We start from the raw sequence: 115,343 nt of genomic DNA on the forward strand, positions 1-115,343 counted from the left end.
TGAGCTTCTGCGTTTAGCAGATTTGGCACGCGCGCGCAAAAGCGGTCGCCGCGGTGGCCAAGAGTTTGATTGGCAAGGTGTGGTATTTGAAATTGGTGGGCAGCGCTTAGTTGCCCCTATGGGTCAGGTATCAGAGGTATTATCTATGCCAGAATATACTAGCCTACCTCTAGTAAAGCCATGGATGCTAGGTATTGCCAACATTCGTGGGCGACTATTACCTTTAACGGATTTGTCGCATTTTTTGCAAGTCCCTAGTCGCTTGACACAAATGAGCCAACGAAAAGTTATCGTCATTGATTATGACAATAACTTTTCAGGGCTGCTGGTGGATCAAGTACTTGGTATCGAACAGTTCACACAAGAACAGTATCGTCCAGAAGCCATCGATCCAGAGTCGCCATTTGCGCCTTATAACCATGGCAAGTTTTTCAAAAATGACCAAGACTGGTATGTATTTATGCCAAGTTTGCTCGCACAGGATCCTCAGTATTCAGATGCTGCGATATAGCTATTAACTATAAAATACCTGTCTATCAAGTAACGATAGAAGAATAGCGACTGACATAATAGGGTTCGATGTCAGCATTTATACAGGCTTTGCTAATCATTGTTTAGATAACAATACGATTGTCAAAGTCAGCCACAATTAGACTTTGATGACTGTTTGAAAGGAAGACGCAAGATGAGTGATGTGATAAAAAAACCTGTAGCTGGTATGGCCAAAACATCAACAGATGGCAAAGACGCTGATAGTACTTGGAAGCTATTGTTAGGATTTTTTGTTCTATTAAGTTTGGCTTGTCTGATTTGGCTAGTTAACTCGCTATCATCGGTAAGTCAGTATTTCGATAGTTTCAATCAATCCGTTATCTTGCCAGCGGCTGTATTTGCAATCGGCGCATTAGGGATTCTGTTTGCTTTGTACCAGCTACTGAAAAACCGTGGTGGGTCAGAGCGATCGCTTATTGAAAAAGAAACCTTGCGTCGTCGTCAAGAAGCAGAAGCTGAGTCTGAACGAGCGCGTCAAATTCAAGAAGAAAACGAACGTAACCAGATCGCTATTTTACGTCTACTTGATGAGTTGGGTGATTTGGCAGAAGGTGATTTGACAGTCAATGCGACTGTATCAGAAGACTTTACAGGGGCGATTGCTGATTCAGTCAACTTTGCAATTGACCAATTACGACAGTTGGTACTGGTTATTAACAGCACTGCTGACCGAGTCTCACAGTCTTCAGATCAAACGCAGATGAATGCTGTTGAACTGGCCGAAGCTTCTGAACACCAAGCACAAGAAATTGCTGGTGTATCAGCCGCTATTAATGAGATGACTGTCTCAATTGATCAGGTTTCAAACAACGCTGCAGAATCTGCAACGGTTGCCCAGCGTTCAGTTGCTATTTCTCACAATGGAGCAGAAGTTGTACAACGCTCTATTGAGGGTATGAACGTTATTCGTGATCAGATTCAAGAAACGTCAAAACGTATTAAGCGTCTTGGTGAGTCTTCGCAAGAGATTGGTGATATCGTTGGACTAATTAACGATATTGCTGACCAGACTAACGTTTTGGCATTGAACGCCGCTATTCAGGCATCGATGGCAGGGGAAGCGGGCCGAGGCTTCGCGGTTGTTGCTGATGAGGTACAGCGTCTGGCTGAGCGTTCAGCTAATGCTACTAAGCAGATTGAAACATTGGTAAAAACCATTCAGGCCGATACCAACGAAGCGGTTATGTCAATGGAATCGACAACTTCTGAAGTTGTACGCGGCGCACGCTTAGCGAAAGATGCGGGTGAAGCACTAGAAGAAGTACAGAGCGTTTCTAACACCTTGGCTGACTTGATTCAAAACATCTCAAATGCTGCATTACAACAGGCTGAGTCTGCGGGTCATATTTCTCACACCATGAACATTATTCAAGATATTACCTCGCAAACGTCTTCTGGAACGATGGCAACAGCCCGTTCTATTGGTGAGCTAAGTGAAATGGCAGCAGCACTACAGGAATCGGTAACAGGATTTAAAGTATCGAACGACGACGAGCTAGTAGATTATGAAGTGTTGGATACGGAAGGCGCATTGAAAGAAAGCGTTTAGTGATTAGTTATTCTCTTAGAGCGAGATTGATAGCATTTTATTTTTCTGCATATTGAAAAAAGTTGCTGCTGTAAGAGGGATAGAAAGAAGTCGTAATTATAGTAGATGATTTGTCTGGCATAGATGGTGTTAATTAGCTAAACCATCTACTTAATACAGTTGATCTGACATTGGGTAATACTTTGATGAAAGTCGACAGTTTGGATGTGCAGCGATGGCAGAAGTACATAGAGCAAGAGACTGGATTTGTGCTGCCAGACATACAGCTACAGTGGCTGGCCAATGCAATCGACTGCACTGCGATGTCGAACGGATTGAGCGTTCAACAATTATGGTATCAACTATCGAAAAGCGATGAGTTGCGTCAGCAGTTGCTAGATAAAGTACTCATTCATGAGAGTCGCTTCTTTCGACATAGACCCTCTATCGACTTTGTCACAGAGTATGCATTGCAGCATCATAAAGCTGACAACATTGATAGTTTATTTCGTGTTTGGAGTGTTGGCTGCGCAAGTGGACAAGAAGCTTGGTCACTGGCCATGAGCTTGGCCGCACAGCGATGTCAAGACTATGTCATATTAGGGACAGACATCAGCGAAGAGGCTATTAAAAGCGCACGGTTGGGGCAATATGATCACAGGCAGCAAACTTTAATCCCGCAATCGTGTCAGCCGTTTGTTCAGCCGCTGCCATCTAAAAGTACATTAAACAGATCGAAGCCTAGCACAACAGAAGCGGCTAATAGTATGCAGGAAAATTGGCAGGTAGCACCTGTATTGCAGCCATATGTCAATTTTTCTGTACACAATATTATTGAACAAAAACCACCCACAACGCATCTTCAGAATGTGATTATTTGCCAAAACATGCTGCTATATTTTCGTAAATTTGATCAGCGTGATATTTTGGCACGGTTATCAGAGCAGTGCGCGTTAGAGGGATATATTATATTGGCTCCAGGTGAGGCGTTGTTCTGGCGTCCTTCAAATATGCGCCGCATTGCGCACCCACAGGTTAATGTGTGGCAAAAAATTAGTGCCTAAATTAGTGCATAGACGAGTTAGGATAAACCTATGAAAAACCAGCCCAATGACATAGTGACATTTCAGTGGTTGCTACCATTATTCAATCAGCAGTTAACACAGATATCTGACGGTTGGCAATTAGGTGAATCTAGCATCGACCATGAGCAACTGACATCAAGTTATCATCAGGTTAGTGGTGCGCTCATCATACTTAAACTACCTTTACTAGCAAATGTTGCTGGCAAGTTGAGTCAACTCGCAGGATTACAAAGTTGTGACGATTTTTCTATTAAAGAGCGCCGTATAGGTCAGTTCTCTCATCGATTATTACAACGAGAGATTAATCAGTATGCGCGTACAGGAATCTATCATAGAGGTCTAATAAGTAGAGCAATTGATGAGCTGACCCAAGCTTTGTCTCAACGAGATATAGAAACTGACATTCTTGTAAATGTTAGTGACGTTCAGCATGAATACGCAAACGATCATGCGAATAACGAAAATATTATCAATAATATTGAAGCCGCCCTACCTACAGAACAAGCTACTGCTAGCTTGACAAGTGAACAGTGTCAGCAGTTGCTACTCGTATGGCGTCAGCAAGTACAAGCATTACTAATCACTAATACAAATCAGTCATCAGCACTCAGTATATTAGAAAAAGCTAGCCAGTATCTTAGGCAGACTACACGAGATAGTGGTTTACAAAGACTATGGTGTTTGACTGAGTTATTGCTAAGTGATCTGGCTCATAATGAGACGCCACTTCCTGAGCGTTATGCTCCATTATTAGGTCAGCTTGATCAAGTTATAGAATCTTGTGCCCAATCAAATGAAGTACCTTCAACTCTAGTTGTAAGATTGACCACCGCAATCTATGTCGAATTGAGTTATCTAGCGCACAGTAGCAAACGTACCCAGTCTATTTTGGACAAAGTATCTCAAAGCACTACGACAGCGTCTCGTTTTTTACCGCAATTATTAACTCAGCTTGATGCGCTTATTTTCAAGCTGGATGAGCCAGATAGCTTGATAGCTCCTCTACAACATATCAAAGAGCAGCTCAAAAACCGAGGCTGGACTCACTATGTGTCTCAGGTGGAATCAATCCTTGCAGATTTGAAACAGTCTCTTGTATCAGAAACAAGTTTTGCGCAAGAGCAATGGCAAATTGAACGCAAGCTGCAAGAGTTATATAACGCTATTTATAGTACTGAGCAAACTATTTCTCTTAAGATTGGTGATGCGACCTCTTTCGCTACTTTGCCTGAAGTGATAAATAGTAACGAGACAGAATTAATAAGTAAACATGACTCTATTCCTACCGATGATAGCCTACGTGAGCTTCGAATTGCAGTAGAAGAGATAAAGCAAAATTTCAATGACTATATACAACATCAAGATATTGAGTTATTACCAGCGTCTACTGAGTTTACCAGTATTGGTCAAGCCTTTGACGACATGGAGTTGCCAGAAATTCGTCATACTATGGATGATATCGGTAGTCTATTTGCACAGTTAACTGCTCGTAATATTACTACCCCGAGCTGGAGTTTGGTGCAGGCGTTGGCTGAGAGCTTAACCTCTATTGAGCTATTACTTGATTATCTTGCACAGCAGGTTTTCGATCAGCAGTTGCTTACTTTAGCAAACGAACATACAGCTAGAGCAACACAGCTTCTTGATACTGATATCGTTTCACCAGAAACGCTTCACGAGACTGTATTTGCTCAAGAGTCAGCTGCGACGAATGTTGTACGTTACGATGATAGTGGCGAAATTAGCCCTGTTATCAATATAGGCGATGCAAATGTAGTTGAACAAGATAGTGTGAGTCTGTCCAACAATACTGAAAGTGATGCACTAAAGCAGGCTCGTGAACACGTGAAGCCTGATAATTTTGAAATAGATGAAGATGTCCACGATATTTTTATTGAAGAAGTGACTGAAATTATTACTGATCTTGAAGATTTCCTTCCTATCTGGGCGCAAGACTCACAAGACCTAACACCATTGACCGAAGTGCGTAGAGGTTTTCACACTCTAAAAGGCTCAGGTCGTATGGTTGGTGCCTTTAGTATCAGCGAGATAGCATGGTCAATCGAAAACCTACTCAATCGTTTATTAGATAAAACATTGCCAGTAACAGATGATGTTGTAAATCTAGTGGTTGATACCACAAAAATTCTACCATCATTGGTAGCAGATTTTTCAGCGCAGCGCCTACCAAGCTTTGATCCTGCTATTACTATTTTACAAAGTAGTAATCTTATGAGTCAGCAGCCTGTGAACACTGGACTGACACTAGTTAAACTTGCTCCTAAAGAGCTTATGTCAGATGATATAGAATTAGAAAAATCGCTACTAGAAATTGATGATGCTGATAACGATTCTAATAACGATAGTACCGAGTTGGTTACTGACTCGAATAACAAGGTAGTGAATATCAACAAATATCTATCTACATTGGATATTCCAGATAGTCTTGCACCTTTTATTAAAGAGGCTAATCAACTACCAGCGGATGCCGACGATGCAGATCCTGATATCAAAGAGATATTTATAGAAGAGGCCAATGAAGTATTGGTAGAAATTGTGCCGTTGTATGAAAGTTGGCGGAAAAATTCGACCGATCTAAAGGAATTAAAAGATATTCGCCGTGGTTTCCATACCTTAAAAGGTTCGGGCCGCATGGTAGGCGCTAACTATACAGCGGAATTGGCATGGTCTATAGAAAACATGCTTAACCGTGTTTTAGACAACAGTGTCGCTATCTCAGCTGATATGTGTCAGTTAATTACAGATGTACTGGCAGCTTATCCTGATATGCTCATAGCATTTGAACAGGGTACTCAAGATTATCCAGCTGTAGTACCAGTGTGGATTGCGTGTGCTGATGCATATAGCAAACAGCAGGGTAATGAGTTTAGCTATTCTGCGTTGTTTGCACAGTCAGTAAGTAGTTCTATAGATAAGATGGAAGAAACAACGCCATGGTCTGATACGACTGAGACTGGCAATGCTTATGATGACAACAGTAATGAAGCAATAGACTCTACCTTACAGACCTTTCATTCGGTCAATGAAAAAATGGCAGAGGCAGCGGTTGTCCTTACTCCTCAAACTGAGGAAGAAAAAGCATTTTGTAAGATCTTTATTGATGAAGCAGAAGAGCTGCTTGATTGTATCGAACAGTTTGTCAAAGACAATAGAGAACAGCATCATATAGAAATCACAGATGAAATCGTACGCGCATTTCATACTTTGCGCGGCGCTTCGGGTTCTAGTGCTTTAGCCGCTATCAGCGAAGTCAGTGCGACCATCGAGCATAGCTTGGAGTCATTACAACAACAAGATATAGGCATGAATGCTCAGCACTTAGCAGCATTGGCCCAGTCAGTCACATTAATAGAGGGTTATCTAAATAACTATAAGCAAAATATAGAGCAGCACGATGTATCAACAGAGGACGATGGTTCGCAGAGTCAGCATGATATAGCGTCATTGCAGGCCATGCTTGATGAGCAATATGCGGCTAATGACACTACGGTCATGACCAATAAGAAACCGACAATAGAAGAGTTATTAGACAGTAATATTGATACGTTGCTCGATGCTGAGTGGGAATTAGATGATGCGTTAAATCATACTAATATAGAGCATATTCAAGACTATATAGAGCAGCAAGTTTCACAAATAGCTTCTCTTATGGAAAAAGCGCAAGCATTTCCGAAATTTGTCACAATTTTAGATGAGCTGGGTAATGCGTATCGTTATTTGAGTAATCATATCGATAAAGCACAAAATCCAGACATTCAAGCAATATTGCATGCAGGTCACGCTCAGCTGATAGGCTTGTTTGATGCCTTAGCTGGAAGTACCTCCTTAAAAATAGATAAACAAGTCATTGATGATCTACAGAGTATTTATCAAGAAAAGGATGAGAACGAGGACGTTGGCTTCACCGTTAGAGCCGTTCCAGCACCTGAGCTACAGTTTGAGACTATTGATACTGATATCGAGCTATTAGAAATATTTTTAGAAGAAGCACAAGAGCTTGATACTGCACTAGATGAAAGCTTCAATAAATGGCGTGCTGATATCACCAATATCAATGCGCTGAAAGTTCTACAGCGTCATTTGCACACGATTAAAGGCGGTGCACGGATGGCTGGTATCCGTAGTATTGGCGATTTAACCCATGAAGCAGAAAGTGTCTATGAGTCGTTTGTAGAGAGCCGAAGAGCGCCAACCGCGCAGTGGCTTGAAATCATGCAAATGGTGCAAGACACGATGTCACTGCAAGTGATGCATATTGTGAGTCATAAGAAATCTTTCTTTACTCCAGAGCTGATTGAACAGTTGCGCCAGCTTGAAAAAGCAAAAACGTTACCAGAGGTAGTCGATCTAGTCATACCAGTACCAAAAAATCATTTTGCACCTACAGAGCGTAGCATTGCTGCCAATGTTGTTGACAATGATAATGAGGCATTGAGCCCCCTAAGTCTGGATAGCATGATTAAACAATCATGGGCTAACGGACTCCCTGATCCTGATATATTAGCAGTGTTTTTGGAAGAGGCAGAAGAGCTTACCAATCGTAATAAGTATCTGCACTTGTTCTTAAAAGACACGGGTAATACCACAGCGTTACAAGCGCTCCAGCGTGACTTGCATACCATAAAGGGTGGCGCACGCATGGTCACTGCCTCTGGTATTGCTGACTTAGCTCACGAAATGGAATCAGTCTATACGGATTTTGTCAGTAATCGACGTCCAGCCACCAAAAAAGTATTAGAATTATTGGTTGCAAGTCATGACTGGCTAGCTGATGCAGTATTTATTCTTCAACAACATGTTAACCCACCAACGCCTACGTTGTTGATTGAAGCATTGGAGCAGTTTGGTAGAAACCCTGATAGCCTAAAAACGATACCTAAAGAGTCTCTACAAGCCCAGCGTGAAGCAATCTTGATTGCCAAAGAAAACCAAGATTCGCAGTATCTTGCAAAAGATATCAGTGAAATGCCGTCTATGCTTAGAGATACTCACGAGGAAGATCAGAGCGCTAGTAACAATGAGATGATTCGTATCTCAGGTGGTTTGATTGAGCACATGATTAATCTATCTGGTGAGTCAGCGATTAACCGTGCTCGTATCGATATGGGTATCAGTAGTTTAACAAACAGTATTGAAGAGATGGGTACGACAGTACAACGCTTGGCAGATCAGCTACGTCGTATGGAGATCGAGCTAGAAGCACAGATTTTGTCTCAGATAGATGAGGAGCTCATCGATAATGAAGACTTTGACCCTCTAGAGATGGATCAATATTCATCTTTGAATCAGCTGTCTAAATCTTTAACAGAGTCGGCCTCAGATTTGGTTGATATTAACCATACATTATTAGAAAAAACCCGTGATAGTGAAAGCCTACTGCTACAGTTGTCTCGTACCCAGACTGAACTGCAAGACGGTTTGATGAATTCGCGTATGGTGCCATTTACGCGCTTGACACCACGTCTTGAACGTATCGTACGTCAAACAGCTAACGAGCTTAATAAGTCTGTTGAACTGACCATTGTTAATGCTGATGACGAGATGGATAGAACCATCCTAGAGCGCATTACGTCGCCGCTTGAGCATATGTTGCGTAATGCTGTCGATCATGGTATTGAAACCACTTCAACCCGTCTAAAATCAGGCAAAGAGCGTAGCGGCCGTATTACTCTTGAGGTACATCGTGAAGGTAGTGAAATCGTCATTCAATTAACAGATGATGGGCGAGGCATTGATGTTGAAGCAGTACGTAGTAAAGCCATCTCTCAGGGTCTAATTGATGCAGACGATAATAGTCTGTCAGACCTTGATATTATGCAATATATTTTCAACGCTGGATTGAGTACGAGTAAGCAAGTGACTCAGATTTCTGGACGCGGCGTTGGTATGGACGTTGTTATTAGTGAAATTCGTCAACTAGGTGGCTCAGTATCCGTCGTTTCAGAGTTGGGTAAAGGCTCAAGTTTCACAATGCGCCTACCATTGACGGTAGCCGTGTCTGACGCGTTGGTTGTTCGTGCTGCAGATCGCTACTATGCAATTCCATTGGTACAGATTGAGCGCGTGGTTCGAGTGAATCCAGAGAAGCTCTATGACTACTATCAATCAAATGATGCCACATTGAATTTTGAAGACACTGAATATCGAGTACGTTATCTAAATGAAATTTTATCAGGCAATAAGTTGAATGAGTTGGTCGTAAATACCAATACCAGCTTACCGCTTATCATTATTAAAAACCGTACCGGACAGAATATTGCTTTGCAAGTGGATCAGATTGCAGGTTCGCGCATAGAAGTTGTTGTCAAACCTTTAGGCCAACAATTATCAAATATTCCAGGGGTTTCAGCTGCTACTATCATGGGTGATGGCTCGGTCATGCTCATCTTAGATCTGATTGCTCTTATGCGCAATGCGCAATTGGTCAAGAATATTACGAAAGCTGCTGATGCTAAAAGAGGACGTATAGAATCTAAATCTACCATTTTAGTCGTCGATGACTCAGTGACAGTGCGTAAAGTAACCTCACGTTTCTTAGAGCGCCAAGGGTTCAATGTGGCAGTCGCTAAAGATGGTGTTGACGCAATTGAAATATTGCAAGATATGACACCAGATATGATATTGCTTGATATCGAAATGCCTCGTATGGATGGCTTCGAGGTCGCCACTCAAGTCCGACATAATAGTCGTCTAAAGCAAATTCCGATTATTATGATAACGTCACGTACTGGTGAAAAGCATCGTGAGCGTGCCTTGGAGATTGGTGTGAATGACTATATGGGTAAACCATTCCAAGAAAAAGAGCTGCTTGATAAAATGCAAAAATTACTAGGTGAAGGGGTCAGCCTGACTAATGAAGGATAATGCACGTGTTTTAGCGCTGCGAAAAAAAAATAGAAACGATATTAAAGTGATGGTGGTGGCAGAAGACCACCGCCAGCGCATGGCTTTTTCAGATACGGTACGTGGTTTTGGCTTTACGCTGGTCGGCTGTGTATCACGAGCACAGTGGCAGGAAACAGGTGAGCTTTCTAACTCAGCTATCGATATTTGGCTGATAGACAGTGATTATGATGACAGTGTGGCAATAGCGACGGTGGCATCCAAACCAGCAGCAGTACTGGTAGGCTTCAGTCAGGCTCCGTACCTAAACGAATCCCAAGAATATGCAAAATGGCAGCGTAAGTTGAAGCGTAAATTTGCCCAATTGCTTGACTTGCCAACACTGGTAGATGCCCCAGCTTACAAGAGTACCGCTACTGACTGGCATTATGTTGTATTTTTAGGTGCTTCTATGGGTGGCCCTAGTGCAGTTAAAGAGTTTTTAGATAACGTACCAGCCACACTACCAATCTGTATTTTATTGGCGCATCATTTCAATCAGGCCATGATTGGTACGTTGCCCCGCATACTTAATCGCCATAATGACTGGCGCTGTAAGATTATCGCTTCTTCACAGCGATTACGAGCAGGAGAGTGTCTGATAGTACCTATTGATAAGCAGGTTGTCTGCGATTCAACAGGTCGCGTGATACTATTGGATCAAGATTGGCATGGTGAATATAAGCCTGCAATCGGGCAGCTGCTCAAAAATACCAGCGATGTCTATGGTAGCGAGCTTATTAATATTATATTTTCAGGTATGGGTAATGATGGCTCTCAGTATCTAGACTTAATCCAAGACAATAACAGTCAATTATGGGCACAAGATCCGAGCTTGAGTGCATGTCCAAGTCAACCTCAGGCTATCATTGACTCAGGGTATTGCAACTTTATTGGCAGCCCTACCGATTTAGCAAAAAAACTAACCGATTACATTGGTGAAAGGGCAGCTAGCCGTTCACATTAACTTATTGCGAGTGACGTATGACACAAATTTTAAAACATTCGTTTGAGGCTGTGAGTCTGTTGACTACCAACAACGGTATGCTTGACGTCACTATTGTTCCCGCAGTTAACCAGCCAGACTGGATCATTCCAAGTAGCCTAATTTTGAGTGTGGATGAGCTCCAACAGCAGGTTTCTAGATACGACTGGCAACAACAAGATTTGGCTGTATTTAATTTGCTACTGCAAGATCAAACCCCAGACAAAATGGTTGTTTTGGAAGGTAATACGACTGATCACCGTTTTGCCTTACAGACGGCAGGTGATCTGCGTCAACTGCAAGCACGAATTTCTGAAGTCAAAGATGTAGAGACACCTGAACAATTTAGTGGTGCTAATATCGAAGGTAGAGAAGAGTATTTCGATAAAAATGACGTCTCATCCTACCTATATCAAACAGTGATGATTGATGACGAAATCTATTTAGTACCAGATTTGGATAAAATTGCCTATCACCTGATTGATTTAGATGGCTAGATTCTCACCTGTATTTAAGGTATTCTCCATTCTATAAATAGTAAGCCAGTAATGTTAATGACTTCATCTATTGAAGAGTTATTAACTGGTTTATAAAACTGATTAGAGATAATTCCTGATAAAGGTAGTAGAGTCACTCATGAATAATGCCAACTCGAATGTATCAAAGTGGTCGGTTAGTAGCCGTATTTTTCATTGGATTAGTGCAGCCTTACTGTTAACCACATGGATAATGATACTGCTATATGAAAATTTAGATAGCAATATGTTTATTGGATACCATAAAGCGTTCGGCGTGAGTCTATTATTTTGGATGATTGCCCGAGTCATCAACCGCGTTTTTACTAAGGCACCACCACCGTTAGCCATGCCAAAATGGCAAATGCTCGTATCACAGCTGTCACATTTTGCTCTCTATGCCATACTGATTGCTATGCCAATGGTTGGCTTACTGATGGCAGTATATGGCGGTCGACCGGTTGATATTTTCGGTATCTTTCAGATCCCTGTATTCGTGACCCCAGATAGAAGCTTGGCTCGTTTTTATAATAACTTGCATACTGAGGTTATCTGGCCAATGATTATTGGTTTTACGGTCTTGCATATAGCCGCCGCGTTATACCATCAGTTTGTCAAAAAAGACAATCTTATTGCCCGTATGAAATAATCGATAAACATTAAAAAGCCCCAAGTATCAAACTTGGGGCTTTTTTATTCATTGTAGAAATACGTACTATTAAAACGCTATTTCTTATGCTCAGGTAAATTGATATTCATCTCTAACACGTCTAGACTGTCTTCAGAACGATGATTAATATTGACATCATCAATCTGCACACCGTTAACGTATTTGTTCACAACTTCTAAGATTTCACGTTTCATTTTTTCGATACGATCAACCGTTAAGCGATTGTTCAATCTGTTTTCGCTAGCAACGATAACTTTTAAACGCTCAGTTGCTAAATTCGCGCTACCTGCATTACTGTTGTCGTCAGTACCAAATAGGCTACTCCAAAATCCTTTTTTCTTAGTCATCATTATCCCCCAAACCAGCGCTGTAATAGACTCTTTTTCTTCACGTCAATGTGACGTAGTGGACGCTCTTCACCCAAGAAACGGGCGACAATGTCTTCATAACATTGACCAGCAACAGAGTCGGTATAATGAATAACTGGTTCGCCATGGTTGGACGCTTCAAGCACTGAATGGCTCTCAGGAACAACCCCAAGTAGTGGAACTTTTAGGATATCGTTCGAGATAGTATCAATATCCATCATCTCATTGGCAGCCGCACGTTCAGGATTATAACGAGTGATAATCAAATGCTCGCGAACAGTCCCTTGGTTCTCTTCTACCTTTTTCGTCTGACTTTGCAGAATACCGATGATTCTATCTGAGTCACGCACTGAAGAGATCTCAGGGTTAGTGACAATAATAGCCTCATCCGCATGATACATCGCTAGCTGTGCACCGCGCTCGATACCGGCAGGTGAGTCACAGATGATATAGTCAAACTGCTTTGAGAGTTCAGCCATTACCTCTGATACCCCTTCGTCAGTCAATGCGTCTTTATCACGCGTCTGACTGGCTGGCAGGATATACAGGTTTTCAAGCTGTTTGTCTTTGACAAGTGCTTGCGACAAGCGCGCGTTTCCAGTGATGACATCAACGAAGTCATAAACAATTCTGTTTTCGCAACCCATGATTAAGTCTAGATTACGTAGACCTACATCAAAGTCGATAACAACTGTTTTATAGCCACGTAACGCCAAACCAGCGGCAAAAGAAGCACTTGTCGTGGTTTTACCCACACCGCCTTTACCTGAAGTGATTACAACTATCTTCGCCACAATGGCACACTCCTATGAATCAATGGGATATCTTTTATATAAATAGCAAAATTACATGTTATTTACCTAACATATATACACTATCTTCGAAGCTAGCCTAGCATAAATAAGCAAAAATTTATAGCAGCTCGATACTAAAGCAGAAAAACAACCTATGTATCGCTCAATTAGCCTCTCTGCGTGGTATTGGTAGGGTCATAGTCATGCTTTTTGGCTTGTCGAATAGAGCAGCTTAACCACCTTAGTTTTCTATAAAGTCACTTCATGGTGTATTATTTTTAATAGCGTTCTAAGCTTCATCCATCACGGTAAATACTAAGCCTTCGCCTTCTACAAATTTTACTTGTACCGACTTGTCGATGACATGCTCAGGTAAATTGTCTCGTAAGCAATAGGTTCCTGCTACTGACACCAGTGACGGATTAAAGACTTGGCAGAATATACGGGCATCTTTATCCCCTGTTGCGCCTGCCACCAAACGCCCTTGTGCACGGCCATATACATGCAAGCTATTGTCAGTAATTGCTTCAGCGCCGCTATTGATACTACTGGTCAAAATCAAGTCGCCGCCAACGTGATTGAGGCTTTGTCCTGAACGCAGCATTTGATCATAGATTAAGCTAGTAATATGCTGAGTACTTACCAATGTCTCGGTTGGCATATTAGATAGTGTGGTTTCAGTAGCAGGTTCGCTCGTGGTAGAAGTATCATCGACGTTGTTAGCACTAACTGCTTCGGCGTTATCGTTTTCTGGTGATGGTTGGGTAGAAACTGGGGCTTTTTTACTTGGTAATATACGCTCAATACGCTTACCATCTGCTGGAAATATCGCTAAGCGCTGCTCACGTGCTTGCGCATCAAGTAGTCCTGTCACCACGCCAATAGGCTGCAATCCCCATACCCATAACAGCTCTACTAGTGCTGATAAATCCTGCTCAACGTCACTATCAATAAGGATAGGGATATTGCTCGATTTATTACTAAGCGTTTCAGTTAGCTGAGCTTCTATAGACGCTAGATCGCTTGTACTAAACTGTACGCGTGAAAACGTCAGCATCTTGCCATAGAAAGCTAGCGCTGGTGCAGTCTGGTTATCGTTAGCTGAAACTGTCATATACAAACCCTTAAAAATAATTCTGTCACGGTATTATGTCTCTTATTACGTCATGCTATTAGATAGCTAAACTATAGATTTAGCATATCTTGGTGCTTCCATTGCTGCACTTTTACTTGCGCTTCAAACGCAGTCAAACTGTCATCAATGATACTAGAAATCAAAGTATCTAGCGCTGTATTATTGGTATCTATTTGCGCAATACCGCTAGCAATTTCCATCATTAATATATCCAAGCGCTTAGGGTCTAAAAGTCGCTTGTTTAATGCAGTTACGACGTTCTCACCGATATTGTGCCCGACGTGATGTAGCTGTGATTCAATCAGGCTGCCCGCGATAGGTATCATGCGTAGATAGCGGCGCAACTCAGGTGTGTTGGCCAACCCTTCTTCAATAGCATTACCCATTTCGCTAGCCAATATACTGCCGCCACCTGATGAGGCAGTCAGTTCCTGCAGCTTCGGTGCAAGCTCTGTACGTAGCACGGACAATACGGCCGCTTCAATCTCATTTCGATTTTTTGCAATCGTCGACTCAATGAATGATTTATGTGTGTCTGAACTGGTTAGTTCTTGGCGAAAGTTTTGTATCGCTGTCAAAATAACGCGATCGGAAAGCTCTTCTAACAGTAGGTCAATGTAGAACTTGATTCGGTTGATCCACGTCTGCGGCAGTACTTGATAGCCAAGCTGATATAGACGTCGTCCAATAACTACCGCTCGCAGCAGTCGCAAAGCACGTAGCTGCGGAAAACAGCCTAATACTTCGTACCAATGAACAAATGGGAAAAAGAACCAGCGATAATAGACTTTTTGTTTGATGGCAATCGCCCAGCGCAATAGCAACTCAACGACCAAAAAGATAGTAAAAAATCCTCCAGCAGTGCGTAGAGGATCATGTAGAGTGCTCTGATACCAATTGAGCGCTTCACTGATGGTTAGCCATTCTGCAGCATTACTACTAAAATTGCTCATCAAAATAGCGTCGATACTGATTAATAGCAGATCAATACTGATGGCGATAATCATGACAATATCGTAAGTGAGCTTAAAGCTACTCGGCTTTGGATGATTCGGTTTTGGCGGCTCATCACTTATTGGATAAGGAGGCTGACTCAAAACAGATTCGGTAGCTAACGGCGAGCTAGTAGTAGAGGTGGGCACAGTCATACCTTATAAGTGATAAATGGCACAAAAAATGGGTAAGAGTTCGATATTTACTACCATTTACTATCAAAGTAGACATCGAAAATCTATGAGTTCATGATTAGTCACATTATCAATGAATAAGGCTAAAAAACAACCCATCTTTGATTAAAATTTACTTATGATGCATGGCTGTTTTAACAGTAAACATCATAAGTAAGATATGACTATTGTGACACCTATACCCGTAACTTTGTCGCCCAATAACTTTTTATCTCATTATCGATATTTATTACTTAGTACGCTTGCATAAACTATGGTTGGTATTTGATAAGTTCTAATAGTCAGCCAGTTTAGTATTGCTGAGTATCCTTATTAGACATCTTGCGTTTTGGGATTGGTTTCAAAATCTGCCAACATAGTGCTAATTCGTTCATCTTTTTGACGCCATACTTGCTCAACCCAGTCGAACATTTGAGCTTTTGTATCCTCGTTATTTTCGTAGCCACCTTGCTTGATACTTTCGAACAAGGCATCTGGTATATCGATGTAGCGCAAGTCAACGCCCAAACGTTTGATATTGCCTTTCCAAAGATCCCCGTAGCTTGGCACACCATCAGGGTATACGATTGTCATATCTAGTATGCCATCGATATCTTCACCTAGTGCGCTGATAGCCAATGACAATCCGCCTGCACGAGGTTTCAATAAATGCTTATAAGGCGATTTTTGCTGAGCTTGTTTGGCTTTGGTGAAACGAGTACCTTCCAAATAATTTAATAAGGTAAACGGTTTGTCTTTTAGTAGGGCGCAGGCACGTTTGGCTTCTTCGATGTCTTTGCCTTTTAGCGCAGGGTTTTTGGCGATGGCTTCTTTTGAGTGTCGGCGCATCATTGGAAAATCTAAAAAGTAAAAAGCTTGACCAACGATAGGGATATAAATCAGCTCAAACTTGGTAAAAAATCGCGTAAGTGGCAAGCGTTTTTCGCCAATATACTGCACGATGCTAGTATCGACCCATGATTGGTGGTTGCTCACTAGCAGGTATTTACCATTGGTATGAATATCGTCCGGTAGGTTGATACGCCAATCTTTGCGAGGCAGCATATTGTCGATTAAGGCACTGTTGCTACTGATCCAGTGAGTGGCAATTTTGATAACGGCTTTGTCTGCAATAGAGGCGCCAGTAATGACTTTACCGACGCCCATTAGCCATAAAGGAATACTACCACCGAAGCTATTGGCGGCGATGACACCAGTGGCTGTTGCAAGCGACACAGCTTTGCCTAGTTTAGGCGAACGTTTATGCATTTTTCGAATGGTAGATGTCAATCGCATGCTCAATCCTTTTCAGTCTATCTGATTAATAATAAGCCGTATGTCGCTGAATCTGTCCTAGTCAAATCAGGAATATTATGAACATAAAGCTTTAAATCATGACTATTTAAAGCTGACAAATTCAGCGATATAATTTTAGCAGAAACATGTTGTAGTGTACGGTTGTAAACGTGACTAGTGGTAGCAAGGCACGAAGATTTGACCTATAAAATCATTGAAATATAACCTGCACTTCTCATACATAGGTATGACAAAATATTACACAGAGATAGGTTGTAGTTGCCATAATAATGGGGAATGTAGATAAGTACTTAAAAAAGATTAATGGACAATCTTTATAAAAAGCACGATTTTTTAAACTTAAGAGGAAATATTATGCGTAATACTTTAATGATTGCAGCAGTAGCATCAGGTCTAGCACTTAGCGGTTGTACAACAGATCCAAACACTGGACAACAGCGTCTAAATAAAGCTGCTCTGGGTGGTCTAGTTGGTGCAGCAGGTGGTGCAACTATTTCAAAAGCAACAGGCGGCGACAAAACTGGTCGTGATGCGGCTATCGGCGCAGCACTAGGTGCAGGCGTTGGTTACTACATGGAGCGTCAAGCTCGTCAACTTGAGCAGCAAATGGCTGGCACAGGCGTAACTGTTGAGCAGAACCCAACCACTGGTAACATTGATTTGGTTATGCCAGGTAGCATCACGTTCTCATTTGATGATGCAACCCTTAGCTCATCATTCAAGCCAACGCTTGATAAGCTTGCTTCAACGATGAACCAGTACAACCAAAACACAATTACTATCGCTGGTCACACTGATAGCAAAGGTTCAGCATCTTATAACATGGGTCTGTCACGTGATCGTGCTTACTCAGTTGCTAACTACTTAACAGCTCGCGGTGTTGCTTCAAACCGTGTAAACGTTGTTGCTTACGGTGAGTCACGTCCAATCGCAGACAACAACACTGAATACGGCCGTGGTCAAAACCGCCGTGTTGAGCTAACAGTTAACGCACCACAGAGCGTAAACTAATCAATAGTTATAACTAATAAATAGTTATAACTAATAAATAGCTATATAGCTATTAAGTATGTGCTAGATATTTGAGCACATATATTTCAAAAAGAGTCAGCGATATGCTGGCTCTTTTTTTATGTTTTCAGTTTGAATAAAACATTGGTTATTGATAGATATAGTTAATATTAAATTAAATATTGATAATGATTATCAATAACACTATAATTTGTCAGTGTTTGCTATTGATGCAATATTAAACGTCTTATCGTGCGCACTGAGAGTCAATGTGCATGACTAAGATAGCCTGCTGTAACATGGCTTGATTATCAAAATAATTGAGGCTACTTAACCAAAACGAATTTTTTGCTATATTTCTTGAGGATATGTATGACGATTACCACAGTAACGAGCCGTAAGCTTTTACCAACTACTTTAGCTGTTGCACTTGCAGGATTGTTAATGGTGTCGGGCTGTACAAAGCAAGCCGATGAAGACACCAATGCTGCGACAGAAACGCAAACAGAAGTAGCAAACACAGAGACGGCTGATAATACAGAGATGACTGCTGCCGAAAAAGCACATATTGATAGATTGATTATCAGTTATGCAAATATGGCACACGCCGCTTATAAAGATTCGTTAGATACGGCTAAAGCGCTACAAACTGCGGTAGAAACATACGTGGCCACCCCAACACAAGAAAACCTTGATGCTGCAAAGGCTGCCTATAAAGCAGCACGTCAACCGTATTCACAAACTGAGATTTTCCGTTTTGATGAAGGCTTTGTGACTGCCAATGACAAACGTGCTATCAACAGTATCGATAGCTGGGAAGGGCAGATCAATGCTTGGCCACTTGATGAAGCATTGATTGATTATGTTGGTGATGACTACGAAGGCGAATATAACAGCCAAGAAAACATCATCAATAGCGACAGCATTACTGTTGGTAGTATCAAGCAAGATACCAGTACGATTACACCTGAGCTACTCGCAGAAATGAATGAAATCGGTGGTAGTGAAGCCAACGTAACGACTGGCTATCATGCGATTGAGTTTATGCTGTGGGGTCAAGACAACAATGGCGTAAAAGAAGGCGCAGGTAATCGCCCAGTCACTGACTATGCGACTGAAGCCGGACAGTGTACTAGTGGTGAGACTGTCAATGAAGATGCCAATATCTGTGAGCGTCGCGGGGAATTCTTAACTGCTGCAACTCAACTATTGGTTGATGATTTGACAGCGATGGAAGCCCAGTGGCAGCCTGATACTGAAAATACTTTGCGTAGTGATTTGATAGCGCGCAAATATGACAATGGTCTGCGCCAAATTATGTATCAAATGGGCAGCTTAGCATTAGGTGAGCTTGCGTCTGAGCGTATGCAGGTCGCTTTTGTTACTGGCTCTACTGAAGATGAGCACGAATGCTTTAGTGATTTGACCCATTTGAGCTATGCCAATAATGCGCGCGGTATCCAAAACGTCTTCAATGGTAGCTATACAACAGTCGCTGGTAAAACAGTGGGCGGCTACGGTATCAAAGATTATCTAACGGATAACGGACACACAGAAGCCGCTGATAAATTGGCTGCTGAATTCAACAAAGTAGAAGGCGCGTTCAACGTTATCGTTGAAAAAGGTGAAAAAGATGGCATCAAGATTGACCAGATGATTGCAACTGTCGGTCAAGCCAGCCAAGAGGGTATCTCTGCTGAAGAACAAAATGTCCGTCGTGGATGGGTTGAAGCGGGCATCACTAGCTTACAAGAGCTGACGGCCAGTATCGAAAACGCTGCAAAAGCCGTTGGTATCGATAACCTAGATGCAGATGCCGGGTCACAGTTTTAAGAAAAATTTAAGCTAGCGGCCCTTATTTAAAAGCCTTTCATTGGCTTTGAGACGTTTTATTAGTCGTTATAGGTCAGTAACCGCTGTTTATTAGATACTTAGATTAGATATAATACGTGCGTTGTCAGCCACCGTTGGCAACGCATTTTTACGAGCATTAAATAAGCCAATTGGCCGGTGTACCATCTCATTATATGTCGATAAGCAATGATTGCGACAACATATAATGAGATGGTATGACAAAATTTTAATGGTTCTACTCTAGCGCTAAGGCACTGAATTTCTATGAACGCCAATTATGTTAATCCCTCTGATTCTCCTCTTGCTGCTCAAATCCTACGACATATACCTTCTAAGCTTGCGCTAATTATCGCCAGTGCAATGGCTATCAGTGCGTGTCAACCATCTGATAGCGTTTCTGACGACGCTTCTGGCGATGTTTCTGATGTTACTTCAGAGCAGGTCTCAAGTAATAAAAGCAGCAGTGAAAACAGCCAATCGCTGTCGTCCGAACACGCCAAAAATATAGAAGTACTAGCAGGCGTGCCGATGCAGCAACTGGTAAGCTTTGACCCTCAAGAGATCAAGCAAGGTGGCGACTCTGGTATTAGCATTAGCAGTGCTGAGAGCTACTCGAAGCCTTCATCGAATCTAGCAGCTTCTCGAAAAGGGTCGTTCTTTATTGGTAATGCGTTCTTTAAGCAGCCATGGGTCGTTGCACCTGCTAGTACTGATAGTCGTGATGGACTGGGCGCATTATTCAATGTGGCCGCTTGCCAGTCTTGTCATGTCAAAGATGGACGAGGTCATGCGCCGATGACTGCCGATGACGATGCTGATAGTTTATTGATTCGTCTGTCTATGCCTGCGACGACCGATGAGCAACGTCAGCAGCTACAGGATTCGCTGATTGAAAAGGTGGTTCATCCTATGTATGGTGGGCAGCTACAAGATCGCGGTATTCAGGGCGTGCCTGCTGAAGCAAGAATTGCGGTGCAGTGGACAGATAAACCAGTTACCTTTGCTGACGGATATGTCGAGACGCTGCGTGCGCCAACGTTTAATTTGACCAAACCTGGTTACGGTGCTTTTGACGATGACATGATGGTATCGCCGCGTGTTGCGCTACCAATGATTGGGCTTGGGCTACTAGAGCAGATACCTGACGATGACATTAAAAAGCAAGCCAGCGACAGTAGCAATGGTGATATCAGTGGTAAATTTAACTGGGTCATGGATCCGCAAACCGGTAAGCGTGCGCTTGGACGATTCGGGTGGAAAGCGGGTCAAACCAAGCTGATTACCCAAAACCAAAGTGCCTTTAACGAAGACATGGGTCTGACGTCGAACATCCGCCCTAATGAATCCTGTATGCCAACGCAGACCGCTTGCCTAAATGCAGCGACAGGTGCTGATGAGCAGGGCAATGGTAAATCACCTGTTGAAGTAAATGATGAGGTTGCTAAGTTTGTAGAGTTTTATACTCGCAATCTAGCAGTGCCGCATCGCCGTAATGCAGATGATAAGCTTGTGCTGGCTGGCAAAAAGCGTTTTTATGACATGGGTTGTCAAAGTTGCCATACGCCAAGATATCAGTTGCCAAAAACCGACGATGATCATCTTGAGCAGCATGGACAAGTGATTTATCCTTACACAGATTTGCTATTGCACGATATGGGCGATGATCTCGCTGATCGTACGATTGCTGGCAAACTACCACCAAAAGATGCCCAAGTTGAATTTTTAGCCAACTCTTATGAATGGCGTACGCCAGCACTTTGGGGCGTGGGGCTTGCGCAGACAGTTGATCCTCAAGCAACGTTTTTGCATGATGGCCGTGCCCGTACGTTGATGGAAGCTGTTTTATGGCATGGCGGAGAAGCCGAAAAGCAAAAGCAACAAGTATTGAAGTTGGACAAACAAGGTCGCGCAGAGCTTAATGCGTTTCTAAAGTCGCTGTAATAAAATCACTGTAATAAAGTTGCTATTATAAGATCAGTATAAAAACGCTATAAATTACTACCTATAACATTACCGAGAAACCTATGAAAATAAACCACGCTTTAGCAATGGCGCTATCTGCATTGAGTGCTGGACTGCTAATCAGTTGTGTCAAACCTGCCGATGACAACAAAGCTGCAGATGTAGACAGCCAAAAAGTTGTGCAAGACAGTGCAGCTACTGACAGCTCAGTAGAGAACGGCAAAGAAAGTACTGAGCAAATCGTTGCAGTAGATATCAGCCCTGAGACTGCAAAAACGTACTTGACGCATGTGGCAGACGATATCGTGATTCCTGCGTATGCTGATGCAGCAAAGCAAAGCGATCTGTTGAACGAACTAGCGCAGAAACATTGTACCCAAGCACCCGTAAGTGGCGATGAGCTACAAGCATTACGTGCACAGTGGCTAGTATTGGCACAAGCATGGTCAAGTGCTGAGATGGTCAACTTTGGTCCTGCGACTGCTAGCATGAGTAATCTATACATTAACTACTATCCTGACGAGCGCGGACTCGTACATAGTGGTGTGGCTGACTTAATCGCAGCCAATCCAAAACTAACGCCAGAGCAGCTTGCTGGCGAGAGTGCTATCGTACAAGGCGTGCCAGGATTAGAAGAGGCTTTGTTTGCCAATGACAGTTTAGATGCTAGTCAGTGTGCTTATGTGATTAGCGCCAGTAGTGCGTTGAGCACGCGTCTAAAAGACATCGAGAAAAACTGGCAGCAAAACGCGACTGATTTATTGGCGATAGACAAAACAGCAGAAAGCGATAGAGGCCTAAATCAGTGGATTAACTCTCTACTATCATTGATTGAAACCATGAAGTCTAATGCCATTGATCAGCCATTCGGTCTAACAGGGAAAGCAAAAGGTCATTTACCTGCTGCTACTGCTGGTCAAAGCCGCGCTATCATCAATGCTAAGTTAGATACAATTAATAAAGCCATGACTGACCCTGTGTTGACGGCTATTCTTGGCAGCAATGACGAAAACAAAGTTTCGGATAATCTATCAACTACATTGGCTGATACAACCGCATTATTGGCACAAATGCCAGAAGATTTATCAGAGGCTAGTAAGGACGACCAACAAGCGTTATACGATCATCTGACTGATGTCACTCGTCTGATTAAACGCCAGTTAATCCCAGCACTTGGTATTCGCGTGGGCTTTAACAGCACTGATGGCGATTAGACAATGTCTACTATCGAAGCGGGTACAGCAGTGTCAGCAGTCCAGACTTATGACCATATGAATAGGTCTAATCGGTCCGGGAGCACTTCGTCAGCTCATAAGCTTTTGACGACTTCAGTGCTGACAGCATTTGGTACGGCGGCGCTGGTCGGTATTCACCATCGTTATCGTAAGCAGCAGCATCCAGATGCCAGTCTACAAGATTATGTAGATGGTATTCGTACACAGTTGCAGACATTACGAGCGGCACCTGATTCAACGCCGAAACTTTCGCGCTTGCGCTATGCTTGTGAGCAAGCAGCGGCAACATGGAAGCAGGCTTATCATGCTGTAGGTGATGGTAAAAGTAACACGCCTGACTTTGCTGTCATGCATACGACAACGATGCTGGCACGACCAGTCAGTTGGGTCAGTGGCGTCGCATCCATGCCAAAAGGTCAGGCTACATTAAGCCAGAATGAGCACGACTTTGGTGTGGTAGGTATTGATGCCGACAGACAAATCGTTTGGCAAACGACTATGCCTGAGCGTGTCCACGACATCGTTGTTCAGCCTCTGCCTGTCAATATATATGAAGCTCAAACTCAGTATAGCAATGTGGATCAAAGACGTGATGTCGTCGTCATAGGTCGTCGTCCAAGCGAAAAATTCTGGGTACTTAATACGTCAAATGGGCAAGTACAGCATGCGATTACAGCTGATGTAAACCGTCACTTTTATGGTCATGCTTGCTATAGCTTAGATGGCAGCTTGCTCTACGTAACTGAGAACGACACAGTGAGTTTGGCAGGTAAAATTGGTATCTATGATGCCCATGATGCTTATCAAAAAGTAGCAGAGTTTGACTCATATGGTATCGGGCCGCATGAACTGATTATGCATCCTGATAGCGAAACGCTCGTCATTGCAAATGGGGGTATCAAAACCGAGCAGGCCTCACGCGAAGAGCTAAATCTAGATACCATGCGACCCTCACTGGTTTATTTGAATCGTCACGATGGCACACTGCTTGAGCAAGTGACTCCCGAACATAATCAGATGAGTGTGCGTCATTTAGCCATGCACGACGATGGTACAGTGATGATCGGTATTCAGTTCCAAGGTGAAAAACATATCAATGTACCATTGGTATTGACTCATAAACGTGGTGATGCCAGTTTTACACCACTCACTATGCCAAATAATCAATGGCAACGTTTTCACCAATATATCGCTAGCGTGGCGGTGGATAGTGAGCGTAACCTACTTTGTGTGACCACGCCGATTGGTGGCTGTGCGGCGATTTATGATTTGCATACTCGCGAGCTGATTGATGATGTAAGCCTGCCAGATTGTGCAGGGGCTTCGGTGTTAGCTAATTCTAGTGCTTCAATGAGTAAAATTGATAAACATGCCGAGCTGACAGGCTTTATCGTTAGTGATGGTCAAGGACAGTTAACAGCGCTAAGAGTAAATGCTTTACCAGAAGTAAAGTTGGACGTAAACGACATCGAATCTCATGAGCGAATTATAAAAGACAGTCAACTGCATATGATGTCGTTTGACAACCATTTGCAAGCACTATAATACGTGACATTCAACAAGAGCGGCAGACGCACAGGCATGGCGATTAATAACGACTATTGCTAGAACAGCAGTAATAGTCGGCCAAGGAGGTAGAGCATTAGCTTAGACACCAATTTAGATACTGTTAGACAGCAGCTTGCACAGGCAGGCATCGAGCTACATATCAGTCAAAAGCGTGTTAAAAATATCAATTTTCGCTTAAAGCCTTATACGTTGATGGTCTCTGCACCGATGCATGTCAGTGCATCACAAATGTTGCATGCTGTGGCTAAGCGGGTGCCGTGGGCTATTGCAAATCACCCGCAAGTATTAGAACAATATAGACGTAGACAGAATACGTCGTCTGACCATTCAGCTGCGAATAACTCAGTTTTGTTATGGGGTACAGAGCAATCATTTACGCTCAGTCCTGACAAAAAAATTACCTATTATCGGCGACAACTCTCCGAAGTCGCACCTGCAATATTTGAAAAGTGGCAGCCAATCGTTGGCGTTTATGCCAATGAAATACGGTTAAAAAAAATGCACACGCGCTGGGGCAGCTGCAACACGCGCGCAAAACGAATTTGGCTATCGGTTTATCTTCCTGCCTATCCTATCGAATGCACCGAATACGTAATCGTTCATGAGCTGTGCCACTTGCATCATGCCAACCATAGCCGTGCGTTCTGGCAAACCGTTGCCACAGCAATGCCAGATTATCAGCAATGGCATAATATACTAGCGGGCAAGACAGGACAGCTAGATTAAACCTAGCACCCAACTCCCTAAATATTTCACCCTCTAAATAACCCTAGTAAACACCTCGATATCATCTGCGCAACTTTCATTATGCAGAGCACTAAGTCCTATTTTTATCATCATTTTTAAAATAAGGACACACCCGAATAAGCCTGATATGATAAGGAATAACGGTACAAATCGTGTCGTTTAAAAAACAGGTTTATATACAGGGATGTCATATGGAAAACGTCAGTGAAGCAGATTTTTGGCAGCAGCGCTATGAGAGAGACAGCATCGGCTGGGATATGGGTCAAGTGTCACCGCCGCTCAAAGCTTATATTGATCAGTTACCTGAGTGTGCAAAAGATCAAGCGATATTGGTAGCGGGTGCGGGTAACGCTTATGAGGTAGGTTACTTATATGAGCAAGGTTTTACCAATGTTACGCTAGTTGACTTTGCCCCTTCACCGATTGAGACGTTTGCAGAGCGCTATCCTAGTTTCCCCTCTGAGCATTTGATCTGTGCAGATTTTTTTATTTTGTCAGCTGAGCAGTATCAATTCGATTGGATACTTGAGCAGACGTTTTTTTGTGCGATTAATCCATCGCGCCGTGATGAATACGTGCAACAGATGGCAAGGCTGTTAAAGCCGCAAGGCAAATTAGTTGGGTTGCTATTCGACACGGATTTTGGACGGGAAGAGCCACCATTTGGCGGCAGCAAGGAAGAATACCAGCAGCGTTTTCAAAGTCATTTTGATATCGAGATTATGGAGCCTAGCTATAATTCACATCCAGCGCGGCAAGGTAGTGAGCTATTTATAAAGCTGCGAGCAAAGTAAGCTCATGGTTGATATTATCTCGAGCTTGCGTTTCTAACTGATTATAGTAATGATCAGTCAGATAGAGTTTGGGATGCGCTAGTAACCCTTGTAGCACTGCAGTGCGCCCATCACGGTAGTTATCATCTGCGACGTGTGCATATTCTTGACGTATCGCCTTTGCATACTGCTTGTAGGTAGGCCAAGGTGCACCCAAAATACTCAAATCCATATCTAATAGGTATGCCGCATCACTGTATTTAACACTATCTATCGACTCATCTATTTGATGATTAGCGGTCATCATAATAAGAGCATAGATCTGTTGGCATTGCTCTGGACTGAGATAAGGGCTTAAGGCATCTGTTGCAAAATCTGCACTTTTTAACTCATTGTCGGAGCGTGTTGGGTCATATATCACATCATGATAGTACAGTGCCAATGCAGTGATATGCGGCTCAGCAAGATAGTGTTTAATATTCTCAAACTGTACCAATAACTGCTCAATGTGATTGAGTGTATGATAAGCACGTTGTGGTTCACCATAGCGCGTCACGATATCTTGCCACAGCCTATCTATTTGCTTTGGCAGGATATCGCTGGTCATAGCTGACAAATGCTGTACAAAGCATTTGCCAAGCTCATCATGATTATTTGAGGCAGTTTTCATATGTCATTCTTTCACTAAGACCGTGGTACAAATGGTTTGATTACTCTTTGTTAGCCACCGCATCTTTAAACGCTTTGTTAAACACCTCACCAAGCAAGCTAACATCATCGACACGCGCATAGTTCAGACGGGTGACAAAGGCAATATGGCGATGTGGCCCGTCTTCAGCCAATGGTATGGCGACGGCATTTTGTTTCTGCAGGTGCAGCTGATCGAGCGCCATTTCAGGCACTAGCGTTGTGCCCATATTGGCAAGTGCCATTTGAATCAAAGTATTTAAACTGGCATCTGAAAAGCTTGACTTCATTTGTGCACGGTCGAAATGACAGACAGACAGGGTCTGGTCAGTTAGGCAATGTCCTTCACCAAGTAACATCAGGTTGGCAGTTGCCAGTTCGTCAGCATTGATGGTATCAAGCTTGGCATGTATGTCATCTTTTGGAAATACAGCAAAAAAGTCTTCACTCCAGAACTCAAAACTATGTAGCCCATCTACCGCATACGGCAGCGCAATGATAGCGGTGTCGATATGACCGTAGCGTACTTGTTCAAGCAAACGCTCTGTCTGTTGCTCGACGATGGTCATACGGAACTCTGGATATTGAGCACGCAGCGCAGGCAGTACTTTTGGTAGCAAATAAGGCGCAATCGTCGGAATAATACCGACAGTCATAGGATAGGCAAGTGGCATCTGATGGCTATGAGCACGCGTGGTCAAATCGCTCACTTCAGAAAACACTCGCTGCGCCCGTGTGAGGATATCTTGACCGATAGGGGTAATCAATACCTGTTTATTATTACGCTCAAAAATCTGAGTATCTAGCTGTTTTTCTAGTTCTGCGATACCCAAACTCAGTGCGGACTGCGAGATATTGCAATCCTCAGCAGCACGTTTAAAGTGACGATGTTTGGCGACGGCTAGGGCAAACTCAAGTTGTCGTAAAGTAATCATAAAACCTCTCTGTTAATGGGTTTTTAATGCAATTTATTATGTTTGGTCAACCTTTATAAGGTAGCAAATTACCAATTAAGCACCAATGATAAAATGTAGAGATAATAGTCTAACAAGTTTAATAAAACAAAACATCACATTAAAAACTTTTAACTGGATTAACCATAGAATTCGCGTATAGTTTATCAGGTAGCCCAGAGAGCTAGAGGGCTAATTGAAAAAACCATATAAATAATTTCCAATTTACTCAACTATAGAGGAGCCAACCATGGCGTCTATTATCAATCAAGCAATCCCAGAATTTTCAGCAGATGCATACGTAAACGGTGAGTTCAAAACCATCACTTCAGAAGACGTAAAAGGCAACTGGGCGATTTTCCTATTTTACCCAGCTGATTTCACGTTTGTTTGCCCAACTGAATTAGAAGACATGGCTGCTCATTATGACGAGCTAAAAGGCCTTGGTGTTGAAGTATACTCAGTATCTACTGACACGCATTTCACGCATAAAGCATGGCATGATTCTTCAGAAGCTATCGGTAAAGTACAATACCCAATGATCGGCGATCCTACTGGTAAAATCACTCGTGGCTTTAACGTCATGATTGAAGAAGCAGGTTTGGCTGAGCGCGGTACATTCTTAGTAGATCCTGATGGCTTGATCCAAGTCGCTGAAATCCATGCTGGCGGTATCGGCCGTAGTGCAAAAGACATGCTACGCAAAGTGAAAGCAGCACAGTATGTTCGTGAAAACGACGGCGAAGTTTGCCCAGCAGCTTGGGAACAAGGCGGCGACACATTGAAGCCAAGTCTTGACCTAGTTGGTAAAATCTAAGTAGGTATTTCATACTTAGATAAAAGTAGCGCTGTATCTTAAACATCTAATTTAAGTCAGTGTTACAAGTAAAGACCCCATTAACATAAGTTGATGGGGTCTTTTTACGTCTTAAGCATAGATATTGTTAGTATTATTTTTTCAGCATATCTCTAAGTATAGACGCAATATTAAGCGCGAGACTGTGCTTTATTTTTATCAATAGTTTTATAAATCTCGTCTTTAAGCTGTAGCTTTCGTCGTTTCATCTGTTCGATTTCTTCGTCGCGACTGGCATGCTTGACCACATCGTTTTCAAGCTTATTAATTTGCCTATCTAGAGTCGTATGCTCGTCAAAGATACTCGCAAAATGCGTGTCCTTTTGCTTGAGCTCATCGATAATATCACTGTGATCTTGCCATGTGTCTGTCATTGTCATGTTGTCATCCTTGTTATTTAGTGCAAGCTTAGAATAAGCGTAAGCACGTTATGGTTAAGACGCTTATGATGGTGAGACTTTGTTTGGAAGGGGTGAAAGTTTAATGGTAATAAAGGTAGTTACTTCACGACATTGATAATGCATATTGCTATCAATACCATTCGATTGTAGCGAAAAAATAGACCATGTACCATCACTATCATTTGTTTGTGTATTTATATTTAATTGTTTAAAACAATAAACGATTGGTTTTATAAAACATAAAGTTTGAGTTTCTCAGCTTGCCGAAACTCGCTAAACGCTTGATAATAGGCACATCAAAGGGCAAGAGCCCACTATATATAACCTTTTATACAAAATTATTAACACCAACTATTTCATATTTAAACGCGTAGCATGACAGCTGCCGTTACATATTCAGTCATAATGAGGAACAAACATGATAGATCAGAATTTATTAGATGCCGTTAAGAGCTATAGCGAAAATATGACACGCCCAATTACCTTTGTATTAGGTAATGGTACGCATGCAAAACGTGCAGAATTGGTAGATTTTTTGACCAAGATTGCTGGAACGACAGACAAAATCAACTTCGATGCAGAAGCAACTGACGATAGTTTGCCTAGTGCGATTAGTTTCAAAGTAGTCAGTCACATTGATGGCGCCTCAAACGACACTGGTATCGTATTTAGCGGTATCCCAGGTGGTCATGAGTTTACGTCATTGATTTTGGCGATTTTGCAAGCGGGTGGTCATACGCTAAAGTTGGATGAAGGTATCCAAAAGCTAGTTAAGCGCTTTAATAAGCCGCTACAGTTCCAGACCTACGTGTCATTGTCATGCCATAGCTGCCCAGAAGTCGTTCAGGCATTGAACCAGTTTGCGCTACTAAACGATGGTATCAGCAACGATATGATCGACGGTGCATTGTTCCAAGAGCAAGTAGAAGCGAATAAAATCCAAGGTGTACCAGCTGTATTTTTGAATGGTAAACCATTTGCTAACGGCTTAATCGACACTGCTAAATTGATCGGAAAATTGCAAGAGCAGTTCCCTGACTTATTGTCAGAAGTAGAAGATGATGCTGAGCAATTAGAGCAGCAAGACGTTACTATCATCGGTGCTGGCCCTGCAGGTGTGGCTGCTGCTATTTATACAGCGCGTAAAGGTTTAAAAGTTACAATGGTCGCTGATCGTATCGGTGGACAGGTAAAAGATACGCAAGATATCGAGAACTTGATTTCAGTACCGCTAACCAATGGTACAGATTTATCGACCAACTTTGTTAAGCACTTAGCCGAATATAACATCACGCTAAAAGAGCATGTGAGCGTTAAAGAAATCGGTGAGACTGAAGAAGAGAACTACAGTATCCATCTAAATACTGGTGAGACGTTTAATACTCGTAGTATTATCTTGGCGACAGGTGCTCAGTGGAGAAAGCTTGGTGTACCGGGTGAAGAAGAGAATATCGGTAAAGGCGTGGCTTTCTGTGCGCATTGTGATGGTCCATTCTTCAAGGGTAAAGATATCTCAGTGATCGGCGGTGGTAACTCAGGTGTTGAAGCAGCACTAGATTTGGCAGGTATCGTCAATCACGTTACTGTACTCGAGTTCGCTGATGAATTAAAAGCTGACCAAGTACTGATCAATAAAGCCAAAGAGAAAACTAACATCGAGTTCATTACTGGTGCAGCGACACAAGAGATCAAAGCGACTGATGGTAAAGTATCGTCTATCGTCTACCAAGATCGCAGCACAGGTGAGACTCATGAGCGTGATTTATCAGGGGTGTTTGTACAGATTGGTTTAGTACCAAACACTGGATTCATCAAAGGCTTTGTTGATCTAAACCGCTTTGGTGAGATCGAAATCGATGAGCGCTGCCGTACAGATCGTAAAGGTATCTTTGCTTGTGGTGATGTAACCACTGTGCCATTTAAGCAGATTAACATTGCGATGGGTGAAGGTAGTAAAGCGGCATTGTCAGCCTTTGAATACTTGGTTATGCAGTAAGCTGTTCAGTTTAGTTTCAGTATAAAAGGCCACCTCGGTTGAGGTGGTTTTTTTTATGCTATCGCATAAATACGTCTATATAAAAAATCCTGATATTTAGAAAATAGACTCTTAAGTAAACAAATAACGCCACTTCTATCAAAAAATATCAGTATTTACGTTACAAATTCGACATTTGCATTACAAACTGGTGGTGTTGATGCAATAATGTATGCAATAAAACCTAACATAGCGTCATGAACTATAAGGAAAGTAGGCATGGAATACATTGAAGCTTTTTTCGCCCTAATCGGGGATCTAACGTGGGGCTGGGCGCTCGTGCCTATGCTAATTATTTTTGGTCTATTATTTACCATCGTAGGTAGGTTTGCCCAGTTTAGATATTTTAAACGAATGTTCCGTGTGTTCAAAACGGATGAAGTAGGAGACGACGGGATTTCTGCCCGTCAGGCGTTGCTCGTTTCTATCGGTGGACGTGTAGGCGGCGGTAACATTGCTGGCGTTGCGGTTGCCATCTCTTTAGGAGGACCGGGAGCGGTATTCTGGATGTGGGTTGTGGCCTTAATTGGCATGATGACCAGCATTGTGGAATGTAGCTTAGCCCAGCTTTACAAGCGTAGAGACAATGATGGCAACTTTCGCGGTGGCCCTGCAACCTATATTTTACATGGGTTAGGTAAAGACTATCGCTGGCTTGCTGTTATTTATGCGATCTCGTTACTACTGTCTTTTTCTATCGGGTTTGTGGCGTTCCAAGGCAATACGGTAGCAGGCTCAGCACTTGAAAGTTTTGGGATTGACCGCTGGATAACGGGTCTGGTTCTGGTGATTGCGGGCGGATTCATCGTCTTTGGCGGTATTCAGCGCATTGCAAAAGTAGCCGACGTTGTCATTCCTGTTATGGCATTAATCTATATCAGTATGGCACTTATTATTATTGCGTTTAACTTTACAGAACTGCCTGCACTGATGGTAATGATTGTCAAAAATGCTTTTGGCATTGAGTCTGTTGTGGGCGGTGGTATTGGTGTGGCGATTGAGCAAGGTATGAAGCGTGGTTTATTCTCTAATGAAGCAGGCCTAGGTTCTGCGCCTAATATTGCCGCCACCGCTTACGCCACTCATCCTGTTAGTCAAGGTATCTCACAGTCATTATCTGTATTTATTGATACGATAATCGTATGTAGTGCCACCGCATTTATGATTTTACTGAGCGGCGTGTATCAACCAGGTGCTGAAGTCGATGGTATTGTACTGGCACAGCAGGCGCTAACGACCCAGCTTGGGGATTGGGCGCAGTATATTCTCACCATATCGATATTGCTATTTGCCCTAAGCTCTATCATGTATAACTATTATATGGGTGAAAATGCCATTAATTTCTTGATCAAAAAGAATATCAAAATGGCGACTCTGATTTTGCGAATTGTTGTGATTGCGGTATTATTCTTGGGCGCAGTGGCTCCTGCAGCAACCGCAGTGTTCTTCTTCGCTGATCCTTTGATGGGCGTGCTAGCGCTAGCAAACTTATTGGCCTTGATAATGTTATTTCCGCGAGCTAAGCGTCTACTTGACGACTTTGCAAGTCAGTTAAGATCGGGGGTTAAAGAGCCGTTGTTCGATGCGCAAGAGTATGAGAAGCTGGACCTTGATTTGAGCGCATGGGGTAAAAAAGCGGTAAAAGAGGCATTAGAGCAAAAGCAGTAAAACGTTATGCTCGAAATCTTATCAAACAAAAAACCACTTTAGCTAAGCTGAAGTGGTTTTTTTTATGCAAGATATTATTTATGCCTAAAATGAATGGTTATTCGCCAATACGCCAGCTATCGATATTATCTCGCCTGCTTCATCTTCTTCAATAATACGAGTTTCTGTCAGTGCTGATTGTTGCCACGCCTGTATGTGTGGATGATTTAGCATGGTTTGACAATACTGCTTGGTAAGTGGCTGCAAAGTAATATTAGATGCATCAGCATAAGTCTGTAATCGCAGCACCACTGGAGCAAAGAAGACATCAGCTGCTGTGAAATCTCCAAATAAGAAACTGTTTGCTGAGCGATCTTTTAAACAATCGGCAAAGATGTCTTCGATACGAGCGATATCTGCTAAGCAAGCACTACTTGGTTGTATCTTAGCCGTTGCTCGTATATTCATCGGCATCTCGTTACGAACACCTGTCAATCCCGAATGCATCTCAGCCACGATGCTTTGGCAATAAGCGCTATTTATTCTACTTTGGTTATTATTTCGTTTTTCAGCGTTGGATTTATCAATACCTGTCCAAATATCAATATCCGTAAAGTACTCATTAGCATGCATAGCAATCGCTAAGGTGTCCCAAACGGTTACTTTATTATCTTTTTCACCGTAGACTAAAATAGGCACTTTACCTGTTGGCGAATGTGCTTCGAGCGTTGGACGTGCTGATGGATGAAACAACTCGACAAGTTGCTCATCAAAATCAACATTGAACGCCTTGAGCAATAGCCACGCTCGTAGCGACCAAGATGAGTAGTTTTTATTACCAATAATTAGTAGCGGCTTTTGCATCATAGAGTCCTATTAAGCGATAACAGTAGCATTTTATTATGTACTCAATATTGAGTATTGACCAGTCTATAAACCGAGCTATATTCCTATCATTTAAATCATATTTCAAAAAAACGCCCATCCAATGTTTGGAAGGGCGCTTATTTAGACGGGCACTTATTGAGAAGGGCGCTTTTTATTTCTTACATTCGCTATCATCAGTTCTTGTTTTTGATTAGGAAAATAACGGGCAGCGCAACGACATACATCAGCACACCGTACAAAGCAGCAGGCAGCGCAATAACAGGCAGTGTGCTCACGCCCATGATGATAGGGGCTAAAGTAATAGCCGTCGTGCTATTTTGGATACTGGTTTCTATCGAGATGGTTTTGGTATCATACCAGCTGAGCTTTAGGACTCTAGAGATCGAGATGCTAATAGCGAATAAAATAGCAATGATAAAGATCAGCTCTAAACCAATTTGAGTGAATTGTGATTGTAGTAGTTGCCAGTTGGAGGCAATAGCAGCAAAGACAATTAGTACAAAAAACACGCTAGCCAAGCCGTTAAGCAGACTGCTGCGACGTACCATAAAGTCAGTAAATTTGTGGCGAGCAAGCATACCAAGAGATACGGGCAATGTAGTCAATAAGAACATGACTAAGCCAATCTTTATCGCGCTAATAGAGTTCGCCTGATCTTTCATAAAATGATCAAAAGCCAACGTAATTAAGATAGGCAATGTAATGACCGATAGTATGCTGACCACACCGGTCAACGCGATAGAGAGAGCGACATTTCCTTTGGCATAGTAGGTCAGCATGTTGCTAGTGACGCCGCCAGGGCAAAAACTAATCAGCATAATCCCAAAAGCAATCGCTGGTGGCGGAGCTGTCACCAATACGACTGCTAGCGCAACCAACGGTACCAACACAACTTGATTGATTAAGCCGACAAAGAACGCTTTTGGATATTTGGCAATGACCTTAAAATCACTCAGTTTTAGCCCTGCTCCTAGAGTGAACATAATGTAAGCAAGGGCTAGTGGCAGTAATGCTAGCGCGGTATTATTCATCAAACATTCCTTGTAAAACTAAAATGCCATATCAAGATGGCGTTTTGAAAGTAAATAGCAGCGGGGCAACCTTTGTCACTATACAGCTGCTCACATTCCATGTGTTTTGGTATTTAATCGTCTAGCTATTTAGGTGTCTCAACCACCAAGCTAGATCAAGCCTATCAAATGATAATAGCGGTATTACGCTCGTATAGTAACCCACTTGTCGTGACTATTGAGGTTGGTCGAGGTTGTTGGAAGCTATCGGGAAGTGATTAAGCAGTGACTAGGTAGTGATTGGGCTGTTTATGGTTAATGAAAATTTGAGCATAATGATACGCACAATAAAAAGCCCACAAGATTCTGTGGGCTAAATACTCTAACTGTCTAGTCTGTTTATGCGGTACTAGTCGTCTAGTAAATCCATTTGCTTGGCGGCTTCATAGATACCGTTTGAGCGGTTACCCGTGCGGCAAAAAATCAGCATTGGCTGCTCAGCTTGATTAAAGAAATCTGCAAACGTTTCGACATGAGTTTGATTCAGCTCATTACCTGCAAAAGAAATCTCTTTATAAGCAAGACCAGCTTCTTTGGCTGCTGCTTCGATTTCGGCACTGGTTGGCTGATTTGGCTCTTCACCATCAGGACGGTTGTTGATAATGGTTTTGAAACCATTTTCGGCAATCATAGGCACTTGGTCAGGCGTGATTTGTCCGGTAAAGCTAACTTCATGGCTCATAAGAGCTCCTTTTTTTATTGGTGTTGTTGGGTTTATAAAACGTGTTGGTTCGAGCTATGGTTGCTGTTATAACAGACCTTGCATCAATGCGCTTTGATACAGTAGCTTGGCGCGTGCCCCAGTACCGCAAAACATTAATATAGGCTTAGGCATTGAGTGATAGAAATCGGCAAACTGCTCGACCGTCAGCATACTTAAGCGCTCATCATCAAACGGCAGATGCTGATACGCTAGGTTTGCCTGTTCGGTAGCCGTTGCCAAATCGCAGCTATTAGGCTGTGTCTCAATCTCGGCATCTGGGCGAATATTAAGCACTGAACGATAACCAAGCTCAGCAATCTTAACGCATTGACTTGGATATATTTGCTTATAAATCGTTAAATCATCGGTCATAAAATAGGTTCAGTTATATTTGTTAAGGTATATTTATTATTGATGGTTGGACTAAGAATATCAAAGGACTATGAATCAGCATTTTTTAGGTCGACTTCTAGGTTAATTGATTCCCTATTTAGTGCGTCTAGCATAACACAGGCGCTATCGTAGCGATATTGTGTTGTAGGCGACAATAGTAATTGAGGTTGAGTGAAACTAATGTAGCAGCGACTTTGTTATGAGCAAAATATAGATTACTTTAACGCATCGACAGCATCTAAGGTACTCAGATAGACTTGCCCTGATAGCTCGCTAATCAATGGGGTGTGACCGATGATGTCCATCACAGGACCTTTGATAAAGCTAAAATGTAAGCGCTTGTTTTGCAGCGCAAGCTCTTTATTTAAAGTACTAAGCATTTCTTGGGCGGTCAGATCTATGTGATTGACGGCGGCCATAATCAATATAATTTCATTGGCAGCGGGATATTGCTGCATGGCATTGAGGATGCGTCGATGTACAGATTCACTATTACCAAAGAACAAACTCTCATCGATACGCAACATCAATAAATTGTTAAAAGTTACGACGTCATGGCGATTGATATTACGAAAATGTCCTGTACCGCCCAGCTGACCAACAATGGCGACATGTGGCTTACTCGACTGCCAGATGAGACTGGCGAATGACACCATGAGACCAATGACAAGTCCCGTGTTTAGACCAAATATCAGAACACCGACGAACGCGGCCAAAAAACTAGCACCATCTAAGCGATCGCGCTGCCATGCAGATTTCAACGTCGCAATATCTATCAGGCCAATGATAGAGGCCATAATGGTTGCGCCCAGTAGTGCATAGGGTAGTGGAGCAAGCGCATTGCTAAAGGCTATGAGCGCGGCAATCATTACCAGTACGGTGACGAGACTAGCAAGTGGAGTCTTCGCGCCTGAATCGGCATTGATAGCCGTACGCGAAAAACCTCCTGCAACTGCAAAACTTTGGAACAGTCCACCAGACAGATTGGCCAGCCCAAGTCCAGTCAGCTCGCGATTGGCATCAAAGCTCTCACCGCGCAAACGAGCATAGGTGCTGGCAACTGAACTGCTCGACACAAATATGATCAGTGCCATTAATCCTGCGGTTGGCAATAGCTTCAGCGCTTCTTGTAGGTCTGAGATGTGCGGTAACGTAAAGCTCGGTAGCCCTTGTGGAATACGACCGATGGTCGCCACACCATGTGTGCTCCAATGCAGTGCCATACTGAGTACGATAGCAATGCCAAGTAAAATAAGCGGAAATAAGCGCTCTGCCCATTTGGCATACGACGATGATAGCCACGTCTGCCATATCCATTCACTTGCATAGCGATTGGCAACCAATAGCGCAAATGCGGTAATACCGATAGCTAAGGTTAATGAATGCAGCTGGCTGGCATAGCGTTGCATGGTAGATAGATACCCAATCAAACTATTGCCGGTGACAGGGATGTCTGTCAGATATTTGAGCTGACTGACAAATATAAGGACCGCTGCACCGCTGACAAACCCTGCGGACACACCGCGACTGATAAACTGCATGATCCAGCCAAGTTTTAACCTGCCTGCAATCCATAGCAGTGCACCTACCATCAGTGCCAATAGGCTGGCCATCAGTGCATACTGCTCAGTGCCTTGCTCGGCATAAGGCAGTAGGCCACTGGCGGTCATAATGGCGGTAATGGCAACCGGTCCTACGGCTTGCACGTTGCTAGAGCCGAGCCACGCATAAACGAGGACAGGTACGATCGCTGCATATAGGCCATAGACAGGCGGCAGTCCTGCAAGCACCGCGTAGCCTAGGCTCTGCGGTATGACTAACACGCCCACCACTATGCCTGCGACGAGATCAGTCGGCAACGCTGAGAGCTGGTATTGACGCAGCCAAGCTGGAATCAGACGAGCGACGATAGAGGACATATCAATCACCACAGTAGATAGTACAAATAATTAGGCGAGAGCAGCGTTATTCTGCTTTGGCACAAAAACGTTGATACAGCAGATCGAGTACAGCTAGCGCATCCTCGCTTGCGATACTATAGTAAATTTGCTTACCTTCGCGGCGTGTGGTGACCAGATCGTCTTTGCGCAATATACCCAATTGCTGCGATAAGCTCGGCTGCCCAACCCCGACCAAGTCTTCCAGCTCACCGACGCAATATTCACCTTGGGTCAATTGACAGAGAAGAAGGAGGCGATCAGGGTGCGATAGCGACTTTAGTAGTTGGCTGGCTTGTAGCGATGCTTGCTGCATTTGCTTGGCAAGATCGGCAGGTACTAAATCTGCAGTATCAGATGACCCATCGTCAGTGGGACTGCGAGTAGGTGTACCTTCGGCTGAAATAGAAGTAGTCAGAACAAATTCCTTACATTAGATGGTAACAAATGTCATGATGTTTTGAACAATATATAGTTGATTATCAATGATATCACGCTACATAGCAAGTTATCATTAATTACATTATATAAATTGATAAATTGTATGGTGGTTGTTATATTGGTGGCATCAGATAAGTCGTAGGAACGCATTATATACGACTGAATATCATATTTAAGGGTTAATTAAAGATAAAAATCCCTATGTCCAAAATATGTATAAATAATCAAAGAGGCCGCCATGCAAGTTCATTCTTTTTTAGATAGCGATACAGAAACCTATACCCACGTACTTGCTGATACTGAGCAAAAATTATGCGCCATTGTCGATCCTGTATTGAACTTCGATGCTAAATCAGGCCGAACCAATACTAGCAGTGTCGATGAAGTGATTGAGTTTGTACGTGAGCAAGATTGGACGCTTAAGTACATTATTGAAACCCATGCGCATGCAGATCATTTGTCAGCGGCCATTCATGTAAAAGAAAGCCTTGGTGGACAGTTAGTCATTGGTCAGCATATCACCGAAGTACAAAAAATCTTTAAGCAAATTTTCAACTTCGATACCAGTTTTCGTACTGATGCCAGCCAGTTTGATATTTTGACAGATGAAGGCGAGACCTTAGAGCTTGGCAACATTACTATCACTGCGATGTATGTACCCGGTCATACGCGTGCCGATATGGCATATCTAGCCGCTGATGATGAAAAAACAGTGGTATTCGTTGGCGATACGTTGTTTGCGCCTGATGTCGGTACAGCGCGTTGTGATTTCCCAGGCGGCGATGCCAAAACGCTTTATCAGTCTATTCAGAAGCTGCTAGCACTTCCTGAAGATACCGTCATGTATCTGTGTCATGATTATCCAAGCAAAGGTCGTCAGCATTGCCCAACGACGACAGTAGCCGCGCAAAAACTAGAAAATATTCATGTCAAAGACAGTATAAACGAAGCGGAGTTTGTGCAGATGCGTGAGCGCCGTGATGCGACTTTAGATATGCCCCGCCTTATCATTCCTGCTGTACAAATCAATATCGATGCAGGACATTTTCCAGAGCCAGAAGACAACGGTACACGTTATCTAAAAGTACCGATCAATGTCCTCGGTGGATAAGTTAAACAGTTTAATAAATGAAAATCATTACCCGATGCAGCTCTACGTAAGTGTCGTATGATTGATATCTATAAGAATGCTAACCTATAGACTGTCCATTTTTAGATGCTATGTATGATCAACTGCAAGCGCTAAGGGCTGCAATAACTGGAGAGAGCAATGAACCCTTACGAGCGCTATGTGTTGCCAAAGATGATAGATATTGCCTGTAGTACGGGTAATGTGATGAAAGCGCGTTCTAAAATTGTTCCGCAAGCGCTCGGTAAGGTGTTGGAGATTGGCATTGGTAGCGGTCTGAATTTACAGTTTTATGATGCTAATAAAGTCTCTTCTATTATCGGTGTGGATCCAGCAGCTCAGATGCAGTCGCTGGCTCGTGAGCGTGCAGCTGACATTGGCATTCCGGTTGAAGTGATAGCCGTCGATGTACAAGGTATCCATGCTGATACAGATCAATTTGATACGATTGTGATGACTTTTACCTTGTGCAGTATTGATGATCCAGTAGCGGCGCTTCGAGAAATGGCGCGCGTGTTAAAACCTAACGGTCGCTTACTATTTTGTGAGCATGGACTGGCACCAGACTCTTCTGTTGAGCGTTGGCAGCATCGATTGACGCCTTTTTGGAAGCCTATAGCAGGTGGGTGTCATTTAGATCGCGATATTCCGGCGCTTATTAGAGAAGGTGGGTTTGCTATTGATGAGTTGAGCGAAACGTATTTGCCCGGCCCAAGACCAATGAGCTATGTATATAGCGGTGTGGCACAGCAACTGGCATGAAGGATAAGCCCAATTAACTATGCTAAAATTATTCATGTAATCAATTAACGTAACTAGCTTTTATATAAAATGGTTCATGAACAGTATTTGAAATAACAAAATAATTAGAATAGGAATTAAATAATGAGTGAGCAAAGTTTTCATCTAGTATGCCCACATTGCCAAGCAACCAACCGTATACCTGCTGCACGATTGAGCGCTGCGCCAAAATGCGGTAAATGTGGTCAGCCATTATTGATTGCTAGTCCGCATGAGCTAAATGCGCAAACAGCCAATAAGGTTATCCAAAAAAATGATGTGCTGACTATCGTGGATTTTTGGGCGAGCTGGTGTCAACCTTGCATCATGATGGCGCCAGAGTTCAAGAGCGCTGCTAGCCAATTACCGCAGGTGGTCTTTGCCAAGGTACAAACGGATAAATACGAGCAGGCAGCCGCTCTTTACAATATTCGCAGCTTGCCAACGATGGTTGCTTTTAGAAATGGTAAGGAAGTCGCTCGACAATCAGGCGCGTTACCAAGTCATCAAATCATTCATTGGGTGCAAAGCTTACAGTCGTAGTATTAGTCAGGCTAGATTACTTTTTCTCTAAGCTATCTATCCAAGCGCTCATGTTTTTTTATAAGAAACCGTAGTAATAAAAAAGCCAATATGCGATCTGCATATTGGCTTTTTTGCTGTGTCATGTAATATTTTACGGTGTCATACACTATCTTAATCATTTAGATAGCTTTGCATTTGCTTAAATTTACTCACCATAAATCTTGATGCCATTGGCAAAACTGCAACGCTGAATGCGTGCTGACTGGACAATTGCATCACGCTCACCGTAGAGACGCGATAATTTTGCATCGCGTGCTTTGGTATTGTTGCTCTTGCCTAGACCAAAGCTGATATTCGGTGAGATACCCCAGCGTCCTGCAGAGACGCCAACACCGACGCCTGATGCCGATAGCGTAGATTGCTCATTGCGAGCCGCTTCGACATAGCGGTTGACGCGAGTGTACTCTTGGCTAAGTGCTTGGCAATTATAATTTTGATAAGTACTTGGCGGTACATATTGCGGGGTGATGTTACCAGTAGAGGCACAGCCTGAGAGCACAAAAATGCCAGCTAGTAGTGTCGCTGTCGTAAACGTTTTCATAATGGCTCCAGTAGGCTAAGTGATTGTATTTATATCTATTTAAGATAGCAAAAATAGCGCGATTAAGATATTGAAAATCCATCGATGATGAAAAATTTTCGCATCGTATCATCAACATATCGACAGCTTTCTAAAATGGTTGCTTATTAATAGAGCAAATCGCTTATTAAAATAAGTTTGCGGGTTTGGCAAAAGCAAGTATGACGATACCAATATAGGCAACGGCAGCGATAAGAATACCTGTTTTTCTTTGCACAGGTGTCGCATCAACCTTAAACGCTTTAATACTTGAGCTAATAGCCGCGATAAGTAAAATGATTTTGGCAAACACCCACTGTACAGGGGCGTTGGCACCCATCAATTGCATTAGCATCATCGCACCTGACAGGATAAGCAGGGCATAGATAATATGAGTGGCTATTTTGACCACACGTGGTGCGCGGCGGTCTGCGCTGAGTACTAAGTAGCTTTGATATAAAAATAGCGCAACAGTCAGCGCTGCCATCAGCATATGTAGGTGTTTCATTGAATATTGCTCCCTCTAAAACTGCAGTATATAGGCTAATTTAGAATAGTTAGTTGCGATTCAAACATAGTCGGCTATTTGTTTTGACCAGCACATAATGGACTCGCAGGGCTTTGACCTTGCCATTCTGTCGGAGTATAGGCATGGATAGCGAGGGCATGTACTTGGCCGCCTTGTGAAGTAAGCAAAGGCGTGACTAAGCCATATATCAGCTGATGACGCCCGACCAGTCTTTTGCCTTCAAATGCATCGCTAACGATAGTGAGTTTAAAGTGGCTTTCTTTACCTTCAAAGTAACCGGCATGCGACATCGACTCATTGATCAGTTCGATATGCTGCGGCGCAAGCGCTTGTAATTCGGCATGAAGTGCGTTGGCAGTAGGTGTGATACTCATAACAATCCTTCAGTGTGTTTTGTGCAATTTGATTGAGCAATCTGCAAATAATATTTATCGGTATTATAACAGACACGGTAAATGGGATAGAATGCGATTGCCAAATCGAACAATTGCAAACCTTGCTGATTACAGTGCTTATCAACTACAGTGCTTATCAACTGCAATGCTTGTCAATTATAAAACTTGGCATGTCTGGCTATAACTAAAAAAGCAAAGCACAACGCTTTGGCTGTACTTTGCTTCTATGATATCTAAACATGCATTGCTAAAGCATAAAGGTAGCTAATTAGCTACTTATTAGCGGCGCGACTGTTGATATAGAGGTGTAACTTTTGGCATTAATGACTGTAACTCTGCAATACGGCTGCTGCTCGTTGGGTGAGTGCTGAGGAATTGTGGTGGCTCACCTTGGCTTGCTTTTTGCATTTTTTGCCATAGCGTAACAGCCGCCTGAGGGTTATAACCTGCACGTGCCATCAGCTCAAGACCGATCTGATCAGCTTCACTTTCTTGAGTGCGACTGTGGGGTAGGCTCAAGCCTAAATTACCAGCAGTACCAGCTAACTCAGCCTGTCCTTGTGATAAGCCAAATATACTAGCAGCCAGACCGATACCAGTTTGGGTTGCATACTCGCGTGACAGACGCTCGCGCGAATGCTCACGTAGTGCATGAGAAATCTCATGACCCATGATGGCAGCAATCTCATCATCAGTGAGGTTCAGACGATCGATGATGCCTGAATAAAACATAATCTTACCACCCGGCACCACAAATGCATTTAGATCGTTAGACTTGATGGTGTGTACTTCCCATTGCCATTTGGCTGCATCTGCGCGGTAGACACCAACTTGACCAACCAAGCGGTTCGCAATATTTTTTAAGCGGTTTAGCTGAGCGGTATTGGTATCTAGCACACCTTTTGATTTTGCGTCTTGTATTGTTTTAGCATAGCTTTGAGCAGATAGTGCCAATACTTGCTCACTAGACACCAAGAGCAACTGCTGACGATCAACACCAACTGCGCCAGAATTGGTAGTGCTGGTACAACCAGTTAAGGTCAGTGCTGACAACGAAGCGGCCATCACTGTCGTGGTTAATAACTTCTTCATAAAATATCCTCTCGATAAGATGGAACAACATAAAGTCAAACAAGTTAAAAAATAGTGCAGCAGATGTTGGAGCCGTGTTTATTAATCTTTTAGTAGTGCTCATTTATCCGCTTAAACAGTAAAAGTTTACCTTAACTGCCATTGGACATAAGTATAATAATGTTAACTATCTAAAACCAAGATAGGAAAAGTAACAATAAAGCGTATGATTGTAAGTGCGATATGTTTTTATTAGAGTGAAAATAGTGAGCTTTTCCTTTATCGATTGTCTTATGACCACTATGAAGCTAAAGGAAGTAGAGCTCAGACTTAAAGTTCTATAATTAATGTGAAATATTTTTCATTTAATTAAAATTAATTCCTGTTTTTAAATCAATTGCTTATGTTGATTTATCCGATAAAAAGGGCATTTAGCTAAAAATATTAGAAATAAATTCTAAAAAAGGTGTTGACACCCACAGAATATTTGCTAAAATAGCCAGCCTATCGAGACGGAGTAGTTGTTAACAACGCTACGGATTGATACTAAGCGGGAATAGCTCAGTGGTAGAGCATAACCTTGCCAAGGTTGGGGTCGAGAGTTCGAATCTCTTTTCCCGCTCCAAATATGGCTTGAAAAAGCGCAAAAAGCCTCACTTCACAGTGAGGCTTTTTTTTATGTGTAAAATCTGTCCTAAGCCAGCAAATAGTGGAAATATAGAAAGCAAAAACTAGAGCCAACTATAAGTAGGACAGAGGTTATCAATATTCAGTGTTGAAAAACAGATGCGCACACCAGAATACCTGAACGAATTAAACCTATAGCAACATAAGGGTATCCAATGCCACCAAAACCCCTCACATTAATCAGTGCCAAGCTCGCCTTTATCATATCCGCCATCGTCATCGGTATCATGGGCATCACCATGATCGGCTTTGGCTGGGTGCCGCACCTGTCTCTTATCTTGGCTATCTGTGTGCTACTGGCTATCGGTATGTACAAAGGACTCAGCTTTGATGACATGCAAGCGCAAATGGCCTCAGGTGTTATGCGTGGTATCGGTGCTATCTATTTGTTCTTCTTTATTGGACTGATGGTTGCGGCTCTGATGATGTCAGGCGCTATACCTACACTCATGTATGTAGGCTTTCAGCTGATCTCACCTGAGTATTACTATATCTCTGCTTTTATCTTAACCTCTATTATCGGTATTGCTCTAGGTAGTAGTTTGACGACTGCAGCTACCTTGGGCGTGGCGTTTATTGGTATGAGTAATGCCTTTGATGCCAATGTGGCAATAGCAGCAGGGGCAGTGGTATCAGGTGCATTCTTTGGTGATAAGATGTCGCCATTGTCGGATACTTGTACTATTGCGTCTTCGGTTGTTGGTATCGATCTGTTTGAGCACATTCACAATATGATGTATACGACAGTCCCTGCATGGATATTGACGGTTATCTTGTTTTGGATGTTTTCAGGACAGACGACCAGTGCTGATCTGAGTCAAGTGACTATATTACAAGGTCAGTTGATAGACAGTGGTTTGGTACATGGGTATTCGGTACTGCCATTTGTGGTATTGGTTGGGTTAGCCCTGTTTCGGGTCAATGCGATTTATACGATTATCTGTACGATTGCCGCGGCACTTATTATTACTTATGTACATAGCTCACCAAGCTTTGGTCAATTGGGTGGTTATCTGTTTGCAGGCTATGCACCTGCTGAGTCATTAGAGTTGGGTGAGGTAGGTGGTATGCTGTCGCGTGGCGGTGTACAGAGTATGTTCTTTACTCAGGCGATTGTGATACTGGCATTAAGCTTAGGTGGTCTATTGACCGCATTAGGGATTCTACCAGCACTGTTATCTGGTATTAAGGATACACTCACGACATCAGGACGAGCGATATTTGCCGCAGCGATGTCGGCACTGAGCATTAACGTGCTGATCGGTGAGCAGTATTTGAGTATTCTACTGTCAGGTACGGCCTTCCGGTCAACGTTTGAGCGTCTACATTTACATCCTAAGAATTTGTCGCGGACGATTGAGGATGCAGGAACAGTGATTAATCCATTAGTGCCTTGGAGTGTGTGCGGGGTGTTTATCAGTCAGGCGTTAGGGGTGCCAGTATTAGATTACTTGCCTTATGCATTCTTCTGTTATTTGTCATTGCTATTGACGCTACTGTTTGGGTTTACGGGGCTGACGATTAGTAGAGTGAAAGAGGGGACGGCGCCCCAAAATCAATAGCAATTGATATTGTTATGGATAATAGAAGTGTTGATTAATACTGATCCCAGTACGGATTGTCACCGAATTGCTCGGCAATAAAATCAATCAAGTAACGACAACGCTGCGACAAAAAACGATTCTTTGGATAAACAGCATAAGCGGTTAGGGTTGGCAATTGATAGTGTTGGAAGACAGGTACAAGCTCGCCAAGTGCCAGTTGTTTATAAGCAATAAAAGTCGGTACAAAGGTAATCCCATGTCCTTTGACTGCCAAATCCACTAAGAACTCACCATTGGTGGCTTTGATTTTGGCATCTATCGTACGATGATGACTTCTGCCTTCAGTATCCACCAAGTTTATACTATTGGTTTGACCGAGACTGTATTGCAAAAGCGCATGGTTGTCTAAATCGTCTAGCGTCTCAGGCATGCCCATTCTTGCCAAATAATCGGGACTGGCGCAAATCACACAACGAATCAATGCCAACTTTTTTGCTTGATAGCTAGAATCTTGTAGCTCGCCGATTCGAATGGCCAACTCATAGCCTTCTTCAATCAAATCAATACGTCGGTCAGAAAAATCCAGATCGAATCTCAGATTGGGATGTTTATTGGCGTATTTATCAATTACATCGTTCAGATGCATGAGTCCAAAGGACAACGGCGCTGTCATTTTTAGCGTACCTTCAATACGCATGGGAGCATCAGTAGCATGCTCATTGACAGCGTCAACGGCACGCAAGATATTGTTCACTTGCTGATAATATTGCTCACCAGCTTGCGTCAATTTAGATTGGCGGGTAGTACGGTTGATTAATTGACTGCCTAAACGCTCTTCCAATTCTTTAAGTCGGCGACTGACTGCTGATTTTGCAATATTTAACTGTTCAGCAGCCTTCGTAATACTACCTGCCTCAACAATGCGTACAAACATCGCCATGTCTTCTAATTGACCCATTATCGATGCCTCATGATTGTTCTTACCCCAAGAACTTATATTTGTGATTATTGCTGTTTATCCCATGCTAGTCAACGCCTATAATCGCGCTATTCTCTACTTAGAGACATGATTAAACACACTTTTGGAGCATTATTATGGACAAATTACAGCAATTTAGCGCACCGCTCGGTCGTCTATTATTATCAATCATTTTCATCTTTGCAGGCGTTGGTAAAATCACAGATTATGTGACTACTCAAGGCTATATGGAGTCAGTAGGTGTGCCTGGTATGTTACTACCGTTGGTAATCGCGTTTGAGGTACTAGGTGGTATCGCTATCTTGCTAGGTTATAAAGCTCGGCCAATCGCTTTTTTGTTTGCTGGGTTTAGCATCGTGTCAGCTATTCTTTTTCATCAGTTCTGGACTGACGAATCACAGATGATCTCATTTATGAAAAACATTTCAATCGCAGGTGGGTTTTTGATGATTTTTTCTCATGGTGCGGGTGCTTACTCAATAGACAATAAGCGATAAACAATCAGTAGCTGAGTTACCTCTTATACGCTTACGAAGAACAATTATAAAGAGGTAGTTTAAATAAAGAGCGTCATGAACATTTTCACAGAAAATCTCAACAGCAGACAATTTTTTATATAAGCATAACTTAAAGTAATTTATATAAAATTAGCTGTGCTAATATATGTAAAAAATCTGTATTACGTTAAAATTGCTCTGATTGTTCTACAAAACAGAATAGTTAATTGCATTTAGCGTTGTTTATCTATGTAGAATTAGTAATTATAATAAGCCCATTGTTTAAATAGATTAATCGATAATAAGTATATAGAGGATTAATCTGTTGATAGCTAAGGACGAATTATGAAAACAATCTATCATGCAGCAGACTCACGTGGCGATGCCAATCATGGCTGGCTTAAAAGCAGACATACTTTTAGCTTTGCCAATTACCATAATCCTGAACGTATGGGCTTTGGTGCATTACGCGTTGTTAATGATGATTTTGTCATTGGCGGTCAGGGATTCGATAAGCACTCGCACCGAAACATGGAGATTATCAGTATTCCTCTATCCGGCAAGCTCGCTCATGGCGACAGTATCGGCAACGAGGGCGTCATAGAAACTGGTGAAATTCAAGTAATGTCAGCGGGTACAGGCATTACCCATAGTGAAATGAACGGTGACGATGCAGAGGCTGTGAGGTTTTTGCAAATTTGGGTGAAACCAAACAAAATGGATGTCGCACCGCGTTATCAGCAAGTGCATATGGGCGATATCATGCGACCTAACGAGTTTAGCCAAGTGCTATCACCTAATGCTGATGATGCAGGGGTTTGGATTCATCAAGATGCTTGGTTTAGCATGGGTGGTTTCGACGAAGGTGTATCGCAAACTTATCAGTTAAATAATCCTAACAACGGTGTCTACGTATTTGTCCTCAGCGGTGAAGTCGTGATAAATGGTAATACTTTGGTTAGTAGAGATGGTTTGGCTATTTGGGATACTGCGAGCTTTGATATAGACGTAAAAGAAACCGCAAAAGTATTGGTGATGGAAGTGCCGCTTTTTATGTAGTCATTGAGAAGCAAAGCGATTTATCAATTAAAGTACTCATACCAGTAAATATTGACGCTAAAAATTATTTTTATTAACAACTATTTTACTAACCACATGGAGAAACACTATGTCAGATTTAACAACATTACAGCAGCTAGCAGAAAAACGTCGTTCTATCTATGCGCTAAGCAATCAGCTACCAGTAGCTAATGACGAAATCGTAAAAATAGTTGAACATGCTATTTTGCACACGCCATCGTCGTTTAACTCACAATCGACGCGTATCGTTGTATTGTTTGGCGATGATCATCGTAAATTGTGGGATATGACTGAAGATACGTTACGCGAAATCGTTGGTGACGAAGAGAAGTTCAAATCGACCAAAGAGCGTGTCAATGGTTTCCGTAACGGTGCTGGTACTGTATTGTTTTTTGAAGATCAAGCAGTCGTCAGAGGCATGCAAGAAGCAGCGCCACTATATGCTGACAACTTCCCAATCTGGGCAAGTCAAACCAGCGCCATGCATCAGTATGTTATCTGGACGGCACTAGCCAGTATCGATGTTGGCGCAAACTTACAGCATTACAATCCAGTAATCGATCAAAAAGTAGCTAGCGCTTGGGATATCGACAAAGACTGGACACTAAATGCACAATTGGTATTTGGAACGATTGAGCAGCCAGCGGGCGAAAAAGTATTTAAGCCAGTCGAAGAGCGTATGAAAGTGTTTGGTGCTTAAGGTAAGTTAGTTTATTCTATTTTATATAGTCCTGAAAGCTTATGTAAAACAGAAAGCGCCACTCAGTAATCTCTGGGTGGCGTTTTTTGTTAGTGACATTATTTTGTTAAGGGTAAAGGTTGTAGATGTTATCAATAGCATACAGCTACGTTAAATTTCTACAAAATTACGTAGAGACCAACGACTATTTGCGTTGCATCAAACTATTAGCCACCCATGCTGGACCGATTAATAAAAACTGTAAATCTTTAAAGAAAGAAGGTTTTTTGCCTTCGATTTTATGTCCTATGAACTGGCCAATCCATGCAACGACAAATACCGCTGCCCATGCTTTAAAGCCCCATGGCATCGCTGCCATCACTGATAGACAGATAAGAATAAACATCCCCATCGCTAAAAACAGTGGCGTAGATAAACGCATATAAAACAATAATACTAATGCGCTTAGTACCAAGGTAAACCACACGGATAGCGACATGCCCATACCTAGCAGACTGACAAAGATGGTTGGCACACATAGCCAATGGATTTTTTTATTCACCAAGTTTTGGTGACTGACAGAGTATTCACTAAGCCATTGCTCTAGCGTACGTTTGGACATTTTTGGTTGACGAGACATACTAACCTCCCTGTTAGTAAATAAGATAAGTAACTCATACTCGCTAATGGACTCGCTACTGATCTCAGTATGAATATGATTGTTAACATTAGTTGTAGCACTAATTGCGCCTGTCTACCATGTTATCTGATAGACGGCACAGTCAAGTTTACTCGTACTATTGATACTATATCAGCAAGATTTTATTCAAACTCCCAAGGGGTTTTTCTACAAGAAACGCATCATCCCTGCTCGCTGCGATGCCATTCATACAGGCCGATAAAGGCATTTACTTGATACACCATAGTCTGAATAGCAAAGATATAGTTGCCAGACATCAGATTCACAATGAGCCAGACAAAGTTGACGATAATCCATAACCACCAATTAAATGAATAACGCAGAATCATAGCTGCCTGAGCGGTAATAGAAAGCACAAAGGCAATGACGTTAATCCAAAAGAAAGAGATAAATCCCAAAAACAGGCTGTTATCATCCTGTACGACCGCATAATCATAGCTCGCTAATAAATCATTTACCGTAGGGAACAGTGCAAGTCCAACGATGATGAAGGCAGCGGTAATTAACCAAACAGCTTTACTTGCTGATTTAGGTATCATGTCGCCATCAGGGTCGGTATGCTTTGACCAATAGAAGATACCGTAAACATGGGTAAAAAAGTTAAATAGTGGAGCAAGCATCAAACCAACTGCGCCAGACGTTGCCTGTACGATTACTTCGCCAGCCGTTGCCCCCATACCGAAGCCGTTGCCCATGACGTTCTTGCGGAATGATAGCGAGACCACGCAAACCAAACCAATGAACGAGACCGCTAAATAAAACCAATCAAGCGTGGTATGGTCTGTCGTGAGCCAAAAACCTGCGGATAAGGCAATAACACCGCAAATAAACCAAATGATAATCCATTGCATCGCCCATTTTCCGGTGATGTTGTCCAATAGCTGAATACGCATCGCTTTTCCCCTAAAGTAAATACTGATATCAATATAGTGCTAACTACCATGTGCTAGTTAAATAAAGTGTGCTAGTGAATAAATTATTATAAATATGCTCAGTACAGTTTATGATTTTTTGCCATAGATATATTGATCAATCAATAACAATGCTTGCTGATAGCGAGCGTCATAGTCGGGCTGATCAATCATATGCGGTGCAATATCGTGACGCGCAAAAATATCCATCAAACGCTGCTCAAAGCGTCCACGCGCTTCAGGCGTGCCCAAAGATCGCATACCATCATCAACCCATGGCGTATTGTTATCTAGCATGATGGTGTGGTCTAAACGAAACTCATCAATACAAGCAGCCACAAAGGGATGCGTGCGACCCTCATACTCTTCACAAAATGCTTGCGTAGTGACAAAGTCAGTATCAACGATGGTGATAGGGGCCGTTGCATTGGCTTTAGCTTCTCGAATTGCCTCAGCATGATCAAGACAAATAGGGCTATAATCACTGTACTGTAATCCAACCTCGCTACCACCCAAATCTGTACCGACATACAGACGCCCCATCTCTAAGGCAAAGCTGGCACCATAATAATTGGCAAGCTTATGGACTAGCGTTGTCTTACCTGAGCTTTCACCGCCGACGATAGCGACAGTCTTGGTGTAGTCGACGCGCGCTTGCGGATGAAGTGCTGACCAGTGGGCGACTGGATCACGCGCAATCGCATAAGAGTCAAATTCAGACTGTAGCGGCGTGGTAACGACTGGCAAAAGCAGCTGCTCTTGTATGTCATTGCGAGTGAGCGGATGGTCGTCTGCCATAAACAATACAGTCTCTGCTGATAGTGATAGTGCGTCCATTAAACGTTGCAATTTGGCATTACTAGCAGCGACATCGATACTGACATCATCACTGGCACTATACAGATGTTCGTGCAGCGGTAGCTTTATCTCATGGGTAGTATGAATATGAATAAAGGGTAAATCGGCACAGGCCATCTGTAGCCAGCGCGCTTTGTCTTGTAAGGTGATAGTAAAATCTGGATGAGGCGATGGATGCGCCATAATGACGATATGTAAGGTTTTGGCTTGTCCTGCTGCATCCAATATGCTGCGCATCTGCCCTAAGTGCAGGGGCTCGAAATGTCCAATCATCAATCCAGTGTCGTACATAGTTATCCTTATTATTTTTTTTATTTTACTCTCAGTGCTCTATGTCTATTCCAAAAAATATGGCTGATGCTGTCTAAGTTAAATGATCCAAACTAGACATCTATCAAGCTCCAAAGTAGACACCTATTAAGAATCGTAATACCAGCCACGTCTTTACTTTTAATATTCTTCGTAAAGGTGTTTTTATCTAACGTTGAGCGGTGTTCTAGCTTTCATCATAGAACATCTGAAAACCTAATTTGCTTATCAGCATGGTATAAAGGTTTTGGATGATTTGCAGGTGGGTTATTGTAAAAATAAGGTATATCGCACGTACACGGAATTGCAGATTTTTAATTGAGGATTTTTTAACTGAGTAAAATTGGTTAGCTAAAATATTATTCAGACTATTAAAATTTTCACTCGATTTTAGCGTTATAAAGCAAGCTTATCTCTTTGATTAAATTAAAAATAACGAGATACGTGAAGCTAAATTGCAAGGTTATAGCAACAAAGGCGGTTTTGAAACATTTTGAAATAACTATTTAAAATCAGAGGCTTGCATGGTGCTATGACAGATTAGGGTAAGCTTGAGTAGCATAAACTCACAAAGTACTGCTATACCTTCAACAGATAAATCCTGAATTATTGATATACTGATTCGTAAGTTAGCAAAGCAAGATAATGTTTTGGCTAAATACGTAAGACAATCAGAAAAATAGAATAAAAAAATAAACAAGAATAGAAAATAGAGAGGTATTTGATTTGGCTAAGTTAGCAAAATTACATCGCTCACCAAATAATCGCATGATAGCAGGTGTGATGGGTGGCATTGCAGAGTATGCTGGTTGGTCGCCAACATGGGTGAGAGTATTATTTGTCATTATCTCATCGTTAAGCGCAGCAGTACCAGGCATTTTAATTTATATCATCCTATGGATAATCATGCCAAAAGCTAATAGTCAGTCTTATCAATAATAGGAGCCTGATAATTATTTTTAAGATTAGCTTTATTAAGTCAGTTAAAGAGTCAAGTTTAAGTTAGACGTAGTTGCTAAAAGCAGTAGACCTCTAAAAAATAAAAAGCCTGATCAATCAGGATGCCCAAGATACAATTTTCCTCCTGCCCGAATGCTAGCGCATTTGGGTATTTTTTTATTTATTGTATTAATGCGACTTCCATGATGGTTTGCCTAGAAATACGCTATACAACTGAGGTTTTGTGCCCACTATGCAAATTTAGTTGATGTAAATATGGATAAAATAGTTAATTTTTAGTAAGGTGAGCAGGCAGATAGAGTCGTTGCCGAATAGGTCGCGCGAGCGCTATCAGAGATTTATTTAATAATACTCATTTCACAGTGGCTTTACTATGAAAACCGAAACTATGACATCCCAAGCGATAACCCCGATGACACAAGATAAAGACTCTCAACCGATGACTTTTCAGGATTTAATCTTAACTTTGCAAAATTATTGGGCCGATAAAGGCTGCGTTGTATTGCAGCCCTACGACATGGAAGTCGGTGCAGGTACTTTTCATACCGCGACGTTTTTGCGCTCGTTAGGTCCTGAGCGTTGGAATGCAGCGTATGTACAGCCATCACGTCGTCCTACTGACGGGCGCTATGGTGATAATCCGAACCGCCTGCAGCATTATTATCAGTTCCAAGTCGTATTGAAGCCGAATCCACCGAACATCCAAGAGCTGTATTTAGACTCACTACGAGCCATTGGTATTGATCCATTGGTGCATGATGTGCGCTTTGTAGAAGACAACTGGGAGTCGCCAACGCTTGGTGCGTGGGGACTTGGTTGGGAGATTTGGTTAAACGGTATGGAAGTCACGCAGTTCACCTACTTCCAGCAAGTCGGTGGTATCGAGTGCTTCCCAGTCACTGGCGAAATCACTTACGGACTTGAGCGCTTGGCCATGTATGTACAGGGCGTCGATAGCGTTTATGATTTGGTCTGGGCAGACGGTGAATTTGGCCGTGTCACGTATGGCGATGTTTTTCATCAAAACGAAGTCGAGCAGTCTACCTATAACTTTGAGCACGCTGATGTGCCAATGATGGGCGAGATGTTTGATTTTTATGAGCAGCAAGCAGACAAATTGGTCGATGCAGGATTGCCGTTGCCTGCTTATGAGATGGTGTTAAAAGCCTCTCATGCGTTTAACTTGCTCGACGCACGTGGTGCGATTTCAGTCACAGAGCGTCAACGTTTTATCCTGCGTGTACGCACACTTGCTCGTAAGGTTGCCTTTGGTTATGTCGAAGCTCGTGCCAAATTAGGCTTCCCGTTGGCTGATGAAGAACATCGCCAAGCCGCGCTTGATAAGTATTTGCCAAAAGAAGACGTGTCAAAAGACAGCTTAGCAGCAGACAACTCAGCAAAAGAAACTACTGACACTAATCAATCTACTAACGATAAATAGGAGCATCCCATGAGTACTATTCTATTTGAACTGGGGTGTGAAGAGCTACCTCCAAAGAGCCTAAAACCACTACGTGATGCGCTACAAGCCAGTATCACTGAGCAATTAACTGCAGCAGATATCACCTTTGATAGTATCAAAGCCTTTGCTGCTCCGCGCCGTTTGGCAATTCAGATTCAAGGTATTAGCGATAAGCAGCCTGATCGTACTGAGCAAAAACGCGGACCAGCGATTAAAGCAGCGTTTGATGCAGAGGGTAATCCAACACGTGCGGCGATGGGTTTTGCGAAAGGATTAGGTATTGAAGCTAGTGAGCTTACGACGATTAATACCGACAAAGGTGACTACGTAGGTTTTGAGCAGACTATTCGTGGTCAAGCGACCACTGAGTTACTGCCTGCTATTTTTCAGACCGCGCTAGATAATTTGCCAATTGCTAAGCGTATGCGCTCAGGTGCTAGCCGTGATGAGTTTGTGCGTCCAGTACAGTGGGCAGTATTGATGCAGGATGATACTGTCATCGATACCACTATCCAAGGTCATCAGACTGGTATACAAACGCGTGGTCATCGCTTCCACAGCTCTGATTATCACAATATTGCTCATGCCAATGATTATGAGCAATTGCTAGACGGCCTAAAAGTAGTAGCAGATTTTGATAAGCGTCAAATGCTGATCAAAAACCAAGTTAAAGCATTGGCAGATGAAGTTAATTCTGATGCCATCGTACCGCAAGATTTGTTAGATGAAGTTACCGCATTGGTCGACTTCCCAATTGCGCTAAGAGCAAGCTTTGAAGCGCGCTTTTTACAAGTACCGCAAGAAGCGCTTATCTCGACCATGCAAGCGGATCAAAAATATTTCTGCTTAACCGATAAAACTGGCAAATTGCAGCCGTATTTCATTTTTATTACCAATATTGAATCAAAAGATCCTAACCAGATTATTGAAGGTAATGAAAAAGTTGTACGTCCACGTTTGGCTGATGCAGAGTTTTTCTTCTTGCAAGATCAAAAGCAGCCATTGTTTGCGCTCACAGAAAGCCTAAAAAATCGCGTATTCCAAGACAAACTGGGTACGATTTGGGAGAAGTCTGAGCGTATTGCCAAGCTAGCAGCATTCATCGCTACATTGATGCAGCAGCAAGGCCACGGTATCAATGTTGATGAAACCGTACGTGCAGGTATTTTATCTAAAGCAGATTTGGCCAGCTCGCTCGTCGGCGAGTACCCTGAATTGCAAGGTATCGCAGGTACTTATTATGCGCGTCTAAACGATGAGCCTGAAGCGGTTGCAGCCAGTTTAGAAGAGCAATATCTGCCTAAGTTCAGTGGCGATGTATTACCACAAACACCGATTGGTATTTGCTTAGCGTTAGCTGATCGTTTGGATACATTGGTTGGTATTTTTGCGATTGACCAAGCACCAACGGGTTCAAAGGATCCGTTTAGCTTACGTCGTTCTGCTATTGGTATCTTGCGTATTTTGATCGAAAAGCAGTTGCCGATTAATCTGGTAGCGCTCGTTGAGCAAGCGATTAAAGGCTATAGCGATGCTGAAGGTAGCAAGATTGCCAAAATGGGTGATACTTTTACCCAAGTCATGGCATTCCTAAACTCGCGCTACCGTGCGATGTATACAGAGCAGGGCGTTAGCGTCGATACGATTCAGGCAGTACAAGCGATTAACCCGCATATGCCGCTTGATTTTGATCAGCGTATCCGTGCAGTGCAAGCATTTAGCGAGCTATCACAAGCGTCGATGTTGGCTGACTCAAACAAGCGTGTTGCTAATATATTGGCCAAGTCAGAAGTGAGCGTTGCTGATACAGTCGATGAAGCGCTACTGTCTGAACCTGCTGAGCAAAATTTATATGCGAATGTGAAGCAAGCACAGACAGTGGTACAACCATTGCTTGAGCAAGCTGACTATACGCAAGTATTGCAAACGCTGGCTAGCTTAGATGAGCCCTTGACCCAGTTCTTTGATCAAGTAATGGTCAATAGTGAAGATGCTGCGCTTAAAAACAATCGCTTGGCATTGCTAAAGCAGGTTCGCGCCTTGTTCTTGACGGTAGCTGATATTAGCGAGCTACAACTGTAATCCTGCTAAAAGCTGATTGTTATTTTCATTTGATAGTTACTTTAACCTGATTGTTGTTTTAAATTGACGGTTACTTTTGATAAAAAACCTGGCTTATCATGGCCAGGTTTTTTGTTATGCAGTTGACTGGTTTACTTATACAGTTATCCGTTAGATATAACCAGTCAGTTAGCGCAATTAGCAATTAAACGGTAAAGGCATTGTATTATCGCTATTATTGACGGTAAAATTTATGCTATCAAAACGTCTTAAATAATCTTATTTAGTAGATTTTATTATTTCTCGCGTTTACCCGTAATCGAAGGAGCACTGCCGTGTTTGCTGTTATTATCGTCATCCTTATTATTTGGGCTTCAATGTGGGCTTTTTATAAGTTTATGTACCCGCGTGCACCTAAGAGTATGATGCCAAAAGAAGGGGATGTGACCACTCCGCGTCAGTGCAATTTCTGTGGCAACAGCTTGGCTGAATATCGCGGTGTACTTGAAACCAAACCAAGTACAGCTACCGATGGCAATGTTGAAGCGAACCAAGAGTTATTCTTTTGCAATTATGAGCATCAGGCAGACTTTCATGCAGGCAAGACCTACACGCCTTATGCATAAATAGATAAATGATTGACCATAAAAAAGCGCCTAACTTTATTGGCTAGGCGCTTATATGTTTAATACAGTACGATGCATCTACAGAATAGAATGAGCGTCTTTCATGATTTTATTCAACAATGCCTCAGACTGTTTGTCTTTCTGCAAACGATCTTCGTCACTTCTTTTATTGGCATGGATTTTTTCATATAGGTTTAAGCAGCACAGTACCAGTATGCTTTCTTGGCTAAGGCTTGGCGCATCTCTTTTTAGATCGAGCGCATAGTTGTTGATATACGAAACCGCTGACAGTAGCTCTTCTTGCTCATGTACTGGACAAAAGATTGGATAAGTAACCCCAGCAATCGCGATATCAACTTTTTTGATTTGTGGTTCAGGCGCTTTAGGTGTTTTGGTATTAGATTGTGCCATGGCGCTTGTTATATTTGACGCTGCTGGTGTCATTTTTTGCGCTGGTATTGGCACACTTGTTACTGGCGCACTTGGCGCTTGAGTATTTTTTGGTTGTTTTTCTATCGATTTGCTTTGGTCATCGGTCATGATAAATCCTACAATGTCTGGTCAGTGAAATGAGTGATATCAGATTTTACAAATAGCGTTGGGCAGTTTAATAAGCAGTACGTCTACTATCTGCTACAAGAAAACGTTAGCCTTCTGCTTGATCGATACGGGTTAGGCGCTGTAATACGACTTGCGTACGCTCGGCTGCCAATTGGTTCTTCTTTTGCAGCTCACTGTTTTGTTGTTTGATATCGCTATACTGCTGCTTTAGCTCATTATTGTGTTGTTGCAGCTCGCTGTTTTGTTGTTGTAATTGGCTGATCTGTTTTTGTAGTTTGTCTTGTTCTTCACCGATCATATGGTGCGCTTCTGCAAGACTCTGATAGCGCTTGTCGAGATCGTTCAGTTGTTTTTTGGCACCGTCACGTTCGTTATGGCTGTTGTCTAATTTGGTTTTTAGTGCGGCAAATTCTTTTGAATCAGTAACAGGGTGTTGTTTTAAGCTGCTAAGTTCAGCACTGACAAGCTGATACTGTTTTTTGATGTCGAGTACCATTTTTTCTAATATTCTAAGTTGATCATACATAGTCAGTTTTTATCCTTAACAAGTAAGCGTGAATGAATTTTGTTCGCTGCATTTAATAATGCCATAGGTGACCGTATAATATCTATATCAACAAAGTAATTACAAGCATCAGGCTTTGTCTTTTCACTTTTATTTATCGATGATTTGTCTATGACATTTTATCGCGACTATTTTTATTTTATGAGCAGTAATCAATTACTAGGACATCTATTATGAATGATAATATCTCTGGCTGGAATACTTGGCTGACTGCGTTTGATGATTGGACGGACGTGTCTATCAGCGAAGTGCATGGCATGATGACAGGGCTTATGACGGCTTGTAATGCGCCTGACGAAGCAACTTGGGCCAAGGTGTTTGAAGAGCTCAGCTTTGCCCCATTACCAGAGCCTGCATTGACCTTGCTGACAGAAGAAGCGGAAGACATCGTGTTTCAGCTAAAAGACAAAGATGATGCCTACGCGTACATGCCGCTCATCCCAGATGATGAACATGATTTATACGAGCGCGTGATGGCGTTGAAACAGTGGGCAAACGGTTTTATGACCGGTTTTGGTATTACCGATTGTGGTTTGACCAGTGAAGAAAACGAGATGCTATCGGATTTGGCTAAGATCGGCGCAATTCGTCTCGAAGATGATGAAGATTTTGAAGGTGGCGAAGAGTCTTATCTTTATATCTATGAATTTGCTCGTATGGTACCCGTAAGTTTTGCCACGCGTAAACGCAAGGCTGTCAAAGATATCGCGCTCATCGCTGGTTTGTCTATCGATGCCAAAACAACCAAAGAGCTACAGGCAGAAGGCAAGCTACCAAAACCAATGCCGCCAGTGGTTGATGTGATGAATCATAACAATCCATCGTAAGGCAGCTCTGACACATCATAGTTCTGAAAATTGTAGTAAGGATATTTTATGATCCAAAATAACAGTAGTAATAGCGACAACGTCAGTAATAGCGATAACGTTAGCAGTAGCAGCGATGTCCAGCTGAAAAGTATCGAGCATCCTACTCAGAGTCTCGATTGGCTAACACGTCTCATCGCCTTTGATACGGTCAGTCGCCATTCTAATTTGGCTTTGATTAACGATGTAAAGTCTTATTGTGAGCAGTTGGGTTTGACGGTAGATTTGACCTTTAACGAGACTAAAACCAAAGCCAATTTGTTTGTGACCGTACCAGCTGGTGAAAACACTGATGTTATCAATAATGGTCTGGTCTTATCAGGTCATACTGACGTTGTGCCAGTCGATGGACAAGCGTGGTCTTCAGAGCCATTTACCGCGACGATACGTGGTGATAAGCTATACGGGCGCGGTGCGTGTGATATGAAGGGCTTTATCGCTTGTGCGCTTACGATATTGCCACAAGCCGTGCAGTTATCGAACAGCGGTCAGCTACGTCGTCCGTTACATTTGGCGTTGTCGTTCGATGAAGAGGTTGGTTGTTTGGGTGCGCCATTGATTTTGGCAGACCTAAAAGCACGCGGCATCACGCCTGATTATTGTATCGTCGGTGAGCCAACTAACATGGCCATGGTAGTTGCACACAAAGGCATCGCAGTTTATCGTTGCCGTGTACATGGCAAGTCAGCGCATTCGTCATTAATCGCACAGGGTGTCAATGCTATTAGCTACGCTAGCAGATTGGTTGGCTATGTAGATACGCTTGCTGAAGAGCTGAGTACTCGTGATGATAACGATGCGTTGTTTACAGTGCCATACTCGACATTGTCAGTAGGTACTATACATGGTGGTACAGCGACCAATATCGTGCCCAACTTATGCGAGTTTACTTTTGACTATCGTAACCTGCCGCACATGACGCAAGACGATATACTAGCGCCCATTCGAGCCAAAGTTGCTGAGCTAAATGCCCAAATGCAAGCACGCGCGCCAGAGACTGGTATTGAGCTGATGCAAGAAGAAAGCGTCCCAGCAATGACAGATGACGATAGTGCTGAGCTACAATCGTTAATCGCTGCGCTGACAGGAGATGATGAGCGTCATAAAGTGGCTTACGCGACTGAAGGCGGTCAGTTTACCAATGCAGGTATCCCAACGATTATCTGTGGCCCTGGTAGTATTGAGCAGGCGCACAAAGCGGATGAGTATGTGGAGCTTAGCGAAATTGAACGCTGCGATGCGTTTTTAAAGAAATTGTTAGATAGCTGTACGACTCAGCCGTCCATGCAGTCATAATTATTCAGAAGAATGCGTGTCGTTCCTTTAAGAATTTTTGCGAGACTTTTTTGACATATAGGTATAAGTGACACCGTCTGAATGGCGGTGTTTATTTTTTAGTCGCATATTTAAGTCGTATAGCCGTTCGTATTAGAACCATTTACACATGACAAAGTAGGGGTGGGTTGATGTCTTGGCATCTGTTTGCAGTGTTTTTCGCAAGTACGTTTTTTATCTCAGCGACCCCTGGTCCTAATATGCTGCTGGCATTTCAGTACGGCATGAACTATGGCGTCAAACGAACTTTATGGACGCTAGCAGGTCTAAGCCTTGGCTTGTTTGTATTACTGCTATCGACACTGCTTGGCTTGGATGTAATCAGTCGCCAGTCACCGTGGCTACTGACCATTATCAAAGCCGTGGGTGCGGTATACTTAATCTATTTGGGTATCAGCTCTTGGCGCGATGCTGGCGACGGTAGCTTGATGAGCGATGCCAAAGAGTTAAGTGCCGAGGTAGCAGCAGACTATGCGGTTTCTGATGGAGCGCCTACATCGCAGCCGCGTTCGCTCTCTAGTGCTGCTACTAAAATAGCGCCGAGCAACACGATCTTATTTCGTACTGGTGTTTGGGTGTCACTATCTAATCCGAAAGCTATCTTGTTCTTTGCGGCATTTTTCCCTAAATTTATCAATTTCAATGCGCCACTATGGCCACAATATGTCCTACTAACTATCGGCTTGTTTTTGAGTGAAACGATTTGGCAAATCGTATATACGCTAGGCGGCAAAAAGCTAGCAAGTTGGCTCGATGTTGGTAATCGCTTAGCATGGCTCAATCGTGGTTGCGGGGTGATATTTATAATCATTGCTGCCGCCTTATTGGCTGAAGTGATAAATAGTTTTATAGCTTAAAAACTACCGATAAGATTTAAAATTAAAGTGATTAATTAAACACACGTTTATTAAATTATTTTCTATACAAGCCAAATTAATTATTGACTTTAATTTTTAAATCGTTATTATTGGCTCATTGATTTATATCGCTTATCTTTCATAAGCGAAAAATCACTTCAATTAACCTGCTATTGTCCCCCTGACATTAGCCACAACCTATGGAGGAATCATCGTGTCCTATATAACTACCAAGACGTTTTTAAAGATTGAATGTGTAAACCACATGACAGCAATGACACCTTCGAAAAGGTTTGGCTAAATTTTTATATAAGCTATTCGTTGATATCCCATCTATCGATATCAACGAATAGCCTTCTGTATCTACTTGCGCTATCTTTTTTCTAAGTCTACTGTGCCAAATTTGCTCTGCGACTGTGCTAAGCCATATTACGCTTGCTGTTATCTGTTTACCTAACATTTTTCTTTACCGTTATTGCTGAGAAAGCGACTCAGGCTATGATTTAGCTAAAGCTTTTCTATGCGTATAATATTTACGCTATGGCCGACGGTTTTGATCTATATTATCTTTCTTTAAAATGTCCATAATAAATTAACCATGAATTTTTATTTATTTTTTAATTAATAAGAATACGGTTTTTTATTACCATTTTTTATAATTTATTAATTCATTTCTTATTAAACGTCTAGTTTAATTGAGACAGATAAGTAATGTTTAAAAATTATAAAAAATGGTAATTATAAAAATGTATGGTTATAAAGATAACAAAATGGAAATAACAAATTATGAGCATTCAATTAGTATTAAATAAAAATAGTAAACATGGCGTACCAGTCAAAATTTATACCTCGGATATTGAGCAAGGTGCGATGCAGCAGTTACGCAATTTAGCCCAGCTAGAGTTTGTGCATTCACACATTGCAGTGATGCCCGATGTGCACGTTGGCAAAGGCGCAACAGTCGGTAGTGTGATTCCGACCAAGTCAGCCATTATTCCTGCCGCAGTTGGGGTAGACATTGGCTGCGGTATGAGCGCAGTACGTTTGTCCCTGACGGCGAGCGATCTACCTGATAGCTTAAGGTCATTACGCTCAGTAGTGGAGCAACAAGTGCCAGTCGGCTTCAATATGCATAAGCAAATCCAAGCCAAGAACTCAACGCTTGATCCACTAGGTAAACGCCTAAAACCGATTACTGATAAACACCCAGGTTTACTTAAAATGCTTAAAGGTTTTGAGCGTACTTGGGCAAAGCAGTTGGGAACACTCGGCGGTGGCAATCATTTCATTGAGCTGTGCTTGGATGAAAACAACGATGTCTGGGTAATGCTGCATTCTGGCAGTCGCGGTATTGGTAACTGTATCGGTCAGTACTTTATTAACCTTGCCAAAAAAGAACGTCAATCGCGCTTTGGTCATGTGCCAGATCGAGATTTGTCTTACTTTGCCGAAGGGTCTGATAGCTTTGCCGATTATGTCGAAGCAGTAGGCTGGGCGCAGGACTATGCGTTAGAGAACCGCCGCGAGATGATGCGTCTCGTCATTAAGTCATTGCAGTCGCCACAAGCGGGGTTGCCTCGATTTCAGCTGACCAAAGAAGCCATCAATTGTCATCATAATTATGTCAATGAAGAGGTGCATTTCGGTGAGCAAGTTTATGTGACGCGTAAAGGTGCGATCAGTGCTTATGAAGGTGAGCTTGGGATTATCCCAGGATCTATGGGCGCAAAATCCTTTATCGTACGTGGTCTTGGCGCAGAAGAATCGTTTTGCTCATGTTCACATGGGGCAGGACGACAGATGAGCCGTGGTAAAGCCATACGAGCGTTCACCATCGACGAGTTAAAGGCGCAGACGGAAGGTGTTGAATGTCGCAAAGACAAAGGCGTCATCGATGAAATACCCGGAGCGTATAAAGACATTGATGAAGTGATGGCCAATCAAGCTGACTTGGTTGAGGTGGTGCATACGCTAAAACAAGTCATGTGTATTAAAGGCTAACGAGTAAAACCATAGCGAGTCACGACAGTGTCAATCGAGCTAAATGTACTAAGTGTACTATTTGCGCTCGATTTCCTAGTCGTGACTTCACTATGCTGTCACTCGAATATATAAAACAGATTTAGAGTTATTAAAAATATAGGTAAAAATATGAGCTTGAAACAAACCTTAAAAAAGGCCAAACAAATTGAACGGCAGTTAGAGCAGCAGGCTGTGACAGGTGTGCAACACTCGCTAGGCACTGTCAAACCACGTAATTATTTGGCACTTGATCCACTATTAAGAAAAGGTGGTATTCATGAAAAAGAGGATATCGATATCGTCCGCAAAAAACGTCGCCGCGAGACCAAGCAGCAGTTACGGAAGACAGATTGGTTATCAGAATAGTGATAGTTAACATTCACCCACAAAAAAGCCGTTCGCTATACTAGTGAACGGCTTTCTTATTCTTACTCAAACTTATAATTTAACCATTATTACCTTAACCGCTATGCCAATACTTCGATTAGCTCACCTTTCACCATGTGCGGACTAACGAAGTCAGTAATACGTACGCTCACGAGTTTACCCAATAGCTCATCCATTTTCTCAACATCATGAGGGAACATAACGGTACGAGTGTTATCTGCTGTACCGATTAAGCAATCAGGATGACGATTGGCAACTTGTTCAACCAAGACGCGAGTCGTAGTGCCGACCATTTCATGCGTTTTAGCAAGTGTTGAGTCAATGATGACTTTCTGAAATTCAGCCAAGCGCGCTTTTTTAGTGATGAAGCTCACATCATCTGGCAACTCGGCCGCTGGCGTACCTGGACGCTTAGAGTAGATAAAGCTGTAAGAGTGATCGAAGTTCAACTCTTTTGCCAAGTTCAAGGTATCTTGGAAGTCTTGATCAGTTTCACCTGGGAAGCCAATGATAAAGTCGCTCGACAAGTGAATATCTGGACGAATGGCTTTTAGCTTATTAATCTGATTAATATAAACGTCGATCGTATGGTTGCGCTTCATCGCTGCCAAAATAGCATTTGAGCCACTCTGAACCGGTAAATGTAAGTGCGAAACCAGCTCAGGTAACTGTGCATACGCATCAATGATGTCATCAGTGAACTCTAGCGGATGGCTGGTCGTATAGCGAATACGCTCGACACCATCGACATGTGATACATAGTGCAATAGCTCAGCGAAACGGCAAATGCTGCCATCGTCTTTTTCGCCGCGATAGCCGTTGACGTTTTGACCCAATAGATTGATTTCACGGATACCTTGAGCGGCAAGGCTGTCAATCTCAGCCAACACATCATCAAGTGGGCGTGATAATTCTTCACCGCGCGTATAAGGAACGACGCAAAATGAGCAATACTTTGAGCAACCTTCCATAATAGAGACAAAGGCTTTGTAGCCTTCTACTCTTGGCTCTGGCAAAAAGTCAAACTTTTCGATACTAGGGAATGACACATCAATCGTACCGATACGATTTTTAGGGGCGATTTCGCGTTGCTCATTTGATTGATCGTATAGCTCTGGCAGGCGATGCAAGGTTTGTGGGCCAAATACCATGTCGACATAAGGCGCGCGTTTTTGAATGTTATCGCCTTCTTGTGAAGCCACACAGCCACCAACACCAATGACGAGGTCAGGGCGTTTTTCTTTTAGTTTGCGCCAGCGACCCAATTCTGAAAAGACTTTCTCTTGCGCTTTTTCGCGGATAGAGCAGGTGTTCATCAGTAGTACGTCGGCCTCATCGATATCATGAGTCACTTCCATACCATGCGAATCGCCTAGCACGTCTAGCATTTTGCCAGAGTCATAGACATTCATCTGACAGCCTTGAGTCGTGACAAAGACCTTTTTTGTCGCTGCTTTTTCGACGGGTGCTTGGGCTGAACTTGCTTCTTTGAGTGCAGTGACAGCACGTGCGGTGACAGTCGTCTCAGCAACAGCATCGTCATCGATGCGGGGATTGAATACAGTAACACTCATAAGGATAAGTCCATGATTGACCAAAAATATAGCGGAGTAGCGGATTAACAGGTGGCGTATTTTATCACAACCCTGTGCCAATGTGAAAAATTAGCACGAGCGATGAGGTATCAATATGATAAATAATTCATAGCAGTATCAATTATTTACTGTCATTCATATTACTATTCATAAAAACTGCGGCTCATTATCACTTCTATGTTACACCGTGCTGTCCTATTTATTAACAAAAGGTAAAGGAGATAGTTGAAAGCACAATGAGTATAGTATGATGATTGCTATACCCTTGGCGGTACTTAGCGAACCGTTATTCACATATTTGTAGAGATATCATAAAGAGAGTCAGTATGACAAAGTTGCGTGTTGCGCATAGTATCAAGGATGAAGAGTCTATCAGTCAAAAACACGCGTCAAAGCGAATCACAATAGGTACGCTACGGTTGAGCGCGTTGAGCGTGGCAACAGCAGTAAGTGCACTTGGTGTGTCACAAGTCGCTTGTGCCGAATTGACGTGGGGCGATGAGGAAAGCTACCAACAAGAAAGTAACTATCAACAAGATTATCAGCAAGACAGTAGTATTGACTCATTTATGGCAGCTGCTATCGCCGCAGATCGCGGTGATGTGAGTGCGCTCTATAACTATGAGCAAGTCATGAGCGGTGGCTTGTTTGCGATGTATCCGACCTATTGGCGTATGAATCTAGATCTCAATTCACAGAGTTCAGCGGCGGTCTCGCAGTTTGTGCGTCAGTATCCAGATACGGTTATGGCTGAGAAATTAGTGGCTGATTTTGCGGAGACCAAGGCAGGATCGAATGATTATGCATCAGTACGTCAAGTCGCGAATTTAATTACCAATGCGGATGCCAGTGAGCGCTGTGCCGTTGCGCTTGGGTTTAATAATGGCGGTGATACTATGCGTGCTATGGCAGCCAAATCTGATGTTTGGCTAACCACCAAAAAGCAACCAGCATTGTGCGATCAGCTAGCGATGGAGATGAACAACAACGCGTTGATTAGCAATCAAGATCGTGCGGCTCGTCTCAAGCGTATGCTGCGTAAAGGCAAGACTGGCGATATTATGGCATTGTCATCACGCCTTGGTACGCCAATTGCTTATTCGGCGCTCAGTGAAATTCAACTAAATCCGTCTTCTTTCTTTAGCCGTTTTGGTCGTGAGCCTGCAAGCCAAACCAATCAATACCTATATATGTACGCAATCGGCCGTATGGCTGACAAGTCTTATCGTGAGGCGGCGCTACAGTTAGACTTTGATATCAGACAAGACAATCAGCGCGCGGTCAAATTGTTGAATGACGAAACCCGACGCTATGCTTATCGTACGCTTGGCGTGCAGCGTATGAATCACAACACTGATGATGGTTTTAACGCTGAAGCAGTGGATTGGTTCCGCAACAGTTTGGACAATGACTTTAATTTTGAAGAAGCTGAAGATTACGCTATGGCAGCGATTCGCTTCGGTCGTTGGGATGATGTGGTAGAAGCTATCTCAAAAATGGACGGCGAAACGCAAAAAGAAGCCCAGTGGCAATATTGGTTGGCTCGTGCGTATGAGCAGTCAAGCGATAGTAGCAAACGCAACACGTCTAAAAAAATGTATCAGAACTTAGCAAAAAGTAATGACTACTATGGCCTGATGGCAAAAGACAAAATAGGGCAGCGTTTCGATGCTAGCCGTTTAGGTGGTAGTAATTTGCCTAACGTCAGTACCGCTGATCGCGCGCGCGTCATGCAAGATGCCAACTTTGCCCGTGCGTTTGCGTTATACAACTCTGAGGCCAGTCGTGCTTATGCCAATCGCGAGTGGAACTGGGCGGTGAAGCAAGCTCGTGATAATCGTGATGACAATTTGATTATTGCCGCTGCTCGTCAAGCCTATGATATGGGTTGGCTCGATCGAGCGATTTATGCCGTTGATAATACTGATAGGGTGGATAGCTTAGCACTCTCGCATCCGATGCCGCATCAAAGCGCAGTCGTACGTTATAGTGAGTCAGCGGGTATTGATCCAGCGTGGGCATACGGTATCATGCGTCAAGAAAGCCGTTTCGTATCCTCTGCGCGCTCAAACGTGGGCGCGAGCGGGTTAATGCAAGTCATGCCTGACACCGCAAAATATATCGCTCGCAATCTAGGCGAAACGTATAGTGCGAGCCGTGCCAACAGTGGTGATACCAATATCCGCTATGGTACATGGTATATGGGTGATATCTTGGGTAAGCTAAACTATCAGCCAGTATTGGCAACCGCAGGCTATAACGCTGGACCTAACAATGCCAAACGTTGGCAGCCAGTTTATGGCTCACTTGCCGCAGATCAATATGTAGAGTCGATTGCATTTCCTGAAACACGTAACTATGTCAAACACGTAATGGAAAACGCCACTATCTACAGCAGTCTATTGGGTCGTGGTCAGCCGATTAGTCAGCGTATGGGTACGGTGCCAGCTGGTTTTTAATCACTGAACTTGCATTTGATAAACCACTAATGAGTTATTGTTAGTGGTTTATTTTTATCTGCTGATTTGCTTTACTAGTTGTTAATTGATCAACTTTGCTTTGCCCGAGCAATACTCATCTGGCTAAGATAAATTTCATATTCTTTATCCTTCAGTGCTTTATCAACATTTATCGAGCTTCCTGACGATGTCGTCAACGTTTACGTTTTTGCTATAGATTAAAAAAAACGTTTTGTTACCATTGCCTTAATGGGAAACCCTATTTTTCAGTCTTGTTCTTAGGTCAATGCGTGTTTTATGTATCGCGTCTAATGATTTAAGTTATAGCCTATGTCTTATCATTGCTAACTAACTGCCCTCAGTCCTATGATCAAAAAATATTTTAGTCTGTCTACGTCGCCAAAAACCAAATATTCGTTACCTAATCGGATATGCTTTTTATCGAAGGCAAACACAAAGACAGATACTAACCTGAGCAATAAGGCTGTTAACTCTATGGTGCAATTGCGTGCAGAGTTGGCTAGCAAACACAGTGTAGGTAGTATTAAAGCGACAATGAGCTTTGGCGCTTTACTGTTTATACAAGGTGTTGTATTGCTGCCAGCACAGGCGGCTAGCACGGTTAAGACTGGTCAGCGCGTATTGATGATTGAGATGACCCCAGCATTATGTAATATGCAGCCAACGCGGGGACGTATGCGTCAGTGTTTAGAAGGGTACTCGTTAACTGTATCTGGTCTAGATATGGGATATGGCGAACGCTGCGGTCGTGGTAGTGAGCCACGCCTTACCCCTCTACAACTAAAAGTCGTCAACCGTATCATGCCTGATACAACAGTACGTAGCCAAACGTGGCAACGTTATGGAGCTTGTAGTCCGCTTAGTGCCAGCAGTTACTTTCGACAGATTACTAACTATGCAGGTGGACTAAAATTACCGAATGAGCTAAATACTGGTAATAGTTATACCGTTTCCAAATCACGATTTATCAGTCAAATGACCCGTCTCAATAGTGGTATGTCTTCAAATAGTGTGGATCTTATCTGTCAAGAAGGCAGCCGTCGCCAATCGATACTCACTGATATACACGTATGTTATGAAGGTAGTGACTTTGGCACTTGTCATGACGTTGTAGACAGCTGTGGCAGTAAATTTATCATTTCAGGTGGACGATAACCTTCACTTAGTTACCTGCCCAAACTTCTTTTTTGATACCGCTTTTCATTCCACTTAGTCCAATCTAATAGTACAAATTGCCTATTTTGACCATTATATCTACGCATAACACAGTGAAAATGTGCTTAAGTTATCATGTACTAAAACCCACTAGCGCTTTATCTATAAGCGCTTAGCCTCTACAAAAATCCTCTCGTATAAAATGTAACAATATAATCCCTGACGGGTCTATGACTGTATCTAGACGGTCACTGCGATGAAGTGCTACACTAGCTCTCGGTTTATACATGCTGCTATGCGGCAAACAAGTCGATATCTAAAATGATAATCGTTCATTAGAATTATCTAATAATTAATTAGGGAGTATTCAATGTCAATGAAACAGCCTTTACGTGTTGCCGTCACTGGTGCCGCTGGTAATATCAGCTACGCGATGCTATTTCGTATTGCATCTGGCGAGATGCTAGGTAAAGATCAGCCAGTTATTTTGCAATTACTTGAAATTACGCCAGCTCTTGACGCCCTAAAGGGTGTGGTCATGGAACTAGAAGACTGTGCATTCCCATTGTTGGCTGGTATCGTCCAAACTGACGATGCTAATGTCGCATTCAAAGATATCGATTATGCTTTACTGGTTGGTGCACGTCCTCGTGGCCCAGGTATGGAGCGTAAAGATTTGCTAGAAGCCAACGCTGCGATCTTCTCAGCACAAGGTAAAGCATTGAACGAAGTCGCTAGCCGTGATGTAAAAGTACTGGTAGTCGGTAACCCTGCCAACACCAACGCACTTATCGCTCAGCGCAATGCACCAGATCTTGATCCACGCAACTTCACTGCAATGACTCGTCTAGACCACAACCGTGCTATGGCACAGTTGGCTGGCAAGACTGACAGCACGGTTAATGACGTGAAAAAAATGATCATCTGGGGCAACCACTCGTCAACTCAGTACCCAGATCTAACTGCTTGTACAGTAAACGGTAAGCCTGCGCTAGATTTAGTTGATCGCGAATGGTACGAAGCAACTTATATCCCAGAAGTACAACAGCGCGGTGCTGCGATCATTAAAGCTCGCGGTGCATCATCTGCGGCTTCTGCTGCCAATGCTGCTATCGCACATATGCGTACGTGGGCACTAGGTACTGATGAAAACGATTGGGTATCTATGGGCGTTTACTCAAACGGCGAATACGGTATTGCTGAAGGTTTGATCTACTCATTCCCATGCACATGCACTAACGGCGACTGGTCTATCGTAGACGGCGTTGATGTATCATCAGATTTCTCGAAAGAGAAAATGGCTGCCACTGAGCAAGAGCTTAGTGAAGAGCGTGATGCAGTAGCACATTTACTACCGTAAATCTAAGCTGCTATGATTTAAGTAGTAAAGATAAGTAGTACAAAAAAGCCCTCTTAAATGTGAGGGCTTTTTTTATGTCTATAAGAAATAGGCAAATGAGAGCAATTTAGCTTACTGTCTTAAATGGACAAAAGCAGTTTACCGTTAATACAATTGATAACGTTAGATAAACGTTGATTAACAGCTATTAAAATAAAGCTTGCTACAATGAATATGTTAATTTGAATAACAAGTACATTAAACAATAAGTACGACCATATTCGTACCATTTAAGGAGAAAATTATGTTGGGTGAACCAGAATACAGTATGAATGAGTTATTTGCTCAGTTAGGTCTAGACAGCTCTGACGAAGCAATTGACGATTTTATCGCAGCAAACCAATTGGCTAGCGAAGAAAAATTGACAGAGGCTAGCATTTGGACGGACAATCAGCGTATGTTCTTGCAAGAAGAATGGCAAAAAGATGCCGCATGGGTAGAAACCATCGATGAGCTAAATGTCCGTTTGCATCCTGACGCATAAATATTTATAGACATAAAAAACCCCGCGATAGTCTTAATATCGCGGGGTTTTTTATGTCTGGAGTAACCCTAAACATCAAATTTGCTTTTCGCGCCATTCAAGTAAATCAGCGACATCTTGATGAATACCCGCTTTTAATGCTTCTATTCCATCATAGCGACGCTCACCATGCAAAAAGTGTAGGAAACGTACGTGTAAGTTCAGTCCGTATAAATCAGCTTGCAACTGCGGAAAGTGGACTTCTAGTCGCCAGTCATCACCTTTATCAACAGAAGGTCTTTTGCCAATATTAGCCGTGCCGAACAAACTATGCGGACGCAAACCGGCAACACCTGTATGACCATCGGTGGCAAGCGCAGTCAAGCCATTAGCGATCACATTACCATTGTCATCTAAGCTCACCACATCGACTGCAAAAATACCATGCAGAGCAGGCTTTATACGCTGTAAATCGATATTTGCGGTAGGGAAGTCTATTGTTCGACCTATCTGATCGCCGCGCACAACTACTCCCGTGATTGCATAGTCACGACCAAGTAACCTATTGGCCGCCTGAAGATCACCTGCCAATAGTAAATCACGAACCCGAGTAGAGCTAATACGGGCAGCGTCGTTATCGATAGTATCAACACTGTCGCTATCAGTACTACTATCAGTGACCGTATGCAGGTTGGTCACATCCAAGCCATACCCACGCAAAAACTGACTGTCGCCAGTACGGTCATGGCCGAAGCGGAAGTCATCACCTAGCACCAATGCTTTGACGTTCAAACGCTTGGCTAATATATCGGCAAATGCTTGTGCTGATAGCGAGCGAAACTCTGTATCAAAACCTGCTACGATCAACGTCTCAACGCCATATTCTGCTAGCAGAGCTTGCTTCTCTGCCAGATTGGTCAGGCGCGCAGGCGCTTTAGCAGGTGCAAAAAATTCGCGTGGCTGCGGCTCAAATATCATGACCGCTGCACCCAAATCTTGGGTATGCGCAATTTCACGAACTTGGGCTAGCATGGCTTGGTGACCAAGATGCACACCGTCGAAATTGCCGATAGTGAGCACGCAAGATGCCAACTCTACTGGGACAGTGTCCGTAGATGAAGCGTGTGGCGACGAAATCAGTTGCTCAAGAAAATAGGTTTTCATAAGTTTTCAGCTATGATGAGACCAAATAAAAAACGAAAAAACACATCTATGCTTAAAATTGATGTGTCTAAAACCAGACATTATAAAGTAAAATAGCCACACTAACATCCTATAGTCTACGTGTAATGCAAGTATGGCGCATAGGGTGGCTATTCTTTATTGCCAATGATGCTAATACCAAACCTAACAACAATCTCGACAACGATGGAGATCTTATGTCTGCTGCTGCCTTAAATACTATACCAACCGAACTATCGACATATCAGCTCACCGATCAGTTCGTTGTGCAGCGTGCAAATAAAGAAGATTTAGCAGAAGTCTTAGCCATTTATAATCAAAGCATACCGGGCAAACAAGCAACAGCCAATCTTGCATTGGTTACGCTAGAAGAGCGTGCCGCTTGGTTTGAAGAGCATTTGGATAGTGCAACCAGACCGATATATGTGGTCAAGGCATTACCATCAAATAATGTAGATCAAACAAAGGCACCGATAGTCGCATGGGGCAGCTTTAGTGATTTGTACGCACGTACTGCCTATCATATCAGTACCGAGATTAGCATTTATCTAAATCAAGATTATCAAGGCAAAGGGTTAGGCAGTTTGCTGACCCGTTGGATGTTGACGCAAGCACCAAGCTTGGGTATTCGAAATATCATCGCCCTTGTCTTTGCTCATAACCATCCAAGCTTAGGATTATTCCGTAAGCTTGGCTTTGAGCAATGGGGTTATATGCCAGAAGTTTGCGATATGGAAGGGTTTATCGCTGATGTTGTGATGCTTGGTAAATCAGTGACATCAGACGATATATCAGATAAAGCGTTTGAAACAATTTAACTTAAAACGCTCTAACCTAAAATCTTCCATTGACCTTCTATTTTTTGTAGCTGGTAGGTCAGTGGTGCAGGTTCGCTCTGTCCTTTTAGCATCAGCTCGCCAGTAATGGTGGCACGAGTTTTGTCATCATTGTATTCGGTATCAGTAATCGTAACGCCATCCACCGTTTGCTGAAACGCAGACTGGGTATTGGCAAGCTCTTCTTCAAAGTTTGCCATATCCACTTGGTAATATGACGCCGCATCCTTCACATCACCGTAATATAAGCTGTTTAGGGCTTGCTTGACAGTATCTTCTGGCGTACCAGCTTGAGTCGGATTGGTTACTAGGCTCTTCTGTTTGGTCGCATCAGTGACTGGATTAATATTGTCATTATCAATCGCTGTCTTATTTTCAGTGCCATCTGTAATTTCGCCTGTTTCGCTAGCACTTTCAGCAATCTCTGTTTGGTCAGTCGTATCATTGTCTAATGTGACCTCTTCTGAGGTATCAACGGTCGCTGCCACATCTTCATTATTGGTAGCAGTTTCAGCCGACTCATTATTGCTACAGCCGCTAATAAGTAGTCCAGTGCTTAGTACACCAGTTGCTAGCAAAATTGGTAAGCGCTGGAAGATTGGCTGTTTCATTGTCATATCAAACCTCAAATGTCATTTATTCATTAGTGATCTATTATGACAATTATCAGCAGTGAGCATTGTCATTTCTCATAACAGGCTTGTTTTGGTTTCGTAAGCCTGTCATGAGTTTGCTTATGCTTTATCCTAGCCGTGCTTTAGCTGACGCGGACGGAAACCAGTCGCTAGCAATACCACACCGTAAACCAGCGCTCCGACGGCACACATAATAATTAGCGCGACGATACGTTGCCACTGAGCCTGATCGGTAGGGAAGTAAGGCAGCATAAAATAAAGCACGCCAATCATAGAGCCAGTCGAGATAGCAAACTGCGTAAATAGCTTTTTCCAATGCGGACCGAAACGGAAAATATCACGCTTGTGCAAGAAGTAATATAGTAAGCCTGCGTTTACAAAAGCCGCGCCAGTCGTAGCTAATGCCAGACCACCATGTAGTGGTATCTCTAAGAAATAGAATATCCCGATAAAAATAACACTAAAAATCATATTAGCGATGACAGAAATGATACCGATTTTGACAGGGGTTCTGGTGTCTTGACGCGCAAAAAACGCAGGGGCAAAAATCTTAATAAGCATAAATCCTAAGATACCACCTGCCATACTACGTAAGGCCAGTGAGCTCATCTGGGCGTCACGTAAGGTAAACTCACCACGTAAAAACAGCGCTTGCATCAATACATCTGCCAGTACAAATAAGGCAGCCGAGGCAGGCACACCGACCAAGATGATAAGACGTGCTGCCCAGTCGATGGTTTTTTTGAAACTGACGTCGTCCTTTTGAGCTTCACTTTTTGATAGGCTTGGTAATATAACGGTACCGATCGCCACACCAATCAGACCCAATGGTAGCTCGCTCATACGTTCAGCTGCGTAGAGCCAAGAGACGGAACCGCCAATCATTAATGAGGCAAAGATAGTATTCAGTAGTAAATTTATCTGAGTGACAGAGACACCAAAGATAGCAGGTAGCATCAATTTTAAAATTCGACGGACGCCTTCGTGCTGGAAGTCGATTTTCGGCGCGACAAGCAGCTTTTGTTGCCAGAGCTGCGGTAGTTGAATCAAAAACTGTAGCAAACCTGCGATAGCAACGGCATAGCCGAGTGCCATAATAGGCGTATCAAACATCGGCGCAAAAATAAGTGCGCCACCAATCATACATAGGTTCAATAACACTGGTGCAAAAGCGGGTGCGGCGAAACGACCGTAGCTTTGCAAAATGCCACTGGCAAACGCTGTCATAGAGATGAATAGCAAATACGGAAAGGTAAGACGCAGTAACTCAGCGGTAATGGCAAACTTATCAGGCTGATCGGCAAACCCAGGGGCAAACAACGTTACCACCCAGGGTGCGATTAAGATAACCACCACTGTCAGCATCGATAATACTAGCAACAATGCACCCGAGGTTCGACTGACTAAAATCTGTACTTGTTGCAAGCTGTACTTTTCTTTGTATTCGGACAGTACTGGCACGAAAGCTTGGCTAAACGCACCTTCTGCAAACAGTCGTCGTAAGAAATTTGGGATTTTGAAGGCGACCAAAAAGGCATCCATCAAACCACCTGCACCAAAAACCCCTAGCAATACAACATCACGTACCAAACCTAAAATACGCGATAACATGGTCATACTACTGACCACCATGGTTGAACGAAATAACCGACTTTTTGCCATGAGAACCTATCTTGCTAAGTTGTATATTAAGTTATGTGCTGATGTGATATGGATAAAAAACTGACGAATTATATCACTTTCACCATTGAGATAAATGGATTGAGTGTGGAAATCACTTATGTGGCGGTACACCGTTTTTCGTTGCATCAGCGACTAACTGGCGCAACCTTGCCCATTCAAAAAAATCACCAGGGTCAGTCTTACGACCAGGCGCGATATCGCTATGGCCTGTCAAGTGGCGACGTGTTTTGGGATAGGCCTTATAGATGGCGGCAATTACGTCGGCTAGCTTCTCATATTGAGCAGAGGTGAAGGAGACAAAATCCGACCCTTCAAGCTCGATGCCAATGCTATAATCATTACATTCAGGTCGACCCAAGTAGCTAGACCGCCCAGCATGCCACGCCCGTTCGTTGAAATTGACAAACTGAGTGATAGTGCCATCACGTTCGATAAATAAATGCGCTGATACTTCTGCACCTTTAATTGTTTGAAAATAAGGATGAGCATCCCAGTCTAATTGATTGGTAAATAATGCTTTTACATAATGCGTGCCATTAGTGTCGCAGGCGCCAAATTCATTCGGTGGTAGACTGATATTGTGTACGACGATGGCGTCAATACTTAAACCTTTTGGCCTTACATTGTAATTGGGTGAGGCTAGCCAAGTGGCTGCTGATAGTAGACCATCTTTGATAGTCATTGGCGACGTAGATGATGATTTTGGTGATAATACGGGCATAATGCTCTCTTTTTATACTAGTATTGATAATTGTGTAATAAACAATCTATCTAAATAGTTAAATGATAGTGGGCTATGTGTTTGATTTTTTGACCCAGAAACTTTAATAACGCTGATAGCGTATGAATAATAACGTGCGAGATTTTACCTCATGTCTACAAAACTGACGTCCATACCTATCGATTGTACGCTAATGACCATTGGCCTGCGAGCACGTCTGCCATTAGCTATAGTAGGGTTGCTACTCTCGGCTCAAACACAGGCATTTCTACCAACGCCGCTGTCTGTCCTTGAATCAGATGCATTGTCACCTGACGCATCTAGCACATCACCTACTTATTCTAATTCAGATGTATTAGTTGAGCCGGATAATATCAGTAGTGCTGAACCTAATATTCAAAATAGTGCTTTATCGGAATCAAGCTTAGCGACAGACCAGCTGCTATCAACATGGCGTCAACAAGTAAAAACAGACAAGTTGGCACAGCATACAACATGGCGACGCTTATTGTATTTTTACGATGATAAAAACAGTGTATTGGGTAAAAAGAAAACCGAGAGTTTGGTTGACGATCCGAGCTTTTTTTTAAGTAAAAATGGTCAACGGGATTCAGGTGCAGAGTTAGATGCGATGCTTGTGGCACTTGCACAAGAGTTGGTGTCATCATCAGCGACTGATAACGACCAAGCCAAAACTGATGCCAATAATAATTCTGTCTTATGCCGTTTCCCAGCACGAGTGGCATGGTTGACTGATACGTTGAATATTGACGACACAACGATACAAGTTGATTGTCCAGAGCTGGATGAGTGGATGTCGACATTGGCGCCTGAGCAGCTATCTATCATGTTTGCGCAGGAGTACTTGGACAATCCGCTCTCTGCATTTGCTCATACGTTGCTACGCATTGACTCAAAAGCGAGCATCGCTGATCTAAACCAAATTGATAAGGCTTATGCGCTGAACTATACGGTAGACGGTGATCCAAACGACAGTTTCCCGATCTATGCTACTAAGTCAATGATTGGTAGCTACAACAGCGCTATCGAAATTGACCCTTATCCAGAGATGCTAGCGAAATACCTGCAAGATGATGAACGTGATACGTGGACATATCAGTTGAGTCTGACGCCCGCGGAAGTGCAGCAGATTATGCGCCACGTTTGGGAAACCAAAGCGTTAAAAATGCCGTATTACTTCACCACGGACAATTGTGCTTCTGAGATTCTGCGTCTTATTGATGTGATCCGTCCGCAGCAAAACTTACTGAGCCAATTGTCTTACGCAGTCGTGCCTTCTGATGTGATTCAGCTATTAAATGATGAGCAGTTGCTGGCAAGTACCACTTATACACCTGCTGATAATACCTTACGTCAAAATCAGCTCAATGAGAAAAAACAACAGCGCGCGCAGTTGGGCTATCATAATAGTGCCAAACAAATCGTGAATGAGATCAAGTCTGCGCAGCTCAACCCTGTATCGAGCATGTCAGATGATGGGCAAACACTACTCAAGCGTCAAATCGACGTATCGGATAATAATCCAATAGACAGGCATCCGCTACAGTTGGGCACGATAGGTATAGGGCAGCGTGGCGACGATGACTATATGGATATTGGGTTTCGAGCGGGGTTTCATGATACGCTTGACCACGCCTCAGGGTATCCACAGTTTTTTAACTTAGAAGGGCTGGCTGCGACATTACGACTGTATGACACAGATGATAATAAGCCCAATCAGCCAGATAGTGTGGTTTTGCAAAATGTCACTTTGATTCGTGGCCGTTCTTTTAACCCTGTCAATGCAGCCAAAAAAGGCAATACTTGGGGCGCTAGTATCGAGGCGACGCGAGTAAAAGATGGATCGCAAGAGGCAGGTACGGATCATTTGGTCGGTAGCGTAGGTTACGAGAAAGGCTGGTCATGGGCATTTGGTACACCAGCCGCAGGTACTGGTGAGATGCCGCCGCAACTGTGCTATACGTTTTTGGCAGGTACAGGACAAGTAGGACGCGGTATCAATAAAGGCTTTCGTCTAGGCGCAGGTATCAATGCAGGCTGCCGTTATCAGATTAACAATCAGTTACGCGCGCAAGCTGAATTGCAATTGCCATATTGGTATCATGGCAACAGCGATGAATCCAACGTCCGTGGTCATTATTGGCAACCAATCTCAAACTTAGGGCTGCAATACGACATTGATAAAAAACAGGCACTGCGTATTAACGCTAATTACGAATGGCAAGATCGTATCGATGCCAATGATGATATACAGCTATCGTACAGACGGTATTTTTAGGCACTGATTTAGCCGTTGATTTAGGCATTAATTTAAACAAAATGGCTTCTAAGTGCTGTAATCGTTGTATAAAGGAAGCTGTATAAAGGAAAACATGCTTTATGAGTACGCAAAATTTACTAATTATCGGACAAGGTGATATCGGCCTACCAGTTACCAATAAACTTGCCCAAGATGGCTATTGTGTAACTGGGCTAGCTCGTAGTGAGCGCCACCATTATGGTTTGGTAGATAGTGCAGGTTTTTTGCAGACTAATGCGTTGACTTTGACGGCCGAGCAGCTACAAGCATTTACTCATATTGCGATTATCGTCACCCCTGACGAGTATTCAACCAGCGGTTATCACGACAGTTATCTAGCGATTAGTAAGCATTTGGCAACGCTTGCTCCACAGCTTATTAAACTTGAACGTGTGGTATTCATTTCTTCTACTGGTGTCTATGGTCAGGACAATGGTGAGTGGATTGATGAGTATACTGCACCTGTTACGCCTGCGCGTGAAGCCTCGAAGGTTATATTGCAAGCAGAACAAGCACTGCAACAGAGCTTAGGTGATAAAGCGGTGGTTATCCGTCCTAGTGGTATCTACGGTCGCGAGCGCTTAATGCGACTACGTAAGGCTCGTGAGCCAAATAAAGATCCAGTGCCAGCTGAGCATTGGAGCAACCGTATTATGGATCGCGACTTGGTCAATATCATCGCCAAAGTGTTGACGATAGAGACACCAAAGTCTGTCTATCTAGCGACGGACTATCGACCTGTTACTACGTTTGAGCTAGGGGTTTGGCTCAGTGAGCAGGTTGGCGAGACACCTCCTACTATTGATAATACAAAAACCTCAGTGACAGGAAAACGCTTGCACAGCAACATTCCGTTAGCTTGGCTTGATTATGCTGATTGGCAGACAGGCTACCGAGATATTTTAAATCATCAAAAGTAAGCCTTTATAGTTAAGCCCTAAAGAGTAAAATAGCCCTTGGTATAATCGTTCTTATTTATTTTCTAGTCTATGGAGATTTCATGTCCCAGCCTTCTACTTCTGATGATCGTTTGTCTCATGCTAATCTGGCAACAGAAGGCGGGCAGCTGGCAGAAGGTCATGTGCAAAAAAAGGCTGAGCAATCGTCTATATTAGCTGATTCACAGCAACCTGCGATCGTACATCCTAACTTTGATCCCAAACAATCTCCTCTTGACCCTGCCAGACCATTAAATGATATACCTGAGCCTGCTCGTCGCCTAAATGGTCAACTGCGCAGGCTCTACGGTAACTCTACGCGGTTCTATCAGCCTAATGCAGACAGCTTATCGAAATGGTCACTGATTGCTTCAGAGGCATTGGCTGAGCATTTATCATTGCTGAATGCAGCACAGCTTATTGAATTGCCGGATAGCTTTTATCAGAATCACAGTGAACAGCCACTAATATCGACATTATCGGATATAACGTTGTTAGACATGTCGGATATTCAACAGGCGATTCGCGCTTATCCAAAACTGAACCGTTATGGGTTCTTGCCTACCGATAGTTCTACAGGGGTTGAAGTAGATAACGATTCAAATAATGACAGCAAGGCTAAAAATTCTGCATTATCTATGCGCGCATTGACCAAACGTTATAATCCGGATGAGCTACTCAACAGTCTGTATGCCGACGATTGGCAAGTGATATTACAACCGCAGCAGTTTGAGACAGGCGAGGGCAGTTTGGCCACGGATATCATGGCATGTAGCGTGGCCGTCCATGCGCTAAAGCAGTGTAGTACCCGTAAGAGTATCAATCATAGTTATAGCGCCGCAGAAATCTGCCAGCATGTGCGTAGCTATTTGCTGAGTCAGATTATTTATGAGCCGTCGCAACGCCACGCATATCGTCAGATTCGACTATTTGCTGGTCATATTATTGTTGCCGCTTATTATTTGGGCTGGGAGATACAAGTACGAGCAGATGGACAGAGCTATTTTAATATCTCGTCGCGTAGTGGTTTGTTGACTCGCTATGCCAATATGCAGGATTATGAGATCAATGGTTGGTCAAGCTGATCAATAATGCGTACAATAATGCAAATTTTTTGTCCCCTCTTTTTGCTGATAGGAATGTCATAATGTCTCATGTAACACGCCCTCAAGACCCTACATTTTCATCTCATCAATTTATTCAACTGGCTCTAGACAACCAAGTGCTCAAATTCGGTGAGTTTGTCCTAAAGTCTGGTCGTATCAGTCCATACTTTTTCAATGCAGGCTTGCTTGCGACTGGTGAGATGTTGTCACTGCTAGCACGTGGTTACGCAGATGCCTTGGCTGAACAAATGAATACAGCAAATAATAGCGGTAATGAGCAAGAGCTGGTCATCTTTGGTGCGGCTTACAAAGGTATTCCTTTTGTCGCAGCGACGGCGCAAGCGTTATGGCTACATCATGGTATTAACGCCAAGTGGGGCTATAACCGTAAAGAGGCAAAAACTCACGGCGAAGGCGGCAATTTGGTCGGTGCTGACGTAAGTGGCAAGGCCGTTTGGGTGCTCGACGATGTCATCACAGCGGGTACAGCCATGCGCGAAGTGGTCGAGATTTTAGAGCAAGCAGGCGCAAGCGTTGCTGGTATTCTCGTCGCACTTGATCGTAAAGAAAAAGGTCAAGCCGAGCATTCTGCTATCCAAGAGCTTGCCGCGACACTAGAAGTGCCTGTACGTGCATTGGTCGATATCGATGATTTGATCAGTTATTTGGCCGATGACCATGGTGCACAAAACGGCCAACATAAAGACGCGACCCAGTTAGCTAAAATGCAACACTACCGTGAGCAGTACGGCGTATAGTTGGGCACCGATGTTGTTTAATAAGTTCGTTTCATATCAACAATATAACGTAAGTGAGTCTTATCATGATCCAACAAAAACAAGAAAAGTCGCTAAAAATACTCGTTATTATGGATCCTATCGAGCGAGTCAATTATAAAAAAGACACCAGTCTCGCTATGATGTGGGCCGCTCAAGACCGTGGCCATCAGCTTGGTTATTGTCAGATTCATGACTTGTGGTTGGACCGTGGTCAGTTGATGGTTGATACGCAGCCACTGACAGTAAAGCGTGATCCTGCAGATTTTTATACGTTGGGTGATAAAAGCACAGGGCCAGTGAGCGACTATGACGTGATTTTGATGCGCAAAGATCCACCGTTTGATATGCGCTTTATCTATGCCACTTATATGCTCGACCATGCCAAAGCAGCAGGCGTACTCGTGGTCAATGATCCGCAAGCGATTCGTGACTGCAATGAGAAGCTATTTGCGACGTGGTTTAGTGATTATATGAGCCCAACGATTGTGACTAGCAAACAAGCACACATTCGTAAGTTCATCGCTGAACAGCAGGACGTCATCGTCAAGCCACTAGATGGTATGGGCGGCACTGGCATCTTCCGTTTGACTGCTGATAGCCCAAACATTGGAGTGACGTTAGAGATACTGACTGAGCTTGAGACTTTGCCCATCATGGCGCAGCGTTATTTGCCAGAAATCAAAGAAGGCGATAAACGCGTATTAATCGTCGATGGAGTCGTGGTAGATTATAGTTTGGCTCGTATTCCAACCAAAGGCGAGACCCGTGGTAATCTAGCCGCTGGTGGTAGCGGTGTTGCCATGCCATTGACTGATATCGAACGCCAAGTAGCAGAAGTTGTGGCGCCAATCGTCAAAGAAAAAGGCCTAATGTTTGTTGGTCTAGACCTGATTGGTGGACGTATCACTGAGATTAACGTCACTAGCCCAACATGCGTACGTGAGATTGATGACCAATGCGGTACAGATATAGCAACCGACTTTATCATGGCGATTGAAAATAAATTTACTGCGTAGCTTTCGCTATGTTCAGGAACGTTTTGAGTTCAGGAGTATTCTGACTACGTAAAACCCATATTTTGAGGTATTGTTAGTCATTGGGTTTTCTTACCGTTCACTAGTATTACACGACGCCAAGCTGTGACCAATCATGGCTTGGATTTTTGTTATTTTTGCTGCATAAAGTACTGTATATAAGACAATGATTTCCTCTATACTATGCGGGCTTTGGCTAGGTCATTATTTTTCATAATTGCCACCGCAGCAGTGAGATAAACCCTTCATATAAATAAAGTAAAGATAGGCAGGCGTTCATGAAAACACCGCATATATTGATGATGGCAGCTGGTACGGGCGGGCATGTTTTTCCAGCGCTTGCAGTGAGTGATGAGTTGACCCAGCGCGGTGCGGTAATTCATTGGTTGGGAACGCCAAATGGTATGGAAAACGGCTTGGTTGAGCCGACAGGTTATCCCTTTCATGCTATTAATATGCAAGGGCTTCGTGGCAAAGGCGTTGGTCGACTACTGAAGCTACCAATGACTCTGCTATCCGCGACGATGGCAGCCGTAAAAGTGATTCGTAGTAATCAGATCGATGTAGTCGTTGGATTTGGTGGTTATGTCACTGCACCTGGCGGTATCGCTGCGCGCATGACTAATACGCCGTTGATTATCCATGAGCAAAATGCCATCGCTGGCATGAGTAACCGCTACTTATCTAAACTGTCGACCAAGACATTACAAGCGTTTGAAAATACCTTTGCCAATAGTCAGCAAGATGCCAAGCTTGAGACAGTGGGCAATCCTGTGCGTAACGCCATTACTGGTGTCGCAGAGCCAAAGGTACGCTACGATGTAAATGACAGTTCACCGCTTAAGCTGTTGGTAGTCGGCGGTTCACTTGGCGCTCAGGTATTAAATGATACAGTCCCAAAAGCATTAGCATTACTAGATCAGCCGTTTGAAGTCCTACACCAGTGCGGACGCAACAATGAAGCAGCCACGCAAGCGGCTTATAGCGCACAAGACTTAAACAACCACCAGTTTACTGTACAGCCATTTATCAATGATATGGCTGCAGCTTATAACTGGGCAGATATTATCGTTTGCCGCGCAGGTGCATTGACCGTGACTGAAATTCAAAACGTCGGCATCGCCGCTATTTTTGTACCGCTACCGCATGCAGTGGATGACCATCAGACGGCTAATGCACGCACGTTGACCTCGCATGATGCTGCAATTCTATTACCGCAGTCAGAGCTAACTGCCAAGAGTCTAAGTGACGAGCTTGGCCTACTCAATCGAGAGAAGTGCTTGGCGATGGCAAAAAAAGGCCACGCATTGGCCAACCGTAGTGCGAGTAAGCAAGTTGCTGATATCATTTGGCAAGCACTATAGTCTGTCATCTATACCCCTTATTCGAATTTACTAAGTTTTATTGACCTTTAATAAAGAGAGATCCTTATGCCTACCTCTGCGAAAGCTCTACCTAAGCGTTTGATTGAAATACCAGAAATGCGCCGCATTCAGCATTTGCATTTCATCGGTATTGGTGGCTCAGGCATGTGCGGTATCGCTGAGGTGATGAACAATCAAGGCTATCAAGTCAGTGGTTCTGATATCGCAGAAAGCTTAGTGACTAAGCGTCTCCAGCAGATTGGTATTGAGATATCGATTGGCCATGACTCCAAAAATATTGCCAATGCCGATGTTATCGTTGTCTCATCAGCGATTGATCGTAGCAACCCTGAGGTAAAAGCAGCGCTTGAAGCTCGTCTGCCGGTGGTACGCCGCGCCGATATGCTTGGTGAGCTAATGCGCTATCGTCATGGTATTGCGGTTGCGGGCGCGCATGGCAAAACGACAACGACAAGTTTGCTCACCACGATGATGGCAGAAGGACAATTAGATCCGACGTATGTCATCGGCGGTAAGTTAAATGCGTCAGGAAAAAATGCAGCATTGGGTAGCAGCCGTTTCTTGGTAGCAGAGGCTGATGAGTCTGATGCATCGTTTTTGTCATTGCATCCGATGGCCGCGATTGTGACCAACATCGACCAAGACCATATGGAAACCTACGAAAACAGCTTTGATAAATTAAAAGCCGCCTATATCCAGTTTCTACAAAACATGCCGTTCTACGGTTTGGCAGTGGTCTGCGGTGACGATCCTGAGCTATATGCAATGATTGATGATATCGGTCGTCCAGTATTGACCTTTGGTCTTGAGCCGTTCAATGACGTACAAGCTGTAGACTTGGTAACGGAAGGAACCAAAACTCATTTTACCGTACTGCGCCGTGACCGTGAGCCATTACGCCTAACGTTAAATATTCCTGGTACACATAACGTTTATAACGCGCTTGCTGCCATCACGATGGCAACCGATGAAGGCGTCGATGATGCAGCGATTGAGCGTGCCTTGCAAAAATTTGAAGGCGTGGGCCGTCGTTTTGAACAGCATGCCTCTGTCGATATCGATGATGGCAATGTCTTATTGATTGATGATTATGGTCATCACCCAAAAGAAGTCGATGCGACCATCAAAGCCGCTCGTCAAAGCTTCCCTGATCGTCGTTTAGTAATGCTATTTCAGCCACACCGTTATAGCCGTACCCGTGATTGCTACGATGATTTTGTAGAAGTGCTATCGAGTGTTGATGAGCTATTATTATTAGATGTTTATTCAGCAGGTGAGAACCCGATTATGGGCGCTGATACCAAGTCACTAGCGCGCAGTATCCGTTTGCGCGGTGAAGTTGAACCGACTATTATTGATAAAGACAATCTAGCCCCTGTTATGCAGCGTTTATTAAAAGCCAACGATATGCTGATTACCCAAGGCGCTGGTAACGTCGGGCAGATTGCTATCGATTTGGCTGCCAACAACCTTTATATTAAGTAAGCTAAAATTTAGGGACGATCCTCATGACAACTGATAATAAAGACAATAATAGCACTCAAAATGCAGCTATCAATGATACCTCTTTAGACACGATGACTCATGCAAAAGATGCCAGTCAGTTTGGCAAAGTCGCCGTTATTTATGGTGGCAGTAGCAATGAGCGCAGCGTGTCTTTGGATAGTGGTGCGGCAGTATTGCAGGCGCTTCAAAACCAAGGTGTTGATGCGACTCATTTTGATCCAAAGCACCAGGACATCACTGAGCTACGCAAATATGACCGCGTATTTAATGTGTTGCATGGTCGTGGCGGCGAAGATGGCTTGTTGCAAGGCGTATTACAGTGGTTTGATATACCGCAAACTGGTTCAGGTATTCTAGCTTCTGCATTAGGCATGGACAAAGTACGTACCAAGCAATTGTGGCAAGGTTGCGGCCTTTCAACTGCACCATTTTCATTATTGACGGCTGATACTGACTGGCAGCAAGTGGTTAACATGCTAGGTTTGCCACTTATCATTAAACCAGTTCATGAAGGTTCAAGCATTGGCATGACTAAGGTTAATCATCTTGATGAGCTGCCTGCTGCTTATGCAACTGCAGTGGAATGTGGTGATGCGGTAATGGCTGAGCGCTGGATTACAGGTCGCGAATTTACGATTGTTATTATCGATGACGAAGCATATCCAGTTATTCGCCTTGAGCCTGCCGACATTACTAACTTCTATGATTTTGAAGCCAAGTATAATCGTAACGATACCAGTTATTACATCCCTTGTGGATTGAGCGCTGCTGATGAAAAGCACTTGCAAGATTTAAGCCTTGCGGCATTTCGTGCAGTAGATGCAAAAGGCTGGGGGCGTATCGATGCGATGCAAGACGAAGCAGGCAATTTTTGGTTGCTTGAAATCAATACTGTACCAGGTATGACCAGTCACAGTTTGGTGCCGATGGCAGCTAAAGCTCGCGGACTAGATTTTGACGCGCTATGTTGGCATATTTTGGCACAAACGCTATAACTGTCAAATCAACTAAATTGAGCAGATAGTGATGACTCTTTGTGTCACTAGAGCTGCTATACCACAGCTTCGTGTAAACTTGTGTAAATTCGCTGCTGCTAGTTAGTGTTTGGCTATTGTTTAACCATAAAATACGTTAATATTGTAAGAATAGGTCTATTTCGGTGATATTTATGTTGTTTTGTGAATACAACTGATAACTTATTCATAATTTAAGAAAAATGTTACGTTTAAATCAACGTAATCGCTGTATATAAGCTATATTTTTAATAAAATTTGATAACATATCGACTTAATAAGCTTCTGCCAAAAATACGCAGATTTATATCAATAAATAGCATGATCAGTTTTATGCAAATATAGGGACAAAGGTCGTTATGGCTCAAACTGTCAACGAGGTAACTGACTTGATGAGTGATAAAGCCGGTCGCCCAAAATCTAAGATCCAAATACCGGCAACGGTAAAGTATCTATTTATGGTACTTGTCTTAGGTTTACTAGTGCTAATATTAATGATGGGCGGCAAAGCGCTGCGTGATGCGCCGCCCGCAAATATTTATGTCAGTAATCAAGGTTTGTCTGCTGCTCAATATCGCTCATTACAAGACGTGATGGAACAACAACAAGTAAGTAGCTTTTTTACTTCTGATTTGCAAGCATTGCGAGACATCACGATGGGTTTAGCTTGGGTAGACCAAGTGAGTATCTCTCGTGATTGGCAACGTGGCATCGTCGTCAACGCATTACCCAAACAGGCAGTTGCCAATTTTGGTACAGAACGTTTGGTCGATGCAAAAGGGGCTGTGTTTGTTCCTGCTGATAGTAGAGATTTAACACAAGAGCGTTTTGCCACTCTACAAGGCGAGATGTCTCAAGCACCAGTTATTATGCAACAAATGCAGCAGGTCAATGATTGGTATGCACCGCTTGGTATGCAGGTCGAAGATATCATTCTGTCACCGAGAATGACTTGGCTAATCCGCTTTGACAATGGGCTACGTGTGATTGTAGACAATGAAAATACGGCACAAAAACTACTGAATTTAAGCCAACTGCTTGGCAATCAGTTAAGTACGCGTCGAGATGACATGCAGTCTGTAGATTTACGATACAAAAATGGCTTTACCATTGCTTGGAACGTAACACAGAGTGCTGAATCAGAATAGCCTAAGTAAGCACTACATCTATGAATAATCGATGTGAGCTAATAGGGCTTATTTAGTTTGAAGAAAATATATACAACATCATAGCGTATTAGTAACGCTTTTTTTAATGATTTAATAGAAGAGCATCACTTGCTCTTCTATTTAGCGATAATTTGTCTGGTACCATGAAAAATAATGAAAATCTGGTTGTTGTCCATCTAAGTGCCACGGCAGTATATGTCGTCATAGGCAATGTTGTCTCTGCAAAAGACATTCGTATTTTGGGCGTAGGACAAGTTAAAAACAGCGATTTTTATCAAGGTCAAATAAAGCATCGTGAACGTCTGCAAGGTGCTATCAAGCAAGCCATTCAAGAAGCAGAAGACACCGCTAATTGCCGTGTGCATAGTGTTTGGTTAACGCTTGCGACACCTGAGCTATCTAGCAAAAACAGTGCTGGAGAGGTCAAAGTAGAAGATGAAGTTGTACGTGCCAAAGATATGGTACAAGCATTGGCCAATGCAAAATCGCGTGATTTATCATCTGACTATTATTTGATGCATTGCTGTCAGCAAGGTATTTATGTCGATGAGCAAGACTTTATGGTGGATGATGTCATCGAAATGATGGCACACAATATCACCGTGATGTACCACATGATGATGATGCCTGTTGCCAGCCGTCAGAATATCCAAAAACTATTACAAAGTTGTGACGTCGGCATTGATCATATTGTTTTCGATGCAGTGACCAGTGCTGAGTATAGTTTGATGACTGAGGAACGCCAACAAGGGGTTTGCTTGGTCGATATCGGCGCTAGTACGACCAGCATCTGTGTGTATAAAGAAAATAAGTTGATTTTTACACATTGTATAGCAACGGGCAGTCATGAAGTGACAATGGATATTTCAGCTGATTTTGGTATTTCCATGATTGAAGCTGAAAAACTGAAGAAGTCTCATGGTACAGCTGATGTTAATAGTGTCGACCCAAGCGCATTCTTTTTGTTCAAGCCTCAAGGCTCGGGTGACGAAATCAATATTGGCATCTATAACTTGGCACGTATAATTGAAGCTCGTTACGTTCAGATATTCACTGAAGTAGCGCGTCAATTACACGAAGCAGGTTTGATAGGCTATATCGATAAAGGAATTGTGTTGACTGGCGGCGGTAGTACGATTAAAGGTATGATACCCTTTGCCAAAAAGCTACTAAAAATGCCTGTCGTACTAACAAACACTCATCCTGCTATCAGTGCTTATAATCATTTTGATAATGACGAGTCATTTAAGCTACTAAATAGCCAAGTGAACGATCGTGCTTATCAGACGGCTTTTGGCACATTGTTATATAGTCAGAGTGAGCAATTCCGTCGTAGTGAGAAAAGTGAACCTGAAGCGATTCAAAACAATCGAGTATCAGGCGTGTTTCGGAGCGCGGGTCAACGGTTTGCAAATGTTTTAAAGAAAATATTATAGATCTGTTTAACCTCATATCTAGAGCATCTATACATTATGAAATGTCTCTAAGTTGGTTAAGCAAAAAATAGAGTAACATTGCGAATAAATTAGTTTTAAAAATAAAGTATTAAGTAATAATGACATATTATTGTCTATACTGATCGATTTTAGCCATACCCTGTTCTATTTAAATACATTTATATATAGTATGTCGATAGCGCGCCACATGAGTGCGTTACTATGTATCGACTTACACGCTATCTGCAACTGGAGAATCTTTTTTATGTCAAAATACACCATGCCAGATGATAATCAGCTTCAAAACAATGGCCAAGCAAGCTTCACTGTATTCGGTGTTGGCGGCGGCGGCGGTAATGCAGTTGAACATATGGTACAGCAAGGCATCAGAGGTGTAACGTTCGTTTGTGCCAATACAGATAAACAAGCGCTAGATCGTCTTACTGCACCGCACAAACTGCAACTGGGTGCAAAAACGAACCGTGGTCTAGGGGCAGGCGCAAATCCAGAAGTGGGTCGTGAAGCAGCAGAGAGCGAAGAAGAAGCGATTCGCGCATTGCTTGAGCACTCAGATATGGTATTTATCACTGCTGGTATGGGCGGCGGTACTGGTACAGGCGCAGCGCCAGTCGTTGCTCGTATTGCAAAAGAAATGGAAGTGCTGACAGTTGCTGTTGTGACCACGCCATTCAAATTCGAAGGTGGTAAGCGTATCAAAGCTGCTAAAGCAGGTATTGAGCAGCTGACTAACTTTGTTGATTCAATTATCACGATTCCAAATGATAAGTTGATGAGTGTATACGGCAACATCTCTATGCAAGATGCTTTCAAAAAAGCAGATGATGTATTGCTGCATGCCGTTCAAGGTATTGCGGAAACCATCGCTAGCGAAGGTATGATCAACATTGACTTTAACGATATCCGTACGGCGATGACTGCTAAAGGTCATGCGATGATGGGTATTGGCCGTGCCAGCGGTGATGATCGTGCGCGTCAAGCAACTGAAAAAGCCATCAGATCACCACTACTTGATGATTTGCGTTTAGAAAATGCAAAAGGTCTACTGGTTAACGTTATTTCTTCAGAGTCATTATCACTAGATGAAATGAGCAAAATCAGTGCAATAGTCGAAGAAATCACTGATATCGACGACGCTCATATTTTCTACGGTTCTGTGATTGATGAAAAAATGGGTGACGACTTACATGTAACTGTCATCGCAACTGGCTTAACGTTAGATGAAAACGCAGGTCAAGAGCCAGAAGTAGTAGAGCAGCCAGTACCTTCTGTTAATAGCACGCAACCTGTTGATCCTAACGTGCATACCAGCGCTTTAAACAGTCAGAAGCAGTTACAAGCTCAGCAGCATCAAGATAGCGTTGCACGTCCTAGTGCAAGTGCACCTCAAGAGCAGCCTAAGACTAAAACAAACAGTATTCAAGACTATTTAAAACGTCAACAGAATAAATAGTAATTCTAATTTACTGTGAGTAAGAAAAAGCCAGCGTTTTAACGCTGGCTTTTTTGTTTTTAAGGAAAAATGAACCGTTTCTATAAGAAAAGTCATGACAATTTTCTATGTAATCTATATATATAACCTTCGAAACTTATATGATTCTCGTTGTTTTATAGCATTAGATAGGCCATATAAAGTAAAAATCAGCAATAGGATATTGACGATAAGTGTTATCAATCAAGGAGATAAGAAAATTAGCGCTTTTTATATATAGCGAATAAGGGGTCGGTAATGGTACACTATGTCAATTGTAACAAAATATGTGAGAAGACAACCATGAACCAAAGAACCATAAAAACAGCAATAGCCGTTACGGGTACTGGTCTACATAGTGGTCAGCCTGTTGACTTGGAGTTTCATCCACAGCCGATTGACACTGGTATTGTTTTCGAGCGCTCTGACATAGAAGGTAGTCAACCAATTCCAGCGAGTGCGTTTTTAGTACAAGACACGATGATGTCATCGAACTTAGTATTTGGCGGTACACGAGTGGGCACGGTTGAGCATCTGCTTAGTGCCATCGCTGGTCTAGGAGTAGACAATCTGTTAGTTCGGGTCTCTGCTTCAGAGATACCAATTATGGATGGTAGCGCTGCGCCTTTTGTCGCGCTCTTACTAGATGCAGGATTTTGTGAGCAAGAAGCGGCCAAAAAGTTTATTAAAATTATACGCCCAGTACGAGTAAAGCTAGAAGATAAATGGGCAGAGCTACGTCCTTATGAAGGGTATGAATTAAATTTCGAAATTGATTTTGATCATCCTGCGTTTGATAAGAACTTTCAGCATGCACAGTTGCAGTTCTCTACACAGAACTTTATCGAACAATTAAGTACTGCGCGTACTTTTGGATTTTTACGTGATATAGAAGCGCTACGTCAAAATAACCTAGCATTAGGTGGCAGTATGGAAAACGCCATCGTTATCGATGATGCCAACATACTTAATGCAGAAGGCTTACGTTTTAACGATGAGTTTGTCCGTCATAAAATTTTAGATGCTTTGGGAGATTTGCATCTGATTGGCTACCCAATTTTAGGTCGTTTTAATGCCTATAAGTCTGGTCATGCTCTAAATAATTTATTGGTACGTGAAATACTGTCTGACGAAGATAACTTTGAAATTGTAACTTTTGATGACAATGTAACCTGTCCTATCGAGTATTTACCGCTTAATGATTTGGTTATTGAAGGATAAATACAGGAATATACAGGAAGTATCGAAACATTTACGCAATATTACATAGGCGGCTCATAATTACATTTATATAATATGCTTTATTTTGAATATATAGTCTATATAAATATATGAATTTTCCGTTAAGGCACATAATACAAAAGCTGTAGATGGTTTTTAAGTCCTTCGTTAGCTATATCCATAATCTGGATGTAACTAATGAAGGATTTTTTTTACCTGATACATTACAAAAATCCATCTTTATCAATGCTAACACCTGCTCTTATTTACATAACTTTACATTTAAAGGTCGGTATTTTTAATGATTAATCAAACGCAAAAGGGCTTTTTTGAGATTTTCATCAGTGGTGACATGCTCTGCGGCCTGTGATATAGTCCGTTTTGTGTTCTGGCTAAGCGCCTGATTTTCATTGGCTTTACGAGAATTTGGCAAGTGCAGTGATGATTGTTTAGATGAATAATTATCGATAGAGCTTTTAGCCACAACGACGCGAATTTGCTTGAGTTGTTTAAATGTAATTGACTGCTCTGTTAGTATTTGCAAATACGAGCTATGTAAATAGCGAATATGATTTGCTGCTGTCATTGAGCTAACACTTAATATCAACTGCTCAGGTGATAAGCCTACAACCCAACAGGTATTGAGTATTTCTTCAGGTAGACAGTCTACCAATAGCTCTTTTATCTCGTTGGTTGCTTCTATATATAGTCGCATGTTGTTAGCAAGGGTTTGAGGTAGCGCGCTACCAGCAAATGCTTGATGATCTATAAGCTGGGCAAGCCGATTAGGTTGTTTTTTTGACATCGTAAGTACTCATCTAATAGGTGACAAACTCGATACTCATAACAGATATGCTAAAAGCAATATATAGCAGATGGCTTATAAGATAGTTGACTAGGTGGGAAGTACTACTGGCACTAGTCACTATTTGAAAAGAATGAACCGTTGTAATAGGGATTTTATCACGTCTATTTGATGATTATATCCTCTAAATTAATTGATGCTTCGTTACGGATGACGAGCAGACTTGTATTAACAATAGGTAGTAAATTTATGAAACAAGCTTTATTAATTTTGTCAGTATTGGGAATGGGTATCGCACAGACGAGTGGTGCTGCCGAAACAACCTTTCAACCAAATAATACCTTGAGTCATACCATCACAAATATTTCTACTTCTGCGAACTATGGTTCTAGTCGCAACATCTATAGCACCAACAGTGGTGCCCATGTATATAGCAACGATGAGATCAGTCAAGCAATTGACAACCTAAGCGCTCATGCTAAGCAAAAAGAATATCAGCTCGCTTCACTGACCAGTCGTTTGTCTTACGAGCAGCGTCAGCAGCAAGCAAGCCGTGTACCTGACCGCAACTCTGCTCCTGCTATTGCAGCAGCAAATGCATCACGAGTTGCATTATCTAGAAGCTCTGGCTACTGTGCTCGTTATGTGCGTAAAGCATTACAGTCAGCAGGCTATGAGTTTACGCCTAACCCTTCAGCTTATCAGTACGCCTCTCGTGGCACACTAGCTCAAGCTGGCTTTACCAAGATCAGTAACGACATGGCACCACAAGTTGGTGATGTCGTTGTCTATAACCGCACGTCAAGCCGTCCACATGGTCATATCCAGATTTTTGATGGCAATGATTGGGTATCTGATTTCCGTCAAAACAGCATCAGCCCATATAGCGGTAATTACAGCTATACGACATGGCGTGATTCGCAGTATGTTGACGATGCATCAGATCGTGGTATCTACCTTGCGATGGCTGACAAATAAACATCGGTTAAATGAAGTAAGTATCAGTTAAATAAGACTAAAGTTTTCTCCAAACTCAGTAATGCTCTTTATGACATTACTGGGTTTTTTTTGTGCTTTAAATAATTATATCTAAGAATAGCTATATTTAAATGAGTACAGCTCATATAAACAAATCAAAGCTCAAAATTTGGCCAATAGTCGCGATTGTGAAAATCAGGCGGGGAGGCATGGCCCGAGGCGAAGTATAAATCAGTTTCGCCAAACCATAAGATGACACAAGGATGTATTTGTTTAATCTTCATGTTTGCAATAGCGTATTGTTGATTCGGTAGCTGCGTTATAGGTAGGCTAAAGCTGCGCTCGTAATGAGTAGGTGTCTGCACTGCCGTTGGAGTGCTAGATAAATGGCTTGCTACTGATAAGGCTGTCACATCCTTGTGGTTATTCCAATCAATCGATGCGCGTGTGGTTTCATCGGTCTCGTACAAGGGTACTGGCGGTAGTGCCGCAGGGTTACGATAGCTCTGAAATTGATAAAGTGCATAACGACCATCAGGACTCGCATTAATCTCTATATAAGCGGTTGCTTGCTGAAGTGGTATCTTGTGAGGTTCTGTCTGGTGGCGTGCTACGATATCTTCGTAATCAATTGTACTACCATCAATCTCACTGCCAGCAATAAAACACTCAAGGCACGTTTCTTCCCATAGGTAATCAGTGAAATTTACTTGAGTTTGTTGCCATGTTGACCAATGGAGTTGATTGGCTAGAATTTGACTAGGCAGAGTCACTTGATAGGTCAGCACTAGTTGCAAAGCTGGTTGCTGGATGATCCCTGCACTTACTTCGATAGAGATATTCTCAAGATCTTCTATAGACACGCCTAATTGCTGAGCGTCTTTCGCTATCGTCTCGGTGGCTAGATGGAGGTTAAAAGCTTGTTTCATTATGGGTACATCTCGACGGCAATAATAAAGAGGTGCTAGTGACAAGAGAAATCATACTGATTAAGGACACTAATACTATACGGTAAGTATAACCGAGACTATCAGGAAACATAAAAGCCGCGAGCAAGAAGCGTCGCGGCCTTTGTATTTGATTATCGTTTAGCTATGATATAAGTGAACATAAAATCCAGTCACTTAATGCCAGTCGGTCATGACATATTACTGCGCGTGACGTGCTAGGTTAGACAGTTTTGGGTTGGCATTTGGGTTTTTGCGTAGTAATAATGCCATGCGACCAATAGAATGAACCAAAGACGCATTAGCCGCTTTAGCAAGTTCAGCGCCAACGATGTCACGCTCTTCTTTCGTGCCAGCAGGCAATTTCACTTTGATAAGCTCATGATCTGTTAGAGCGCGATCGATTTCTTCAGTAATGGTTGGGGTAATACCCTTGTTGCCGATCATAACGATAGGCTTTAGCTCGTGACCGATGCCTTTTAGACGTTTGATGGTAGCGTTATCGAGTTGCATAGAATTCCTAAGTGTTGGTAAAAATAAAAATGGTACTGTCAAAAACAGTTATTTATCATTATAGATAATCTGTGACCATCTTGCATGAGATCAGCAGGATTTTGCACGATTTTACGTGACGAAAATGTTAAACTGAATGTTTGGTACATTATAAACGCTACTGCCTTATAAAACAGTTATTTAACCAATAGAATTTGGTCAGTTTGCAACCAACCATGAATAAAAAATTTGATTAACACCGTATTTAGAATAATCCGCAACGGATTAATATCAGTTTGTAAGTGATAGAGCAATTAAAGCAGCTAGATTGAGTAAAGCAATAGGAGCAGGTATTTTGGCTACGCGTATCGAAAACAAAAAACTATCAAAGAGCAGCAGTGCTTGGATGAAAGAGCATATTGACGATCATTATGTACAGAAAGCTCAGAAAGATGGCTACCGTGCCCGTGCCGCTTATAAATTATTAGAGATTAATGAAAAAACCAACCTGATCAAAAAAGGTATGACGGTCGTCGATTTGGGCAGTGCGCCTGGTAGCTGGTCACAAGTCGCTGGTCGATTGGTAGGTGATGATGGTATCTTGATTGCCTCTGATATCTTGGCGATGGATACCTTGCCGGATGTTACCTTTATTCAGGGCGATTTTCGTGAAGCTGAAGTGTTTGATGCCATTATGGCAGAAGTAGGTGATAGGCAAGTCGATGTCGTATTGTCTGACATGGCACCCAATACTGCGGGAAATAGCGCTATCGATCAGCCCCGTATGATGTACTTATGTGAGTTGGCAGTGGACTTCGCGCTTGCAACCTTACCAGAAGGTGGCGCACTTATTATGAAAGTGTTTCAAGGCGAGGGTACACAAGAATTACGCAAGCAGATGCAGCAGGATTTTAGTAAGATTCGTAGTATAAAGCCAGGTGCGTCACGACCACGGTCAAAAGAGATGTTTTGGATAGCGATTAAATAGTTTTAACATCAATAGGTTGCTGCTCTTGTAAGCGTGAAGGTAAACCACCATAAAGTGTTATTATCGCGATATAAAAGCTGCGTCAATTGTTAAATGAATAATCGTGAAACCTGCTTGAATTATGCGGGTTAGCACCACATATCATGGTATATTACCTTTGTTTTTAGCATACGTTTTAGGCAAAGTCGTCTGATAATAAGCGTTTTACAAGCTCAATGATCGTATATCTATGTTTATCTCATACTGATTATTTATAAAAACAATTTTTATGCTACCTATAAATCATATAAGTTTAATTTAGCAGCTTTTTATTATCGGGATATTAGTTAAAAATGAGCAATACGTTTATAGACGTCACGTGTTTAATAAACACACCAATAAGTAAGGGATGGGAATAACTAGTGAGCGACATGGTAAAAAATACCTTATTGTGGCTGGTGGTAATCGGCGTTTTGGTGCTGGTGTTTAGCGGCTTTGATCAATCTTCTGAGCCGGATAACCTTAACTACTCTGAGTTTGTGACCGCTGTGTCAGAAAACCAAGTAGCCAGTGTCGAGATCGACGGCGAACAGATCACCGGCGAAAAGAAAAATGGCTCATCTTTTGAGACCATTAGACCAGCTGTGTCAGATGACCAGCTCATGCCAATGCTACGTGAGAACCAAGTCGAAGTTCAAGGAACTGCACCAAAGCGCCAAAGCGTATTGATGCAACTACTGATAGCCAGCTTCCCAATTCTATTGATTATTGGTCTGTTCTTATTCTTTATGCGTAATATGCAAGGCGGTGCTGGCGGTAAAGGTGGCGGCCCAATGAGCTTTGGTAAATCAAAAGCGAAGATGCTGACTGAAGATCAAATCAACGTTAACTTCGAAGACGTGGCTGGTTGTGAAGAAGCCAAAGAAGAAGTTGTTGAAGTGGTTGAGTTCTTACGTGATCCAGACAAATTCACCAAACTGGGTGCAACGATTCCTCGTGGTATCTTGATGGTAGGTCCTCCAGGTACAGGTAAAACCTTGCTAGCGAGAGCTATTGCTGGTGAAGCTAAAGTGCCGTTCTTCTCAATTTCAGGTTCTGATTTTGTTGAGATGTTCGTCGGTGTTGGTGCATCTCGTGTCCGTGATATGTTCGAACAAGCAAAGAAAAGTGCGCCTTGTATCATCTTTATTGATGAGATTGATGCAGTTGGTCGTCATCGTGGTTCCGGTATGGGCGGCGGTAACGATGAACGCGAGCAGACATTGAACCAACTATTGGTTGAAATGGATGGTTTTGAAGGTAATGAAGGCGTTATTGTTATTGCCGCAACCAACCGTGCTGATGTGCTCGATAAAGCATTATTGCGTCCAGGTCGTTTTGACCGTCAGGTACAAGTAGGCTTGCCGGATATCAAAGGCCGTGAGCAAATCTTGAAAGTTCATTTGAAGAAACTACCAAACACAATCAGTGTAGATGCAAGTTCTCTTGCTCGTGGTACGCCTGGATTCAGTGGCGCACAGCTTGCCAACCTTGTAAACGAAGCGGCATTGTTTGCCGCGCGTCGTAACAAGACTAGCGTCGATATGAATGACTTCGAAGATGCAAAAGACAAGCTATATATGGGTCCTGAACGCAAATCCATGGTCATACGCGAAGAAGAACGCCGTGCCACTGCTTATCACGAAGCGGGTCATGCGTTAGTAGCTGAGCTATTACCAGGTACAGATCCGGTGCATAAGGTTACTATTATGCCTCGTGGTTTTGCCCTTGGTGTGACTTGGCAGCTGCCAGAACACGATCAAACCAGTATGTACAAGTCGAAAATGCTGAGCGACATTGCTATTTTGTTTGGTGGTCGTATCGCTGAAGAAGTGTTTATCAATCAGATGTCAACGGGTGCTTCGAACGATTTTGAACGTGCTACTAAAATGGCACGTGCGATGGTCACAAAGTACGGTATGTCTGATGCACTTGGTATCATGGTGTACGAAGATGACGACAACTCACAAGGATATTTCGGCGGTGGTGGGCGTACTATCTCTGAAGCTACGCAGCAGAAGGTCGATGAAGAAGTGCGTCGTATGCTAGAAGAGCAGTATGATATCGCTCGTGAATTGATTGAAGCCAACCAAGACAAAATGCATGCAATGGTTGATGCGCTTATGAACTGGGAGACTATTGATCGTGACCAACTGCAAGATATCCTAGCAGGTGAAGAACCACGTCCACCAAGAGTTTATCAGCATAACGAAGTAAACTTGTCGAAGAACGATGTCAAAACAACTGGTGCTACACCGCCACCATTACCAGCGATGTAAGTACTAGCGTATTCATGTTTTACAAAAAGCCCTTTATGATAAAGGGCTTTTTTATTGTCATCATTTTATGAAGGGTTTAGAACCCTATAAGATTTACTGGTATCATAAGCGTAGATAACCATAACTAAAGCTGCATTATAAATTTTACTTGCGATGGATTATTCATGTCATTATTTCAACCTTTGCCCAACTATCAAGTATTTAGCCGTGATAAAACCTTATATTTATCACAGCCACATGTCATGGGCATCTTGAACGTAACGCCAGATTCGTTTTCAGACGGTGGGCAGTTTAACGCAGTAGATAAGGCCGTCGCTCATTGTCAGCAGATGATAAATGAAGGCGCTACTATTATTGATATCGGTGGTGAATCTACTCGTCCAAATGCGCAAACTGTGGCAACTGATGAGGAGATACAACGAGTTGTGCCGGTGGTTCGAGCCATTCGTCAGCACTGTGGTGACAGTATTTGGTTATCGATTGATACTAGCAGCCCTGAAGTCATGCAGGCAGCATTTAATGAAGGTGCTGACATTTGGAACGATGTACGAGCATTGAAACGTACTGGTGCGGCAGAGCTGGCGGCTAAGCTTAATATACCTGTTATGCTAATGCATATGCGCGGTGAGCCAACGACAATGAATAATCTGGCACAGTATGACAATGTGATCGATGAAGTGCGTACAGAGCTGCTCGACTGTATTAATGAAGTAGTGAGCATCGGCGTCAAACAAAGCAATATCATTATCGATCCAGGCTTTGGTTTTGCTAAGAACTATGAGCATCATTGCGCGTTATTAAGTCAGCTGAGCAGCTTGCAGACATTAGGGCTGCCAATGATGTTTGGCATTTCTCGTAAGCGTTTCTTGGCAGAAGTATTGACCAAAAGTGGGGCTGAAGCTGTGAGTACGACGCAAGCGGTAGAACGTGATTCGGCAGGAACCGCTGCTGGGCTATTTGCCTTACAGCAAGGAGCAAGTATCATTCGTACGCATAATGTGGCGATGATGCAGCAAGCAGTGGCGTTATGGAGTCAACTGTTAGCATATCGTTGTTAATTTCATTCTACATGTCCGAATGCATAGTGAGATTTCAAGACTATAAATATTCTATACGCTATGCCTGATATTTTTTTCTAAACTATCTAAACCCACAAGACTATCCAATTTAATAAGAGTAAATTTATGACTAGTACCACTCAGCCAGAACCAACCAATGAACAGCGCCGTATCATTTATCAAGCTCGCCGCGGATTAAAAGAATTGGATTTTTATATTGATCCTTACGTCAAGGAGCTGTATCTGACAGCAGATGCTACTGAACAAGCAACCTTTGCAGAAATGCTCACTCATGAAGACCCAGACTTGCTAGACTATTTTACCAATCAAAATCGTCCAGAAGAGGACGACATCTGGGCATTGGTCAATAAGATAAAAACATGGCGCCATACCAAAGACTTGGTTTAGGTCTTAAGGAATGGGTCGGCACAATATCTAACGTTTCCCATGGTACGCTTATATGACGCCAGTAACCTCGCTACGTATTGATACAGCTATCAAGCCTGCCAGTTATTTACACGCGCTGCTATATGTAGGCTTGACTGGGGTTATGATGATATTGGCATGGTTTGCATCTTTGGCTTTGTGGCAGTATTTACTGATCTTAATAGTCTCGGCAGCGGTCGCAAGTTATCTGATTATATCGAGACCAATCCTATTACATATTAGTCAGCCATCGCTCAGTCAGCGTGTCGATAAAGACTGGCAATTACTGATACGAGCGGGACGCGGCGATGAGTTATGGCAAGCAGAGTTGGTCGATATAAATCGCTATCAATGGGCGATGAGTGTCGAGTTCAACATTGTTGAGCCTTATCAAAGATCGTTTTCGACTACTGTATTTCGCGACCAAGTAAATTCTGAGCAATGGCGACAATTAAATATTTTAGCGAATACCAGTAAGGGTAATATTAGATAGCTGAGTATTTATGGAGTTTAGGTTTTTCCTTTTACGATGAGAAATCCCTACACGTCATAACAAAATAGCTAACTCCAAGGGCAAAGAGATTTGTTATATTAAAATCTGTTATATTAAAAATAGAAAATAAAACTCGTAAGTCTGCTGTCCTTTTATTAAAAAAAATGTAGGCAGATATGAGGTTTCACAATTTTTAGCAGTATTTTTGTACTAAACAATACGATAAAAAGAGGAATAGATAATGAGCTTATTAGGGAATTTAGTGAGCCAAGTGGCACGTAGTGCAATGAATCCAGACGATGCTCAGCGCAATCCAGTTAACCAACGTACTGAAACACGGCAGACTGGCGGACTAGGTGATATTTTAGGGAGCGTACTGGGCGGTGGCAGTCAGGCAGGTGGTTATAGCCCTCAACAAAATAGCCGTCAAGCAGATAATGGTTTTGGCTTAGACGACATCATTGGTGGTCTCACGGGCGGTAGTCAACGCGGCGGTATGAGCTCAGGTGCTGGCGGACTAGGTGATATTTTAGGTAGCGTATTAGGTGGTCAGCGAACTAATAGTGGGTTTGGTGGTAAAGGTATGCTCGTTGCAGCATTGATGCCTATGGTACTTAGCTGGATCAAACGTAATGGTGGTTTGAGCGGAGCATTGTCGAAAATCACTGGTATGGGTTATGAAGGTCAAGCACGTTCTTGGATGAGTAATAACGAAGCAAACGATAATTTGGATCCAAACGAAATTAACCGTTTATTTGATGAAAACGAAATTCAGCAAGTAGCCGCTCATACTGGTGCTAATGAAACTGAGGTAAGACAGGGACTGGCCGAGCTGTTGCCTGAAGTAATGAATCAGCTAACGCCTAATGGTAATCTGGATAATGAGTCTGAGGCCAATGAAGAGATAGATCAAATCATTAGCCAGCTATCTAGTCGTCTTGGTAATTTTAAGTAGTTTGGCAGCTTAGAGTTTGAAAATTTCTAACTGAATTCTTAAAAGTCATGTAGATTAAAATAATGGATAGTATTGATAAAAGGGCACGTTATATAACGTGCTCTTTTTTATGTCTATCACAAGAGTATGACTGTCGGTAAATACCGCTTGGCAGTGACAGTGATAGCGATAGTAAGCCCTTAAAATCGTTCGTCTAGCGACTCTGTGGTATGGTTAAGTGCGGCAAAGCAGATATCGGTATTAAACCCTCTATACTGTAAAAAACGTAGCTGCTTGGCTTTTTCCTTTTGTTCAACTGGTATGTCATTACCGTATTTTTTGGTACGAGCTATCACCGCCAGTTTTAGCCAATCTACACCATCGACTAAGTTGTCTGCATCATCATCTACAAACTCACTAAATTCATCAGACTCAGTATTTGCCATATCGATTAGCTCATCGATGTTACCTGGCATAGCAATTTTCTTACGATAGAACTCTTGTTTGATCCGGCCACGTCCACGGCCTTTACGGATATTCTCACGTATCAGCATTAGGGTAGTGCGGTAATCACTTTGATACCCTTTTTCTTCAAACTCATCAAGTAGTGCGTCAATTTTTTCTGGGTCTTGTTCTTTGTCGATCAGCTTTTGCTTTAGCTCAGCTTTACCGTATTCACGGCGTGATAAATAATAAAATGCGAGCCAACGTAATCGACTTTCTGCTTTGATCGCATCGATTTCTGCTTGTTTTTGTTCAGGGGTTCGTAAGTAGGCTTTGAGCGCGGCTGGTATATTATCGTTTTGGCTGTCTGTTTCACTATCATTGATAGAAAAAAGCTCAGCTTCATGTTCTGAGTTTTTGGATAGCGGCTCAGTGCTACGACCATTATCTGTTGCTAAGCTGTTGTCAACTTCGTCATTCTGAATGTCGAGTTTGACTTCTGCCAGCATCTCTTTGATGGTTTGCGCTTCAGGGGGTTGATATGTAGGGGTGTCACTAGGCTCAGCGATAAAATTAGCCGCTGGATGAAAACGCTTTTTACGTTTTTTAGATTTAGAAGTCTTCTTTGACTTAGGAGAGGAGTCTTCAAAGAACGCTGTATCAGCAGTAGCGTCATTCGTGACTGAATCATCTTTACTTGAACGGATAGTCCGTTTACTGGATTTCTCTCGTTTTTTAGGCTCTTTCGTATGAGAATTCTTGGACGGTTTTTTTGGTTTGCTATCAACAGAACTAGCTGAGTCGGCACCCGACTCAGCTAGAATTTCAGCTAAGGTTTTAATTTTCATAATGAATCATAGTGACTGACAACGGTTAATCGTTAAACCATCATTGTACAGGTTCAGAAGCCTGTTCTGCTTCTTCAGTTTCATCGGCTTTGCTATTTTTCTTCGTACCAAGCTTTTCGTCACGAATCTTGTCTTCGATTTCTTGAGCAATGGCAGGGTTCTCTTTTAAGAAAAGCACAGAGTTGGCTTTACCTTGACCGATTTTTTCGTCGCCATAGCTATACCAAGAGCCTGCTTTGCCAACGGCGCCAATCTCCACGCCTAAGTCAATAACTTCGGCTAAGTGGTTAGTACCTTCACCGTAAGTGATTTCGAACTCAGCTTGTCGGAAAGGTGGTGCCATTTTATTTTTGATGACTTTGACACGGGTCTGGTTACCGATGATTTCATCACCGTTTTTGACCGCACCAATACGGCGGATATCCATACGTACAGAAGCATAAAATTTCAGCGCGTTACCACCAGTCGTAGTCTCAGGGCTACCGAACATAACACCAATTTTCATACGGATTTGGTTAATAAACACTACCATACAGTTAGAGCGTTTGGCGTTACCAGTGATTTTACGTAAGGCTTGGCTCATCAGGCGCGCTTGTAGGCCCATGTGCGAGTCGCCCATTTCGCCTTCAATCTCAGCACGTGGCGTCAAGGCAGCTACTGAGTCAATCACGATCATGTCGATTGCGCCTGAGCGTACCAACATATCGGTGATTTCAAGTGCTTGCTCGCCATTGTCAGGCTGCGAGAGCAATAAGTCATCAGTGTTTACTCCAAGCTTGCGTGCATAAACAGGGTCAAGCGCATGCTCGGCATCGATAAAGGCACAAGTACCACCTTGCTTTTGACATTCTGCAATAGCTTGCAGGGTCATCGTCGTCTTACCTGAGCTTTCTGGGCCGTAAATTTCAACGATACGGCCTTTTGGTAGACCTCCAATGCCAAGCGCAATGTCTAATCCTAGAGAGCCTGTAGAGACCACATCGACATCCATAATGGCCGAGTCATCGCCTAGATGCATGATGGTGTTTTTACCAAATTGCTTTTCGATTTGACCTAATGCCGCTTTGAGGGCTTTGGCTTTATTGTCGTCCATATTGGATTCCTTGTTTTCGGTAGTTAAGTTGATGCTATAAATAAAATATTGGTACTGTTAAAACCTTTGGCAAACGCATACTGACTGTTATGAAGTCGGCAATTATTGTTTGGCTGTTTTATAAAAAATAGGTTGTCACGTGACTGGTATAGGTAGTAGTATCGAAGGTATCGTTCTACTATACAGTAAAATTAAATAGTGAGAGAAGTAAAAATAAGTCCGTAACACACTGTCGTTATCGTTGTTTTTAAGTCAGACTTGGCGTGCTCATTACTTGACTCAATCTCTTAACGCTGTTGATTTGATAAGGTAATTATAACAAAAGCAAAGCACTATAATGAGCGTTGAGGGATGCTAGACGACACTATCTGTCGTATGGTATGAAGCTAAAATCTACGGAAATGATGCGATAGGCCGTTGTTGTTTTGAACCTTATAATAACTATGCTTGTCAATAGATTTAGGAGTTGTCCACAACAAATAAAAGGCTTATTTTTGCTAATTGTGAAACATTATGAAGAATTAAATTATTTTAGAAATTATTTAAAATAATTTTTTATGTGTATGAATTTAATGTAAGTTATTGATTTTAAATGTTTTATAAATTGTACAAAAAATGAACGATTTTACCTTATCCTTTAAGTTGCTTAGCTATAAAGTTGTCAAGTAGTGACTTATGCACAGGGTTATCCACAGCTTATGGGGAGAACTCTGTAAAGCCTTATAATACATAAGTTTACGTAGATTATTAGTATTAGGAATGGATTCTATATTTCGTTTTTAATCACTTTAGAGAAGCAGTTTTGTCTACAAACAACGCTATGAGCGCTATGTTTCACAAATTATAAATTTATCTTTTTTTATGCATAATCATACTATAGGCATTAAAAGTCAGGAGTATGACTCAAGATATACATCTAAGATGCCAGTAGACATAGTTATACATAGGATGTCTAGTATTTTTAGAGATATTTTCTACAGCCTATAGAAGGCCACAAAAAAGCGGCTACATCAGATAGCCGCTTTGTCAAAACACTTAAAAGTAAAGCTGTATTAATCAGTCTTTGATATAGATCAAATCCCAAACACCATGCCCACGGTCGAGGCCACGACGTTCAAACTTAGTCATTGGACGAAAGTCAGGACGCTCAGTGAAATTACCTGTACCTGCTTTGTTGGTCAATCCAGCGAAACCATCCAATACTTCAACCATCCAAAATGCATAATGCTCCCAGTCAGTTGCTGTATGGAACCAGCCGCCTTGTTTCAAGCTGCGCGTAACGATGGTCATACGTTCAGGACTGACAAAACGACGCTTATAGTGACGCTTCTTTTGCCATGGATCAGGGAAGTATAGCTGAATACGGTCGATATGGTTTTCTGGTAGCTGCTTGAGCAATTGAATAGCATCACCGTTGATGATTTTTACGTTGCTCAAATCTTGGGTGCCAGCCATATAAGCACATTTACCAATACCAGGTTCATGTACTTCTACACCGACAAAGTTACGAGTAGGATCAGCGGCTGCCATCTCAATAAACGAATCACCCAAGCCAAAACCAATCTCTACCGTAAGCGGCGCATCTGGACCGTTAGGGCTATCAGCGAATAACGTACGTAAGTTATCAATACCGGTAAGATCGCCATCACCAAAACTGTTATTGACCAAATACTCAGAAAACTCTGGAGCAGTTAGTGCAAGCTCAGCGTTTTTGTTCATGTGCGTACGGCGCTTCATAAACGTATTGACGATGCGGATATGCTTGTCAGAGGTCGGTTCTATCTCTTGGTTGGTGCTGTTATCGATATCGATAGGCTCGCTTGTGCTATTAAGGGTTTGCTCATCAGTAGTATCGGTACTATTGACGTTGTCATTGATATCAGAATGTTGACTCATAGGATTCGTAAGGCTTAATTAGGTGGGTGATGTTTGCTTATTATAAGTTAAATCCATACAACTGTGAACGGACAATCCTATTTTAGCGTATTTGCTGGTCAGTGCTATGGTTTCTCTATGTTACACATGGGTTTTGGCGTTATCATATAATGGTATCTTTTAAATGCTTTTTCTAAGAGTCAGTAAGTAGAGCGTGTTGCCATGTTATTTATCGAGACCGATTCACCGCCACCATTTTATCAAGAGTCGTTAACACTTACTAAACGTAAGCAGTTAGACAAGTGGTTCATAGGCAATCGTACCCAGCGTTATTATCTCAAACGCTTTGAGCAGTTTGATCAGCAAGGTTATCTGTCGCCAAAATGGCATTGGGCTGCGTTTTTTATCACTTTTCCTTGGCTGCTATATCGCAAGCGCTATATGGATGCGATTGTCTATAGTGTCGCAGGGTGGTCTTTTATCCAGCTTAATGTCGCGCTGGTGCTAGTCGCCTTTGAATTTATAGCGATGTCCTATGTACCAGATGCTTATCAGATGGCAACACGTATTGGTATTGCTGCTGTTATTTGGCTGTTTTGGTCGTTTATGGTGGCACGTTGGACGGATGCGTATTACTACCGAATGGCAAGGCGTGAGATCGCTGATGCGATAAATGATCATCCGCGAGATGAGTCAGCACAGAAGGCACATCTGCAGAGAGAAGGTGGCGTTAGCTTATTCGGACTGGCATTAGGGTTTGGTTTTTTTGCGTTTTCGCTATTAGTGATTAAGGTGCAGTTCTTACCGATTATTGCCAAGCCAAAAGCAAACGAAGTATTGTTTGATGCTTATGATATTGCAAAGAATGCCCAAAATCGAGTGGCGTTGATTTATCAACAGACAGGGCAGTGCCCAGTAAATTTGCCCCTGAGTACTGAGCAGCAGCAACTACGCATGCATGTCGATAGTCAGGCCGCTGGCGTAACAGAAACCGACTGTGCGGTAGTGGCAACGATTCAGAACGTGACGTTTCCAATACGCTACTTAAACGAGCAGACGCTGGTCTTTTATCATATACCAGACAGTGATAACTGGGATTGCACCAGCTCACTGAATAAAAAACAAGCCCCTAAAAACTGCATAGCTGATTAGGGGCTGTATTTCACGAGTGCTTGTAGGTGTTGCTAGTGCTGAGAGCTGATTCTTAGAGCTAGTGCTTAGAGTCCGTTGCAGTATCATCCTTTTCCTCAACTGGTGTTGCTTGGCTCTTTAACGCTTCATAAAAATCGGTCAAATCCATTTTACGTGCTTTACCAATATCTTCGTCAAACAAGCTTTCAAGCTCAGCCATTGCTGATTGCGCGGACTCAATCATGCTAGCTTCATCATCGTAGATAGCTTGTTGGCGTTCGATCAAGTCATCATCATAGTCACGGAATGTTTTTACTGTTTCTCGTGCTTTTTCTGGAGAAATACCTAATAGCTGTAGTGATTCGCGTGACATGTCCAAAGACGACAAATAAGTCTCACGCCAAATATGACGTACGCCAACTTCACGTAAACGATAATAGTGCTGACGATCGCGTGCTCTTGCTAATACAATCAGTTCAGGATAGTTTTTGCGTAAATACTGAGCGGTAGTGATAGAGCGTTCTAAATCGTCGATGGCAAGAATAAACACTCGCGCTTTTTGAATACCTGCCGCTCGTAAAATCTCAGGATTTTTCGGATCGCCATAATATACTTGGTTACCAAATTTTCGTACAAAATCTACTCGGTTTGCCGAGCGTTCAATGGCGGTAAATTCGATATTATGCATGCGCAGTACACGGCCAATAATCTGACCGACGCGGCCAAAGCCTGCAATAATGACCTGATGTTCATGATCGGGAATGGTATCATATTCGCGGCTCGGCTTGCTCTTGGCAAATAGCGGCTCACCCACTTTTTCTAATAACAAAAATGCCAGAGGTGTTAGCGCCATCGAGATGGTAACGACTAAGTTAAGAGTATTGGCAAGTTCGGGACGCAAGACATTTTGGGCAGTAGCGACACTGAACAAGACGAAGGCAAACTCACCACCTTGGGCTAGGGTCACACCCAATCGGATACTGGTAGGCCAGCGATTGCCTGATACTTTGGCAATACCTGCAATCACTGCAAACTTGATAAACATCAAGGCGAGGGCACAGCCAATAATAAAGATGGGCTCTGCCAAAATGAGTTTGACGTCGGTAAGCATACCGACCGACATAAAGAATAGACCTAATAGCAACCCTTTAAAAGGTTCGATACTGGCTTCTAATTCGTGGCGATATTCGGAATCTGCTAACAATACACCTGTCAAAAATGCACCTAATGCCATTGATAGACCGATTTGACCCATCAAGATAGATACGCCCATCACGATAAATAGCGCGACCGCTGTCAGTAGTTCTGACGCACCACTGGAAGCCACAAATTTAAAGAAGGGTCGAACCACGTAACGGCTGGCAAAAATCAGACCGGCAAAGACAGCAAATACCTTACCAAAATAAATTAAATCGTAGCTTTGCTCACGCACCCCTGATAAGAACGGAATGACTGCTAATAATGGAATGACCGCAATATCTTGGAATAATAAGATAGTAAAAGCTTCTCGACCATGGGTGCTCGAAAGCTGCTGTTTTTCAGTCAGTATCTGTAGTACAAATGCGGTAGAAGATAGGGCTAAACCAAAACCAACAATAAAGGCGGTATCTAGTTGTAAGGAGAAAAACTGATGTAATAGCCACATCAGTAGCGTACCAGTCAAACCGACCTGCAAACCGCCCAATACAAATATAGAGCGGCGCAATGCCCAAAGCCGCGAAGGCTGGAGTTCAAGCCCGATAATAAACAGCAGCATGACCACGCCAAACTCTGAAAAGTGCAATAGACTTTCAGCGTCGCCTGCCACATCCAAGCCACTTGGGCCCAATATGAGTCCAGTGATGAGATAGCCTAAAACCGTTGCAATGCCGAAGCGTTTACCGAGAGGGACAAAGAGCAATGCTGCTCCCAAAAAGATAGTGGCTTGCAACATGAGATTTGGTGAGCCGGCGGCGGCAGCAAACATCTGGGCTCCTTAAAAATTTGAATAAAATATACAATATAAAATCAACGTGACTAAAATCAGTATGACTAAAACGATATCGCGCTAGTATCTATTATTTTTTGCGATAAATTTTCCACACACCATTGTCTGCGAGCGGATTATTATAAGCATCGTTGCGGCGTTTGCGCGGTGTCTGGCGACTATCTACAATCTTAAAGTCAGGCAGGGCATGTACAATCAGACCCGTACGATAAAAGCGTACCCGCTCAGGCTCTAGCATCTCGCCCTTACTATCACGACAAAAAACATAAGCACGCAGATCGATAAATTCACGATGCGCTACCAGTCGCGCTTCCTCGTCATTCTCTAGCACCGCTGTCATGCGCTCAATTTCATCATCCGTATATTGACCACATTTATCAGTCAGGGCGCCTACTGATCCAAAGCTTTTAGATTCTTTAGCACGTGTCTTAGTTAAATGTAGGCGCTGAACATGATAAATGAATTGCGGTATTTCAAGGCTGGCAGGGAGCGGTAGATAGTCAGGTGGCATATTGGCCGCTGGATAAAAATCCTTTGCACGCTCAAGCAGATTTTGCCAACGTTGCTGATAGGTTTGGACCTCGGCTAAGTTGCCTTCGTAGATAGGCATATCACGGATTTGTCGCAAAATATCAGGTGGAAACTGTTCATTACGAAAATTTGCAATGTCTTCTTGCAGCGTTGATAACAAAACTTTGGCGTGTTTTTTGCCATCTTTTGATGCAGGATCATCGATATAGTCTGGGGCGACAAAGGGTGCTGAGCGTCTAGACATAGTGTTATATCATCAATAGATAGAGTGAAAATACCAAAAAGTATGATTATAAAAATTAACTGGGGTGCTAAACAAAACTTTATAATAGTTATTATAACCACATAAGCCGATTCGGACTTAATTTTTTTAAGTTGAATAAAACAAAAGTTTGTCGCAAATCATGACTGCTTTAATGTGATCTAGATTCTAGTTCTAATTCCACGTAACTTTTAGTATGAGCCAGTAACAGATGCCTATACTTGTATTTTCTAGGTCGTGTTTCAAGTTACTGACTCCTTCATTCAATCACTTAGCTGAAAATGTATCGTTAATGGTTATGACCAATATGATTATTACCATCAGGTGGCTGTCCCGAAATATCACAGACCAATGCATCGCTATGTGCGATATTCTGCGGGTGAGACGAGCTTTCGACCTGAATAGTAGCATGATGAATACCAAGCTCTAGCAGTCTTTGCTCGAGACTGGAAATTAGAATATTTGATTCATGGATACTCATTTCACCATCGACCACCACGTGACAAGAGAGTGCATTGAGACCGCTAGTAATACTCCAAACATGTAGATCATGTACTTTTTGTACTTGAGAGTCTTCGAGTAATTTTTGCTCTACATCGACTAGCGATATATTGGCAGGCGTCCCTTCCATCAATATATGCACAGAATCACGTACAACGCGGTAGCCACTGATTAAAATAAGTACGGCAACGATTACTGATGCCACTGCATCAGCCCATACCCAACCAAAACCCATCATGAGTAGCGCAGCGATAATCGCAGCTACTGACCCTAATAAATCGCTCAATACATGTAAATAAGCGCTTTGCATATTGAGGTTAACTGGTTCTGCATTATTAGGTTTCTGCTCTGCGATTTGGGCATCATCCGTACCATGACCATGACCATGACTATGACTAGGATTATGGCCGTGTGACTCGCCACCTTGACTACCTCGGTGCATTAGCCAAGCGACCAGAATATTGATCAGCATACCGATAGTCGCCACGATAAGCATGCCTTGGGTCGCAATTTCTGGCGGTGAGTTAAAGCGTTTGATCGCTTCATAAAAAATCATCAAAGCAATTATGACAAGTGTCGCGCCATTTACCGTAGCGACTAATATCTCAAAACGCTTGTATCCGAAGGTTTTCTGGTGAGTGGCCGCTTTTTCGCCGATTTTAAATGCGACCAAAGTGGCGCAAAGCGCTATCGCATCGCTTAACATATGCCCTGCATCAGATAGCAAGGCCAAACTACCGGTAAGCCAACCACCAATGGCTTCGATAAACATATAACCAGTAATGATAATAAAGCTGAACAACAAGGTACGCTGATAGCCCTTGGGGTCTCGTGCTGTGGTTGTCTGTTCTAGATGCTTATCACGATCGTGATGGCCTTGGTTTTCCTGAGTGTAGTTATTTTCTTCATCTTCGCGAACGTACTTAGGCACATCCTTATTATCATGCTGTTGGCTATGATTGTGCTCGTCAGAGTTTGGATTATTTGGATTCATAATAATACTCAAATTCGCTGATAGTTGCGTTCGATAGATGGTGCTTACTGATAAGTGACGTCTACTAATAAGTGATGCTTGCTATGACTATGGACAGAGAGAGTAGGCGTAGAGCCTTTTCCGCATACCATTTGATGGTTATAAATTTAACATAGCCAAGCATGAGAAGCTGTAACGACGAAGTAAACATGATAAGGAGATGAGTAGAAAGATATACACCCATTTGTTGAGAACTGAGTAAGAACTACCAACCGACAGGATCAATATCCAAAGTGAGCTTAAGGTATTTAGCGCTTGGTAGGGCAAGCACTGGCTGCCACCACTGTCCCAACACATGGTGCAATTGACGACGGTCTTTAGCCAGTAGCAAAAGCTGTGCATGGTAGCGGCTGTTCTTTTTACTCATGGGCGCATCAATAGGACCGAGAACAGCGAGGTTATGAGCATTCGGCAAATGCGCAATAGCATCCTTGAGTGCTTGAGTGGTAGCTGCTAATGTTTTGCCTTCGCAGCGTATCAATGCCGCATGTCGATGAGGAGGCAAGCCCATCATTTGACGCTCTTGCAGTAGCTCGCGTGCAAATGACAAGTAGCCGTCTTTGACCAGTTTCAATAGTAATTCGTTATCAGGTTGCAACGTTTGAATCAATACGCGACCAGCTTTGTCACCTCGACCAGCACGGCCAGCTACCTGAATCATGAGCTGTGCGGTATGTTCTGGTGAGCGGAAATCTGCTGATAAAAATCCGCGATCGGCATTGGGCAAGCAAACCAGCGTGACATTGGGAAAGTGATGACCTTTGGCAACCATCTGTGTACCGACCAATATAGCCGGGTTACCTCTATTGATTTGCTCGTAAATGTTTTCCCAGCTGTCTTTGCGTCTTGTGGTATCACGGTCTATCTGAATAATCGGATAGAGCTCTTTGCTAGTTTGAGGATTAGCAAAGATTGCGTGTAGATTTTCACTGAGCCTTGTCGTTCCCATGCCTTTTGCATCTAGGTTTTGACTGCCACAATCAGGGCATACGGTAGGGATATAGGCTTGCCAATCGCAATGATGGCATTTCAAATAAGAGTTGCTTGAATAACTGTTTCGTTGGGATTGGCTATTATAGTGGACGGTCAGATGAGCGTCACAGCGCGGACAATCTGCTTGCCAGCCACAAGCCTCGCACAATAGAACAGGCGCATAGCCACGACGGTTCAAAAATATTAGTACTTGATCACCAGCTTCTAGCGTTTGCCGTATCGCCCCGATCATGGCATCCGTCAGCCCTGTATCATAGCGCGCACCGTCATCTTGGGCTTGTTGATGGGTGCTTTGCAAGCGAGCATCGATCAGTTGCATGGTTGCAGGCTTGGCATTACCTGGACGAGTAAGCAGTTGGTATTCTGCTAGTTTGCCATCATCGACCAGTTTTAAATGCTCAAGAGAAGGCGTTGCAGTACCAAGTATCACTGGGATTTTGTATTGCAAACCTCGATAGAGAGCGACATCAGCGGCATGATAACGTAATGTGTCTTGCTGCTTGTACGAGCCATCATGCGCCTCATCAACGACAATCAAGCCTAAGTCTGCAAAGGGGTATAGCACAGCCGAACGTGTACCGATTACGATTTGTGTATGACCCGTACGGCAGTCTTGCCAACCTTGTAAGCGATGAGTATTGGTCATGCCAGAGTGTAATAGCACAATATGGGCGGCAAACCGACTGGCAAATCTTGCCCGTGTTTGCGGTGTGAGACCAATCTCTGGTACTAAAATAAGAACCTGTTTACCAGCTTCTAGTACAGCTTGCATCGCTTGCAGATAGACCTCGGTTTTACCACTACCAGTAATGCCGTTGAGCAGAAAACCAGTATAAGTATCTGATTCGTGTGCAGCAATGATAGCGTCGACAGCAAGTTTCTGCTCATCATTGAGATCAAGTGGCATTTTTGCCAGTTTGACTGGAGTAGGTGCTTGTTTTGGCTGAATATAGCGCTCGACTAACCCTTTATCTTCTAGCGTCTTTAAAAATGCTCGTTGCATACCTTCTAGTAGCAATACATCTTCACTTGCGCCGTGCTGACCATGTAGCTTTAGCATATCGAACTGCTGCTTTTGTTTCTTGGCATTGGCTCGAAAATCATCATCAGTGATATGAGGCAAAATCCGCCAATGGGTAATCAGCAAGTCTAATGGTTTGCCTTGACGGACAAGGCTTGGCAGGATAACTGCTAACACGTCTCCAAGCGGATAGTGGTAATAGCGCGCTAACCAGTAGGCAAGCTTGAGCATGTCCGAGTCCAAAATAGGCTCAGCATCTAGACATTTATTAATGGGTTTAATTTTATTAACAGGTACGCTGCTATCGTCTTGTGAAATATGAGCAATCACAATACCAATCAGAGTCTGACGACCGAATGAAACCTCAACACGGCTGCCAATTTGCGGTATCGCACTGTCTGGCAAAGCAAGCATATCAGCTGGTAGGCTATAGTCAAACACCCGATAAAGGGGAACGGGCAGAGCAACTTGTACCAACATAAACGGCTTCGCAGTCTTATTAGGTGAATATGAGATCAGAATAATAGAACGGAGACCAATAAGCTTAGCATGATGCTAAGCTTATGGTGATATGACTTATAGGCTGTTGCTAAAACTAGCATTTAATAATGAGCGCTTAACAATTAGCACCTAATATTAAGCATTCAATATTGTCTTATTCGATATAAAGAATAGACTCAATTTCTACCACGCCACCTTTAGGTAGAGCAGCTACTTGAACGGCAGCACGGGCAGGGTATGGCTCGCTTAGATTGGCGACAAACACTTCGTTCAAGACAGCAAAATCACTTAAATCCGTCAAAGATACATTGAATTTGACCACGTCATTTAGACTGCCACCAGCTGCCTCACAGATAGCTTTGATGTTTTCAAATACTTGCTCAGCTTGTGCTTTAAAACCTTCTCTTAGCTCCATCGTGTCAGGATCAAAACCAAGCTGACCTGAGATATAAACAGTATTGCCGACTTTTACAGCTTGTGAATAAGTGCCGACCGCTGCAGGTGCTTTATCAGTTTGGATGGTTTGACGAGTCATGGGATGTCCCTTTTATATTTTATGTGATTGATTCATTGCTACTAGAATAGTAGTTCTATTTTAGCTATTTGCATCACGACTATAGCAGTGATGCAAATCAGCAAATGCGCTTATTATAATTGATATAACCGTATAATGTTAGGGAAACCTAGCAGCGAACGTAGTTCACGGATACCCTGTGCTAAGTGGTTGCGACTACGTACCACGATATGAATGATGGTATCCGTATTGCGAACATCAACGGTTTCCACACCCATATTGAGCTGGCGTAAGTGATAGATAACTTCACTGATTTGCTCGTCACTAAGCGCAATAGAGAGCTTTAAGTAAGCAGGAAAACGAATCTTGCCGCTGTTTTTTAGATCGTGCTCACCGATGTCGCCTTGTTTGACCGCATTGTCATTGCGCCAACGCAATTGGATCACCTGATAAGGATTGTCCTTACGGATATCGTCCAGTGAGAAACATTTATGACGATGAACGACCAAACCATGACGTGATAGATGCCCTACGATAGGGTCGCCATATATCGGATGACAGCAATTGGCAAAATCAAGCTCAACGCCAGCAGCATTTGCAATCAGCTGTTGCGGCTGGGTCATGTCATCGCTATGTACTTTTGCCTGTAGGTCGCTCAGCTCATCGCTAAATAAACGTGTCACGACTAGCTGAGGAAGTAGCGTACCTGAGCTTATTTGTTCAAATAACGCATCTTTTTCAGTTAGGCCGCGCCATTCAGTCAGGTCTTTCCAGTCAGCATCTGTCAAATCATCAAAACTTTTCTGATGCGTTCGGAGTGCACGATCTAATGCTTGCCTGCCATGGTGTTGTTTGTCAGCGACAGATAAATCTTTAAACCAACGTAAAATCTCTTCACGAGCTTTGTTAGTCACTACAAATCCTAACCACTCCGCTTTTGGTTCTGAATGACTGTTTACTTCTATCTCAACGGATTGTCCGTTTTTTACCACAGTGCCAAGTTTTGCAGCTTTGCCATCGATATTTGCACCAACGGCAACGTTACCAATCATAGGACCGACCGCGTAGGCAAAATCTAGCGCGGTTGCACCTTGCGGAAGCTCGTAAGCACGCCCTTGAGGACTGTAACAAATGATTTTACTAGAATGCAGGTAATCCATCAGCTCATTAATAGTAGAGACTGCCGCTGAGAAATCAGGACTATTTTCATTCAGATTGTCTTCATCAACCAAATCTTTCATGTTGCGCAATGATGCTTGGATGACCGATTGACTCACATCAGATGCATGCTCTGCCCCGATGACACCAAGTCTTGCAGCGCTCTGCATTTGCTTGGTCAATATAGTGACTTTTACCACGTCATTGTCACGCTCATAGATGAGGGTGAGGGACTGGTTACCACCTGGCAGCGGACGACGAATATTATCCGCAATATGGGTATCATCAATCTGATATTTTTTGATTAAGTAATAGGCCAGCTTGTCGCAGGCTTCGATATTGTCGAGGACGATTTCAAACGCGTAGTGACGCAGTAGCGCATTAATCTCACCGCGATTGCGGAAAAACTGACGATATATGACCACGCGATTGTCTAAGACTTTGACCAGACCATTAAGATCCAAGTTATTTAGCACGATACTCAAATAACGATGAATGGACTCTCTTTGAAAGTTACGTCCAAGCCCATGCTGTAGCAGTTTATCGGACAGCTTGTTGTACATATCGGAGTCTAAATTTCGATAACACAATACTTCGATATAGTCAGCAATATCATTCAGACCCATTAATCGGGCAAATGGCACATAAAAATCTAAGGTTTCTTGAGCTGTAGTGCGCTGCTTCTCGGGACGTACTGCGTCAAGCGTAGACATATTATGTAGACGGTCAGCAAGCTTGATAATGAGTACACGCGGGTCAGCAAGGGTGGCGGTCAGAATTTTATGAAAGGTGGCCGCTTTATTTTGCTGCTTGTTATGTGAAGAGGACTTTAGCTTGGTCACACCATCGACCAGTCTTGATACAATTTCGCCATAACGCTGCTTGATTTGCTCATCACTGACCTCGGTGTCTTCGACCGTATCATGCAGGATTGCTGCAATGATGGTATCTCGATCTAAGCGAAAGCCCGCTAGTATCTCAGCGACAGCGATTGGATGCGTGATATAAGGTTCCCCTGATTTGCGCTTGTCTTTAATGTGCGCAATATCTCCGAACTCACAAGCATCAACAATATCACGGCGCTCAGCAGCAGTGAGATAACCTACCGAACGTAGTAAGTTATATTGAGCATCATCGACGAGGTGATGACTGAGTTTGGGTAGGGTTTGACTCATAAAATGATGATCCTATTTTCCATGACCTACTTGTTGGGCCACTTACCGAAGCAAATGGAGGCTAAATAATGACCTACCATACAAAACTTAAGGATGAGTACGCCATTCTCTAATTAATCGCAAATCGCTTTCAATGTCA

Annotated in this window: 98 protein-coding genes, 1 tRNA gene and 1 pseudogene (1 of these 100 only partly in view); 59 read left to right on the top strand and 41 right to left on the bottom strand. The window is 42.8% G+C overall.

The window, feature by feature from the left end:
• The 7 genes and pseudogenes from ABFV72_RS06310 to ABFV72_RS06340 form a co-directional block, all read left to right on the top strand.
• Nucleotides 1-511: the 3' portion of a chemotaxis protein CheW gene (locus ABFV72_RS06310; protein ID WP_160022438.1), read on the top strand. It extends 20 nt beyond the left edge of the window; 511 of the gene's 531 nt are visible here — the last part of the coding sequence; the start codon falls outside the window, past its left edge; the stop codon is at nt 509-511.
• Nucleotides 512-814: 303 nt separating this feature from the next.
• Nucleotides 815-2,101 (top strand): annotated as a pseudogene (locus ABFV72_RS06315) (methyl-accepting chemotaxis protein); the annotation flags it as partial.
• Between the two features lie 185 nt (nt 2,102-2,286).
• Nucleotides 2,287-3,144: a CheR family methyltransferase gene (locus ABFV72_RS06320; RefSeq protein ID WP_347162865.1), complete on the top strand. Its 858-nt coding sequence runs from the start codon at nt 2,287-2,289 to the stop codon at nt 3,142-3,144.
• A 30-nt stretch (nt 3,145-3,174) separates the two neighbouring features.
• The gene (locus tag ABFV72_RS06325; protein ID WP_347162866.1) at nt 3,175-10,050 is read left to right on the top strand and encodes an Hpt domain-containing protein; all 6,876 of its coding nucleotides are present in this window, start codon (nt 3,175-3,177) and stop codon (nt 10,048-10,050) included.
• Nucleotides 10,040-11,035, top strand: coding sequence for a chemotaxis protein CheB (locus ABFV72_RS06330; protein WP_347162867.1), 996 nt, complete (start codon nt 10,040-10,042; stop codon nt 11,033-11,035). The genes ABFV72_RS06325 and ABFV72_RS06330 overlap by 11 nt, the downstream gene beginning before the upstream one ends.
• 17 nt (nt 11,036-11,052) lie before the next feature.
• Complete coding sequence (locus ABFV72_RS06335; RefSeq protein ID WP_347162868.1) at nt 11,053-11,550, top strand: hypothetical protein; 498 nt, start codon at nt 11,053-11,055, stop codon at nt 11,548-11,550.
• Nucleotides 11,551-11,689: 139 nt separating this feature from the next.
• Nucleotides 11,690-12,217: a cytochrome b gene (locus ABFV72_RS06340; RefSeq protein ID WP_347162869.1), complete on the top strand. Its 528-nt coding sequence runs from the start codon at nt 11,690-11,692 to the stop codon at nt 12,215-12,217.
• Between the two features lie 77 nt (nt 12,218-12,294).
• Here ABFV72_RS06340 and minE read toward each other — a convergent pair whose 3' ends face one another.
• The 5 genes from minE to ABFV72_RS06365 all read right to left on the bottom strand — a co-directional run bounded on the left by minE (nt 12,295) and on the right by ABFV72_RS06365 (nt 16,997).
• On the bottom strand, nt 12,295-12,585 hold the full coding sequence (gene minE / locus ABFV72_RS06345) for a cell division topological specificity factor MinE (protein ID WP_057762631.1): 291 nt from the start codon (nt 12,583-12,585) through the stop codon (nt 12,295-12,297).
• Between the two features lie 2 nt (nt 12,586-12,587).
• Nucleotides 12,588-13,400, bottom strand: a complete 813-nt coding sequence (gene minD, locus ABFV72_RS06350) for a septum site-determining protein MinD (RefSeq protein WP_057761560.1) — start codon at nt 13,398-13,400, stop codon at nt 12,588-12,590.
• A 289-nt stretch (nt 13,401-13,689) separates the two neighbouring features.
• On the bottom strand, nt 13,690-14,514 hold the full coding sequence (gene minC / locus ABFV72_RS06355; protein WP_347162870.1) for a septum site-determining protein MinC: 825 nt from the start codon (nt 14,512-14,514) through the stop codon (nt 13,690-13,692).
• Nucleotides 14,515-14,585: 71 nt separating this feature from the next.
• A complete protein-coding gene (locus ABFV72_RS06360; RefSeq protein WP_347162871.1) occupies nt 14,586-15,683 on the bottom strand; it encodes a hypothetical protein in 1,098 nt (365 codons plus the stop codon).
• Between the two features lie 351 nt (nt 15,684-16,034).
• A complete protein-coding gene (locus tag ABFV72_RS06365) occupies nt 16,035-16,997 on the bottom strand; it encodes an acyltransferase (RefSeq protein ID WP_347162872.1) in 963 nt (320 codons plus the stop codon).
• A 375-nt stretch (nt 16,998-17,372) separates the two neighbouring features.
• On the opposite strand from ABFV72_RS06365, the gene ABFV72_RS06370 reads away from it, so the two are divergent.
• The 7 genes from ABFV72_RS06370 to ABFV72_RS06400 all read left to right on the top strand — a co-directional run bounded on the left by ABFV72_RS06370 (nt 17,373) and on the right by ABFV72_RS06400 (nt 26,190).
• Nucleotides 17,373-18,029, top strand: coding sequence for an OmpA family protein (locus tag ABFV72_RS06370; protein ID WP_057761553.1), 657 nt, complete (start codon nt 17,373-17,375; stop codon nt 18,027-18,029).
• Nucleotides 18,030-18,401: 372 nt separating this feature from the next.
• Nucleotides 18,402-19,862 carry an imelysin family protein gene (locus ABFV72_RS06375; protein WP_347162873.1) on the top strand — a complete coding sequence of 487 codons (1,461 nt, stop codon included), beginning with the start codon at nt 18,402-18,404 and terminating at the stop codon, nt 19,860-19,862.
• Between the two features lie 285 nt (nt 19,863-20,147).
• Complete coding sequence (locus ABFV72_RS06380) at nt 20,148-21,824, top strand: di-heme oxidoredictase family protein (protein WP_431192083.1); 1,677 nt, start codon at nt 20,148-20,150, stop codon at nt 21,822-21,824.
• Nucleotides 21,825-21,907: 83 nt separating this feature from the next.
• Nucleotides 21,908-23,059 carry an imelysin family protein gene (locus ABFV72_RS06385; protein WP_347162874.1) on the top strand — a complete coding sequence of 384 codons (1,152 nt, stop codon included), beginning with the start codon at nt 21,908-21,910 and terminating at the stop codon, nt 23,057-23,059.
• Between the two features lie 3 nt (nt 23,060-23,062).
• Nucleotides 23,063-24,625: a DUF1513 domain-containing protein gene (locus ABFV72_RS06390; RefSeq protein WP_347162875.1), complete on the top strand. Its 1,563-nt coding sequence runs from the start codon at nt 23,063-23,065 to the stop codon at nt 24,623-24,625.
• 216 nt (nt 24,626-24,841) lie between these two features.
• Nucleotides 24,842-25,375 carry a M48 family metallopeptidase gene (locus tag ABFV72_RS06395; RefSeq protein WP_347163057.1) on the top strand — a complete coding sequence of 178 codons (534 nt, stop codon included), beginning with the start codon at nt 24,842-24,844 and terminating at the stop codon, nt 25,373-25,375.
• 212 nt (nt 25,376-25,587) lie between these two features.
• Nucleotides 25,588-26,190: a methyltransferase domain-containing protein gene (locus tag ABFV72_RS06400; protein ID WP_347162876.1), complete on the top strand. Its 603-nt coding sequence runs from the start codon at nt 25,588-25,590 to the stop codon at nt 26,188-26,190.
• On the opposite strand, the gene ABFV72_RS06405 is transcribed toward ABFV72_RS06400, so the two are convergent.
• Both ABFV72_RS06405 and ABFV72_RS06410 read right to left on the bottom strand, forming a co-directional pair.
• Nucleotides 26,168-26,839 carry an HD domain-containing protein gene (locus ABFV72_RS06405; RefSeq protein WP_347162877.1) on the bottom strand — a complete coding sequence of 224 codons (672 nt, stop codon included), beginning with the start codon at nt 26,837-26,839 and terminating at the stop codon, nt 26,168-26,170. The genes ABFV72_RS06400 and ABFV72_RS06405 overlap by 23 nt on opposite strands.
• Nucleotides 26,840-26,879: 40 nt before the next feature.
• The gene (locus ABFV72_RS06410; protein WP_347162878.1) at nt 26,880-27,791 is read right to left on the bottom strand and encodes a hydrogen peroxide-inducible genes activator; all 912 of its coding nucleotides are present in this window, start codon (nt 27,789-27,791) and stop codon (nt 26,880-26,882) included.
• A 268-nt stretch (nt 27,792-28,059) separates the two neighbouring features.
• Here ABFV72_RS06410 and ahpC point away from each other — a divergent pair, with 268 nt between their 5' ends.
• Entirely contained in the window at nt 28,060-28,626 is a 567-nt protein-coding gene (gene ahpC, locus ABFV72_RS06415) for an alkyl hydroperoxide reductase subunit C (protein WP_058025494.1), read from the top strand.
• Nucleotides 28,627-28,796: 170 nt separating this feature from the next.
• On the opposite strand, the gene ABFV72_RS06420 is transcribed toward ahpC, so the two are convergent.
• Entirely contained in the window at nt 28,797-29,045 is a 249-nt protein-coding gene (locus ABFV72_RS06420) for a YdcH family protein (protein ID WP_057761532.1), read from the bottom strand.
• Between the two features lie 439 nt (nt 29,046-29,484).
• Here ABFV72_RS06420 and ahpF point away from each other — a divergent pair, with 439 nt between their 5' ends.
• Together ahpF and ABFV72_RS06430 are read left to right on the top strand one after the other, a co-directional pair.
• Nucleotides 29,485-31,062, top strand: a complete 1,578-nt coding sequence (gene ahpF, locus ABFV72_RS06425; protein WP_347162879.1) for an alkyl hydroperoxide reductase subunit F — start codon at nt 29,485-29,487, stop codon at nt 31,060-31,062.
• 258 nt (nt 31,063-31,320) lie between these two features.
• Complete coding sequence (locus ABFV72_RS06430; RefSeq protein WP_347162880.1) at nt 31,321-32,769, top strand: alanine/glycine:cation symporter family protein; 1,449 nt, start codon at nt 31,321-31,323, stop codon at nt 32,767-32,769.
• A gap of 84 nt (nt 32,770-32,853) precedes the next feature.
• On the opposite strand, the gene ABFV72_RS06435 is transcribed toward ABFV72_RS06430, so the two are convergent.
• The 6 genes from ABFV72_RS06435 to ABFV72_RS06460 form a co-directional block, all read right to left on the bottom strand.
• On the bottom strand, nt 32,854-33,612 hold the full coding sequence (locus tag ABFV72_RS06435; protein WP_347162881.1) for a glutathione S-transferase family protein: 759 nt from the start codon (nt 33,610-33,612) through the stop codon (nt 32,854-32,856).
• 197 nt (nt 33,613-33,809) lie between these two features.
• Nucleotides 33,810-34,667 carry a bile acid:sodium symporter family protein gene (locus ABFV72_RS06440; RefSeq protein ID WP_347162882.1) on the bottom strand — a complete coding sequence of 286 codons (858 nt, stop codon included), beginning with the start codon at nt 34,665-34,667 and terminating at the stop codon, nt 33,810-33,812.
• 388 nt (nt 34,668-35,055) lie between these two features.
• The gene (locus ABFV72_RS06445) at nt 35,056-35,388 is read right to left on the bottom strand and encodes a TIGR01244 family sulfur transferase (RefSeq protein WP_057761521.1); all 333 of its coding nucleotides are present in this window, start codon (nt 35,386-35,388) and stop codon (nt 35,056-35,058) included.
• Between the two features lie 66 nt (nt 35,389-35,454).
• Entirely contained in the window at nt 35,455-35,781 is a 327-nt protein-coding gene (locus ABFV72_RS06450; RefSeq protein WP_057761519.1) for a beta-lactamase hydrolase domain-containing protein, read from the bottom strand.
• A gap of 236 nt (nt 35,782-36,017) precedes the next feature.
• Nucleotides 36,018-37,721: a SulP family inorganic anion transporter gene (locus ABFV72_RS06455; RefSeq protein ID WP_347162883.1), complete on the bottom strand. Its 1,704-nt coding sequence runs from the start codon at nt 37,719-37,721 to the stop codon at nt 36,018-36,020.
• Nucleotides 37,722-37,767: 46 nt separating this feature from the next.
• Nucleotides 37,768-38,055, bottom strand: coding sequence for an ArsR/SmtB family transcription factor (locus tag ABFV72_RS06460; RefSeq protein WP_347162884.1), 288 nt, complete (start codon nt 38,053-38,055; stop codon nt 37,768-37,770).
• Between the two features lie 363 nt (nt 38,056-38,418).
• Between ABFV72_RS06460 and ABFV72_RS06465 the strand changes: the two genes are divergently transcribed.
• The 3 genes from ABFV72_RS06465 (at nt 38,419) to trxA (ending at nt 40,632) form a co-directional block, all read left to right on the top strand.
• Nucleotides 38,419-39,291, top strand: coding sequence for an MBL fold metallo-hydrolase (locus ABFV72_RS06465; RefSeq protein WP_114701566.1), 873 nt, complete (start codon nt 38,419-38,421; stop codon nt 39,289-39,291).
• A 159-nt stretch (nt 39,292-39,450) separates the two neighbouring features.
• On the top strand, nt 39,451-40,071 hold the full coding sequence (locus tag ABFV72_RS06470; protein WP_347162885.1) for a class I SAM-dependent methyltransferase: 621 nt from the start codon (nt 39,451-39,453) through the stop codon (nt 40,069-40,071).
• 123 nt (nt 40,072-40,194) lie between these two features.
• Nucleotides 40,195-40,632 (top strand): thioredoxin, encoded by a 438-nt coding sequence (gene trxA, locus ABFV72_RS06475; RefSeq protein WP_347162886.1) that lies wholly within the window; start codon nt 40,195-40,197, stop codon nt 40,630-40,632.
• A gap of 187 nt (nt 40,633-40,819) precedes the next feature.
• Here the strand turns inward: trxA and ABFV72_RS06480 are convergent, their stop codons facing one another.
• The 4 genes from ABFV72_RS06480 to ABFV72_RS06495 all read right to left on the bottom strand — a co-directional run bounded on the left by ABFV72_RS06480 (nt 40,820) and on the right by ABFV72_RS06495 (nt 43,249).
• Complete coding sequence (locus ABFV72_RS06480) at nt 40,820-41,215, bottom strand: hypothetical protein (RefSeq protein ID WP_347162887.1); 396 nt, start codon at nt 41,213-41,215, stop codon at nt 40,820-40,822.
• 166 nt (nt 41,216-41,381) lie between these two features.
• A complete protein-coding gene (locus ABFV72_RS06485) occupies nt 41,382-41,741 on the bottom strand; it encodes a SirB2 family protein (protein ID WP_102094089.1) in 360 nt (119 codons plus the stop codon).
• 74 nt (nt 41,742-41,815) lie between these two features.
• Nucleotides 41,816-42,136: a BolA family protein gene (locus tag ABFV72_RS06490; RefSeq protein WP_347162888.1), complete on the bottom strand. Its 321-nt coding sequence runs from the start codon at nt 42,134-42,136 to the stop codon at nt 41,816-41,818.
• A 300-nt stretch (nt 42,137-42,436) separates the two neighbouring features.
• The gene (locus tag ABFV72_RS06495; protein WP_057761502.1) at nt 42,437-43,249 is read right to left on the bottom strand and encodes a M48 family metallopeptidase; all 813 of its coding nucleotides are present in this window, start codon (nt 43,247-43,249) and stop codon (nt 42,437-42,439) included.
• A 529-nt stretch (nt 43,250-43,778) separates the two neighbouring features.
• On the opposite strand from ABFV72_RS06495, the gene ABFV72_RS06500 reads away from it, so the two are divergent.
• Both ABFV72_RS06500 and ABFV72_RS06505 read left to right on the top strand, forming a co-directional pair.
• Nucleotides 43,779-43,853: transfer RNA gene (locus tag ABFV72_RS06500), tRNA-Gly, on the top strand.
• 217 nt (nt 43,854-44,070) lie between these two features.
• Nucleotides 44,071-45,477, top strand: coding sequence for a Na+/H+ antiporter NhaC family protein (locus tag ABFV72_RS06505; protein WP_347162889.1), 1,407 nt, complete (start codon nt 44,071-44,073; stop codon nt 45,475-45,477).
• Between the two features lie 34 nt (nt 45,478-45,511).
• Here the strand turns inward: ABFV72_RS06505 and ABFV72_RS06510 are convergent, their stop codons facing one another.
• On the bottom strand, nt 45,512-46,417 hold the full coding sequence (locus ABFV72_RS06510; protein WP_347162890.1) for a LysR family transcriptional regulator: 906 nt from the start codon (nt 46,415-46,417) through the stop codon (nt 45,512-45,514).
• Between the two features lie 137 nt (nt 46,418-46,554).
• On the opposite strand from ABFV72_RS06510, the gene ABFV72_RS06515 reads away from it, so the two are divergent.
• The 3 genes from ABFV72_RS06515 (at nt 46,555) to ABFV72_RS06525 (ending at nt 48,715) form a co-directional block, all read left to right on the top strand.
• Nucleotides 46,555-46,935: a DoxX family protein gene (locus tag ABFV72_RS06515; RefSeq protein ID WP_347162891.1), complete on the top strand. Its 381-nt coding sequence runs from the start codon at nt 46,555-46,557 to the stop codon at nt 46,933-46,935.
• Between the two features lie 345 nt (nt 46,936-47,280).
• A complete protein-coding gene (locus ABFV72_RS06520; protein WP_347162892.1) occupies nt 47,281-47,994 on the top strand; it encodes a pirin family protein in 714 nt (237 codons plus the stop codon).
• A gap of 109 nt (nt 47,995-48,103) precedes the next feature.
• Complete coding sequence (locus ABFV72_RS06525; protein WP_347162893.1) at nt 48,104-48,715, top strand: nitroreductase family protein; 612 nt, start codon at nt 48,104-48,106, stop codon at nt 48,713-48,715.
• A gap of 184 nt (nt 48,716-48,899) precedes the next feature.
• Here ABFV72_RS06525 and ABFV72_RS06530 read toward each other — a convergent pair whose 3' ends face one another.
• The 3 genes from ABFV72_RS06530 to nadR all read right to left on the bottom strand — a co-directional run bounded on the left by ABFV72_RS06530 (nt 48,900) and on the right by nadR (nt 51,454).
• Nucleotides 48,900-49,334 carry a DUF962 domain-containing protein gene (locus tag ABFV72_RS06530; RefSeq protein ID WP_102091859.1) on the bottom strand — a complete coding sequence of 145 codons (435 nt, stop codon included), beginning with the start codon at nt 49,332-49,334 and terminating at the stop codon, nt 48,900-48,902.
• Nucleotides 49,335-49,555: 221 nt separating this feature from the next.
• The gene (gene pnuC / locus ABFV72_RS06535; protein ID WP_347162894.1) at nt 49,556-50,287 is read right to left on the bottom strand and encodes a nicotinamide riboside transporter PnuC; all 732 of its coding nucleotides are present in this window, start codon (nt 50,285-50,287) and stop codon (nt 49,556-49,558) included.
• A gap of 108 nt (nt 50,288-50,395) precedes the next feature.
• A complete protein-coding gene (gene nadR, locus ABFV72_RS06540; RefSeq protein WP_347162895.1) occupies nt 50,396-51,454 on the bottom strand; it encodes a multifunctional transcriptional regulator/nicotinamide-nucleotide adenylyltransferase/ribosylnicotinamide kinase NadR in 1,059 nt (352 codons plus the stop codon).
• Between the two features lie 744 nt (nt 51,455-52,198).
• Between nadR and ABFV72_RS06545 the strand changes: the two genes are divergently transcribed.
• The 4 genes from ABFV72_RS06545 (at nt 52,199) to ABFV72_RS06560 (ending at nt 56,581) form a co-directional block, all read left to right on the top strand.
• A complete protein-coding gene (locus ABFV72_RS06545; RefSeq protein WP_057761485.1) occupies nt 52,199-52,411 on the top strand; it encodes a PspC domain-containing protein in 213 nt (70 codons plus the stop codon).
• 460 nt (nt 52,412-52,871) lie between these two features.
• On the top strand, nt 52,872-53,873 hold the full coding sequence (gene glyQ / locus ABFV72_RS06550) for a glycine--tRNA ligase subunit alpha (protein ID WP_347163058.1): 1,002 nt from the start codon (nt 52,872-52,874) through the stop codon (nt 53,871-53,873).
• 9 nt (nt 53,874-53,882) lie between these two features.
• Nucleotides 53,883-55,976: a glycine--tRNA ligase subunit beta gene (glyS, locus tag ABFV72_RS06555; protein WP_347162896.1), complete on the top strand. Its 2,094-nt coding sequence runs from the start codon at nt 53,883-53,885 to the stop codon at nt 55,974-55,976.
• Nucleotides 55,977-56,290: 314 nt separating this feature from the next.
• Complete coding sequence (locus ABFV72_RS06560; protein WP_224737782.1) at nt 56,291-56,581, top strand: hypothetical protein; 291 nt, start codon at nt 56,291-56,293, stop codon at nt 56,579-56,581.
• A gap of 78 nt (nt 56,582-56,659) precedes the next feature.
• On the opposite strand, the gene ABFV72_RS06565 is transcribed toward ABFV72_RS06560, so the two are convergent.
• Both ABFV72_RS06565 and ABFV72_RS06570 read right to left on the bottom strand, forming a co-directional pair.
• Nucleotides 56,660-57,121, bottom strand: coding sequence for a cell division protein ZapA (locus ABFV72_RS06565; protein ID WP_347162897.1), 462 nt, complete (start codon nt 57,119-57,121; stop codon nt 56,660-56,662).
• A 106-nt stretch (nt 57,122-57,227) separates the two neighbouring features.
• Nucleotides 57,228-57,668: a hypothetical protein gene (locus ABFV72_RS06570; protein ID WP_057761479.1), complete on the bottom strand. Its 441-nt coding sequence runs from the start codon at nt 57,666-57,668 to the stop codon at nt 57,228-57,230.
• Nucleotides 57,669-57,880: 212 nt separating this feature from the next.
• Between ABFV72_RS06570 and ABFV72_RS06575 the strand changes: the two genes are divergently transcribed.
• The 5 genes from ABFV72_RS06575 (at nt 57,881) to ABFV72_RS06595 (ending at nt 63,153) form a co-directional block, all read left to right on the top strand.
• Nucleotides 57,881-58,534, top strand: a complete 654-nt coding sequence (locus tag ABFV72_RS06575; RefSeq protein WP_057761477.1) for a UPF0149 family protein — start codon at nt 57,881-57,883, stop codon at nt 58,532-58,534.
• A 48-nt stretch (nt 58,535-58,582) separates the two neighbouring features.
• Nucleotides 58,583-59,869, top strand: a complete 1,287-nt coding sequence (argE, locus tag ABFV72_RS06580) for an acetylornithine deacetylase (protein ID WP_347162898.1) — start codon at nt 58,583-58,585, stop codon at nt 59,867-59,869.
• Nucleotides 59,870-60,039: 170 nt separating this feature from the next.
• Nucleotides 60,040-60,765 (top strand): LysE family translocator, encoded by a 726-nt coding sequence (locus tag ABFV72_RS06585; RefSeq protein ID WP_347162899.1) that lies wholly within the window; start codon nt 60,040-60,042, stop codon nt 60,763-60,765.
• Nucleotides 60,766-61,551: 786 nt separating this feature from the next.
• Nucleotides 61,552-62,766: an RtcB family protein gene (locus tag ABFV72_RS06590; protein ID WP_347162900.1), complete on the top strand. Its 1,215-nt coding sequence runs from the start codon at nt 61,552-61,554 to the stop codon at nt 62,764-62,766.
• Nucleotides 62,767-62,916: 150 nt separating this feature from the next.
• Nucleotides 62,917-63,153, top strand: coding sequence for a hypothetical protein (locus ABFV72_RS06595; RefSeq protein WP_347163070.1), 237 nt, complete (start codon nt 62,917-62,919; stop codon nt 63,151-63,153).
• Between the two features lie 101 nt (nt 63,154-63,254).
• Here the strand turns inward: ABFV72_RS06595 and miaB are convergent, their stop codons facing one another.
• Entirely contained in the window at nt 63,255-64,748 is a 1,494-nt protein-coding gene (miaB, locus tag ABFV72_RS06600) for a tRNA (N6-isopentenyl adenosine(37)-C2)-methylthiotransferase MiaB (RefSeq protein ID WP_347162901.1), read from the bottom strand.
• Between the two features lie 347 nt (nt 64,749-65,095).
• On the opposite strand from miaB, the gene ABFV72_RS06605 reads away from it, so the two are divergent.
• The 4 genes from ABFV72_RS06605 (at nt 65,096) to ABFV72_RS06620 (ending at nt 70,287) form a co-directional block, all read left to right on the top strand.
• The gene (locus ABFV72_RS06605) at nt 65,096-67,228 is read left to right on the top strand and encodes a lytic transglycosylase domain-containing protein (protein ID WP_347162902.1); all 2,133 of its coding nucleotides are present in this window, start codon (nt 65,096-65,098) and stop codon (nt 67,226-67,228) included.
• Between the two features lie 495 nt (nt 67,229-67,723).
• Nucleotides 67,724-68,404, top strand: a complete 681-nt coding sequence (locus ABFV72_RS06610; protein ID WP_347162903.1) for a hypothetical protein — start codon at nt 67,724-67,726, stop codon at nt 68,402-68,404.
• A gap of 370 nt (nt 68,405-68,774) precedes the next feature.
• Nucleotides 68,775-69,764 carry a malate dehydrogenase gene (locus ABFV72_RS06615; RefSeq protein WP_179797575.1) on the top strand — a complete coding sequence of 330 codons (990 nt, stop codon included), beginning with the start codon at nt 68,775-68,777 and terminating at the stop codon, nt 69,762-69,764.
• 283 nt (nt 69,765-70,047) lie between these two features.
• Nucleotides 70,048-70,287 carry a DUF2789 domain-containing protein gene (locus tag ABFV72_RS06620; RefSeq protein ID WP_165597274.1) on the top strand — a complete coding sequence of 80 codons (240 nt, stop codon included), beginning with the start codon at nt 70,048-70,050 and terminating at the stop codon, nt 70,285-70,287.
• A 75-nt stretch (nt 70,288-70,362) separates the two neighbouring features.
• Here ABFV72_RS06620 and ribF read toward each other — a convergent pair whose 3' ends face one another.
• Nucleotides 70,363-71,430, bottom strand: a complete 1,068-nt coding sequence (gene ribF, locus ABFV72_RS06625) for a riboflavin biosynthesis protein RibF (RefSeq protein ID WP_347162904.1) — start codon at nt 71,428-71,430, stop codon at nt 70,363-70,365.
• Nucleotides 71,431-71,645: 215 nt separating this feature from the next.
• On the opposite strand from ribF, the gene ABFV72_RS06630 reads away from it, so the two are divergent.
• Nucleotides 71,646-72,266, top strand: a complete 621-nt coding sequence (locus ABFV72_RS06630) for a GNAT family N-acetyltransferase (RefSeq protein ID WP_347162905.1) — start codon at nt 71,646-71,648, stop codon at nt 72,264-72,266.
• A gap of 11 nt (nt 72,267-72,277) precedes the next feature.
• Here ABFV72_RS06630 and ABFV72_RS06635 read toward each other — a convergent pair whose 3' ends face one another.
• The 3 genes from ABFV72_RS06635 to ampD form a co-directional block, all read right to left on the bottom strand.
• Nucleotides 72,278-72,901 (bottom strand): hypothetical protein, encoded by a 624-nt coding sequence (locus ABFV72_RS06635; RefSeq protein ID WP_347162906.1) that lies wholly within the window; start codon nt 72,899-72,901, stop codon nt 72,278-72,280.
• A gap of 129 nt (nt 72,902-73,030) precedes the next feature.
• On the bottom strand, nt 73,031-74,581 hold the full coding sequence (gene murJ, locus ABFV72_RS06640; protein ID WP_165597278.1) for a murein biosynthesis integral membrane protein MurJ: 1,551 nt from the start codon (nt 74,579-74,581) through the stop codon (nt 73,031-73,033).
• A 112-nt stretch (nt 74,582-74,693) separates the two neighbouring features.
• Nucleotides 74,694-75,323: a 1,6-anhydro-N-acetylmuramyl-L-alanine amidase AmpD gene (gene ampD, locus ABFV72_RS06645; RefSeq protein WP_347162907.1), complete on the bottom strand. Its 630-nt coding sequence runs from the start codon at nt 75,321-75,323 to the stop codon at nt 74,694-74,696.
• Nucleotides 75,324-75,474: 151 nt separating this feature from the next.
• Here ampD and ABFV72_RS06650 point away from each other — a divergent pair, with 151 nt between their 5' ends.
• The 12 genes from ABFV72_RS06650 (at nt 75,475) to lpxC (ending at nt 90,719) form a co-directional block, all read left to right on the top strand.
• Nucleotides 75,475-77,622 (top strand): DUF4105 domain-containing protein, encoded by a 2,148-nt coding sequence (locus ABFV72_RS06650; RefSeq protein WP_347162908.1) that lies wholly within the window; start codon nt 75,475-75,477, stop codon nt 77,620-77,622.
• A 101-nt stretch (nt 77,623-77,723) separates the two neighbouring features.
• Nucleotides 77,724-78,563, top strand: coding sequence for an SDR family oxidoreductase (locus tag ABFV72_RS06655; protein ID WP_347162909.1), 840 nt, complete (start codon nt 77,724-77,726; stop codon nt 78,561-78,563).
• Nucleotides 78,564-78,643: 80 nt separating this feature from the next.
• Nucleotides 78,644-79,666, top strand: coding sequence for a hypothetical protein (locus tag ABFV72_RS06660; protein WP_347162910.1), 1,023 nt, complete (start codon nt 78,644-78,646; stop codon nt 79,664-79,666).
• A gap of 62 nt (nt 79,667-79,728) precedes the next feature.
• The gene (pyrE, locus tag ABFV72_RS06665) at nt 79,729-80,445 is read left to right on the top strand and encodes an orotate phosphoribosyltransferase (RefSeq protein WP_347162911.1); all 717 of its coding nucleotides are present in this window, start codon (nt 79,729-79,731) and stop codon (nt 80,443-80,445) included.
• Between the two features lie 65 nt (nt 80,446-80,510).
• Nucleotides 80,511-81,482: a glutathione synthase gene (gene gshB, locus ABFV72_RS06670; protein WP_347162912.1), complete on the top strand. Its 972-nt coding sequence runs from the start codon at nt 80,511-80,513 to the stop codon at nt 81,480-81,482.
• Nucleotides 81,483-81,778: 296 nt separating this feature from the next.
• On the top strand, nt 81,779-82,864 hold the full coding sequence (gene murG / locus ABFV72_RS06675) for an undecaprenyldiphospho-muramoylpentapeptide beta-N-acetylglucosaminyltransferase (RefSeq protein ID WP_347162913.1): 1,086 nt from the start codon (nt 81,779-81,781) through the stop codon (nt 82,862-82,864).
• 66 nt (nt 82,865-82,930) lie between these two features.
• Nucleotides 82,931-84,370, top strand: a complete 1,440-nt coding sequence (gene murC / locus ABFV72_RS06680) for a UDP-N-acetylmuramate--L-alanine ligase (RefSeq protein WP_057761439.1) — start codon at nt 82,931-82,933, stop codon at nt 84,368-84,370.
• A 92-nt stretch (nt 84,371-84,462) separates the two neighbouring features.
• On the top strand, nt 84,463-85,386 hold the full coding sequence (locus ABFV72_RS06685; protein ID WP_347163059.1) for a D-alanine--D-alanine ligase: 924 nt from the start codon (nt 84,463-84,465) through the stop codon (nt 85,384-85,386).
• Between the two features lie 377 nt (nt 85,387-85,763).
• The gene (locus tag ABFV72_RS06690) at nt 85,764-86,552 is read left to right on the top strand and encodes a cell division protein FtsQ/DivIB (RefSeq protein WP_290176352.1); all 789 of its coding nucleotides are present in this window, start codon (nt 85,764-85,766) and stop codon (nt 86,550-86,552) included.
• Between the two features lie 164 nt (nt 86,553-86,716).
• A complete protein-coding gene (ftsA, locus tag ABFV72_RS06695; protein ID WP_057761435.1) occupies nt 86,717-88,009 on the top strand; it encodes a cell division protein FtsA in 1,293 nt (430 codons plus the stop codon).
• 265 nt (nt 88,010-88,274) lie between these two features.
• Nucleotides 88,275-89,480, top strand: coding sequence for a cell division protein FtsZ (ftsZ, locus tag ABFV72_RS06700; protein ID WP_201570636.1), 1,206 nt, complete (start codon nt 88,275-88,277; stop codon nt 89,478-89,480).
• 321 nt (nt 89,481-89,801) lie between these two features.
• Entirely contained in the window at nt 89,802-90,719 is a 918-nt protein-coding gene (lpxC, locus tag ABFV72_RS06705) for a UDP-3-O-acyl-N-acetylglucosamine deacetylase (protein ID WP_290178785.1), read from the top strand.
• Between the two features lie 298 nt (nt 90,720-91,017).
• Here the strand turns inward: lpxC and ABFV72_RS06710 are convergent, their stop codons facing one another.
• Nucleotides 91,018-91,524, bottom strand: coding sequence for a hypothetical protein (locus ABFV72_RS06710; protein WP_347162914.1), 507 nt, complete (start codon nt 91,522-91,524; stop codon nt 91,018-91,020).
• A gap of 249 nt (nt 91,525-91,773) precedes the next feature.
• Here ABFV72_RS06710 and ABFV72_RS06715 point away from each other — a divergent pair, with 249 nt between their 5' ends.
• Nucleotides 91,774-92,502, top strand: coding sequence for a CHAP domain-containing protein (locus ABFV72_RS06715; RefSeq protein ID WP_057761430.1), 729 nt, complete (start codon nt 91,774-91,776; stop codon nt 92,500-92,502).
• A 155-nt stretch (nt 92,503-92,657) separates the two neighbouring features.
• Here the strand turns inward: ABFV72_RS06715 and ABFV72_RS06720 are convergent, their stop codons facing one another.
• Nucleotides 92,658-93,431, bottom strand: a complete 774-nt coding sequence (locus ABFV72_RS06720; protein WP_347162915.1) for a hypothetical protein — start codon at nt 93,429-93,431, stop codon at nt 92,658-92,660.
• Between the two features lie 219 nt (nt 93,432-93,650).
• Complete coding sequence (locus tag ABFV72_RS06725; protein ID WP_057761426.1) at nt 93,651-93,962, bottom strand: YhbY family RNA-binding protein; 312 nt, start codon at nt 93,960-93,962, stop codon at nt 93,651-93,653.
• 334 nt (nt 93,963-94,296) lie between these two features.
• Here ABFV72_RS06725 and ABFV72_RS06730 point away from each other — a divergent pair, with 334 nt between their 5' ends.
• The 6 genes from ABFV72_RS06730 to ABFV72_RS06755 all read left to right on the top strand — a co-directional run bounded on the left by ABFV72_RS06730 (nt 94,297) and on the right by ABFV72_RS06755 (nt 100,158).
• The gene (locus tag ABFV72_RS06730; RefSeq protein ID WP_057761424.1) at nt 94,297-94,929 is read left to right on the top strand and encodes an RlmE family RNA methyltransferase; all 633 of its coding nucleotides are present in this window, start codon (nt 94,297-94,299) and stop codon (nt 94,927-94,929) included.
• Nucleotides 94,930-95,330: 401 nt separating this feature from the next.
• Nucleotides 95,331-97,226 carry an ATP-dependent zinc metalloprotease FtsH gene (gene ftsH, locus ABFV72_RS06735; RefSeq protein ID WP_057761422.1) on the top strand — a complete coding sequence of 632 codons (1,896 nt, stop codon included), beginning with the start codon at nt 95,331-95,333 and terminating at the stop codon, nt 97,224-97,226.
• Between the two features lie 164 nt (nt 97,227-97,390).
• Entirely contained in the window at nt 97,391-98,284 is an 894-nt protein-coding gene (gene folP, locus ABFV72_RS06740; protein WP_347162916.1) for a dihydropteroate synthase, read from the top strand.
• Nucleotides 98,285-98,410: 126 nt separating this feature from the next.
• Nucleotides 98,411-98,692 carry a succinate dehydrogenase assembly factor 2 gene (locus tag ABFV72_RS06745; RefSeq protein ID WP_057761419.1) on the top strand — a complete coding sequence of 94 codons (282 nt, stop codon included), beginning with the start codon at nt 98,411-98,413 and terminating at the stop codon, nt 98,690-98,692.
• A gap of 52 nt (nt 98,693-98,744) precedes the next feature.
• On the top strand, nt 98,745-99,203 hold the full coding sequence (locus ABFV72_RS06750) for a hypothetical protein (RefSeq protein WP_347162917.1): 459 nt from the start codon (nt 98,745-98,747) through the stop codon (nt 99,201-99,203).
• Between the two features lie 241 nt (nt 99,204-99,444).
• Nucleotides 99,445-100,158: a YidB family protein gene (locus ABFV72_RS06755; protein ID WP_102092773.1), complete on the top strand. Its 714-nt coding sequence runs from the start codon at nt 99,445-99,447 to the stop codon at nt 100,156-100,158.
• 179 nt (nt 100,159-100,337) lie between these two features.
• On the opposite strand, the gene ABFV72_RS06760 is transcribed toward ABFV72_RS06755, so the two are convergent.
• The 3 genes from ABFV72_RS06760 to trmB all read right to left on the bottom strand — a co-directional run bounded on the left by ABFV72_RS06760 (nt 100,338) and on the right by trmB (nt 104,418).
• Nucleotides 100,338-101,429 (bottom strand): regulatory protein RecX, encoded by a 1,092-nt coding sequence (locus tag ABFV72_RS06760; protein WP_347162918.1) that lies wholly within the window; start codon nt 101,427-101,429, stop codon nt 100,338-100,340.
• 40 nt (nt 101,430-101,469) lie between these two features.
• Entirely contained in the window at nt 101,470-102,522 is a 1,053-nt protein-coding gene (recA, locus tag ABFV72_RS06765; RefSeq protein WP_101205782.1) for a recombinase RecA, read from the bottom strand.
• Between the two features lie 1,056 nt (nt 102,523-103,578).
• A complete protein-coding gene (trmB, locus tag ABFV72_RS06770) occupies nt 103,579-104,418 on the bottom strand; it encodes a tRNA (guanosine(46)-N7)-methyltransferase TrmB (protein WP_347162919.1) in 840 nt (279 codons plus the stop codon).
• A 201-nt stretch (nt 104,419-104,619) separates the two neighbouring features.
• On the opposite strand from trmB, the gene ABFV72_RS06775 reads away from it, so the two are divergent.
• A complete protein-coding gene (locus tag ABFV72_RS06775; protein WP_347162920.1) occupies nt 104,620-105,549 on the top strand; it encodes a DUF2628 domain-containing protein in 930 nt (309 codons plus the stop codon).
• A gap of 58 nt (nt 105,550-105,607) precedes the next feature.
• Here the strand turns inward: ABFV72_RS06775 and ABFV72_RS06780 are convergent, their stop codons facing one another.
• From ABFV72_RS06780 to ABFV72_RS06805, 6 genes are all read right to left on the bottom strand, one after another.
• The gene (locus ABFV72_RS06780) at nt 105,608-107,494 is read right to left on the bottom strand and encodes a monovalent cation:proton antiporter-2 (CPA2) family protein (protein ID WP_114700593.1); all 1,887 of its coding nucleotides are present in this window, start codon (nt 107,492-107,494) and stop codon (nt 105,608-105,610) included.
• Nucleotides 107,495-107,585: 91 nt separating this feature from the next.
• Nucleotides 107,586-108,290, bottom strand: coding sequence for a hypothetical protein (locus tag ABFV72_RS06785; RefSeq protein ID WP_102091894.1), 705 nt, complete (start codon nt 108,288-108,290; stop codon nt 107,586-107,588).
• Nucleotides 108,291-108,597: 307 nt separating this feature from the next.
• Nucleotides 108,598-109,803, bottom strand: coding sequence for a cation diffusion facilitator family transporter (locus ABFV72_RS06790; protein ID WP_347162921.1), 1,206 nt, complete (start codon nt 109,801-109,803; stop codon nt 108,598-108,600).
• A gap of 244 nt (nt 109,804-110,047) precedes the next feature.
• Nucleotides 110,048-112,336 (bottom strand): primosomal protein N', encoded by a 2,289-nt coding sequence (locus tag ABFV72_RS06795; RefSeq protein WP_347162922.1) that lies wholly within the window; start codon nt 112,334-112,336, stop codon nt 110,048-110,050.
• 175 nt (nt 112,337-112,511) lie between these two features.
• On the bottom strand, nt 112,512-112,892 hold the full coding sequence (locus tag ABFV72_RS06800; RefSeq protein ID WP_057761400.1) for a RidA family protein: 381 nt from the start codon (nt 112,890-112,892) through the stop codon (nt 112,512-112,514).
• 113 nt (nt 112,893-113,005) lie between these two features.
• Nucleotides 113,006-115,204 carry a RelA/SpoT family protein gene (locus ABFV72_RS06805; RefSeq protein ID WP_057761397.1) on the bottom strand — a complete coding sequence of 733 codons (2,199 nt, stop codon included), beginning with the start codon at nt 115,202-115,204 and terminating at the stop codon, nt 113,006-113,008.
• Nucleotides 115,205-115,343 lie beyond the last annotated feature (139 nt).

The sequence above is a fragment of the Psychrobacter proteolyticus genome (assembly GCF_039762275.1).
Lineage (GTDB): Bacteria > Pseudomonadota > Gammaproteobacteria > Pseudomonadales > Moraxellaceae > Psychrobacter > Psychrobacter proteolyticus_C.

What these genes read in the sequence shown, in the direction of transcription:
- gshB (WP_347162912.1), top strand. Translation starts at nt 80,511, where the DNA reads ATGATCCAACAAAAACAAGAAAAGTCGCTAAAAATACTCGTTATTATG.
- trmB (WP_347162919.1), bottom strand. Translation starts at nt 104,418, where the DNA reads ATGAGTCAACATTCTGATATCAATGACAACGTCAATAGTACCGATACT.
- ftsZ (WP_201570636.1), top strand. Translation starts at nt 88,275, where the DNA reads ATGTCAAAATACACCATGCCAGATGATAATCAGCTTCAAAACAATGGC.
- glyQ (WP_347163058.1), top strand. Translation starts at nt 52,872, where the DNA reads ATGACTTTTCAGGATTTAATCTTAACTTTGCAAAATTATTGGGCCGAT.
- ABFV72_RS06375 (WP_347162873.1), top strand. Translation starts at nt 18,402, where the DNA reads ATGACGATTACCACAGTAACGAGCCGTAAGCTTTTACCAACTACTTTA.
- ftsA (WP_057761435.1), top strand. Translation starts at nt 86,717, where the DNA reads ATGAAAAATAATGAAAATCTGGTTGTTGTCCATCTAAGTGCCACGGCA.
- ABFV72_RS06725 (WP_057761426.1), bottom strand. Translation starts at nt 93,962, where the DNA reads ATGCAACTCGATAACGCTACCATCAAACGTCTAAAAGGCATCGGTCAC.
- ABFV72_RS06755 (WP_102092773.1), top strand. Translation starts at nt 99,445, where the DNA reads ATGAGCTTATTAGGGAATTTAGTGAGCCAAGTGGCACGTAGTGCAATG.
- ABFV72_RS06330 (WP_347162867.1), top strand. Translation starts at nt 10,040, where the DNA reads ATGAAGGATAATGCACGTGTTTTAGCGCTGCGAAAAAAAAATAGAAAC.
- ABFV72_RS06390 (WP_347162875.1), top strand. Translation starts at nt 23,063, where the DNA reads ATGTCTACTATCGAAGCGGGTACAGCAGTGTCAGCAGTCCAGACTTAT.
- ampD (WP_347162907.1), bottom strand. Translation starts at nt 75,323, where the DNA reads ATGCCCGTATTATCACCAAAATCATCATCTACGTCGCCAATGACTATC.
- ABFV72_RS06575 (WP_057761477.1), top strand. Translation starts at nt 57,881, where the DNA reads ATGAATGATAATATCTCTGGCTGGAATACTTGGCTGACTGCGTTTGAT.
- ABFV72_RS06620 (WP_165597274.1), top strand. Translation starts at nt 70,048, where the DNA reads ATGTTGGGTGAACCAGAATACAGTATGAATGAGTTATTTGCTCAGTTA.
- ABFV72_RS06710 (WP_347162914.1), bottom strand. Translation starts at nt 91,524, where the DNA reads ATGTCAAAAAAACAACCTAATCGGCTTGCCCAGCTTATAGATCATCAA.
- ABFV72_RS06615 (WP_179797575.1), top strand. Translation starts at nt 68,775, where the DNA reads ATGTCAATGAAACAGCCTTTACGTGTTGCCGTCACTGGTGCCGCTGGT.
- ahpF (WP_347162879.1), top strand. Translation starts at nt 29,485, where the DNA reads ATGATAGATCAGAATTTATTAGATGCCGTTAAGAGCTATAGCGAAAAT.
- ABFV72_RS06720 (WP_347162915.1), bottom strand. Translation starts at nt 93,431, where the DNA reads ATGAAACAAGCTTTTAACCTCCATCTAGCCACCGAGACGATAGCGAAA.
- ABFV72_RS06570 (WP_057761479.1), bottom strand. Translation starts at nt 57,668, where the DNA reads ATGTATGATCAACTTAGAATATTAGAAAAAATGGTACTCGACATCAAA.
- ABFV72_RS06490 (WP_347162888.1), bottom strand. Translation starts at nt 42,136, where the DNA reads ATGAGTATCACACCTACTGCCAACGCACTTCATGCCGAATTACAAGCG.
- pyrE (WP_347162911.1), top strand. Translation starts at nt 79,729, where the DNA reads ATGTCTCATGTAACACGCCCTCAAGACCCTACATTTTCATCTCATCAA.
- pnuC (WP_347162894.1), bottom strand. Translation starts at nt 50,287, where the DNA reads ATGCGTATTCAGCTATTGGACAACATCACCGGAAAATGGGCGATGCAA.
- ABFV72_RS06795 (WP_347162922.1), bottom strand. Translation starts at nt 112,336, where the DNA reads ATGTTGGTACAAGTTGCTCTGCCCGTTCCCCTTTATCGGGTGTTTGAC.
- murG (WP_347162913.1), top strand. Translation starts at nt 81,779, where the DNA reads ATGAAAACACCGCATATATTGATGATGGCAGCTGGTACGGGCGGGCAT.
- ABFV72_RS06370 (WP_057761553.1), top strand. Translation starts at nt 17,373, where the DNA reads ATGCGTAATACTTTAATGATTGCAGCAGTAGCATCAGGTCTAGCACTT.
- ABFV72_RS06745 (WP_057761419.1), top strand. Translation starts at nt 98,411, where the DNA reads ATGACTAGTACCACTCAGCCAGAACCAACCAATGAACAGCGCCGTATC.
- ABFV72_RS06650 (WP_347162908.1), top strand. Translation starts at nt 75,475, where the DNA reads ATGTCTACAAAACTGACGTCCATACCTATCGATTGTACGCTAATGACC.
- ABFV72_RS06590 (WP_347162900.1), top strand. Translation starts at nt 61,552, where the DNA reads ATGAGCATTCAATTAGTATTAAATAAAAATAGTAAACATGGCGTACCA.
- miaB (WP_347162901.1), bottom strand. Translation starts at nt 64,748, where the DNA reads ATGAGTGTTACTGTATTCAATCCCCGCATCGATGACGATGCTGTTGCT.
- ABFV72_RS06450 (WP_057761519.1), bottom strand. Translation starts at nt 35,781, where the DNA reads ATGACCGATGATTTAACGATTTATAAGCAAATATATCCAAGTCAATGC.
- ABFV72_RS06515 (WP_347162891.1), top strand. Translation starts at nt 46,555, where the DNA reads ATGGACAAATTACAGCAATTTAGCGCACCGCTCGGTCGTCTATTATTA.
- recA (WP_101205782.1), bottom strand. Translation starts at nt 102,522, where the DNA reads ATGGACGACAATAAAGCCAAAGCCCTCAAAGCGGCATTAGGTCAAATC.
- ABFV72_RS06465 (WP_114701566.1), top strand. Translation starts at nt 38,419, where the DNA reads ATGCAAGTTCATTCTTTTTTAGATAGCGATACAGAAACCTATACCCAC.
- trxA (WP_347162886.1), top strand. Translation starts at nt 40,195, where the DNA reads ATGAGTGAGCAAAGTTTTCATCTAGTATGCCCACATTGCCAAGCAACC.
- ABFV72_RS06690 (WP_290176352.1), top strand. Translation starts at nt 85,764, where the DNA reads ATGGCTCAAACTGTCAACGAGGTAACTGACTTGATGAGTGATAAAGCC.
- nadR (WP_347162895.1), bottom strand. Translation starts at nt 51,454, where the DNA reads ATGTACGACACTGGATTGATGATTGGACATTTCGAGCCCCTGCACTTA.
- ABFV72_RS06380 (WP_431192083.1), top strand. Translation starts at nt 20,148, where the DNA reads ATGAACGCCAATTATGTTAATCCCTCTGATTCTCCTCTTGCTGCTCAA.
- murC (WP_057761439.1), top strand. Translation starts at nt 82,931, where the DNA reads ATGCCTACCTCTGCGAAAGCTCTACCTAAGCGTTTGATTGAAATACCA.
- ABFV72_RS06525 (WP_347162893.1), top strand. Translation starts at nt 48,104, where the DNA reads ATGTCAGATTTAACAACATTACAGCAGCTAGCAGAAAAACGTCGTTCT.
- ABFV72_RS06430 (WP_347162880.1), top strand. Translation starts at nt 31,321, where the DNA reads ATGGAATACATTGAAGCTTTTTTCGCCCTAATCGGGGATCTAACGTGG.
- ABFV72_RS06435 (WP_347162881.1), bottom strand. Translation starts at nt 33,612, where the DNA reads ATGCAAAAGCCGCTACTAATTATTGGTAATAAAAACTACTCATCTTGG.
- ABFV72_RS06585 (WP_347162899.1), top strand. Translation starts at nt 60,040, where the DNA reads ATGTCTTGGCATCTGTTTGCAGTGTTTTTCGCAAGTACGTTTTTTATC.
- ABFV72_RS06320 (WP_347162865.1), top strand. Translation starts at nt 2,287, where the DNA reads ATGAAAGTCGACAGTTTGGATGTGCAGCGATGGCAGAAGTACATAGAG.
- murJ (WP_165597278.1), bottom strand. Translation starts at nt 74,581, where the DNA reads ATGGCAAAAAGTCGGTTATTTCGTTCAACCATGGTGGTCAGTAGTATG.
- ABFV72_RS06780 (WP_114700593.1), bottom strand. Translation starts at nt 107,494, where the DNA reads ATGTTTGCTGCCGCCGCCGGCTCACCAAATCTCATGTTGCAAGCCACT.
- ABFV72_RS06480 (WP_347162887.1), bottom strand. Translation starts at nt 41,215, where the DNA reads ATGAAAACGTTTACGACAGCGACACTACTAGCTGGCATTTTTGTGCTC.
- ABFV72_RS06470 (WP_347162885.1), top strand. Translation starts at nt 39,451, where the DNA reads ATGAACCCTTACGAGCGCTATGTGTTGCCAAAGATGATAGATATTGCC.
- ABFV72_RS06715 (WP_057761430.1), top strand. Translation starts at nt 91,774, where the DNA reads ATGAAACAAGCTTTATTAATTTTGTCAGTATTGGGAATGGGTATCGCA.
- minC (WP_347162870.1), bottom strand. Translation starts at nt 14,514, where the DNA reads ATGACAGTTTCAGCTAACGATAACCAGACTGCACCAGCGCTAGCTTTC.
- ABFV72_RS06785 (WP_102091894.1), bottom strand. Translation starts at nt 108,290, where the DNA reads ATGTCTAGACGCTCAGCACCCTTTGTCGCCCCAGACTATATCGATGAT.
- ribF (WP_347162904.1), bottom strand. Translation starts at nt 71,430, where the DNA reads ATGAAAACCTATTTTCTTGAGCAACTGATTTCGTCGCCACACGCTTCA.
- ABFV72_RS06605 (WP_347162902.1), top strand. Translation starts at nt 65,096, where the DNA reads ATGACAAAGTTGCGTGTTGCGCATAGTATCAAGGATGAAGAGTCTATC.
- lpxC (WP_290178785.1), top strand. Translation starts at nt 89,802, where the DNA reads ATGAACCAAAGAACCATAAAAACAGCAATAGCCGTTACGGGTACTGGT.
- ABFV72_RS06400 (WP_347162876.1), top strand. Translation starts at nt 25,588, where the DNA reads ATGGAAAACGTCAGTGAAGCAGATTTTTGGCAGCAGCGCTATGAGAGA.
- ABFV72_RS06505 (WP_347162889.1), top strand. Translation starts at nt 44,071, where the DNA reads ATGCCACCAAAACCCCTCACATTAATCAGTGCCAAGCTCGCCTTTATC.
- ABFV72_RS06360 (WP_347162871.1), bottom strand. Translation starts at nt 15,683, where the DNA reads ATGACTGTGCCCACCTCTACTACTAGCTCGCCGTTAGCTACCGAATCT.
- ABFV72_RS06790 (WP_347162921.1), bottom strand. Translation starts at nt 109,803, where the DNA reads ATGAATCCAAATAATCCAAACTCTGACGAGCACAATCATAGCCAACAG.
- ABFV72_RS06405 (WP_347162877.1), bottom strand. Translation starts at nt 26,839, where the DNA reads ATGAAAACTGCCTCAAATAATCATGATGAGCTTGGCAAATGCTTTGTA.
- ABFV72_RS06800 (WP_057761400.1), bottom strand. Translation starts at nt 112,892, where the DNA reads ATGACTCGTCAAACCATCCAAACTGATAAAGCACCTGCAGCGGTCGGC.
- ABFV72_RS06420 (WP_057761532.1), bottom strand. Translation starts at nt 29,045, where the DNA reads ATGACAATGACAGACACATGGCAAGATCACAGTGATATTATCGATGAG.
- folP (WP_347162916.1), top strand. Translation starts at nt 97,391, where the DNA reads ATGTCATTATTTCAACCTTTGCCCAACTATCAAGTATTTAGCCGTGAT.
- ABFV72_RS06660 (WP_347162910.1), top strand. Translation starts at nt 78,644, where the DNA reads ATGTCCCAGCCTTCTACTTCTGATGATCGTTTGTCTCATGCTAATCTG.
- argE (WP_347162898.1), top strand. Translation starts at nt 58,583, where the DNA reads ATGATCCAAAATAACAGTAGTAATAGCGACAACGTCAGTAATAGCGAT.
- ABFV72_RS06365 (WP_347162872.1), bottom strand. Translation starts at nt 16,997, where the DNA reads ATGCGATTGACATCTACCATTCGAAAAATGCATAAACGTTCGCCTAAA.
- minE (WP_057762631.1), bottom strand. Translation starts at nt 12,585, where the DNA reads ATGACTAAGAAAAAAGGATTTTGGAGTAGCCTATTTGGTACTGACGAC.
- ABFV72_RS06595 (WP_347163070.1), top strand. Translation starts at nt 62,917, where the DNA reads ATGAGCTTGAAACAAACCTTAAAAAAGGCCAAACAAATTGAACGGCAG.
- ABFV72_RS06395 (WP_347163057.1), top strand. Translation starts at nt 24,842, where the DNA reads ATGGTCTCTGCACCGATGCATGTCAGTGCATCACAAATGTTGCATGCT.
- ABFV72_RS06495 (WP_057761502.1), bottom strand. Translation starts at nt 43,249, where the DNA reads ATGAAGAAGTTATTAACCACGACAGTGATGGCCGCTTCGTTGTCAGCA.
- ABFV72_RS06685 (WP_347163059.1), top strand. Translation starts at nt 84,463, where the DNA reads ATGACTCATGCAAAAGATGCCAGTCAGTTTGGCAAAGTCGCCGTTATT.
- ABFV72_RS06340 (WP_347162869.1), top strand. Translation starts at nt 11,690, where the DNA reads ATGAATAATGCCAACTCGAATGTATCAAAGTGGTCGGTTAGTAGCCGT.
- ABFV72_RS06805 (WP_057761397.1), bottom strand. Translation starts at nt 115,204, where the DNA reads ATGAGTCAAACCCTACCCAAACTCAGTCATCACCTCGTCGATGATGCT.
- ABFV72_RS06630 (WP_347162905.1), top strand. Translation starts at nt 71,646, where the DNA reads ATGTCTGCTGCTGCCTTAAATACTATACCAACCGAACTATCGACATAT.
- ABFV72_RS06510 (WP_347162890.1), bottom strand. Translation starts at nt 46,417, where the DNA reads ATGGGTCAATTAGAAGACATGGCGATGTTTGTACGCATTGTTGAGGCA.
- ABFV72_RS06460 (WP_347162884.1), bottom strand. Translation starts at nt 38,055, where the DNA reads ATGCAGCAAGCATCGCTACAAGCCAGCCAACTACTAAAGTCGCTATCG.
- ABFV72_RS06325 (WP_347162866.1), top strand. Translation starts at nt 3,175, where the DNA reads ATGAAAAACCAGCCCAATGACATAGTGACATTTCAGTGGTTGCTACCA.
- ABFV72_RS06775 (WP_347162920.1), top strand. Translation starts at nt 104,620, where the DNA reads ATGTTATTTATCGAGACCGATTCACCGCCACCATTTTATCAAGAGTCG.
- ABFV72_RS06635 (WP_347162906.1), bottom strand. Translation starts at nt 72,901, where the DNA reads ATGACAATGAAACAGCCAATCTTCCAGCGCTTACCAATTTTGCTAGCA.
- ahpC (WP_058025494.1), top strand. Translation starts at nt 28,060, where the DNA reads ATGGCGTCTATTATCAATCAAGCAATCCCAGAATTTTCAGCAGATGCA.
- ABFV72_RS06410 (WP_347162878.1), bottom strand. Translation starts at nt 27,791, where the DNA reads ATGATTACTTTACGACAACTTGAGTTTGCCCTAGCCGTCGCCAAACAT.
- ABFV72_RS06520 (WP_347162892.1), top strand. Translation starts at nt 47,281, where the DNA reads ATGAAAACAATCTATCATGCAGCAGACTCACGTGGCGATGCCAATCAT.
- ABFV72_RS06385 (WP_347162874.1), top strand. Translation starts at nt 21,908, where the DNA reads ATGAAAATAAACCACGCTTTAGCAATGGCGCTATCTGCATTGAGTGCT.
- ABFV72_RS06750 (WP_347162917.1), top strand. Translation starts at nt 98,745, where the DNA reads ATGACGCCAGTAACCTCGCTACGTATTGATACAGCTATCAAGCCTGCC.
- ABFV72_RS06760 (WP_347162918.1), bottom strand. Translation starts at nt 101,429, where the DNA reads ATGAAAATTAAAACCTTAGCTGAAATTCTAGCTGAGTCGGGTGCCGAC.
- glyS (WP_347162896.1), top strand. Translation starts at nt 53,883, where the DNA reads ATGAGTACTATTCTATTTGAACTGGGGTGTGAAGAGCTACCTCCAAAG.
- ABFV72_RS06530 (WP_102091859.1), bottom strand. Translation starts at nt 49,334, where the DNA reads ATGTCTCGTCAACCAAAAATGTCCAAACGTACGCTAGAGCAATGGCTT.
- ABFV72_RS06445 (WP_057761521.1), bottom strand. Translation starts at nt 35,388, where the DNA reads ATGAGCCATGAAGTTAGCTTTACCGGACAAATCACGCCTGACCAAGTG.
- ABFV72_RS06335 (WP_347162868.1), top strand. Translation starts at nt 11,053, where the DNA reads ATGACACAAATTTTAAAACATTCGTTTGAGGCTGTGAGTCTGTTGACT.
- ABFV72_RS06455 (WP_347162883.1), bottom strand. Translation starts at nt 37,721, where the DNA reads ATGTCCTCTATCGTCGCTCGTCTGATTCCAGCTTGGCTGCGTCAATAC.
- ABFV72_RS06610 (WP_347162903.1), top strand. Translation starts at nt 67,724, where the DNA reads ATGGTGCAATTGCGTGCAGAGTTGGCTAGCAAACACAGTGTAGGTAGT.
- ABFV72_RS06655 (WP_347162909.1), top strand. Translation starts at nt 77,724, where the DNA reads ATGAGTACGCAAAATTTACTAATTATCGGACAAGGTGATATCGGCCTA.
- ABFV72_RS06565 (WP_347162897.1), bottom strand. Translation starts at nt 57,121, where the DNA reads ATGACCGATGACCAAAGCAAATCGATAGAAAAACAACCAAAAAATACT.
- ABFV72_RS06485 (WP_102094089.1), bottom strand. Translation starts at nt 41,741, where the DNA reads ATGAAACACCTACATATGCTGATGGCAGCGCTGACTGTTGCGCTATTT.
- ABFV72_RS06440 (WP_347162882.1), bottom strand. Translation starts at nt 34,667, where the DNA reads ATGAATAATACCGCGCTAGCATTACTGCCACTAGCCCTTGCTTACATT.